108 protein-coding genes and 1 riboswitch (1 of these 109 cut by a window edge) are annotated in these 112,622 nt (G+C 60.8%); of the genes, 81 read left to right on the plus strand and 27 right to left on the minus strand.

Going from position 1 to position 112,622, the window contains the following annotated elements; genetic code table 11:
• Window positions 1-19 precede the first annotated feature (19 nt).
• On the minus strand, window positions 20-199 hold the full coding sequence (locus AB4P94_RS14815) for a hypothetical protein (RefSeq protein WP_003193095.1): 180 nt from the start codon (window positions 197-199) through the stop codon (window positions 20-22).
• A gap of 322 nt (window positions 200-521) precedes the next feature.
• Between AB4P94_RS14815 and AB4P94_RS14820 the strand changes: the two genes are divergently transcribed.
• The 3 genes from AB4P94_RS14820 (at window position 522) to AB4P94_RS14830 (ending at window position 3,450) form a co-directional block, all read left to right on the plus strand.
• A complete protein-coding gene (locus AB4P94_RS14820) occupies window positions 522-1,358 on the plus strand; it encodes a S1 RNA-binding domain-containing protein (protein ID WP_034099624.1) in 837 nt (278 codons plus the stop codon).
• A gap of 52 nt (window positions 1,359-1,410) precedes the next feature.
• On the plus strand, window positions 1,411-1,809 hold the full coding sequence (locus tag AB4P94_RS14825) for a DUF2177 family protein (RefSeq protein WP_395611145.1): 399 nt from the start codon (window positions 1,411-1,413) through the stop codon (window positions 1,807-1,809).
• Window positions 1,810-2,007: 198 nt separating this feature from the next.
• Window positions 2,008-3,450: an NCS1 family nucleobase:cation symporter-1 gene (locus AB4P94_RS14830; protein WP_395611146.1), complete on the plus strand. Its 1,443-nt coding sequence runs from the start codon at window positions 2,008-2,010 to the stop codon at window positions 3,448-3,450.
• Here the strand turns inward: AB4P94_RS14830 and AB4P94_RS14835 are convergent.
• Window positions 3,362-4,570: an MFS transporter gene (locus tag AB4P94_RS14835; RefSeq protein ID WP_395611147.1), complete on the minus strand. Its 1,209-nt coding sequence runs from the start codon at window positions 4,568-4,570 to the stop codon at window positions 3,362-3,364. The genes AB4P94_RS14830 and AB4P94_RS14835 overlap by 89 nt on opposite strands.
• Window positions 4,571-4,674: 104 nt before the next feature.
• Here AB4P94_RS14835 and AB4P94_RS14840 point away from each other — a divergent pair, with 104 nt between their 5' ends.
• From AB4P94_RS14840 to AB4P94_RS14850, 3 genes are all read left to right on the plus strand, one after another.
• Window positions 4,675-5,568, plus strand: a complete 894-nt coding sequence (locus tag AB4P94_RS14840; protein WP_395611148.1) for a LysR substrate-binding domain-containing protein — start codon at window positions 4,675-4,677, stop codon at window positions 5,566-5,568.
• Between the two features lie 142 nt (window positions 5,569-5,710).
• Window positions 5,711-5,833, plus strand: a complete 123-nt coding sequence (locus tag AB4P94_RS14845) for a PA1414 family protein (protein WP_003193089.1) — start codon at window positions 5,711-5,713, stop codon at window positions 5,831-5,833.
• A 239-nt stretch (window positions 5,834-6,072) separates the two neighbouring features.
• Window positions 6,073-6,675: an N-acetylmuramoyl-L-alanine amidase gene (locus AB4P94_RS14850; protein WP_395611149.1), complete on the plus strand. Its 603-nt coding sequence runs from the start codon at window positions 6,073-6,075 to the stop codon at window positions 6,673-6,675.
• Between the two features lie 441 nt (window positions 6,676-7,116).
• On the opposite strand, the gene AB4P94_RS14855 is transcribed toward AB4P94_RS14850, so the two are convergent.
• From AB4P94_RS14855 to speB, 4 genes are read right to left on the minus strand one after another with little or no spacing between them, the layout of a single operon-like run.
• Window positions 7,117-8,499: a sodium:solute symporter gene (locus AB4P94_RS14855; RefSeq protein WP_395611150.1), complete on the minus strand. Its 1,383-nt coding sequence runs from the start codon at window positions 8,497-8,499 to the stop codon at window positions 7,117-7,119.
• A 24-nt stretch (window positions 8,500-8,523) separates the two neighbouring features.
• Window positions 8,524-10,095: a purine-cytosine permease family protein gene (locus tag AB4P94_RS14860; RefSeq protein WP_395611151.1), complete on the minus strand. Its 1,572-nt coding sequence runs from the start codon at window positions 10,093-10,095 to the stop codon at window positions 8,524-8,526.
• A 21-nt stretch (window positions 10,096-10,116) separates the two neighbouring features.
• Window positions 10,117-10,539 carry a YybH family protein gene (locus tag AB4P94_RS14865; protein ID WP_395611152.1) on the minus strand — a complete coding sequence of 141 codons (423 nt, stop codon included), beginning with the start codon at window positions 10,537-10,539 and terminating at the stop codon, window positions 10,117-10,119.
• Window positions 10,539-11,489 carry an agmatinase gene (speB, locus tag AB4P94_RS14870; RefSeq protein WP_033900672.1) on the minus strand — a complete coding sequence of 317 codons (951 nt, stop codon included), beginning with the start codon at window positions 11,487-11,489 and terminating at the stop codon, window positions 10,539-10,541. Before speB ends, AB4P94_RS14865 begins: the two co-directional genes overlap by 1 nt.
• Window positions 11,490-11,745: 256 nt before the next feature.
• On the opposite strand from speB, the gene AB4P94_RS14875 reads away from it, so the two are divergent.
• The 7 genes from AB4P94_RS14875 (at window position 11,746) to AB4P94_RS14905 (ending at window position 19,656) form a co-directional block, all read left to right on the plus strand.
• Window positions 11,746-12,639, plus strand: coding sequence for a LysR family transcriptional regulator (locus AB4P94_RS14875; protein WP_395611153.1), 894 nt, complete (start codon window positions 11,746-11,748; stop codon window positions 12,637-12,639).
• A 4-nt stretch (window positions 12,640-12,643) separates the two neighbouring features.
• Window positions 12,644-13,243, plus strand: coding sequence for a tRNA-uridine aminocarboxypropyltransferase (locus tag AB4P94_RS14880; protein ID WP_395611154.1), 600 nt, complete (start codon window positions 12,644-12,646; stop codon window positions 13,241-13,243).
• 236 nt (window positions 13,244-13,479) lie between these two features.
• A complete protein-coding gene (gene cysM, locus AB4P94_RS14885; RefSeq protein WP_395611155.1) occupies window positions 13,480-14,382 on the plus strand; it encodes a cysteine synthase CysM in 903 nt (300 codons plus the stop codon).
• Window positions 14,382-15,734, plus strand: coding sequence for a 23S rRNA (uracil(1939)-C(5))-methyltransferase RlmD (rlmD, locus tag AB4P94_RS14890; protein WP_395611156.1), 1,353 nt, complete (start codon window positions 14,382-14,384; stop codon window positions 15,732-15,734). Before cysM ends, rlmD begins: the two co-directional genes overlap by 1 nt.
• Window positions 15,735-15,853: 119 nt before the next feature.
• Entirely contained in the window at window positions 15,854-18,097 is a 2,244-nt protein-coding gene (gene relA, locus AB4P94_RS14895; RefSeq protein WP_395611157.1) for a GTP diphosphokinase, read from the plus strand.
• Between the two features lie 154 nt (window positions 18,098-18,251).
• Window positions 18,252-19,085 (plus strand): nucleoside triphosphate pyrophosphohydrolase, encoded by an 834-nt coding sequence (gene mazG / locus AB4P94_RS14900; RefSeq protein ID WP_395611158.1) that lies wholly within the window; start codon window positions 18,252-18,254, stop codon window positions 19,083-19,085.
• Window positions 19,086-19,110: 25 nt separating this feature from the next.
• On the plus strand, window positions 19,111-19,656 hold the full coding sequence (locus AB4P94_RS14905; RefSeq protein ID WP_395611159.1) for a DUF2058 domain-containing protein: 546 nt from the start codon (window positions 19,111-19,113) through the stop codon (window positions 19,654-19,656).
• A 126-nt stretch (window positions 19,657-19,782) separates the two neighbouring features.
• Here the strand turns inward: AB4P94_RS14905 and AB4P94_RS14910 are convergent, their stop codons facing one another.
• The 7 genes from AB4P94_RS14910 to purM form a co-directional block, all read right to left on the minus strand.
• Window positions 19,783-21,903: a TonB-dependent receptor gene (locus AB4P94_RS14910; protein WP_395611160.1), complete on the minus strand. Its 2,121-nt coding sequence runs from the start codon at window positions 21,901-21,903 to the stop codon at window positions 19,783-19,785.
• Window positions 21,900-23,126 carry an MFS transporter gene (locus AB4P94_RS14915; protein WP_395611161.1) on the minus strand — a complete coding sequence of 409 codons (1,227 nt, stop codon included), beginning with the start codon at window positions 23,124-23,126 and terminating at the stop codon, window positions 21,900-21,902. The genes AB4P94_RS14910 and AB4P94_RS14915 overlap by 4 nt, the downstream gene beginning before the upstream one ends.
• Entirely contained in the window at window positions 23,116-25,041 is a 1,926-nt protein-coding gene (locus tag AB4P94_RS14920; protein ID WP_395611333.1) for an IucA/IucC family protein, read from the minus strand. Before AB4P94_RS14920 ends, AB4P94_RS14915 begins: the two co-directional genes overlap by 11 nt.
• 384 nt (window positions 25,042-25,425) lie before the next feature.
• A complete protein-coding gene (locus tag AB4P94_RS14925; protein WP_110624528.1) occupies window positions 25,426-25,614 on the minus strand; it encodes a hypothetical protein in 189 nt (62 codons plus the stop codon).
• A gap of 379 nt (window positions 25,615-25,993) precedes the next feature.
• The gene (locus AB4P94_RS14930; RefSeq protein WP_395611162.1) at window positions 25,994-26,707 is read right to left on the minus strand and encodes a DUF3108 domain-containing protein; all 714 of its coding nucleotides are present in this window, start codon (window positions 26,705-26,707) and stop codon (window positions 25,994-25,996) included.
• Between the two features lie 8 nt (window positions 26,708-26,715).
• On the minus strand, window positions 26,716-27,366 hold the full coding sequence (gene purN / locus AB4P94_RS14935; RefSeq protein WP_395611163.1) for a phosphoribosylglycinamide formyltransferase: 651 nt from the start codon (window positions 27,364-27,366) through the stop codon (window positions 26,716-26,718).
• A complete protein-coding gene (purM, locus tag AB4P94_RS14940; RefSeq protein ID WP_395611164.1) occupies window positions 27,366-28,424 on the minus strand; it encodes a phosphoribosylformylglycinamidine cyclo-ligase in 1,059 nt (352 codons plus the stop codon). The genes purN and purM overlap by 1 nt, the downstream gene beginning before the upstream one ends.
• Before the next feature lie 344 nt (window positions 28,425-28,768).
• Between purM and AB4P94_RS14945 the strand changes: the two genes are divergently transcribed.
• The 5 genes from AB4P94_RS14945 (at window position 28,769) to AB4P94_RS14965 (ending at window position 33,375) form a co-directional block, all read left to right on the plus strand.
• Window positions 28,769-29,809, plus strand: coding sequence for a DUF2066 domain-containing protein (locus AB4P94_RS14945; RefSeq protein ID WP_395611165.1), 1,041 nt, complete (start codon window positions 28,769-28,771; stop codon window positions 29,807-29,809).
• 54 nt (window positions 29,810-29,863) lie between these two features.
• On the plus strand, window positions 29,864-30,937 hold the full coding sequence (locus AB4P94_RS14950) for an AI-2E family transporter (RefSeq protein ID WP_395611166.1): 1,074 nt from the start codon (window positions 29,864-29,866) through the stop codon (window positions 30,935-30,937).
• A 203-nt stretch (window positions 30,938-31,140) separates the two neighbouring features.
• A complete protein-coding gene (hda, locus tag AB4P94_RS14955) occupies window positions 31,141-31,845 on the plus strand; it encodes a DnaA regulatory inactivator Hda (protein ID WP_395611167.1) in 705 nt (234 codons plus the stop codon).
• Window positions 31,846-32,058: 213 nt separating this feature from the next.
• Window positions 32,059-32,688 carry a C40 family peptidase gene (locus AB4P94_RS14960; RefSeq protein WP_395611168.1) on the plus strand — a complete coding sequence of 210 codons (630 nt, stop codon included), beginning with the start codon at window positions 32,059-32,061 and terminating at the stop codon, window positions 32,686-32,688.
• A 144-nt stretch (window positions 32,689-32,832) separates the two neighbouring features.
• Complete coding sequence (locus AB4P94_RS14965) at window positions 32,833-33,375, plus strand: C40 family peptidase (RefSeq protein ID WP_395611169.1); 543 nt, start codon at window positions 32,833-32,835, stop codon at window positions 33,373-33,375.
• 135 nt (window positions 33,376-33,510) lie between these two features.
• Here the strand turns inward: AB4P94_RS14965 and AB4P94_RS14970 are convergent, their stop codons facing one another.
• Window positions 33,511-34,824 (minus strand): PQQ-dependent sugar dehydrogenase, encoded by a 1,314-nt coding sequence (locus tag AB4P94_RS14970; RefSeq protein ID WP_395611170.1) that lies wholly within the window; start codon window positions 34,822-34,824, stop codon window positions 33,511-33,513.
• 99 nt (window positions 34,825-34,923) lie between these two features.
• Window positions 34,924-35,173, plus strand: a riboswitch (cobalamin riboswitch).
• A gap of 80 nt (window positions 35,174-35,253) precedes the next feature.
• Here AB4P94_RS14970 and cobO point away from each other — a divergent pair.
• From cobO to AB4P94_RS15035, 13 genes are all read left to right on the plus strand, one after another.
• A complete protein-coding gene (cobO, locus tag AB4P94_RS14975; RefSeq protein WP_025855821.1) occupies window positions 35,254-35,865 on the plus strand; it encodes a cob(I)yrinic acid a,c-diamide adenosyltransferase in 612 nt (203 codons plus the stop codon).
• Window positions 35,862-37,253, plus strand: a complete 1,392-nt coding sequence (locus AB4P94_RS14980) for a cobyrinate a,c-diamide synthase (protein WP_395611171.1) — start codon at window positions 35,862-35,864, stop codon at window positions 37,251-37,253. Before cobO ends, AB4P94_RS14980 begins: the two co-directional genes overlap by 4 nt.
• On the plus strand, window positions 37,250-37,900 hold the full coding sequence (gene bluB, locus AB4P94_RS14985) for a 5,6-dimethylbenzimidazole synthase (protein ID WP_395611172.1): 651 nt from the start codon (window positions 37,250-37,252) through the stop codon (window positions 37,898-37,900). The genes AB4P94_RS14980 and bluB overlap by 4 nt, the downstream gene beginning before the upstream one ends.
• Window positions 37,897-38,805: an adenosylcobinamide-phosphate synthase CbiB gene (gene cbiB, locus AB4P94_RS14990; RefSeq protein WP_395611173.1), complete on the plus strand. Its 909-nt coding sequence runs from the start codon at window positions 37,897-37,899 to the stop codon at window positions 38,803-38,805. Before bluB ends, cbiB begins: the two co-directional genes overlap by 4 nt.
• On the plus strand, window positions 38,798-39,787 hold the full coding sequence (gene cobD / locus AB4P94_RS14995) for a threonine-phosphate decarboxylase CobD (protein WP_395611174.1): 990 nt from the start codon (window positions 38,798-38,800) through the stop codon (window positions 39,785-39,787). The genes cbiB and cobD overlap by 8 nt, the downstream gene beginning before the upstream one ends.
• Window positions 39,784-41,235, plus strand: coding sequence for a cobyric acid synthase (locus AB4P94_RS15000; RefSeq protein ID WP_395611175.1), 1,452 nt, complete (start codon window positions 39,784-39,786; stop codon window positions 41,233-41,235). Before cobD ends, AB4P94_RS15000 begins: the two co-directional genes overlap by 4 nt.
• Before the next feature lie 91 nt (window positions 41,236-41,326).
• Window positions 41,327-41,848: a bifunctional adenosylcobinamide kinase/adenosylcobinamide-phosphate guanylyltransferase gene (gene cobU, locus AB4P94_RS15005; RefSeq protein WP_395611176.1), complete on the plus strand. Its 522-nt coding sequence runs from the start codon at window positions 41,327-41,329 to the stop codon at window positions 41,846-41,848.
• The gene (gene cobT / locus AB4P94_RS15010; RefSeq protein WP_395611177.1) at window positions 41,845-42,900 is read left to right on the plus strand and encodes a nicotinate-nucleotide--dimethylbenzimidazole phosphoribosyltransferase; all 1,056 of its coding nucleotides are present in this window, start codon (window positions 41,845-41,847) and stop codon (window positions 42,898-42,900) included. The genes cobU and cobT overlap by 4 nt, the downstream gene beginning before the upstream one ends.
• Entirely contained in the window at window positions 42,897-43,472 is a 576-nt protein-coding gene (cobC, locus tag AB4P94_RS15015; protein WP_395611178.1) for an alpha-ribazole phosphatase family protein, read from the plus strand. The genes cobT and cobC overlap by 4 nt, the downstream gene beginning before the upstream one ends.
• 2 nt (window positions 43,473-43,474) lie before the next feature.
• Window positions 43,475-44,203 (plus strand): adenosylcobinamide-GDP ribazoletransferase, encoded by a 729-nt coding sequence (locus AB4P94_RS15020; protein WP_395611179.1) that lies wholly within the window; start codon window positions 43,475-43,477, stop codon window positions 44,201-44,203.
• 42 nt (window positions 44,204-44,245) lie between these two features.
• Window positions 44,246-44,650, plus strand: coding sequence for a MarR family winged helix-turn-helix transcriptional regulator (locus tag AB4P94_RS15025; RefSeq protein ID WP_395611180.1), 405 nt, complete (start codon window positions 44,246-44,248; stop codon window positions 44,648-44,650).
• Window positions 44,651-44,704: 54 nt separating this feature from the next.
• Window positions 44,705-45,913: an MFS transporter gene (locus tag AB4P94_RS15030; protein WP_395611181.1), complete on the plus strand. Its 1,209-nt coding sequence runs from the start codon at window positions 44,705-44,707 to the stop codon at window positions 45,911-45,913.
• Between the two features lie 151 nt (window positions 45,914-46,064).
• On the plus strand, window positions 46,065-46,613 hold the full coding sequence (locus AB4P94_RS15035) for a glutathione peroxidase (RefSeq protein ID WP_395611182.1): 549 nt from the start codon (window positions 46,065-46,067) through the stop codon (window positions 46,611-46,613).
• Window positions 46,614-46,700: 87 nt separating this feature from the next.
• Here AB4P94_RS15035 and AB4P94_RS15040 read toward each other — a convergent pair whose 3' ends face one another.
• From AB4P94_RS15040 to AB4P94_RS15055, 4 genes are all read right to left on the minus strand, one after another.
• A complete protein-coding gene (locus AB4P94_RS15040; protein ID WP_395611183.1) occupies window positions 46,701-47,975 on the minus strand; it encodes an OmpP1/FadL family transporter in 1,275 nt (424 codons plus the stop codon).
• 147 nt (window positions 47,976-48,122) lie between these two features.
• Window positions 48,123-48,605 (minus strand): hypothetical protein, encoded by a 483-nt coding sequence (locus AB4P94_RS15045; protein WP_395611184.1) that lies wholly within the window; start codon window positions 48,603-48,605, stop codon window positions 48,123-48,125.
• 276 nt (window positions 48,606-48,881) lie between these two features.
• Complete coding sequence (locus AB4P94_RS15050; RefSeq protein ID WP_071482924.1) at window positions 48,882-49,106, minus strand: hypothetical protein; 225 nt, start codon at window positions 49,104-49,106, stop codon at window positions 48,882-48,884.
• 443 nt (window positions 49,107-49,549) lie between these two features.
• Window positions 49,550-49,855, minus strand: coding sequence for a hypothetical protein (locus AB4P94_RS15055; protein ID WP_395611185.1), 306 nt, complete (start codon window positions 49,853-49,855; stop codon window positions 49,550-49,552).
• Between the two features lie 472 nt (window positions 49,856-50,327).
• On the opposite strand from AB4P94_RS15055, the gene AB4P94_RS15060 reads away from it, so the two are divergent.
• Window positions 50,328-50,651 (plus strand): sel1 repeat family protein, encoded by a 324-nt coding sequence (locus AB4P94_RS15060; protein ID WP_395611186.1) that lies wholly within the window; start codon window positions 50,328-50,330, stop codon window positions 50,649-50,651.
• 175 nt (window positions 50,652-50,826) lie between these two features.
• Window positions 50,827-52,191, plus strand: coding sequence for a DNA recombination protein RmuC (gene rmuC, locus AB4P94_RS15065; RefSeq protein ID WP_395611334.1), 1,365 nt, complete (start codon window positions 50,827-50,829; stop codon window positions 52,189-52,191).
• Between the two features lie 145 nt (window positions 52,192-52,336).
• On the opposite strand, the gene AB4P94_RS15070 is transcribed toward rmuC, so the two are convergent.
• The 3 genes from AB4P94_RS15070 to AB4P94_RS15080 all read right to left on the minus strand — a co-directional run bounded on the left by AB4P94_RS15070 (window position 52,337) and on the right by AB4P94_RS15080 (window position 57,024).
• Complete coding sequence (locus AB4P94_RS15070; protein ID WP_395611187.1) at window positions 52,337-55,807, minus strand: NahK/ErcS family hybrid sensor histidine kinase/response regulator; 3,471 nt, start codon at window positions 55,805-55,807, stop codon at window positions 52,337-52,339.
• Between the two features lie 219 nt (window positions 55,808-56,026).
• On the minus strand, window positions 56,027-56,416 hold the full coding sequence (locus AB4P94_RS15075; RefSeq protein ID WP_395611188.1) for a YbaN family protein: 390 nt from the start codon (window positions 56,414-56,416) through the stop codon (window positions 56,027-56,029).
• 20 nt (window positions 56,417-56,436) lie between these two features.
• A complete protein-coding gene (locus AB4P94_RS15080; RefSeq protein ID WP_395611189.1) occupies window positions 56,437-57,024 on the minus strand; it encodes a UPF0149 family protein in 588 nt (195 codons plus the stop codon).
• Window positions 57,025-57,300: 276 nt separating this feature from the next.
• Here AB4P94_RS15080 and recQ point away from each other — a divergent pair, with 276 nt between their 5' ends.
• Complete coding sequence (recQ, locus tag AB4P94_RS15085) at window positions 57,301-59,430, plus strand: DNA helicase RecQ (protein WP_395611190.1); 2,130 nt, start codon at window positions 57,301-57,303, stop codon at window positions 59,428-59,430.
• 121 nt (window positions 59,431-59,551) lie between these two features.
• Window positions 59,552-59,986: a MarR family transcriptional regulator gene (locus AB4P94_RS15090; RefSeq protein ID WP_395611191.1), complete on the plus strand. Its 435-nt coding sequence runs from the start codon at window positions 59,552-59,554 to the stop codon at window positions 59,984-59,986.
• 190 nt (window positions 59,987-60,176) lie between these two features.
• Here the strand turns inward: AB4P94_RS15090 and AB4P94_RS15095 are convergent, their stop codons facing one another.
• Window positions 60,177-62,366: a patatin-like phospholipase family protein gene (locus AB4P94_RS15095; RefSeq protein WP_395611192.1), complete on the minus strand. Its 2,190-nt coding sequence runs from the start codon at window positions 62,364-62,366 to the stop codon at window positions 60,177-60,179.
• Window positions 62,367-62,450: 84 nt separating this feature from the next.
• Here AB4P94_RS15095 and AB4P94_RS15100 point away from each other — a divergent pair, with 84 nt between their 5' ends.
• A complete protein-coding gene (locus tag AB4P94_RS15100) occupies window positions 62,451-62,738 on the plus strand; it encodes a SelT/SelW/SelH family protein (protein WP_395611193.1) in 288 nt (95 codons plus the stop codon).
• Window positions 62,739-62,741: 3 nt separating this feature from the next.
• Here the strand turns inward: AB4P94_RS15100 and AB4P94_RS15105 are convergent, their stop codons facing one another.
• Complete coding sequence (locus AB4P94_RS15105) at window positions 62,742-63,626, minus strand: DMT family transporter (RefSeq protein ID WP_395611194.1); 885 nt, start codon at window positions 63,624-63,626, stop codon at window positions 62,742-62,744.
• 100 nt (window positions 63,627-63,726) lie between these two features.
• Window positions 63,727-64,476 (minus strand): AraC family transcriptional regulator, encoded by a 750-nt coding sequence (locus AB4P94_RS15110; protein WP_395611195.1) that lies wholly within the window; start codon window positions 64,474-64,476, stop codon window positions 63,727-63,729.
• 137 nt (window positions 64,477-64,613) lie between these two features.
• On the opposite strand from AB4P94_RS15110, the gene AB4P94_RS15115 reads away from it, so the two are divergent.
• Window positions 64,614-65,423: a UDP-2,3-diacylglucosamine diphosphatase gene (locus tag AB4P94_RS15115; RefSeq protein ID WP_395611196.1), complete on the plus strand. Its 810-nt coding sequence runs from the start codon at window positions 64,614-64,616 to the stop codon at window positions 65,421-65,423.
• A gap of 125 nt (window positions 65,424-65,548) precedes the next feature.
• Here the strand turns inward: AB4P94_RS15115 and AB4P94_RS15120 are convergent, their stop codons facing one another.
• From AB4P94_RS15120 to phhA, 3 genes are all read right to left on the minus strand, one after another.
• Window positions 65,549-66,742, minus strand: coding sequence for an amino acid aminotransferase (locus AB4P94_RS15120; RefSeq protein ID WP_395611197.1), 1,194 nt, complete (start codon window positions 66,740-66,742; stop codon window positions 65,549-65,551).
• Entirely contained in the window at window positions 66,742-67,098 is a 357-nt protein-coding gene (locus AB4P94_RS15125) for a 4a-hydroxytetrahydrobiopterin dehydratase (protein ID WP_010208721.1), read from the minus strand. The genes AB4P94_RS15120 and AB4P94_RS15125 overlap by 1 nt, the downstream gene beginning before the upstream one ends.
• Before the next feature lie 91 nt (window positions 67,099-67,189).
• Window positions 67,190-67,981 carry a phenylalanine 4-monooxygenase gene (phhA, locus tag AB4P94_RS15130; protein WP_395611198.1) on the minus strand — a complete coding sequence of 264 codons (792 nt, stop codon included), beginning with the start codon at window positions 67,979-67,981 and terminating at the stop codon, window positions 67,190-67,192.
• 257 nt (window positions 67,982-68,238) lie between these two features.
• Between phhA and AB4P94_RS15135 the strand changes: the two genes are divergently transcribed.
• The 44 genes from AB4P94_RS15135 to AB4P94_RS15350 form a co-directional block, all read left to right on the plus strand.
• Entirely contained in the window at window positions 68,239-69,801 is a 1,563-nt protein-coding gene (locus AB4P94_RS15135; RefSeq protein ID WP_395611199.1) for a sigma-54-dependent transcriptional regulator, read from the plus strand.
• Window positions 69,802-70,114: 313 nt separating this feature from the next.
• The gene (locus AB4P94_RS15140) at window positions 70,115-70,855 is read left to right on the plus strand and encodes a flagellar basal body rod protein FlgF (RefSeq protein WP_395611200.1); all 741 of its coding nucleotides are present in this window, start codon (window positions 70,115-70,117) and stop codon (window positions 70,853-70,855) included.
• 67 nt (window positions 70,856-70,922) lie between these two features.
• Window positions 70,923-71,708: a flagellar basal-body rod protein FlgG gene (flgG, locus tag AB4P94_RS15145; protein ID WP_395611201.1), complete on the plus strand. Its 786-nt coding sequence runs from the start codon at window positions 70,923-70,925 to the stop codon at window positions 71,706-71,708.
• Window positions 71,709-71,761: 53 nt separating this feature from the next.
• On the plus strand, window positions 71,762-72,457 hold the full coding sequence (gene flgH, locus AB4P94_RS15150; protein WP_395611202.1) for a flagellar basal body L-ring protein FlgH: 696 nt from the start codon (window positions 71,762-71,764) through the stop codon (window positions 72,455-72,457).
• A 6-nt stretch (window positions 72,458-72,463) separates the two neighbouring features.
• A complete protein-coding gene (locus AB4P94_RS15155; RefSeq protein ID WP_395611335.1) occupies window positions 72,464-73,573 on the plus strand; it encodes a flagellar basal body P-ring protein FlgI in 1,110 nt (369 codons plus the stop codon).
• Between the two features lie 4 nt (window positions 73,574-73,577).
• On the plus strand, window positions 73,578-74,840 hold the full coding sequence (gene flgJ, locus AB4P94_RS15160; protein ID WP_395611203.1) for a flagellar assembly peptidoglycan hydrolase FlgJ: 1,263 nt from the start codon (window positions 73,578-73,580) through the stop codon (window positions 74,838-74,840).
• 10 nt (window positions 74,841-74,850) lie between these two features.
• Complete coding sequence (flgK, locus tag AB4P94_RS15165; protein ID WP_395611204.1) at window positions 74,851-76,887, plus strand: flagellar hook-associated protein FlgK; 2,037 nt, start codon at window positions 74,851-74,853, stop codon at window positions 76,885-76,887.
• A gap of 14 nt (window positions 76,888-76,901) precedes the next feature.
• Complete coding sequence (locus AB4P94_RS15170) at window positions 76,902-78,485, plus strand: flagellar hook-associated protein 3 (protein WP_395611205.1); 1,584 nt, start codon at window positions 76,902-76,904, stop codon at window positions 78,483-78,485.
• Window positions 78,486-78,762: 277 nt separating this feature from the next.
• On the plus strand, window positions 78,763-79,692 hold the full coding sequence (locus tag AB4P94_RS15175) for a ketoacyl-ACP synthase III (protein ID WP_395611206.1): 930 nt from the start codon (window positions 78,763-78,765) through the stop codon (window positions 79,690-79,692).
• A gap of 265 nt (window positions 79,693-79,957) precedes the next feature.
• Entirely contained in the window at window positions 79,958-81,406 is a 1,449-nt protein-coding gene (locus AB4P94_RS15180; RefSeq protein WP_395611207.1) for a flagellin, read from the plus strand.
• Window positions 81,407-81,480: 74 nt separating this feature from the next.
• The gene (locus tag AB4P94_RS15185; RefSeq protein WP_395611208.1) at window positions 81,481-81,840 is read left to right on the plus strand and encodes a flagellar protein FlaG; all 360 of its coding nucleotides are present in this window, start codon (window positions 81,481-81,483) and stop codon (window positions 81,838-81,840) included.
• Window positions 81,841-81,920: 80 nt separating this feature from the next.
• Window positions 81,921-83,327 carry a flagellar filament capping protein FliD gene (gene fliD, locus AB4P94_RS15190; protein ID WP_395611209.1) on the plus strand — a complete coding sequence of 469 codons (1,407 nt, stop codon included), beginning with the start codon at window positions 81,921-81,923 and terminating at the stop codon, window positions 83,325-83,327.
• 137 nt (window positions 83,328-83,464) lie between these two features.
• Window positions 83,465-83,854: a flagellar export chaperone FliS gene (fliS, locus tag AB4P94_RS15195; RefSeq protein WP_395611210.1), complete on the plus strand. Its 390-nt coding sequence runs from the start codon at window positions 83,465-83,467 to the stop codon at window positions 83,852-83,854.
• A 23-nt stretch (window positions 83,855-83,877) separates the two neighbouring features.
• Window positions 83,878-84,174 carry a flagellar protein FliT gene (fliT, locus tag AB4P94_RS15200; RefSeq protein WP_395611211.1) on the plus strand — a complete coding sequence of 99 codons (297 nt, stop codon included), beginning with the start codon at window positions 83,878-83,880 and terminating at the stop codon, window positions 84,172-84,174.
• Between the two features lie 170 nt (window positions 84,175-84,344).
• Window positions 84,345-85,820, plus strand: coding sequence for a sigma-54 dependent transcriptional regulator (locus AB4P94_RS15205; RefSeq protein WP_395611212.1), 1,476 nt, complete (start codon window positions 84,345-84,347; stop codon window positions 85,818-85,820).
• A gap of 110 nt (window positions 85,821-85,930) precedes the next feature.
• Window positions 85,931-87,142 (plus strand): sensor histidine kinase, encoded by a 1,212-nt coding sequence (locus tag AB4P94_RS15210; protein WP_395611336.1) that lies wholly within the window; start codon window positions 85,931-85,933, stop codon window positions 87,140-87,142.
• Between the two features lie 7 nt (window positions 87,143-87,149).
• Window positions 87,150-88,529, plus strand: a complete 1,380-nt coding sequence (locus AB4P94_RS15215) for a sigma-54-dependent transcriptional regulator (RefSeq protein WP_395611213.1) — start codon at window positions 87,150-87,152, stop codon at window positions 88,527-88,529.
• Between the two features lie 131 nt (window positions 88,530-88,660).
• The gene (gene fliE / locus AB4P94_RS15220) at window positions 88,661-88,990 is read left to right on the plus strand and encodes a flagellar hook-basal body complex protein FliE (protein ID WP_017735206.1); all 330 of its coding nucleotides are present in this window, start codon (window positions 88,661-88,663) and stop codon (window positions 88,988-88,990) included.
• A gap of 16 nt (window positions 88,991-89,006) precedes the next feature.
• The gene (gene fliF / locus AB4P94_RS15225; protein WP_395611214.1) at window positions 89,007-90,782 is read left to right on the plus strand and encodes a flagellar basal-body MS-ring/collar protein FliF; all 1,776 of its coding nucleotides are present in this window, start codon (window positions 89,007-89,009) and stop codon (window positions 90,780-90,782) included.
• The gene (gene fliG / locus AB4P94_RS15230) at window positions 90,775-91,794 is read left to right on the plus strand and encodes a flagellar motor switch protein FliG (protein WP_016972027.1); all 1,020 of its coding nucleotides are present in this window, start codon (window positions 90,775-90,777) and stop codon (window positions 91,792-91,794) included. The genes fliF and fliG overlap by 8 nt, the downstream gene beginning before the upstream one ends.
• A 10-nt stretch (window positions 91,795-91,804) precedes the next feature.
• On the plus strand, window positions 91,805-92,569 hold the full coding sequence (gene fliH, locus AB4P94_RS15235) for a flagellar assembly protein FliH (protein ID WP_395611215.1): 765 nt from the start codon (window positions 91,805-91,807) through the stop codon (window positions 92,567-92,569).
• On the plus strand, window positions 92,559-93,917 hold the full coding sequence (gene fliI / locus AB4P94_RS15240) for a flagellar protein export ATPase FliI (protein WP_395611216.1): 1,359 nt from the start codon (window positions 92,559-92,561) through the stop codon (window positions 93,915-93,917). The genes fliH and fliI overlap by 11 nt, the downstream gene beginning before the upstream one ends.
• 3 nt (window positions 93,918-93,920) lie before the next feature.
• Window positions 93,921-94,370, plus strand: coding sequence for a flagellar export protein FliJ (gene fliJ / locus AB4P94_RS15245; protein WP_395611217.1), 450 nt, complete (start codon window positions 93,921-93,923; stop codon window positions 94,368-94,370).
• 124 nt (window positions 94,371-94,494) lie between these two features.
• The gene (locus tag AB4P94_RS15250; RefSeq protein WP_395611218.1) at window positions 94,495-94,800 is read left to right on the plus strand and encodes an STAS domain-containing protein; all 306 of its coding nucleotides are present in this window, start codon (window positions 94,495-94,497) and stop codon (window positions 94,798-94,800) included.
• Window positions 94,797-96,515 (plus strand): SpoIIE family protein phosphatase, encoded by a 1,719-nt coding sequence (locus AB4P94_RS15255; protein WP_395611219.1) that lies wholly within the window; start codon window positions 94,797-94,799, stop codon window positions 96,513-96,515. Before AB4P94_RS15250 ends, AB4P94_RS15255 begins: the two co-directional genes overlap by 4 nt.
• 30 nt (window positions 96,516-96,545) lie before the next feature.
• On the plus strand, window positions 96,546-96,893 hold the full coding sequence (locus AB4P94_RS15260) for an Hpt domain-containing protein (RefSeq protein ID WP_395611220.1): 348 nt from the start codon (window positions 96,546-96,548) through the stop codon (window positions 96,891-96,893).
• A gap of 764 nt (window positions 96,894-97,657) precedes the next feature.
• Entirely contained in the window at window positions 97,658-99,007 is a 1,350-nt protein-coding gene (locus AB4P94_RS15265; RefSeq protein WP_395611221.1) for a flagellar hook-length control protein FliK, read from the plus strand.
• Between the two features lie 214 nt (window positions 99,008-99,221).
• Entirely contained in the window at window positions 99,222-99,722 is a 501-nt protein-coding gene (fliL, locus tag AB4P94_RS15270; protein WP_395611222.1) for a flagellar basal body-associated protein FliL, read from the plus strand.
• A 9-nt stretch (window positions 99,723-99,731) separates the two neighbouring features.
• On the plus strand, window positions 99,732-100,700 hold the full coding sequence (gene fliM / locus AB4P94_RS15275) for a flagellar motor switch protein FliM (RefSeq protein ID WP_016973408.1): 969 nt from the start codon (window positions 99,732-99,734) through the stop codon (window positions 100,698-100,700).
• A 34-nt stretch (window positions 100,701-100,734) separates the two neighbouring features.
• The gene (gene fliN / locus AB4P94_RS15280; RefSeq protein ID WP_395611223.1) at window positions 100,735-101,202 is read left to right on the plus strand and encodes a flagellar motor switch protein FliN; all 468 of its coding nucleotides are present in this window, start codon (window positions 100,735-100,737) and stop codon (window positions 101,200-101,202) included.
• Window position 101,203: 1 nt separating this feature from the next.
• The gene (fliO, locus tag AB4P94_RS15285) at window positions 101,204-101,644 is read left to right on the plus strand and encodes a flagellar biosynthetic protein FliO (RefSeq protein WP_395611224.1); all 441 of its coding nucleotides are present in this window, start codon (window positions 101,204-101,206) and stop codon (window positions 101,642-101,644) included.
• Window positions 101,644-102,387 carry a flagellar type III secretion system pore protein FliP gene (gene fliP, locus AB4P94_RS15290; protein WP_395611225.1) on the plus strand — a complete coding sequence of 248 codons (744 nt, stop codon included), beginning with the start codon at window positions 101,644-101,646 and terminating at the stop codon, window positions 102,385-102,387. The genes fliO and fliP overlap by 1 nt, the downstream gene beginning before the upstream one ends.
• 4 nt (window positions 102,388-102,391) lie before the next feature.
• Window positions 102,392-102,661 carry a flagellar biosynthesis protein FliQ gene (gene fliQ, locus AB4P94_RS15295; protein ID WP_003214552.1) on the plus strand — a complete coding sequence of 90 codons (270 nt, stop codon included), beginning with the start codon at window positions 102,392-102,394 and terminating at the stop codon, window positions 102,659-102,661.
• 4 nt (window positions 102,662-102,665) lie between these two features.
• Window positions 102,666-103,451 carry a flagellar biosynthetic protein FliR gene (fliR, locus tag AB4P94_RS15300; protein WP_017255699.1) on the plus strand — a complete coding sequence of 262 codons (786 nt, stop codon included), beginning with the start codon at window positions 102,666-102,668 and terminating at the stop codon, window positions 103,449-103,451.
• Window positions 103,452-103,454: 3 nt separating this feature from the next.
• Window positions 103,455-104,591 (plus strand): flagellar biosynthesis protein FlhB, encoded by a 1,137-nt coding sequence (flhB, locus tag AB4P94_RS15305; protein ID WP_395611226.1) that lies wholly within the window; start codon window positions 103,455-103,457, stop codon window positions 104,589-104,591.
• 166 nt (window positions 104,592-104,757) lie between these two features.
• On the plus strand, window positions 104,758-104,958 hold the full coding sequence (locus AB4P94_RS15310; protein WP_395611227.1) for a cold-shock protein: 201 nt from the start codon (window positions 104,758-104,760) through the stop codon (window positions 104,956-104,958).
• 33 nt (window positions 104,959-104,991) lie between these two features.
• Window positions 104,992-105,201 (plus strand): cold-shock protein, encoded by a 210-nt coding sequence (locus tag AB4P94_RS15315; RefSeq protein WP_395611228.1) that lies wholly within the window; start codon window positions 104,992-104,994, stop codon window positions 105,199-105,201.
• A gap of 362 nt (window positions 105,202-105,563) precedes the next feature.
• On the plus strand, window positions 105,564-106,511 hold the full coding sequence (locus tag AB4P94_RS15320; RefSeq protein WP_395607597.1) for an IS110 family transposase: 948 nt from the start codon (window positions 105,564-105,566) through the stop codon (window positions 106,509-106,511).
• A gap of 171 nt (window positions 106,512-106,682) precedes the next feature.
• On the plus strand, window positions 106,683-108,797 hold the full coding sequence (gene flhA, locus AB4P94_RS15325) for a flagellar biosynthesis protein FlhA (RefSeq protein ID WP_395611337.1): 2,115 nt from the start codon (window positions 106,683-106,685) through the stop codon (window positions 108,795-108,797).
• 11 nt (window positions 108,798-108,808) lie between these two features.
• Window positions 108,809-110,125 (plus strand): flagellar biosynthesis protein FlhF, encoded by a 1,317-nt coding sequence (gene flhF / locus AB4P94_RS15330; RefSeq protein WP_395611229.1) that lies wholly within the window; start codon window positions 108,809-108,811, stop codon window positions 110,123-110,125.
• Between the two features lie 104 nt (window positions 110,126-110,229).
• Window positions 110,230-111,063: a flagellar synthesis regulator FleN gene (gene fleN / locus AB4P94_RS15335; RefSeq protein ID WP_003192912.1), complete on the plus strand. Its 834-nt coding sequence runs from the start codon at window positions 110,230-110,232 to the stop codon at window positions 111,061-111,063.
• On the plus strand, window positions 111,060-111,800 hold the full coding sequence (gene fliA / locus AB4P94_RS15340; RefSeq protein ID WP_016973417.1) for an RNA polymerase sigma factor FliA: 741 nt from the start codon (window positions 111,060-111,062) through the stop codon (window positions 111,798-111,800). The genes fleN and fliA overlap by 4 nt, the downstream gene beginning before the upstream one ends.
• Window positions 111,801-111,968: 168 nt before the next feature.
• Window positions 111,969-112,343 carry a chemotaxis response regulator CheY gene (locus AB4P94_RS15345; RefSeq protein ID WP_005790040.1) on the plus strand — a complete coding sequence of 125 codons (375 nt, stop codon included), beginning with the start codon at window positions 111,969-111,971 and terminating at the stop codon, window positions 112,341-112,343.
• An 18-nt stretch (window positions 112,344-112,361) separates the two neighbouring features.
• A protein-coding gene (locus tag AB4P94_RS15350) for a protein phosphatase CheZ (protein ID WP_395611230.1) crosses the window boundary here: on the plus strand, window positions 112,362-112,622 show its 5' portion. It continues 528 nt past the right edge of the window; only the first 261 of its 789 coding nucleotides appear in the window; the start codon lies at window positions 112,362-112,364; its stop codon lies beyond the right edge, outside the window.

Below are 112,622 nucleotides of genomic sequence, written 5' to 3' on the forward strand. Positions count from 1 at the left end.
CAGGTGTCGTGCGCAGGTTTTACTTTTTGCCCAGGCTGATTTGCTTGGACGGGCCGAAAGTCTGGCCGCTCACGCCCTTGGCAATTTGCTGGATTTCGCCACCGGACTTGAGGAACGCAGCAATCTGGCTGTTGATCGATTCGCTGGTTTCAACGGCGGGAGCTGGCTTTGCTTTGCTGTTGGATGCTTTTACGCGCATGGCGGCCACTAACCTGTAGAAAATTAACTTGGCCAGGCATCGTACAGGAAATACTTGACAATTGCTTGGCAAATATCCCCCGGGAATAATGAGCGTGATGGGAAACAGCCAGAGTTTATTCGGGAGGCAAGCCCGTAACTTACTGTTTTAACTGGAAACCATAGCAGCAGAGCCGCCAGCATCCGGGAAAAATTGAATTGTTTGATCAGACGAGCGGGGCGGTGCCAGTAGAACGCCACGCCAGCCCTTGAATTTTCAGGTGCTCGCGCGCCCTGGCCACAACTCGGGTAGAATGCCGCCCACGTAACGAGGGTATCTGGAAATGGCTTTAGTCGGGCGCTACAACAGCTTGCAAGTGGTTAAACACACTAACTTTGGTTTGTACCTGGACGGTGCGCAAGATGGTGAAATCCTCTTGCCTAATCGGTATATCCCCAAAGATATTCCCAGTGAAGATGAAGACTGGCTTAACGTTTTTATTTATCTGGACAGCGATGACAAACTTATCGCCACGACTGAAAAACCGAAAGTTCAAGTGGGCGAATTTGCCAGTTTGAAAGTGGTGGAAGTCAACAGCATCGGTGTATTCCTCGATTGGGGTTTGCCAAAGGATTTGCTGTTGCCGTATTCGGAAGAAAAACGCCAGTTGAGCGCCGGTGAATATTGCGTGGTGCATGTCTACCTCGACAAGCACACCAAACGCATCACGGCTACCGCGCGCCTGGATCGCTACCTGGACAAAACCCCGGCCAACTATCAGGTCGGCCAGGAAGTCGACCTGCTGGTGGCCGAAGCCACCGACATGGGCTTCAAGGCGATCATCAACAACAAGCACTGGGGCCTGATCCACAAGAACGAAGTGTTCAAGTTCCTGCGCCCGGGCAAGGAAGAGAAAGGCTTCATCAAAGAGATCCGCGCTGACGGCAACATCAGCCTGAGCCTGCAGCCGGTCGGCCAGGAAGCGGCGTCCAGCCTGAACTCGAAGATCCTCGCCAAGTTGCGCGAAAACAACGGCACCCTGCCGGTCAGCGATAAAAGCGACCCGGCGGTGATCAGCAACTTGTTCGGCGTCAGCAAGGGCAACTTCAAGAAGGCCATCGGTGCGCTCTACAAGCAGGGGCAGATCGTGATTCATGCAGACCGCATTGAACTAAGCTGATCGCTACTCGCTCTTCTGTAGGCGCCCATCGGCGCCTACAGGAGTGGTTACGATGTCCAGAAAAGCCCTCTTCGCCTACCTCGGCACCTTGCTTGCCTTCCTGGTGCTCGATGGTCTGTGGCTCGGCGTTCTCATGGGCCCGACCTACAAAGGCCTGCTCGGCCCACTGATGCTTGATCAGCCTCGCCTGTTTCCCGCTGTGCTGTTCTATCTCCTCTATGTCATCGGCTGCGTGGTACTCGTCGTCCTGCCCAGTGGCAGTTGGCAGCGCGCTGCGCGTTTGGGGGCATTGCTCGGCCTTGTCGCTTACGGCACCTATGACCTGTGCAATTGGGCCACGCTGGGCGGCTGGTCTGCTGGCTTGGCGATCATGGACATGGCCTGGGGCACATTCCTTACCGCAACGTGCTGTACCGTCGGTTACCTGTGTGCAGATCGAGTGCAAAGGTGATTGTGTACAGGATTTCAGTGCACCGTTGCTGAGCGTAGTCCCTGTTTCCAAACCGTCTTAACCCCCTTTGGAGCGCCAGCTCATGGGGATTGTGTTCTATTGGCACGCATTCTGCTGAATACCTCGTATACAAATCATGCCGCCTCCCGTATGCATCCTGTTACGGAAGCGCAGGCCGGTATTTCGAGGAGCCCAGCGATGACCGAACAATTGCCCAAAGGCTACAGCCCACGTCTGTATAACAAGGACCTGGGCCCGCTGCCGCAGACATGGAACTGGTACAACATCTTCGCTTTCTGGATGAGTGACGTGCACAGCGTCGGCGGTTATGTGTTTGCTGCAAGCTTGTTCGCGCTTGGGCTGGCGAGTTGGCAGGTGCTGATCGCTTTGCTCGCCGGTATTTGCATCGTGCAGATGATCGCCAACCTGGTGGCCAAGCCGAGCCAGCAAGCCGCGGTGCCGTATCCAGTGATCTGCCGGCTGGCCTTTGGTGTATTTGGCGCGAACATTCCCGCTGTGATTCGCGGCCTGATCGCCGTGGCGTGGTATGGCATTCAGACGTACCTGGCGTCCAGCGCCCTGATCATCGTGGTGCTGCGCTTCTTCCCACAGATGGCGGTATACGCCGAGCCGCATTTTGCGGGCTTGTCTTACCTGGGCTGGATGGGGTTCCTCAGCCTGTGGGTACTGCAAGCGGCGGTTTTCTGGGCTGGCATGGAGTCTATTCGCCGTTTTATCGATTGGGCGGGGCCGGTGGTGTACGCGGTGATGTTTGCTCTGGCAGGCTGGATCGTATGGAAGGCTGGCTGGGCAAATATCAATTTCACGCTGTCGGAAAAATCCCTGTCGGGCTGGCAGGCGTTTGGTCAGGTGATTGTGGCGACGGCGTTGGTGGTTTCGTATTTCTCCGGGCCCACGCTGAATTTCGGTGATTTCAGCCGCTACTGCCGCACCCTGCAGGACGTGCGGCGTGGCAACTTCTGGGGGCTGCCGGTTAACTTTCTGGCGTTCTCGCTGGTGACCGTGGTGATCGTGTCGGGCACGTTGCCGGTGTTTGGCGAGATGCTTCACGACCCGATTGCCACCGTTTCACGCATCGACAACAGCATGGCCGTGCTCCTGGGCGCTTTCGCCTTTGTCACGGCAACCATTGGCATCAATATTGTCGCCAACTTCGTCTCCCCGGCGTTTGACTTCGCCAACGTCGCACCGAGCAAAATCAGTTGGCGCGCAGGCGGCATGATCGCCGCCGTGGCCTCGATCTTTATCACGCCGTGGAACCTGTTCAACAACCCGTTGATGATCCACTACACCCTGGACATCCTCGCGGCGTTTATCGGGCCGTTGTTCGGGATTCTGTTGGTGGACTACTACCTCATCAAAAAGCAGCAGATCGATGTGGACGCGTTGTTTGATGACAGCCCGCGGGGGCGTTATTACTTCGACGGCGGTGTGAACTGGACGGCGGTCAAGGCGTTGGTACCCGCGACGCTGGTCGGCGTCGCGATTACCTTCACCCCGGCGTTGCAGGGCATGGCCAACTTTGCCTGGTTTACCGGCTGCTTCCTGGGAGGGCTGTTTTTCCTGGTGCTCGCTCGGCGAGAGCAGGTTCGCCTCCCTGCGCCACTGGTTGTCGGCTGACCAATATCGCACCCGCCAGTAGCAAGCCGCAGCCGGCGACGACCAAAGCCGGTTGCAGGCCGCCACTGATGTGGCTGCTCACCGAGGCCAGCAATGGGCCGCTTAATTGGCCGATGGCGAAGCTGGCGGTCAGCAGCCCGGTGCTGCGCTGGTAGCCGTGGGGCGCGACCTCACGCAGGCGGGCCATCACCAGTTGCATGCAGGCCAGGAACGGCCCGCCGCACAGCAACACGCCCAGTGCCAGGCCCCAGCCATTGCCCAGCAGGCAGGCAAACACGCCGCCCGCTTGCAGCCACAAGGTGGTCATGAGCCAGCGGCGAGTGGTCTCCGGGTCTTTGCGGCGCAGGCTCGCCACTACCACACCCATTGCTGCCGCCAGACCAAAACACGGCCAGAACAGGTCGGCTTGCCAGGCGCCCTTGAATTGCGCGCTGGCCATCTGCGACAGGAAGGTCGCCGGGATGATGTAACCCAAGCCATACAGCACATAAATCCAGCACAGGTGCGCAATGCTGCCGTTGCTGCCTGCATCGTTATGGCTGGCGACCGGCGAGACGGCGGCGGAGGGTTTGGGCAGAAACGGCAGGATCGCCAGCAACATCACCAGCGCCACCACGCCGTAGACCAGCCACAAGGTTGCAGAGTCTTGCTTCAGTAAATTGGAGCCCAGGGCCAGCAAGCCGGTCAGCAGGATCCCCAGCCCCGGCCCGGCAAATACCAGGGCGCCCAGGCGAGGGCGTCCGGCGGCGATTGCCAGCGGCTGGCTCAAGCTGGTGATCATCACCAACGCCCAGGCACTGGCTACGCCGGTGCCAAAGCGCAACAGCAAATGTGGCCAGAAACCGTGGGCCCAGTAAGACGCGAAGGTGAGCAGCACGCACAGCCAAAGACCGCCATACAAGCGCCCGCGTACGTGGTGATGGCTGCGCGCGAAGATCGAATCCACCGCGCCTACGAAGTAGCCCAGGTAATTGGCGGCAGCGATCAGCCCGGCGCCGGTCAGGTCGATCTGCCCTTCGCTGAGCAAATGCGGCATCTGTGGCGTGAGGGCGAAGCGGCCTATGCCCATGGCCATCATCAGGGCAATAAAGCTGGCGAGTAAGCGAATCAGGGGGGACATGCTTGGGTTTCCTGTAGGAAAGCGAATGACCTTCAGGCTAAAGCCGATTGACTTTCTGTAAAAATGAATAATAGTGAGTAACTTGTTCAGTTTTGGAGAAAGGTATGGAGTTCAGTCAATTGCGCATTTTCCAGGCCGTGGCGGAAGAGGGCTCCATCACTCGCGCGGCTGACCGGCTGCACCGCGTGCCGTCGAACCTGTCGACGCGGCTCAAGCAGATGGAAGAGCAATTGGGCGTAGAGCTGTTCGTCCGAGAGCGCCAGCGCTTGCAGCTTTCTCCTGCGGGTAAAGTGCTGCTGGACTACAGCACCCGCCTGCTTGCGCTGCACGACGAAGCCCACGGCGCGGTGCAGGGCGGGCAACCGGCCGGGGATTTTGTAGTGGGCAGCATGTACAGCACGGCTGCGGTGCATCTGCCCAAGCTGTTGGCGCGCTATCACAAGGCCTATCCGATGGTGAACCTTCAGGTGCAATCGGCGCCCAGTGGTGAACTGCTCGAAGGTTTGATTACCGGCCGGCTGGACGCTGCCTTCGTGGATGGCCCGATTACCATTGCTTCCCTTGACGGCGTTGCGCTGTGCGAAGAGCGGCTGGTGCTGATTTGCGAGGCCGATCACCCGCCGGTACGCGGGCCGCAAGATGTGGCCGGGCGTTCGGTGTTTACCTTTCGTCGCAGCTGCGCGTACCGCGCGCGGTTGGAAACCTGGTTTTCCCACGATCGCGTGGCCATGGGCCGGGCCATTGAGATCGAGTCCTATCAAGGCATGCTTGCCTGCGTGATCGCCGGTTCCGGCGTGGCACTGATGTCCGAATCCATGCTCGACAGCCTGCCCGGCAAGGACAGCGTGTCCGTTCATCCCCTGACCGGGCCTTTTGCCACTGCTACCACCTGGCTGATGTGGCGAAAGGGTATGCTCGGCGCTAACCTCAACGCATGGATCGACCTGCAGCAAGAAGACAAGGCCGAGTTCCTGCAAGACGCACGCGCAATTGCTTGAACGATCCGTCAGGATTCTGATCAATCCAGTAATAGTTCGTTGTGGTTTCGTTCAAGCATTACGTAGGACTTAGGGCTACTATCACTGTAGGAAAAGGCGACACAACCCTCGCCGACTCGCACCACCCTCAAAGGGGGCAACCATGAAAGAGAAAATTCAAAACTGGCTCCACGACCTCGGCGTTGCGCTGGGCCTGATCGAGCCTCCGCTGCAACCGGTGCCGATTCGCACGGATGACGAGCAGCGCCGGCCGCGTCGCAGGTAAATTCTGAAGCGCTCATACGATCCTGGGTTCGGTTGTGTGAGCGCTAACGAGGTGGATTGTTGTTCAGGGGCCAGGTGGACCCCTGTAACTCAGGCGCAGCCCTCCTTTACCACCAGCCATCTCTCAACGTCCGACGAATCGAGACCCGATGTCGGACCCTTCCTGTTGTTTCGTCATCTGATCTTTTTCCCCGTTCGACCTTCTATATTTTCGTCTTCTCATGGAGGAAAGGCGTTGATATGTCGAGCATGGATAGCGAAGGAATGTTGATTTCCGGCAAGGTCGAACATCGTCGATTTAAAACGATTGAGCAGGGTGATTTGCGCAGCGTCAGTGCGTTGGTAGTCCACCAGACGGATGCATCGACTGCAGAGCACACGTTCAATGGCTACCGCTCCAAAGGGAATGGGGCTCATTTTCTAATCGAAAAAAATGGTGTGATTTACCAGACCGCCAGTATGAAAAAGCGCTGCTTTCACGTTGGGCGGTTCATTCGATCAAAATGCATGGCCGTTGATAAGGCGTCTTGCGACGCTGCTCAAATGACCAGAATTCATACACTTTCGTGGACGTTGCAGATCCGGGCTTTGGATCGCCACGAGCGCACAAAGAACTACCCTGAGCGATACCCGATGAATTCGGATTCTTTGGGTATCGAGTTGGTCGGCAAACATTTGGATGCAGCCCGGTACGAGGCCATTACGGCTATGCAGAACCAGTCCCTTCAGTGGCTGGTCTCAGCGTTGTTCGGTCACTACGGTCTGACCTCGGCAGATGTTTACACGCACCCGCAAATCTCTTACAAACACCCCGGCGAAGCCAGCAGTGCGGTGTGGCAATGAGGGGCGTGTGTCTTTCGTTGAGCGTGCTGATAGCGGGATGTTCGCCCGCCCCTCAAGATTTCAGTGAGATATCCATTAGCCGCTTTCAATCCGAAGAGCCTGAGCGCTGCCGCCCGTCAGATGTTGGATTGAATGAGCAACAGGTTGTGGCCTTTTTCAGGCGTGCCGAGCAAATCGATGCCCGAACGCTGCACAACGAATACGACTGGGCGCCTTGCTACCTTGAGGGCACTTTGAAGTTTCAGGGGCAGGCGTGTAGCTGGGAGGTGAGGGCGGGTGGGACGGGGCAGATTGAATGCCTGGCAACCGAGCAGTATTTTGGCTGCAATGACTGCGGCGATTTGTTCGAAGGCGTCAAGCCGTAGCACCGAATGACAAAAAAACGGGTGTGGCATCCGACGCCACACCCGCTGAAGAAACCGCTTTAAACCCTGTCAGTCATCAAATCGCCCGGGCCGCCTCGGCCTGGGGGCTGCGCGACAGCAAACTCACCACCACAAAACTGACCAGGCCAACCGCCAGGCTGTAGTAGATCGGCGTGTTCGCGTCCAACCCATCCTTGAACATGAACACCAGCGCCGTCACAAAGCCGAGTGTCATCGACGCAATCGCCCCCGATGTGGTCGCGCGCTTCCAGAAAATCGCCCCCATCAGCGGAATCAGCATGCCACCCACCAACAGGTTGTAGGCCAGGGTCAGGGCGCTGATCACGTCGTTTACCACCAGCGCGATACCCAGTACGGCGATGCCGGTGAGCAGCGTGAACAGGCGGTTGATGTTCAGGCTCGACTGTTTACCGCCGCGCAGGCGCGGCAACAGGTCTTCGGTCAGTACGGTGGAGGCGGCGAGCAAGCCGGCACTGGCGGTGGACATCATCGCGGCCAGTGCAGCAGCAATCACCAGGCCGCGAATGCCGTCCGGCAGCGAGGCTTTGACGATGGCGGCGAAAGCGTTGTTGACGTTGTCCAGGTCTGGCAGCAGCACGTGGGCGGCCATCCCGATCAGCGCGCACGCCAGGCCGTAAAGGATGCAGTAGAAACCGGCGAACGTGCCTGCGTATTTGGCGACCTTTTCGTCACGCGCGGTGAACACGCGCTGCCAGATGTCTTGGCCGATCAGGATGCCGAAGAAGTAGATCATGAAGTAGGTGATGATCGTGTCCCAGCCGATTTCGGTGAAGCTGAAATTCGACGCAGGCAGTTTGGCCACCAACTCATCCCAGCCGCCGACGCGGTACAGGCAGATCGGCAGCAAGATAAACATCAGCCCCACGGTCTTGATCACGAACTGCACGATGTCGGTCAGGGTCAGCGACCACATGCCGCCGATGGTCGAATACACCACCACCACGCCACCGCCGAGCAGCACCGAGATCCAGAACGGCAGGCCGAACAGCACTTGCAGCACGGTGCCGATGGCGAGGATCGAGGTCACGCCGATCATCAAGGCGTAGGCCAGCATGATCACCGCGCTCGCTTGGCGGGCCATAGGGTTGTAGCGTTTTTCCAGGACCTGGGTCACGGTGAAGATTTTCAGCTTCAGCAGCGGCTTGGCCAGGAACAGGTTCAGCGCAATGATCCCTGCACCCAGCGCGGCGCACAGCCAGAAGCCGGAAATGCCGTGCACGTAACCCAAGCGTACGGTGCCGACGGTGGATGCACCACCCAATACCGTGGCGGCCATGGTGCCCATGTACAGCGACGGGCCCAGGTTACGCCCGGCGACCAGGTAGTCTTCGTGGGTCTTGGCGCGGCGCATGCCGTAATAGCCGAGCACGAGCATGCCGGCGGCGTAGATGAGTACGACGAATAAATCCAAAGCCATGACGGCGGTTCTCCGATTATCTTTTTATTGTGGTGAAGAGGCTTGTTGTGGCGAGGGAGCTTGCTCCCGCTCGACAGCGAAGCTGGAGCCGGCTTTTATAGGGCCGCTACGCAGCCCAGCGGGAGCAAGCTCCCTCGCCACAAAGGCGGGGCCGTAGACAGCGGCCGGTTCCGGAAACACGCGAAGCAAGGTCAGGTACACCACCGACGCCAGTCCCAGCGTCACCGGCAGGCTGATGTCGATGCCGTCGGCCAGGTTGCCCAGCGGCCCGACAAACTGACCCGGCAGGTTGACGAAGCACAGGCCCACCAGCGCACTCGGGATCCAGGCCCCCAGCCCGCGCCAGTTCCAGCCATGGCTGAACCAGTAGCGCCCGCCGGTTTCACCGCGGGTGAACACTTGCAGGTCATCCGGGCAGTAGAAGCCGCGACGCACGATCAGGCCGATGATCATCATCACCATCCACGGCGTCGTGCAGGTAATGATCAGCACAGCGAAGGTCGACACGCTCTGCACCAGGTTGGCGGCGAAACGTCCGATAAAGATGAAGGCAATCGACATCACACCGATCAGCAACGTGGCCTTGACCCGCGACAGCAAGCGCGGGAACACGCTGGACATGTCCAGGCCCGTGCCATACAGCGACGTGGTGCCGGTGGACATGCCGCCAATCACTGCGATCAGGCACACCGGCAGGAAGAACCAGCTCGGTGCCACCGCCAGCAAACCGCCGACATAGTTATTGGCCGCTATATAGTCCGGCGCCTTGATCGCCACGATGGTCGCGGTGGCCAGGCCGAACAGGAAGGGGATCAGGGTGGCGATCTGTGCCAGCACCACTGCCGCCATGATGCGTATTTTCGGTGTTTCGCGGGGGATGTAACGCGACCAGTCACCCAGGAACGCGCCGAAGGAAATCGGGTTGCTCATGGCCACCAGCGCAGCGCCGATAAACGCGGCCCAGAAACCGGTCTGGCCGAGTGCGACGGTGCCGGCGAAGTGGCTGTCGAAGGCCGGGGCGAAGGCGAAGATACCCAGCAGGAACAGCAGGCTCGCCGCCCACACCGCAATGCGGTTGACCCACAGCATGAAGCGAAAGCCGTAGATGCAAACGGTGAGAACGAGGACGGCGAACAGGCCGTAAGCCAGGCCCAGGGTCAGGTCAGTTTCAGGCAGGCCCACCAGACGTTTCGCACCACCAACCAGCGCATCACCTGAACTCCACACCGACAGTGAGAAGAAGGCAATCGCCGTCAGCAATGACAGAAACGAGCCGACAATCCGCCCGTGCACGCCGAAGTGCGCACCGGAAGACACGGCGTTGTTGGTGCCGTTGATCGGCCCGAACAGGCCCATGGGCGCCAGGATCAGCGCGCCCACCAGCACGCCCAGCACAATCGCCCAGACACCGGCCTGGAACGACAAGCCGAACAGCACCGGGAACGAGCCCAGCACCGCGGTGGCAAAGGTATTGGCGCCGCCGAAGATCAGTCGGAACAGGTCCTTGGGGCCAGCGGTACGTTCGTGGTCCGGGATCTGTTCGACCCCGTTGGTTTCAATCTTTCGAATACTTTTATCGTTGTTTTTATTATTCATGATCAGCTCCGATCACATTGGCTAAGGGGGCGGCAGCCCTTCCGGCATTGCGGACAAATGTTCGTGACAGGCCAGCCACAGGCCTTCTTGTTGTTGTGTGCCAGACCCTTGCCGTTTGAAGACAATGGTCTCGCGCTCCTGGCTAAAGAATTGCTCCCCGTTCATGCGCAGCTCGGTGGCCACGTCATGAATAAAAACCGCCACGTCGCCCTGCAGGCTGACAAAAGCGTTGCTCGAGGTGCACGACAGCACCTCGAACCCCTCATCCGCGCGCCAGCTGTCCCACAAGGCCTGGTAGGCATCGCGGTTCAGCAACGGTTGGGGGAGGGTGTAAAACACAAAACTGGCATCCGCGGTGAATGCACCGAAATACGCGGCGCGGTCATTGCGGGCGAACGCCGACACCAGGCCGGCGGCGGCGTTGAGCACGGCTTGCGCGCTCATCAGCGGTGCGCCACGCCGGGCAGTACGCAGAGCATCTCGTACAGCAGGTTGGCGCCGAGCAGCGAGGTGTTGCCGGTGGTGTCGTAGGGCGGCGAAACTTCTACCAGATCACAACCAATCAGGTCGAGGCCCTGGCAGCCACGGATGATTTCAATGGCCTGAATGGTGGTCAGCCCGCCGATTTCCGGAGTACCGGTGCCAGGCGCCCAGGCCGGGTCGATACCGTCGATATCAAAGCTCAGGTACACCGGGCCGCCACCGACTTTCTCACGCACTTCGGCCATCAGCGGCGCGAGGGAGTGGTGCCAGCATTCTTCGGCCTGAACCACGCGGAAGCCCTGTTTGCGGCTCCAGTTGAAGTCTTCGGCGGTGTAACCCTGGGCGCGCAGGCCGATTTGCACCACACGGTCGCAGTCCAGCAAACCCTCTTCGACCGCGCGGCGGAAGGTGGTGCCGTGGGCAATTTTCTCGCCGAACATGTGGTCGTTGACGTCGGCGTGGGCATCAATGTGCACCAGCCCGACCTTGCCGTGTTTCTTGTGGATCGCCCGCAGGATCGGCAGGGTGATGGTGTGGTCGCCGCCCAGGGTCATCGGGATCACGTCGTGCTCGAGGATCTCGTCGTAGGCTTCTTCGATGATGCGCACGGCGTCGAGCAGGTTGAAGGTGTTGATCGCCACGTCGCCGATATCAGCCACCGACAGCGAGTCGAACGGAGCGGCACCGGTGGCCATGTTATAGGGGCGGATCATCACGGATTCGGCGCGGATTTCACGCGGCCCGAAACGGGTGCCGGCGCGCAGCGAGGTGCCGATGTCCAGCGGCACGCCGATAAAGGCGGCGTCCAGGCCTTTGGCCGTTTGCAGGTGGGGCAGGCGCATCATGGTGGCGATGCCGGCGAAGCGCGGCATTTCGTTGCCGCCCAGTGGTTGGTGAAAAATCTTGTCCACGGGAGTGCCTCATCGTTGTTTTGTTTATTAGAGGCCGATTCTGCGAAAAGCCCGGAGCGGGAAGAATCGGCAGGCGCAAATACTTAGTTCAGATTTTTCTAAACTAATGCCTGAGGTAAACTCCGTTCAAATGTGGGAGCTGGCTTGCCTGCGATAGCGGTCTGCTAGCCCCCCTTCCTTTATTGATCCACCGCTATCGCAGGCAAGCCAGCTCCCACATTGGGGTTGCGGTGCCTCAGGTGTAGCTGGAGAACCGATGGCCAACGCCTTGCCCGACCTGAAACTCCTGCGCATCTTCGTCAGCGTCGTGCGCCATCAGGGGTTTGCCAATGCCCAGCACGAGCTCAACCTGTCCACCTCGGCCATTAGCACGTATATGAGCCAGTTGGAGTCGGCGTTGGGCTTGGTGTTGTGCCATCGCGGTCGCGGCGGGTTCAGCCTGACCAGCAAAGGCGAGCTGTTTCATCAGGAAACGCTGCGCCTGCTCGGCGAGCTGGAAGGTTTCGAGCAATACGCCGCCGCACTCAAAGGCGAGTTGCGCGGCACGCTCAAGCTGGGCGTGCTCGACTCCACCGTCAGCGATAAAGCCTTGCCGTTCGCTGAAGTGATTGGCGCCTACAGCCTGGAGCACCCGGCGGTGCACCTGCATTTGTCGGTGATGAGCCCTTACGAGCTGCAACTCGGCGTGCAGGACAACCGCCTGGACCTGGCCATCGGCTGCTTTTCCAACCGCATGAGCGGGCTGATCTATATGCCGCTGTACCGCGAACAGCACTGGCTGTATTGCAGCACGCGGCATCCTTTATTCAATGAACGGCGTATTCCTGAGCAAGTCATTACCCAGCAGCGTATGGTCGGGCGCGGTTACTGGAGCCAGGCGGAGCTGGCGCGTCACGGGTTCAAGCAAAGCGCCGCTACTGTTGAAAGTATGGAGGCGCAGCTGATTCTGGTGCTGTCCGGCGCCTACATCGGCTACCTGCCCGAGCATTACGCCCAGGCTTGGGCCGACAAGGGTGACCTGCGGGTGCTGCTGCCGGCGACATTTGGTTACCAGTCGCCATTCTCGATGATCATTCGCCGTGGCCGCAGCCGCGAGCCGCTGATACAGACCTTCCGCGATTTGCTCAAAGCCCAGCTCAATCAGGCCTGAAATGATGCCCAGACCCCAATGTACCCGCTGCCTGCGGCCCGTTACCCACTGCCTTTGCCCGCTGATTCCGAGCCTCGACAGCCGCACCCGTGTGTTGCTGTTGCAGCACCCCAGTGAAGTTAACCATGCGCTGAATACCGCACGGCTGGCGGCGTTGGGGTTGAACAATGCGCAGTTGGTGGTGGGGGAGGTGTTTGAAGACCTGGCGAGGTTGTTGAGTCCGCCCGGTTATCAGGCGCGGCTATTGTTTCCCGCCGACGATGCCCAGCCGCTGCACGCTTATGCGCCCAGTGACCAGCCGCTGCTGCTGGTGGTCCCCGATGGCACCTGGCGCAAGGCGCGTAAATTGCTGCACCTCAATCCGTTGCTGGCGGCGTTGCCTCGTGTGACCCTCGCTGAGGGGGCCGAGTCCCGCTATCGACTGCGCAGGGCGCCGGGGCCGGGGGCCCTGTCGACGGTGGAGGCGATTGTTCAGGCCCTGGAGGTGCTCGAGGCGCCCACTTCATTTGCGCCGTTGCTCAAACCTTTCGACGCGTTGATCGAGGGGCAGATTGCGGCGATGGGGGAGGAGGTGTTTCAGCGTAATCATGGCGACGGGCGGTAGGGTTAGCCGGTTCACCGAGGTGCGGCTATCGCAGGCAAGCCAGCTCCCACAGGGGAATGCATTTCCATCGACGAATGCAATTCAAATGTGGGAGCTGGCTTGCCTGCGATGGCGCCCTTCAGCCAGCACATCCTTCGCTTATTCCTTTAAACCATAAGCACCACACTTTGCGTGATATGGCCCGCCAGTCTTTCCCGGTATGATGTGCGCCCCGCAGTCTGGATTGCGAATACGCCATGACCTTGCAGTACCCTACAATCGCCGATTGCGTCGGCAACACGCCCCTGGTCCGCTTGCAACGCATGGCGGGTGAAACCAGCAATACCCTGTTGCTCAAGCTCGAAGGGAACAACCCGGCCGGCTCCGTCAAGGACCGCCCGGCGCTGTCGATGATTACCCGCGCCGAGTTGCGCGGGCAGATCAAGCCCGGCGACACCCTGATCGAAGCCACTTCGGGTAACACCGGGATCGCCCTGGCCATGGCCGCGGCAATCAAGGGTTACAAGATGGTGCTGATCATGCCCGACAACGGCAGCGCCGAACGCAAGGCCGCGATGACCGCCTATGGCGCACAGCTGATTCTGGTGACCCAGGAAGAAGGCATGGAAGGCGCACGCGACCTTGCTGAGCGCATGGCCGCCGAAGGCCGTGGCGTGGTGCTCGACCAGTTCGCCAACGGTGATAACCCCGAGGCGCACTACACCACCACTGGCCCGGAAATCTGGCGCCAGACCGGCGGCACCATCACCCATTTCGTCAGTTCGATGGGCACCACCGGCACCATCATGGGCAATTCGCGCTACCTCAAGGAGCAGAACCCGAACGTCCAGATCGTCGGCCTGCAACCGATGGAAGGTGCCGCCATTCCTGGCATTCGTCGCTGGCCCGAAGAGTATCTGCCGAAGATCTACAACGCGACCCGCGTGGACCGGATCATCGACATGGCCCAGCGTGAAGCCGAAGACACCACCCGTCGCCTGGCCCGTGAAGAAGGCATCTTCTGCGGTGTGTCCTCCGGGGGCGCCGTGGCCGGTATGTTGCGTTTGTCCAAAGAACTGGAAAACGCGGTGATCGTTGCGATCATCTGCGACCGAGGCGACCGCTACTTGTCGACCGGCATCTTCGACGAACCCAACTGATGGCCAAGCACGAGAGAGGCCTGCGCTTCCAACCGACGGGCGGCAGCCGGGCCCCGCAGATTCCTGTGGGCAAGAAACAACGCCTGACCATTGAACGCCTGGCCAACGATGGCCGTGGCATCGTGTTTTTCGAAGGCCGTACCTGGTTTGTGAATGGCGCGCTGGCCGGTGAAGAGGTCGAGGCGCGAGTGCTGGGGGCTCATGGCAAAGTGGTCGAAGCCCGCACCGAGCGTGTGTTCAAGGCCAACGAGCTGCGCCGCCCGGCACCCTGTGCCCACGTTGGCCGCTGCGGCGGTTGCAGCGTGCAACACTTGCCCCATGCTGAACAGCTTGCCCTGAAACAGCGCATGCTCGCCGAGCAACTGTCCCGTGTGGCGGGTGTCGAACCGCAAGAGTGGGCGGCACCTTTGAGTGGCCCGGAATTTGGCTACCGTCGCCGCGCCCGCGTGGCCGTGCGTTGGGACGCCAAGGCGAAACATCTGGAAGTCGGGTTTCGCGCCGTGGCCAGCCAGGACATCGTCGCCATCGACGATTGCCCGGTGCTGGTACAGGCCTTGCAGCCGATCATGCAGCGCTTGCCGAACATGTTGCGCCGCTTGAGCAAACCGCAGGCCCTGGGGCATGTGGAGTTGTTCAGTGGTACGTCCATCGCGGTGCTGTTGCGGCACATGGCGCCGCTGTCCGAGGCGGACCTGCAGGTATTGAAAGAATTTTGCGCCTTCCATGAAGCCCAATTGTGGCTGCATGGTGAGGGCCAGCCTGAGCCGGTTGAGGCCGGTTCCGTTCTGGGCTTCCGCCTGGAACAGTGGGATCTTGAGTTGGCGTACCGGCCGGGTGACTTCGTGCAGGTCAACGCCGGGGTCAACGCAGCGATGGTTGCCCAAGCCCTGGAATGGCTGGCGCCGCAGCCCGAAGAGCGGGTGCTGGACTTGTTTTGCGGGCTGGGCAATTTTGCATTGCCACTGGCCAAACAGGTGCGGGAAGTGGTGGCGGTAGAGGGCGTCCAGACCATGGTCGACCGCGCCGCACTGAATGCCGTCAGCAACAATTTGCATAATACGCAGTTTTTTCAGGCCGATTTGTCCCAGCCTTTGACTGACGCACAATGGGCCAAACAGGGCTTTTCTGCGGTACTCTTGGACCCACCCCGTGATGGTGCCCTGGACGTTGTGCGTAAGCTTGCCACGCTGGGGGCCAAGCGTTTGGTGTATGTGTCCTGCAACCCGGCCACGCTGGCGCGGGACACGGTTGAGTTGGTCAAGCAAGGCTACCGGCTAAAGCGTGCCGGGATCCTCGACATGTTTCCGCAAACAGCGCATGTCGAGGCCATGGCGTTATTTGAAGCGGGCTAGGATGCCCGTTTAATCCGACCGGCCTGTCGTCTCCAGGGCCTGTGATCTGCCAGGGAGCAGTAGAAGGTCGGCGATGAATTCTGGCGCATCGAAGGTGCGTCGTAGGGAAGGTAAGCAAGATGGTACAGGTGAGAGCACACCAGCCGATCAACACCGACGGCAGTATCAATCTCGAGGCATGGCTGGATCATGCCGTCAGTGTCGACCCGGCACTGGACCGTGAAGCCTTGAAGGCCGCCTGCGAGTTCGCTCGTGAGTCGGAGCAACAAGACAATGCGGCCAAGAACCTGTGGGCCGAAGGCACTTCAAGCTTTCGCACCGGGTTGGAAATCGCCGAGATCCTCGCCGATCTCAAGCTGGACCAGGATTCGCTGATCGCCGCCGTGCTCTATCGCGGCGTGCGCGAAGGGCATATTGCGTTGCCGCTGGTCAGCCAGCGCTTCGGCGCCGTGGTCGCCAAGTTGATTGATGGCGTGCTGCGCATGGCCGCCATCAGCGCGAGCCTCAGCCCGCGCCAATCGATGGTGCTGGGCACCCAGGGCCAGGTCGAAAACCTGCGCAAGATGCTGGTGGCGATGGTCGACGACGTGCGCGTCGCATTGATCAAGCTCGCCGAACGCACCTGTGCGATCCGTGCGGTAAAAACCGCCGACGACGAGAAGCGCAACCGTGTTGCCCGCGAAGTGTTCGACATCTACGCGCCGCTGGCGCACCGCCTGGGCATCGGCCATATCAAGTGGGAGCTGGAGGACTTGTCCTTCCGCTACCTCGAACCCGATCAGTACAAACAAATCGCCACCTTGCTGCACGAGCGGCGGCTCGACCGTGAGCGCTTCATCAGCGACGTGATGGGCCAGTTGCGTTCCGAGTTGCAGGCCACCGGCGTGGATGCCGACATCAGTGGCCGCGCGAAACACATCTATTCCATCTGGCGCAAAATGCAGCGCAAGGGCCTGGCCTTCAGCCAGATCTACGACGTGCGTGCCGTGCGTGTGCTGGTGCCGGAGATGCGCGATTGCTACACCGCGCTGGGTATCGTCCACACCTTGTGGCGGCACATTCCCAAAGAGTTTGACGACTACATCGCCAACCCCAAGGAAAACGGCTATCGCTCACTGCACACCGCCGTGATCGGCCCGGAAGGCAAGGTGCTGGAAGTGCAGATCCGCACCCACGCCATGCACGAAGAAGCCGAGCTGGGCGTGTGCGCGCACTGGCGTTACAAGGGCACCGACGTCAAGGCCGGGTCCAACCAGTACGAAGAGAAAATCTCCTGGTTGCGCCAGGTGCTGGAATGGCACGAAGAACTGGGCGACATCGGCGGCCTCGCCGAACAATTGCGCGTCGATATCGAGCCGGACCGGGTCTACATCTTCACCCCCGACGGCCACGCCATCGACTTGCCCAAAGGCGCCACGCCGCTGGACTTCGCCTACCGCGTGCACACCGAAATCGGCCACAACTGCCGGGGTGCCAAGATCAACGGGCGTATCGTGCCGCTCAACTACAGCCTGCAAACCGGTGAACAGGTCGAGATCATCACCAGCAAGCACGGCACGCCGAGCCGCGACTGGCTGAACCCGAACCTGGGCTACATCACCACCTCGCGGGCGCGGGCGAAAATCGTCCACTGGTTCAAATTGCAGGCTCGCGACCAGAACGTCGCCGCCGGCAAAACCTTGCTCGAACGCGAACTGGCACGCCTTGGCCTGCCGCAGGTGGACTTCGACAAGCTGGCCGAAAAGGCCAACATGAAGATTGCCGAAGACATGTTCGCCGCCCTCGGTGCCGGTGACCTGCGTCTGGCGCAACTGGTCAACCTGGCGCAGCAACTGGTCGAGCCGGAGCGCGGCAGCGAGCAACTGGAACTCATCCCGCGCAAGGCTACCGGCTACAAACCGGGCAAGCGCGGCGATATCCAGATTCAGGGTGTGGGCAACCTGATGACGCAAATAGCGGGCTGCTGCCAGCCGTTGCCGGGTGACGCCATTGTCGGTTACATCACCCAGGGCCGTGGCGTGAGCATTCACCGCCAGGATTGCGCCTCGGTGCTGCAACTGGGCGGGCGTGAGCCGGAGCGCATCATTCAGGTCAGTTGGGGGCCGGTGCCGGTGCTCACCTATCCGGTGGACATCGTGATCCGTGCCTACGACCGTTCCGGTTTGCTGCGTGACGTGTCGCAAGTGCTGCTCAACGAGCGGATCAACGTGCTGGCGGTCAACACCCGCTCGAACAAAGAGGACAACACGGCGTTGATGTCCCTGACCATCGAGATTCCGGGGCTGGACGCATTGGGGCGGTTGCTGGGGCGGATTTCGCAGTTGCCGAACATCATCGAGACGCGGCGTAATCGTACGCCATGATTAGCTGGCTGAGCGCGGAATAAAATGTGGTAGGGCTTGTGTGGGAGCGGGCTTGCTCGCGAATGCGGTGTACCAGTCAATACATTGGGTGACTGATCCACCGTATTCGCGAGCAAGCCCGCTCCCACATTTGATCTTCAGCGGATAGAGATCAATGTATTCACTAGATGACTTGCTACACCTGATGAACCGCCTGCGCGACCCGCAATACGGGTGCCCGTGGGACATCAAGCAAACCTACGCGACCATCGTGCCGCATACCCTTGAAGAAGCCTACGAAGTCGCCGATGCCATTGAGCGTGGTGACTTTGATCACCTGCAAGGCGAGCTCGGCGACCTGTTGTTTCAGGTGGTGTATTACAGCCAGCTGGCGCGGGAAGAAGGGCGCTTCGAATTCGCCGGGGTGATCGACAGCATCACGCGCAAGCTGATCCGTCGCCATCCTCACGTGTTCCCCACGGGCGACCTGTATGCGCCGCTGGATATCCCGCAGCTGAGCGAGGAGCAGGTCAAGGAACGCTGGGAGCAGATCAAGGCCGAGGAGCGTGCGGAACAATCCGACGCGCCGGAGCAATTGTCCCTGCTTGATGATGTGCCCACCGCCTTGCCGTCTTTATCCCGTGCCGCCAAATTGCAGAAGCGCGCCAGCCAGGTCGGTTTCGACTGGCCATCCGCGCTGCCGGTGGTGGACAACGTGCGCGAAGAGCTGGATGAAGTGCTCGAAGCCATGGCTGATAACGATTCTGCGGCCATCGCTGATGAGGTCGGCGACCTGCTGTTTGCCGCCGTCAACCTGGCTCGTCACCTCAAGGTCGACCCGGAAGCCGCGCTGCGTGGCGCCAATGCCAAGTTCGAACGACGTTTCCGATTTATCGAACAGGCATTGCGCGATACCCGTCGCCCCATGGAAGATTGCACCCTCGAAGAGTTGGACGCCCTGTGGGGCGAAGCCAAACGTCAGGAAAAGAACATGTCCAGCTGCGGTTGAGCGGCTGCCAAAGTGAGTAAGCACCATGAGCATTTCCCTTCGCGACCAGTTGCTCAAAGCAGGGCTGGTCAACCAGAAGCAGGCCAAGCAGGTCGGCAAAGAGAAACAGAAACAGCAGCGCCTGGTCCACAAAGGCCAGATCGAGGCGGACGACACCCAGGCACGCTTGGCGGCTGAGGCGCAGGCCGAGAAGGTCAAGCGCGATCAGGAGCTGAACCGTCAGCAGCAGGAAAAAGCCGAGGCCAAGGCCCGCACCGCCCAGGTCAAGCAACTGATCGAGACCTCGCGCCTGCCGAAGCTGACCACCGAGGATTACTACAACTTCGTGGATGACAAGAAGGTCAAGCGCCTGTCGGTCAACACGTTGATGCGCAACAAGCTGAGCAACGGCTCCCTGGCAATCGTGCACCACGGTGGCGGTTACGAGGTGATCCCCCGTGAGGCTGCGCTGAAAATCCAGGAGCGTGCACCGGAGCGTATCGTGCAGCTCAACCTCCTGACCGAGACACAAGTGCCGGATGAGGATGATCCGTACGCTGCCTACCAGATCCCTGATGACCTGATGTGGTAAGCCGCTGGAAACAACAGCGGTGTCCTGCGTAATTCCCCCTGGATAAGGGTAAACAGCCACCGTGGCGAGGGAGCAAGCTCCCTCGCCACGGTGGCTGTTTACCTGTTCTGTCGCTTAGCCAGCCGATCACCAATCCACGGCGTAACTCACGCTGAAGGTCCGACCTTCGGCATTCGGGTACGGCGCGCGGGCGTTGGCCTGGGCAAACATGTTCTGGTAGTTGCGGTTTGTGAGGTTGTACACCGCACCTTCGAGACGACCGACCGGCAGCCTCACCGAACCGAGCAAATCGGCCAGGGTGTAGCCTTTGATATCGCGGCCGTTGTTGTCCTTGAACGCGGCGTCATAGTCATCCAGGCGCATGCCCTGCAAGCGCAGGCTGTAGTCGCCACGGTCATAGCCGATAAAGGCGGTGGTTTTGGCCGGGGAGATGCGCGTGGCAGGCAGGTCGATCCATTGGCCGTTCTGGCGGGTTTCACCCTTGGCGTAGGCATAAGTACCGCCCACCGACCACTGGTCAGTCACGTTGTAGGTCAGGGTCGTTTCGACACCGCGCACGCGCTCTTTTTGATTGATCAGGCGCAACACGCGATCATTGGCATCATAGAACTGGGTCACGTCCGACGTGTTTTCATACGCCGTGACGCTGGCGAGCCACTTGTCCCAGTTGCCACGCCAGCCCAGCTCGTAGCTGTCGACTTTGAGCGCCTGGGCATTCAGGTTTTGAATGTCGTACTTGCTGTTCACGTCACGCAGGAAACGCTGGATATCCGGCAGGGAAAAGCCCTGGCTGAAGTTGAAAAACACGTCCTGGTTTTCGCTCAGGTGATACACCGCCCCGAGGTTATAGAGGGTGTCATCGTATTTGAGCGTACCGCCCGGCAGTGTTGCGCGATTGCCGGTCTGGACGATTTCGCCATAAGCGATGCTGTCGGACACTTCGCTCTGAATCCACTCGCGACGCACACCGCCGCGCAGGGTCCAGTCATCGATGTCGTAGGACAGCTGGCCGAAAATGGCTTTGGTGGTGGTCGCAATGTCCGGGCCCAGTTCGAAGGTGGTGCCGGTCTTGGTATAGCTCAGGCCGTTGACCCGGTATTGGTCGCCGCGCTGGCGTGAGGTTTCGTGATCGTAATCGGCGCCCCAGACCAGGTTGCCGGTCGCTCGGCCGATGTCCGGCATTTGCGTATCGATGGCTGCACGCAGGCCATACACATCCTGCACGCTGTTGTTGTCGGAGACCCCGGCGCGGCCCCGGGACAGGTCCGGGAAAAACAGCGCGTCGGCACGCCGCCAGTAACTTTCAACCTGCAAGCCCTGGCCGTAGAAATCCTTGTCGGCGTAGTTGAGGTTGACCGCCTGGTTATGGGTGAACGGTTGATCGTCCAGGTCCAGGCCTTTTACCGCGACGGCGGTGCCTGTGATGCGTGGGTTCTTGGTGTAACGGGTGTCCTGTTCGTCTTTGTAGTCTTGCAGCGACAGGCTGATCTTCTTGTCGTCATCCAGCTCGTAGCCGAAGCGGCCTTGCAGGTCGTAGGTGTCGGTGTCCATGTTGCTGCCCTGGGACGTGTCCTGGGGAATGCGCTTGCCGTTACCGTCGAACTGGTCGTTGCGTTGCACGGTGTTGCCCGAAAGGTACCAGTCCACGGGGCCATTGCGGCCGGTGGCGCTTTGGAAGGCGTCGTAAGAGAACCCTTTGTGGCTGAAGTTGTTGCCGGTGGTCATGCCGATCTTGCTGCTGAACGCCAGGTCTTCACCCTTGTTGCGCTTGGTGATGATGTTGATGATGCCGCCTGATGCGCCCGCGCCGTAGACACTGCTGGCGCCGGAAATCACTTCGATGCGCTCGATACTTTCCGGGGCCACGCTGTTGAGCTGGCGGAAGTTATCGCGCGTGGCGTTTTGGGACACGCCATCAATCAGGATCAGTGTGTTGCGCCCGCGCAGCGTCTGGCCGAAGTTACTCATGCCGCCACTGGAGGGGGCAATGCCCGGTACCAATTGGCCGAGGATATCCGCAACGCGGCGGCCGGCAGCCGCCTGCTGGCGGATCTGCTCTTCGTTGATCACCTGCACGGAGCCTGGAATCTGCGCAATGCTGGTTTCATTGCGTGTGGCCGAGACCACAGTGGCCTGTAGTTGCAGGTTGGCGGGCGCTGCCTGCGTGTCCTCAGGTTGATCAGCCCAGGCGGGGGCGCTGAACGATCCGAGAAGCGGCAGCAGAACTGCCCATTGTGATTTGGTCATGAACTTGCCTTTGAGTTATTAGAAGTATTGACAGAAAAACCGGATGCCTCGGGTGTTCGGGTGAACGAACGGATGGCGCGGATGCCCACGGCGGCGAGGGCATACGTCAGTGCGACCAGCCAGAAGCTGTGCCCCAGGCCGACCATTCCCATGCCGACTCCGCCGATCAACGCCCCGCACAACGCCCCAGCCTTGGCCGCGCTGTTGCCCAGGCCGAGGGCGAAACCCTGCTGGGCCGGCGCAACGGTGTTGGCGATCAAGGTGTAGGCGACCGGCAGCAACGCCCCCTGCCACACCCCCCACAACAGCCGACTGGCGAGAAACCCCAGCCATTCGCTGGCCAGCGCCGTGAAGGCCAGCGTCAAGGCGCAGGACCACGTGACCCACTCGATGATGCGCAGCGTGTGTGCGGGTTGATGGCGGTCAAACAGGCGGCCCCACAACGGAGCGGACAACGCCAGGGTCAGTGCGCTGGCGGCGTAGCTGGCGCCGATCAGCCACGCAGGCGCGTGCAAAACGTCGGCGACGTAGAGGGCGTAAAACGGTTGGGGCATCATCTTGGCGGCCTGGATCAACACGATGATGCCCAGCATTGCGCCGAGCCAGCCTTTGGGCAGTGCGCCGGGTTTTGAGGCGGTGAGTGGTCGTGATCGCGGTGAGTCGCTGGGCAGGAACACGCTGATCACTGCGCACAAAAGGCACACGGCAGTGGCGCTGTAGCAGAGCAAGGCAAAGCCTGAAACGTCCATCAACCAGCCGCCCAGAACCGGCCCGGCCAGCGAGCCCACGGCGGTGGCCGATTGCAGCCGGGCCAGAATGTGTCCGCGCCCGCCGTCCCCGCAGCAGGCCAGCGCATAGGCTTGGGCCGCCGCAATAAACCCCGCCAGTGCGCCTTGCGCCACGCGAATGGCCACCAGCAGCCACGGATCGAAGGTGATGGCAGCCAGTGCCTGGCACGCCGCCAATGCCAGCAGCGCACGGATGATCATTGGCTTGTGGCCGGTACGGTCGCCGAGTCGCCCCCACATGGGCGTGAGGACCATCGCCGCCATCATCGGCCCGGCATACACCAGTGACGATAACAGGCCGGTGTAGTGGGCGTTGGCAGCGCCAAGCAGCTTCTGGATTTGCAGCGGCCAGAACGGGCCGCTCATTTCCATGGCCCCCATCGACACCAACTGAATCACCACCAGCAGCCGCAGTGCGGTGTGGTTAGCCTGCATTGGCGGCGGCGCTCAGCGGGTTGGGCAGCCGCCCGACGATATCGGCATGGCTTTCCAGTAGCCGCATGCGCATGAACGATTTGGCCGGCCAGTCCTGCACCAGCAGGGCTTCGCGTTCGGTCTCCCAGCGCTGGGGATCGACCGAGCTGCGCACATCGTCGAAGCACTGGCTGACCTGCGCCGACAGTTCATTCCAGAGAAATGCCTGGGGGATGTCGAAATGACGCGCGCCAAGCAATACCAATTCGCCCAGGTGGCACATGAACACCGTGTGCAGCAGCTTGTCGCGAACGAAGCCTGCGTCGTCGTACAGGGTCATCTTCGGGTCGTGCAGTTCAATGTCCAGGCCATGGGCGTGCAGGGTTTTACGGTCGATGCGGATATCACCGAAATCGCGCAACAGCAGGCGGCTCAATTGCCCGTCGGCAGCCATGACCATGAAGGAATTCTGCTGATGCGCCTCGAACGCCACGCCATAGCGCAGGTACATGCCCAGCAGGGCGGGCACGGCGATGGCGGCATAGTCACGCAAGAACGCGAGCATGGCCTGCGCGTCTTCCCGGCCCTGGCTCAGGCGAACCCACTGCCTCAGCAACGGATGCCCGTGTTGATCGATGGCAAACAGGCTGCCCACCGGCACGGCCATTTCGCCGGGTTGGAGCAGGCTTTGGGGGTTGTCGCGATAGAGTACGCCCAGGTGCCGGGAATGCTCGTCATTGGCGGGGTGTGGCTTGAAATGCACGCCGATCCGCTCGGGAACGATGCTGAGGATTTTCTGAAGCTCAGGCTCGCGCTCCAGGATCGTCAACAGCAGATGGCTGATTCGCGGCCCCATGCGCGCCGAACGCGGCGACACGGTGCGCTGCACGCTGGTCAGGCGCAGCGACACCGGAAGTTTGACCATCGGCGCGTCGCAGCGGCCTTCCGGCAGCACGGTACGGAAGGACATGGTGGGGTGGGCGGTGAAGGCGACAATATCGGTCAGCACCAGCAGCTTGTCGCCGATTTCATTGGCGAACAGTTGCGGTAATTCCTGGCGGGCCTGCCAAGGGTGAGCGGGCAGGGGCAGGTAGTCGCTCGCTTCAAGGCCTTGGGCGGCCAGTGTTGCGGTCAATTGCTGGGCCGCCTGCGGGAAATGGTTGCTCCACCACGGCCAGTAATCGGCGGTGCCGGCCAAGGCTTCAACATGCGCGTACTGGCGATGCAGCGCGCACAGGAACACCGGGAAGCGCGCTTCGAACTCTGGCGAGAAATCGATGACCTGATCGGTCGCCAGGCCCAGCTTGGTCTTGTAGTTGGGGTGCCAGGGATGGCCCAGCGTGCCCCATTGTTCAAGCACGGAAGTGGGATTGGTAACGTCTGGATCGTTCTTGAGATGGATCAGCAGGTTGTCCTGATGCTCCGGGGCCATCGCGGCATGCAGCTTGACCGACCATTGCTGGTGAAACGCCAGGCACAAGGTGTCGTTGACGAAGCTATCGTCGATCTCGGTGTTAAGGCGGCTCAGGACTTGCGGATCTGCGGGCGATTCTAGCGCGCTGTTGAGCAGTGACAATAATTGCGACGGGAATTGAATCTTCTGTTCGGGCTGATCGTCACGCAGGGCGGTGACCTCGCCGCGCAGGTCCCAGTTTGCCATGCGGCCAGGGCGCAGATGGTCGAAGCGCAGGCGGGTTTGGTCAGGCAGCGTCAGCCAACATTGGCCGTGCTCGTCGCAGGCGCGAGCGCCGGGTGCCAGCAGGCCTTCCCGGAAGAGTGCCTGGATCAGGCGTTGGAAGCTGCGCTCAGCGGCGGGGGCCAAGGTACTGATCAAAGAATCGAGGGTGATGTGGCTGGCCTGGAACTGCGGTGTGGCGAGTGCTTCGCCCCAACGCTCAAGCAATGATTTTTCCGGCGTCCTGCTGTTCCCGTTCATCATGTTGAACTCCTTATCCGTAAGCCTGAGTGAGAGGCGGCGGGATACTATCGAGAATCATTACCAAATGTCTATTTGTTGTTACATTAATTGCGGAAACGATTATTCAGGCCGGGCGAAATGGGGGATGTGCAAGGAAGATGCTGGGTTGCTGAAGGGGGAGGTGCAAGCGGGAGGCCTCTGGAACAGGCTATTTGAGCGTTTTGGCGGGGCTTGTAGTGCGGGTCTTCAATCTTTGTAGGATGTATCGATTTATACAACGATCCCTATGTTGTCCCAAAAAGCGATGGGCTTGAAACGAAAAACCCCGCTCAAAGGCGGGGTTTTTGTTTGCAGATAATCCAGCTGCTGTGTGGGGCTGGATGCCTGCGAGATTTCAGAGTTTCAGGAGCTTTGTGCCTGGCGTTTCAGTTCGAGAGTTTCGAGCTCGTTTTTATAATTGTGGGCTTCGTTCTCGTTGTGAAACATGCCGACCAGTTGGTCTTGCTGATGTACATCCCAGATGTGAATCCCATGGCCCAGTGCTTCGTGAGACATGTGTGCATCGTCGCGTTCAGTTACTTTTACAGTCATCTGCTTGCTCCAATCTCTGGTTGACCTGCGGCAAGTCGTCGCAGGCCTCTTTTATATGTTTTGTTAGCTTGCTAAGTAAACAGGTTTTGCGCGCAACAATTCATTGCATAAAACGCAACAGTGCTGCAGGCCACGGATTTCGGGGTTTTGTCTCGCAGGTACTTGAGTTTTATGACAGAAGTTTCATGTTCGAGGCGGGTCAATCAGTCATGTATTGGCTTTAGCACCGCCCTCGCAGGCAAGCCAGCTCCCACAGGAGAAATGCATTCCATCTGTGGGAGCTGGCTTGCCTGCGATGGCGGTAGAAGCTTTAAAACAAAATCTGCAGACGAAAAAAAGCCCCGCATTCAGCGAGGCTCTTTTCTGACTCATCAGCCCATCAGCTGCCTTTGACAGCCTTGCCGTCAACGGTGCCGTCCAGCAGCATGATGTTGTATTCCTTGCCGTCGGTTTCCACCTGACGCAGGGCAACCAGGATGCCACCCCAGTCCTTGGCAAACCACATCTGGGTGATGCGTTTGCTTTGCGACGGGTCACGCACGCGCTCAACCTTGATCGCATCGATGGCGCCGGCTTTGGTCTGGACCTTTTCCGGGCCGATCACGCGGAAGTCGTAGGTGTCGACGTCTGTGCCTTCAGCCACGCGGTAGCTCATGCTTTTCTTGCCGGCAGCCACGTCACGTTGCAAGGCAAGTTGATAGGTCGATTTATCGAGCATGCCACTTTCGAGGGTGACATTGACCGGGTCTTTGTTTTCAAAGCCGGTGATTTTTTTGGTGGCCTGATCGAAGTCCAGGTTGATCTTCTTGGCCTTGCCCAAACCGCCGCGCTCGAAGGTGTAGCTCTTCGGTTGCAGGGTGTCCTTGTCAAAGAGGATCACGCTGGTTTCGGTGAGGCTGGCGATCATCATGGAGGCCTTGAAATTCAAGGTCCAGGAGCCATCCCCATTCTTGGTCAGGCTGCGTTCGGCCGAACCGCTCATGGGCAACTGTTTCCAGTCGGCGGTGTAGCTGGCGGAGAAGGGGTGAAGGTCTGCTGCTTGCACGGCTGGCAAGGCGAACAGCGCAAAAGCGAAGAGCAAGGCGCGACGCATAAAATCTCCTAGGTTCGAATCAAGTGGCCGCTGGCCGCGAGTAACTGACCGTCCAATAATGCACCCTGTTCACCGAGAATCAACCGCCCCTCGGCAAACCAGCGAACAGCCAGTGGATAAATGCTGTGTTCCTGGGTGTGAACCCGTTGCGCAAGTGTCTGCGCCGAGTCTGCAGACTCTACCGGAACCACTGCCTGTACGACCAGAGGCCCGCCATCGAGTTCCTCTGTCACAAAGTGCACGCTGCAGCCGTGTTCGCGCTCGCCTGCATCGAGTGCGCGCTGGTGCGTGTGCATGCCTTTGTATTTGGGCAGCAGGGAAGGGTGGATGTTGAGCAGGCGCCCCTCGTAGTGCCGCACAAAGTCGGCGCTGAGAATGCGCATGAAGCCGGCGAGGACGACAAGTTTGGGGTTGAAGGCGTCAATCAGTTCGATCAGGGCGTTGTCGAAGGCTTCGCGACCTTCGAACGCCTTGTGATCGAGTGAGCGGGTGTCGATACCCGCGTCCCTGGCGCGTTGCAGGCCGTAGGCGTCGCTGCGGTTGGAAATCACCGCAGCGATGCGCACCGGGCTGTCGCCGGTACGCGTGCTGTCGATCAGTGCCTGCAAGTTACTGCCGGTGCCGGAAAGCAGCACCACGACATTACAGGTTGCAGGCATCAGTGAGCCTTGAGGTTCTTCAGTTCAACCTGGGCTGCGCCTTCGGGTGCAGTGGCGATCTGGCCGATGACCCAAGGTTGCTCGCCGGCTTCACGCAGCACGTTCAGTGCGGCTTCAACGTGCTCTTGAGCCACGCAGATGACCATGCCTACGCCGCAGTTCAGGACGCGGTGCATTTCGGTTTCGTTGACGTTGCCTTTTTCTTGCAGCCAGTCGAAGACGGCCGGGCGAGTCCAGCTGGCCACGTCGACAATCGCCTGGGCGCCTTTTGGCAGGACGCGCGGGATGTTGTCCAACAGGCCGCCACCAGTGATGTGGGCCATGGCCTTGACGGCGCCAGTGTCCTTGATCAGCTTGAGCAGTGGCTTGACGTAGATGCGGGTCGGAGCCATCAGCAGATCGGTCAGTGGCTTGCCGTCGAGTTGGGTGTTCTCGATCTCGGCGCCGGACACTTCGATGATCTTGCGGATCAGCGAGTAACCGTTGGAGTGCGGGCCGGAGGATGGCAAGGCGAGCAGGGCGTCGCCCGCGGCTACTTTGGAACCGTCGATGATTTCAGCTTTTTCTACAACGCCAACGCAGAAGCCGGCCAGGTCGTAGTCTTCGCCTTCGTACATGCCTGGCATTTCAGCGGTTTCGCCGCCGACCAGGGAGCAACCCGACAGTTCGCAGCCAGCGCCGATGCCGGTGACCACTTGTGCAGCGGTGTCCACGTTCAGCTTGCCGGTGGCGTAGTAGTCGAGGAAGAACAACGGCTCGGCACCGCAGACCACCAGGTCGTTCACGCACATGGCCACCAGGTCGATGCCGATGGTGTCGTGCTTGTTCAGGTTCAGTGCCAGGCGCAGCTTGGTGCCCACGCCGTCGGTGCCGGACACCAGCACAGGCTGTTTGTAGCCGGCCGGGATTTCGCAGAGGGCGCCAAAACCGCCCAGGCCGCCCATGACTTCAGGGCGCGCAGTGCGCTTGGCGACGCTCTTGATGCGTTCGACCAATGCTTCACCGGCGTCGATGTCTACACCGGCGTCCTTGTAGCTCAGGGAGGGTTGCTTGCTCATGATCCAGGCCTTTAGGGGGGATTTCTGGGTAACGACCGGGCTGGCAGGGCTTTCAATGAAGAGGCTCAGCCGTTGACGGTCTGCGAAGGCGCGCGATTTTATCAGGCTTGAGGGGCAGCGGCCATCCTCGGGCCGACGGGCAGGGCGATATGGTGTTAAAAAAATGCCAATCGACTCTGATTTGCCGCCTATTAAGGTATAGCCTTGGATCCGCTATCGTTATGACAGTAGGAAAACTTACCAAGACCCTGTGAATGTTTTACCGGCCGCTGCTGTCACAGCCTTGCCAAGCCGAGTTCACGCGGTCTGTTCCAGCCGCTAAATTTGTCGTTCGGGAATCTTCCATGCGTCTGTGTAAATTCTTTTTTGTAGGCTGCTTGTCGTTGGTCAGCCTGGCGAGTCATGCCGAAACCCTCAATGGTCTTTATCAAGTACTTGAACCAGTCAGCAGCCAGTCACCCCAAGAGCGCGACCAGGCGACCCAGCGCGCCGTGCAAACCCTGGTGATCCGCCTGACCGGCGACGCCAAGGCCGCCGATGGCCCGGGCCTGGCGGCGATTCGCAAGGATCCGCAACAAATCATCAGCCAGTACGGTTACGACGCTGGCCCGCCAGAAAGCCTGCAAGTGGATTTCGACCCGGTGAGCACCGACCGCGCGTTGCGTGAAGCCGGCCTGTCGATCTGGGGCAGCAATCGCCCGTCGATCCTCGGTTGGTGGCTGAACGACTCGACTGAAGGCAGCAGCCTGATCGGTGATGGCCAGGCCGTCGCCCAGGCCCTGCGCCGTGCGGCCCAGCATCGCGGTTTGCCATTGCGCTTGCCTTTGGGTGACCTGGATGAGCAAGTCGTCGCCACCGCGCCGAATCTGGAAAGTGCGGACGCCACACCCCTGCGCGTCGCTTCCGAACGTTACGGCGCCGATGCGTTGCTCGCGGTGCACGCGCGCCAGGACGGCAACCAATGGCAGGCCAAATGGCGCCTGTGGTTGGGTGACAAGAGCGAGCAGGGTACCGCCCAGGGCGCCGACACCGGCGCGGTGGCTGATGCCGTGATGCTGGCGGTCAGCCAGAAACTGGCGCCGCGCTTCGCGGTCAAGCCGGGCGTCAGTACTGAACAATTGCTTGAGGTGCAGGGCATGACCCTGGAGCGCTACGCCGCGCTGGGTCATCTGTTGGAGCCGTTTGGCGGCCAGCCGCGGCTCGTGGATGGCAATCGGATTGTGTATCGCGTCAACGGCAGTGCCGATCAGTTACGGACTCAGTTGAGCCTGGCCAAGTTGACGGAGGTGCCGGCGGGTGAGGCACCTGCCCAGCAACCGGTGGCGGATGGCACGCAGCCGGCTGCTTCCCCTGAGCCTCAGGTGCAACTGCGTTTTCGTTGGTAAGCGTTCTCCCTTCTATATATAGAAGCGGGAAATAGATAACAGAAGGAGTGGTATATGGCGGATACGCGTCGTTGGGTGTGGCTTGGCGGGATTGTCCTGCTGTGCGTGTTTGTGTTCTTGCTGCATTCGATCCTGACGCCGTTCCTGGTCGCGTTGCTGCTCGCGTATCTGTTCGATCCCGTGGTGGATCGCCTGGAGAAAGTCGGGCTGTCACGCACCTGGGGCGTGGTGGCGGTGTTTGCCCTGTTCACCTTGATCGTCACCGCGTTGGTGTTGGTGCTGGTTCCCATGTTGGCCAAGCAATTGTTTCGCCTTTATGAGTTGGCGCCGCAGATGCTCGACTGGCTGCAGCACACGGCAATGCCGTGGGCCCAGGCCAAGTTGGGGCTGGCGGATGGCTTCTGGAAGTTTGACAAGGTCAAGGCGGCAATCAGCGAACATATGGGCCAGACCACCGACATCGTCGGTGTGGTGCTCAGCCAGGCCACGGCATCCAGCCTCGCGCTGATCGGCTGGCTGACCAACCTGGTGCTGATCCCGGTGGTGGCGTTCTACCTGCTGCGCGACTGGGACATCATGATGGCCAAGATCCGCAGCCTGCTGCCGCGCAACAGCGAGGAGCGCATTGTCTCCCTGGCAGAGGAATGCCACGAGGTGCTTGGTGCGTTCGTCCGCGGCCAGTTACTGGTGATGCTGGCGCTTGGAATCATCTATGCCGCAGGCTTGATGGCGATCGGCCTGGAGTTAGGGCTGTTGATCGGTTTGATTGCAGGCCTGGCGGCTATCGTGCCGTACATGGGCTTCGTGATCGGCATCGGCGCCGCGCTGGTAGCGGGGCTGTTCCAGTTTGGCGGTGACCTGTACCCGATGCTGGGGATTGTCGCGGTATTCATGGTTGGTCAGGCCCTGGAAGGTATGGTGCTGACACCATTGCTGGTCGGCGACCGGATCGGCCTGCACCCGGTGGCGGTGATCTTTGCAATCCTGGCCGGCGGTGAGCTGTTCGGTTTTACCGGGATCCTGCTCGCGCTGCCGGTGGCGGCGGTGATCATGGTGCTGGTGCGCCATGTGCACGATCTGTACAAGGATTCGGATGTGTATACCGGGGTTGAAGACCCCGACTTGTAACCGTTGCATCACAAACCCGGCTCAGGCCGGGTTTGTTGTTTCTGGGGGTGGGGTGTCAAACTATTTGCGCAAATCGCCCAAGTTAACGCAAACCTTTGATTTTGCTTGTGGTCTGCTGCATTGTGCGCCCGGCGTCACGGGTATAAACTTTGCAAACTTTACACAGAGGCCACTAACGGTTCGTTTGGAGCCGTTCAGTCAGCATGAAACCGATTCAGCTGCCCTTGGGTGTGCGTCTGCGTGACGACGCCACCTTCATCAATTACTACCCAGGCGCCAATGCCGCTGCACTCGGCTATGTCGAGCGGCTCTGCGAAGCCGACGCCGGGTGGACGGAAAGCCTGATCTATCTGTGGGGCAAACACGGTGTGGGGCGTACCCACCTGTTGCAGGCCGCGTGCCTGCGCTTCGAACAAATGGGCGAACCGGCGGTTTACCTGCCGCTGGCTGAGTTGATGGACCGTGGAATCGGCATCTTCGACCAACTCGAACAATACGAACTGGTGTGCCTGGACGACCTTCAAGCAATCGCCGGCAAGGCGGATTGGGAAGAAGCGTTGTTTCATCTGTTCAACCGCTTGCGTGACAGCGGCCGGCGCTTGCTGATTGCCGCCTCCACGTCGCCGCGTGAGCTGCCGATCAAGCTGGCTGACCTCAAGTCGCGCCTGACGCTGGCGCTGATCTTCCAGATGCGGCCCTTGTCTGATGAAGACAAATTACGCGCCCTTCAACTGCGCGCGTCCCGTCGCGGCCTGCACCTGACCGACGAGGTGGGGCACTTCATCCTCACCCGTGGCACTCGCAGCATGAGCGCCTTGTTCGATTTGCTTGAACAGCTCGACCAGGCCTCTCTGCAGGCTCAGCGCAAGCTCACCATCCCCTTCCTCAAAGAAACCCTCGGCTGGTAGCCAGCCCAGTCATTTCAAGGCTTTCGGCAAATTCCAGGCGCCAGAAAACCTGCGTTTGGGCCGGTGTAGCCACGCAAAAGGCATGAAATGGGTGTTAAGGGCTTAGATGTCATAGTCCAAACAAGAAGTCACATAGATCACGATTGAATTTGCAAATCGATGTGATAGTGGGCATAGTCTCGACTTCTTTACATATCAGCCACGGTCGTGCCCATGCTAAATCGCTTCGCACCCCTCGTGCCACTCGCACTCGTAACCCTGTTGTTTGGTTGCGCCTCCCACCCTCAACAGGTGGTCGAGCAGCAAAAAAGCCAACAACAGTCCCAGGCAAAATTCGTTGCATCGCAATCTTCCACTGTTTATCAGGAAGAGATCGCAACTGAAAAAGAACTGGCCGACTTCGCCAGTAACAAGCCTTACCAGCTCCCGGTTCTGGCCGACAGCATCCTTGAACGCGGCATGTCCCTGATCGGTACCCGTTACCGTTTCGGTGGTACCTCTGAAGCCGGTTTTGACTGCAGCGGCTTCATCGGCTACCTGTTTCGTGAAGAAGCCGGCATGAACTTGCCGCGCTCGACCCGCGAAATGATCAACGTGGATGCACCGTTGGTCGCACGCAACAACCTCAAGCCCGGCGATCTGCTTTTCTTTAGTACGGCCGGCCGTGGTCGTGTCAGCCACGCCGGTATCTACTTGGGTGATAACCAGTTTATTCACTCCAGCAGCCGCCGCAGTGGCGGTGTTCGAGTCGATAACCTGGGTGACAGCTACTGGAGCAAAACCTTCATCGAAGCCAAGCGCGCACTCGCCATGGCCCCGACTACGGTTACCGCCAGCAAGTAAAGTTAAAGTGATACTTGAAGTTTGACGTGTAAGCGCTAGAATCCCTGGATATTGTTGGAATCCGTTCGCGCGAGCTTTGCTTGCGCGTTCTGGTTTTCAGCGTTCGGCAGCGAAAGCCGCATCCAGACCAGGATTGTTCTGCACATGTCGACCTCGGCCCGCCTTATTCTTCTCGTTTGCGCCGCGCTTCTCAGCGCCTGCGCAAGCCGTCCACCGCCGCCGGCTCCCGTAGCCGTGAAGCCCAAGCCGGTGTTCAACTATTCCACCCAAAGTTTCTCGCCTGCTGCCGAAGACGTGCTCTTTCGCGCGCTGGGGCTGGTCGGCACGCCTTACCGATGGGGCGGCAACACGCCGGACTCCGGGTTTGATTGCAGCGGCCTGATCGGCTTTGTGTTTCGCGATGCCGCCGGAATTTCCCTGCCACGTACCACCCGTGAGCTGATCGTGATGCGCGCACAGGATGTCAGTGAGCAGAACCTGCAGACAGGTGACTTGCTGTTCTTCGCCACTGGTGGCGGTTCGCAGGTGAGCCACGCCGGGATCTACGTCGGCGAAGGCCGCTTTGTGCATGCGCCGCAAACCGGCGGTACCGTGAAGCTGGACACCTTGTCCAAGGCCTATTGGCAGAATGCCTACCTGAGTGCCAAGCGGGTGTTGCCGGCTGAGCATCTGGCGCGCAATCCATAAGGCTAATGAAGATCCCAATGTGGGAGCGGGCTTGCTCGCGAAGGCGGAGCGTCAGTCAACGGAGGTATCGACTGATCCACCGCTTTCGCGAGCAAGCCCGCTCCCACATTGGTTTTGTGGTGTTCTCGAAACAGGTTACTTAACCGCCGACACCCGCCACACCTTGTTCCCTACATCATCGGCCACCAGCAAGTCCCCCTGCTGATCAATCACCACGCCTACCGGCCGGCCCATGGCTCTCTCGTCCTTGTCGAGGAACCCGGTCAGCACATCCATCGGCTGCCCTTTAGGCTGGCCGCCCTCAAACGGCACGAAGATCACCTTGTAGCCACTGTGCGGTTTGCGGTTCCACGAGCCATGCTGGCCGATAAACGCGCCATGGCTGAACTGCGCCGGGAGTGTGTTGCCCTCGGCGAAGGTCAGGCCCAGCGAGGCGGTGTGCGGGCCCACGGCATAGTCCGGTGCGATCGCCTTGGCGACCAGATCGAGGTTCTGCGGTGAGACGCGCACATCCACATGCTGTCCGTAATAACTGAACGGCCAGCCATAAAACGCACCATCCTTGACCGAGGTAATGTAGTCCGGCACCAGGTCGCTGCCGATCTCGTCGCGCTCATTCACCGCTGTCCACAGTTTGCCGCTTTGCGGCTCCCACGCCATACCGTTGGGGTTGCGCAGGCCTGAAGCAAAAATACGGTGCTGGCCCGTAGCGCGGTCCACTTCCCAAATCGCCGCCCGACCTTCTTCCGCCGCCAAGCCATTTTCGCCAACGTTGCTGTTGGAGCCGACACTCACATACAGCTTGCTACCGTCCTTGCTGGCCACCACATTCTTGGTCCAGTGGTGGTTGATGCTGCCGCCCGGCAGGTCGACGACCGTGGTCCCCGCTGCCTTGATTGCGGTTTCGCCGGGCGTATAGGGGAAGCGCAGCAGCTTGTCCGAGTCGGCCACGTACAGATCATTGCCGACCAGGGTCATGCCGAAGGGCGAGTTCAGGTTTTGCAGGAACACCGTGCGCGTCTCGGCGACGCCATCGTGGTCGGCATCGCGCAGCAGCGTGATGCGGTTCGGGCTCGGCACGCCCGCCCCGGCGCGGCCCATGACTTTCTCCATCACCCAGCCGCGAATGCCCTTGGCGTCATCCGGTTTGGGCGGCGCGTTGGTTTCGGCCACCAGCACATCGCCATTGGGTAGCACATACAGCCAGCGCGGGTGGTCCAGCCCTTCGGCGAATGCGGCCACCTGAGTGCCCGCCGCCGGGGTCGGCTTCGCGCCGTCCGGCCAGCCGATCGCCGGTGCGATATTTACGGTGGGGATCAAGGTTTTGTTCGGTTCCGGCAGCTTGGGCGAAGGCCCGGTGCCGTCGGATACCTGCAGGGTAGAGCTTTCTCCGCAGGCGGCGAGGGTGCCTGCGACCATGATCAGTAAGGCAAGTCTTGTTTTATGCATGGTTTTCTCCTGAATACCTGTAAGGGTAGAGGAGTACGGCCGTGCGATGGTTCAAGTGCAAGGCCAGCTTTAATTGACGCTCCACCCCCAACCCACTAACCTTCGCGGCTTGTTCCAGGTGCTCCGTGGCCCGAGGGTCGACAGAGTGAAACAGGGAAGCCGGTGAGTGAGCGCACTTGTACACAGTGCTGCCGCAATTCCGGCGCTGCCCCCGCAACGGTAAATGAGTGAAAACGGTGCTTTTTGCCACTGTATCGCGCGCGATATGGGAAGGCGCATCGTCGGTCGCCTTCGCGCAGGAGCGCGCCACTCATGAGTCCGGAGACCGGCCTGGGTCATCCAACAGCATCACGGTGGGCGATGCTTGGCTGTCTGTTTTGTCTTTTTCCTGCCCGCCGTTTTTTTGTCCAGCCCCAACGGAGCGCTGCCATGACTGATTCCCCCGACCGCGACGAACGCCACCTGGCGCGCATGCTGCGTAAAAAAGCCGTGATCGACGAGCGCATCGCCAATTCCCCCAACGAGTGCGGATTGCTGCTGGTGCTGACGGGCAACGGCAAAGGCAAGAGCAGCTCGGCGTTTGGCATGCTCGCCCGTGCCATGGGGCACGGCATGCAGTGCGGCGTGGTGCAATTCATCAAGGGGCGCAACAGCACAGGCGAAGAGCTGTTTTTCCGCCGCTTCCCCGAACAGGTACGTTTTCACGTGATGGGCGAAGGCTTCACCTGGGAAACCCAGGACCGCCAGCGCGACATCGCCGCTGCCGAAGCCGCCTGGGCGGTTTCCCGCGAACTGCTGCAAGACCCGGCAATCGGCCTGGTCGTGCTGGATGAATTGAACATCGCCCTCAAGCACGGCTATCTCGACCTCGATCAGGTACTGAGCGACCTGCAAGCCCGCCCGCCGATGCAGCACGTGGTGGTCACCGGCCGTGGCGCCAAGCCCGAGCTGATCGAAATGGGCGACACTGTCACCGAAATGGGCATGCTCAAGCACGCGTTCCAGGCCGGTATCAAGGCACAGAAGGGCGTCGAACTTTGAATCAGCCCCGTCATTGCCCGGCCGTACTGATCGCCGCACCGGCGTCCGGCCAGGGCAAAACCACCGTCACCGCCGCGCTCGCCCGTTTGCACCGCAACCTGGGGCGCAAGGTGCGTGTGTTCAAATGCGGGCCGGATTTTCTCGACCCGATGATCCACGAGCGCGCCAGCGGAGCGCCGGTGTATCAATTGGACATGTGGATGGTGGGCGAGCAGGAAAGTCGTCGCCTGCTGTGGGAAGCGGCGGGCGAGGCGGACCTGATTCTGATCGAAGGCGTGATGGGCCTGTTCGACGGTACCCCGTCCAGCGCAGACCTCGCGCGGCATTTCGGCGTGCCGGTGCTGGGTGTTATTGACGGCACCGCCATGGCTCAGACATTCGGCGCGCTGGCCTTGGGCCTTGCGCGCTATCAGCCGGACCTGCCATTTGCCGGTGTGCTGGCCAACCGCGTCGGCACCCTGCGTCATGCGCAACTGTTGGAAGGCAGCCTCACCGAAGGCCTGCGCTGGTACGGCGCGCTGTCCCGTGAAACCGGCATCGAACTGCCCAGCCGCCATCTCGGCCTGGTGCAAGCCAGTGAACTGAATGACCTCGATGCGCGTCTGGACGCCGCCGCCCAAGCCTTGGGCAGCAGTTGTGAAGCCGCCTTGCCGCCGCCGGTGACGTTTGCCGCGCCAAACGTGATCGAGGCTGAACCCTTGCTCAAAGGCGTGCGCATCGCGGTGGCACGCGACGAAGCCTTCGCCTTCACCTATGGCGCCAGCCTCGACCTTTTAAGGGCGATGGGCGCCGAGTTGCATTTCTTCTCGCCCATCCATGACCGCGAATTGACTGACGCCGACAGCCTGTATTTGCCCGGTGGTTATCCGGAACTGCACCACAAGGCGCTGTCGCACAACACGCCGATGCTTGACGCCATCCGCGCCCACCACGCGGCCGGTAAACCTCTGCTCGCCGAATGTGGCGGCATGCTCTATCTGCTGGATTCGCTCACCGATGTCGACGGCACCCGTGCCGAGCTGGTGGGGTTGCTGCAGGGCGATGCGGTGATGCAGAAAAAACTCGCTGCCCTGGCCCTGCAAAGTGTCGAGCTGCCGGAAGGCGTGCTGCGTGGCCACACCTATCATCATTCCCTGACCAGCACCGAGTGGCAGCCGATTGCCCGTGGCCTGAGCCCCAATGGCGGGCGCGGCGCCGAGGCGGTTTACCGGCAGGGGCGGATGACCGCGTCTTACGTGCACTTTTATTTTCCGTCGAATCCGGCGGCGGTGGCTGCATTGTTCGCGCCAGACCGGGAGGCCGCCATCGCAGGCAAGCCAGCTTCCACACTGGAGGGTGTTTCAACTCGGTCAACTGTGGGAGCGGGCTTGCCCGCGAAGAGGCCATGACTGACAACGCCTTCCCCGAGGCCGACCGCCAGGCCGTCTACCGCGCCATCGCCGAACGCCGCGACATGCGTCATTTCACCGGCGGCACCGTCGCCCCCGAATTGCTGCACCGTTTGCTCAATGCCGCGCACCAGGCACCCAGTGTCGGCTTGATGCAGCCGTGGCGTTTTATCCGCATCAGCGACCGGCCACTGCGTGGGCAGATTCAACAGTTGGTGGAAGAAGAACGCATCCGCACTGCCGAGGCCCTGGGCGAGCGTTCCGACGAATTCATGAAGCTCAAGGTCGAAGGCATCCACGATTGCGCCGAAGTGCTGGTGGCGGCGTTGATGGATGACCGCGAGCGCCACATTTTTGGCCGGCGCACCTTGCCGGAAATGGACATGGCGTCGTTGTCCTGCGCGATCCAGAATCTGTGGCTGGCGGCGCGGGTTGAAGGGCTTGGCATGGGCTGGGTGTCGCTGTTCGAGCCCCAGGCGCTGGCCGACCTGCTGGGCCTGCCGCCCGGTGCAAAACCCTTGGCGGTGCTGTGCCTGGGCCCGGTAGCCGAGTTCTACCCGGCACCGATGTTGCAGCTCGAAGGCTGGGTTGAGCCCCGGCCGTTGGGGGACATGTTGTATGAGAATGCGTGGGGAGTGAGTCAATGAGTGTGGCCTTGCTGTGTGTCGCGGCAGTGGCGCTGGATGCGCTGCTGGGCGAGCCCAGGCGCTGGCATCCGCTGGTGGCGTTCGGCAATTTCGCCGGGCGCATCGAGAAACGTTTCAACACCGGTGGCCGTGGCTGGCGCAGCCATGGCGTCACCGCGTGGTTCATCGCCGTGGTGCCGCTGACCCTGTTGGCCACGGCTTTGTCGTGGGCGCCCTATATCGGCTGGGTGCTGGAGATTCTGGCGTTGTACTGTGCCCTGGGCATGCGCAGCCTCGGTGAACATGTGATGCCGGTGGCCCAGGCCCTGCGCGGTGGTGACCTGGAGGAGGCGCGCAAGCGCGTCAGCTACCTCGTGAGCCGTCAGACCAGTGAGCTGGACAGTACCGAAGTCGCCCGCGCCGCCACTGAATCGGTGCTGGAGAACGGCAGCGATGCAGTGTTTGCCGCGCTGTTCTGGTTTGTCGTCGCCGGCGTGCCGGGCGTGGTGCTCTATCGCCTGAGCAACACCCTCGATGCCATGTGGGGCTATCGCAACGAGCGCTTTGAGCGTTTCGGCTGGGCGGCGGCGAAGATCGACGATGTACTGAACTATATTCCTGCTCGCCTGGTGGCGTTGACTTACGCTGTGCTGGGCAAAACCCGGCTGGCACTCAAATGCTGGCGCACCCAGGGGCCGACGTGGGACAGCCCGAATGCCGGGCCTGTGATGGCAGCCGGTGCCGGCGCGCTCGGTGTGGAACTGGGCGGCGCAGCGATTTATCACGGCGAGCTGCATCAGCGCCCACCCTTGGGCGAAGGCCCGGCGGCGGATGCCGATTCCATCGACCGAGGCTGGCAACTGGTGCAGCGCGGCGTATGGTTGTGGCTGCTGATCCTGTGTGCGGGGGCGCAATTTTATGCTTGAACACGGTGGCCGGCTGCGCAAGGCAGCGATGCAGTACGGGATTGCCGAGGCTGACTGGCTCGATTTGTCCAGTGGCCTGGCGCCCTGGCCGTGGCCGATCCCCGAGATCCCGTTGCGCGCCTGGGCACGCTTGCCGGAAACCGATGACGGCCTGGAAAAGGCCGCCAGCGAGTATTACGGCGCTGCTCACGTGCTGCCGGTGCCGGGCTCCCAGGCGGCCATTCAGTTGCTGCCGCGCCTGCGCCGCACCGGCAAGGTCGGCGTGCTGTCGCCGTGTTATGCCGAGCACGCCGAAGCCTGGCGCCGCGCCGGCTACGTGGTGCGTGAAGTACAGGAACAGGAAGTCGACTTTTTCCTCGACGGCCTCGACGTGCTGGTGGTGGTCAACCCCAACAACCCCACGGGGTTGAGCCTGACCCCGCAACGCCTGCTCGACTGGCACTCACGCCTGGCCGAGCGCGGCGGCTGGCTGGTGGTGGACGAAGCGTTCATGGACGTTACCCCGCAACTGAGCCTGGCAGGCCAGGCCCATCAAGTGGGGTTGATTGTGCTGCGCTCGTTCGGCAAGTTCTTCGGTTTGGCGGGTGTACGCCTGGGCTTCGTACTGGCGGAGCGCAAGTTGCTCAAGCTGCTGGCCGAGCAGGTCGGGCCTTGGGCGGTCAGCGGGCCGACGCGGGTGCTCGGCCAGGTATGCCTGCGCGATACCGCCGGGCATGCGCATCAGCGTGTGCGTTGCATTGAGTCCGGCCAGCGCCTGTTTGACCTGCTTGAGCGCCACGGCTTTCAACCTCACGGCGGCTGCGCCCTGTTCCAGTGGTTGATCACGCCCCATGCCGAGCGCTTGCACGAATTCATGGCCCAGCGCGGCATTCTGCTGCGCCTGTTTGCCCATGACAGCAGCCTGCGGTTCGGTTTGCCCGACAGCGAGGCGGATTGGCTGCGGCTCGACGCGGCACTGGCCGCCTACAAGGAGGCCGCATGAGCACGCTGATGGTACAAGGCACCACCTCCGACGCCGGCAAAAGCACATTGGTGACCGCGCTGTGCCGATGGCTGGTGCGCCAGGGCGTGGCCGTCGTGCCGTTCAAACCCCAGAACATGGCGCTCAACAGCGCGGTGACCGCTGAAGGGGGCGAAATCGGCCGTGCCCAGGCCGTGCAGGCCCAAGCGGCCAACCTGGCGCCGCACACCGACATGAACCCGGTGTTGCTCAAGCCCAACAGCGATACCGGCTCCCAGGTGATCATTCACGGCCGCGCGGTCACCAGCATGAACGCGGTGGCGTATCACGACTACAAAGCCATCGCGATGCAAGCGGTGCTGGCTTCCCACGCGCGGTTGAGCGAAGCCTACCCGGTGGTGATGGTGGAAGGTGCCGGCTCCCCGGCGGAGATCAACCTGCGCGCCAATGACATCGCCAATATGGGTTTCGCCGAAGCGGTGGATTGCCCGGTGCTGTTGATTGCCGACATCAACCGTGGCGGGGTTTTCGCCCACTTGGTCGGCACGCTTGAATTGCTGTCGCCCAGCGAGCAGGCGCGGGTCAAGGGCTTTATCATCAACCGTTTTCGCGGCGACATCGCGCTGTTGCAACCGGGGCTGGACTGGCTGCAAGCCCGCACCGGAAAACCGGTGGTGGGTGTGTTGCCGTACGTCATGGACCTGCACCTCGAAGCCGAAGACGGTATCGACCGGCGCCAGATCGACAAGGCCGCGCAAGTGCTCAAGGTGGTGGTGCCGGTGTTGCCGCGCATCAGTAACCACACGGATTTTGATCCGCTGCGTTTGCATCCCCAAGTGGATTTGCAGTTTGTCGGGCCGGGCCAGACGATTCCTGCAGCGGACCTGATTATTTTGCCGGGCTCGAAAAGTGTACGCAGTGATTTGGCGTATTTGCGCACCAATGGCTGGGAAACGGCCGTGGCGCGGCATTTGCGCTATGGCGGCAAGTTGCTGGGTATTTGTGGCGGCTTGCAGATGCTCGGCGAGCAAGTGCATGACCCGCTCGGGCTGGAAGGGCCTGCCGGTTCCAGCGAAGGCCTGGGGCTGCTGGCATTCAGCACGACCCTGGAGCAAGAGAAACAACTGCGCAATGTGCGCGGGCGCTTGCTGCTGGAAGACGCCGAGGTCAGTGGTTATGAAATCCACGCTGGCGTGACCTCCGGAAGCGCCCTTGAACGCGCCGCCGTACAGTTGGACGACGGCCGCAGCGATGGCGCCCAAAGTGCCGACGGGCAAATTCTCGGCACCTACCTGCACGGCCTGTTCGAAACCCCGGCCGCCTGCAGCGCCTTGCTGCGCTGGGCAGGTTTGCAGGAGGTGCAGGAAGTGGATTACCACGCCCTGCGCGAGCGCGATATCGAGCGGTTGGCGGACCTGGTGGAAAACCACCTGGATACCGACCTGCTACGCAAGCTATGCGGGATTTGAGCATGTATACGCGGTTCTTATGTGGGAGCTGGCTTGCCTGCGATGGCGGCCTGGCGGCCAACCCAATTCAGCCAACCCCAGGTGCCATCTCATGCTCCAACTGATCCTCGGCGGTGCTCGCTCCGGTAAAAGCCGCCTGGCTGAAAAGCTCGCCAGTGACAGTGGTTTGCCGGTCATCTACATCGCCACCAGCCAGCCGCTGGATGGCGAGATGAATGCACGCGTCGCCCTGCATCGCCAGCGCCGCCCAGACGCTTGGGGGTTGATCGAAGAACCGGTCGAACTGGCGCGCGTGCTGCGTGAGAACGCTGCGGCCAATCGCTGCCTGCTGGTGGATTGCCTGACCCTGTGGCTCACCAATCTGCTGATGCTTGAAGACGCCGAACGCTTGGCGCTTGAGCGCGATCAACTGTTGGAAACCCTGGCTTCCCTGCCAGGAGAAATCATTTTTGTCAGCAACGAGACCGGTCTGGGTGTCGTGCCGCTGGGCGAATTGACTCGCCGCTATGTGGATGAAGCCGGTTGGCTGCATCAAGCCTTGGCCGAGCGGTGTCAGCGTGTTGTCCTGACGGTTGCCGGCCTGCCCCTGACATTGAAAGGTACCCCGTTATGACTGATTCCTGGTGGCTCAACCCGTGCAAGGCCGTCGACGCCTCGGCCCATGAACAAGCGCTGGCACGCCAGCAGCAACTGACCAAACCCGCCGGCTCCCTGGGCCAGTTGGAGGCGGTGGCCGTGCAATTGGCTGGCCTGCAGGGCCAGGTAAAACCTGCGGTGGATGAGCTGTGGATCGCCATTTTTGCCGGTGACCATGGTGTGGTCGCCGAAGGTGTGTCGGCATTTCCCCAGGAAGTGACCGGGCAAATGTTGCACAACTTTGTCACTGGCGGCGCAGCCATCAGCGTGTTGGCGCGGCAGTTGGGGGCGCAACTGGAAGTGGTCGACCTCGGCACGGTAACGCCGTCGCTGAATCTGCCCGGTGTGCGCCATCTGAATATCGGTGCGGGCACGGCCAATTTTGTTAACGGGCCGGCGATGACGGCGGCTCAGGGTCGATTGGCGCTGCAAGCGGGCCGAGACAGCGTGCTTCGCGCGCGCGAAGCCGGTGCGCAGTTGTTCATCGGCGGCGAGATGGGCATTGGCAACACCACGGCGGCGAGTGCGCTGGCGTGTGCCTTGCTCGCTTGCGCGGTGAGTGACCTGACAGGCCCCGGCACCGGTTTGAATGCCCAAGGCGTCAGCCACAAAGTCGCGGTCATTGAGCGCGCGCTGGCGCTGCATGCCGGGCAGCGTGGCGACGTGCTGCAAACCCTGTTCAACCTCGGTGGTTTTGAGATCGCTGCGTTGGTCGGCGCCTACCTGGCCTGTGCCCAGGAAGGCATCGTCGTGCTGGTGGATGGTTTTATCTGCACGGTCGCCGCGCTGGTGGCGGCACGCCTGAACCCGGCGTGCCGCGAATGGCTGGTGTTTGGCCACCGGGGCGCCGAGCCGGGCCATCGCCATGTGTTGCAAAGCCTCGACGCCCAGCCGTTGCTGGAACTCGGCTTGCGTTTGGGCGAAGGCAGCGGCGCGGCGCTGGCAGTGCCTATGTTGCGCCTGGCGTGTGCGCTGCACGGCCAGATGGCGACCTTCGCCGAGGCGGCCGTGGCAGACCGCCCGGCATGACCTTGCGCCTGGACCTGCTGCGCCACGGCGAAACCGAACTGGGTGGCGGCCTGCGTGGCAGCCTGGATGATGCGCTGACGCCCAAGGGTTGGGAGCAGATGCGCGCTGCCGTCGTGGGGCAGGGGCCTTGGGACCGTGTAGTCAGCTCGCCGTTGCAACGTTGTGCACTGTTCGCCCGCGAGCTGGGCGCGCGGCTCAATCTGCCGGTGAGTCTGGAAAAAGATCTGCAGGAATTGCACTTCGGCGCTTGGGAAGGGCGCAGCGCAGCGGCGTTGATGCAGACCGACGCCGAGGCGCTGGGGCTGTTCTGGGCTGACCCCTACAGCTTCACGCCGCCTGAGGGGGAGCCGGTCAGCGATTTTTCCAGCCGTGTTCTGGGCGCGGTCTCACGCCTGCATCAGGCGTATGCCGGTGAGCGCGTGTTGCTGATCAGCCACGGTGGTGTGATGAAACTGCTGCTGGCGCGCGCCCGTGGTTTGCCTCGGGAGCAATTGCTGAATATCGAAGTCGGCCACGGTGGCTTGTTCAGCCTGCGGGTCGAGGTGGATGGCGTATTGAAGGAAGGACGCTGAGCATGCTGCCGTTTTGGATCGCCCTGCAATTTCTCAGCAGCTTGCCGATCAAACTGCCGGGCATGCCGGAGCCGCAGCAGTTGGGGCGCTCATTGCTGTTTTATCCACTCGTAGGCCTGCTGTTTGGCGTGTTGCTGTGGGGCCTGAACACTGCGCTGACGGGCGCTCCGCTGTTGCTGCACGCTGCATTGTTGCTGACTGCCTGGGTGTTGCTCAGCGGCGGTTTGCACCTGGACGGCCTGGCTGACAGCGCCGATGCCTGGCTCGGTGGCTTTGGCGACCGTGAACGCACGCTGACGATCATGAAAGACCCGCGCAGCGGCCCGATTGCCGTGGTCACCCTGGGCCTGGTGCTGTTGCTCAAATTCACCGCACTGGTGGCGCTGATCGAGCAGCACAATGGCGTGGCGCTGATTCTCGCCCCGCTGATCGGGCGCGCGTCAATGCTGGCGCTGTTCCTCACCACGCGCTACGTGCGTGCAGGGGGATTGGGCCAGGCATTGTCAGATCATTTACCAAGGGTTGTCGGGCAGCAGGTGCTGATCCTCAGCGGCCTGGCCTGCGTGCTGATCGGTGGCTTTAACGGCGGTATTGCTGTGCTGCTGGCGGCTATTGGCTTTGTGTGGCTGCGCCAATTGATGGTCAATCGGCTGGGGGGCACCACTGGCGACACTGCCGGCGCCCTGTTGGAGCTGCTGGAGATGGCCGTACTGGTCGGTCTGGCGCTGTAACGCTTTCTTGCAATTCCTTAATCCCGGGTATATACACGCTCAATGCTTGCCTCCCAATGCTTATGCACCAACCTGCGACGCGCCGCCCGTGGCGTCAGCAGGCATTACGACGGCGCTCTCGACGGCTTCGGGATCAACGTTGCCCAGTATTCTTTGCTGTGTAACTTGCAGCGTCTCGACCAGCCGAGTATTTCCAGCCTGGCTGAAGCCATGGGCCTGGACCGCAGTACCCTGGGGCGTAACCTGCGGGTGTTGGAGGGCGAAGGCCTGGTGCAGTTGGTGGAAGGCGATGACCTGCGCAACCGCCTGGTGTTATTGACCCAAGCCGGCGCAGAGCGGCTGGCGGCGGCCTTGCCGGCGTGGGAAGCGGCACAACAGAAATTGATCGATCAACTGGGCGCGGAAAAACGCGAAACCCTGTTGGCCTTGCTGGACGAGCTCGCCTGAACGCGAGTTTGTTCGAATACAAGCGGGTATATACCCGCGAGCGGAGAACAAGAAATGACTTCGATGTGGCGCACCAGTGGATGGGTACTGTTGGGGAGTGCGCTGATCCTGGCGTTGTCGTTGGGCGTGCGCCACGGCTTCGGCCTGTTTCTGGCGCCGATGAGCAGCGAATTCGGCTGGGGCCGTGAGACCTTTGCCTTTGCCATCGCGTTGCAGAACCTGATTTGGGGCTTGTCGCAGCCGTTTACCGGGGCCCTGGCCGACCGCTTTGGTGCGACCAAAGCCGTGTTCGTCGGCGGTGTGTTGTACGCCGTAGGCCTGGTGTTGATGGGCATGTCGGATTCGGCGTGGTCACTGTCGCTGAGCGCGGGCTTGCTGATTGGTATCGGCCTGTCGGGCACTTCTTTCTCGGTGATTCTCGGTGTGGTTGGCCGTGCTGTGGCACCGGAAAAACGCAGCATGGCGATGGGCGTCGCCAGTGCCGCAGGTTCCTTCGGTCAATTCGCCATGGTTCCCGGCACCCTGGGTTTGATCGGCTGGCTGGGCTGGTCGGCAGCCTTGCTGGCACTGGGGCTGATGGTGGCGCTGATCCTGCCGTTGGTGGCGATGCTCAAGGACAAACCGCTGCCGGCCATGGCCGGCCAGCAAACCCTGGGCGAAGCGTTGAAGGAGGCGTGTTCCCACTCGGGGTTCTGGCTGCTGGCCTTCGGCTTTTTCGTGTGTGGTTTCCAGGTGGTGTTTATCGGCGTGCATTTACCGGCGTACCTGGTGGACCAGCATCTGCCGGCAAGGGTGGGCACCACCGTCTTGGCCTTGATCGGCCTGTTTAATGTGTTCGGTACCTACACGGCGGGCTGGCTCGGCGGGCGTATGTCCAAGCCGCGCTTGCTCACGGGGTTGTACGTATTGCGTGCGGTGGTGATCGCGCTGTTCCTGTGGGCGCCGGTGACGGAGGTTACGGCTTACCTGTTCGGCATGGCGATGGGCTTCCTGTGGTTGTCCACGGTGCCGCTGACCAACGGTACGGTCGCGACGTTATTTGGTGTGCGAAACCTCTCGATGCTCGGTGGGATTGTGTTCCTGTTTCACCAACTCGGTTCGTTCCTGGGCGGCTGGCTGGGCGGGGTGGTCTATGATCGAACCGGTAACTACGATTTGATCTGGCAGGTAGCAATCCTGTTGAGCTTGCTCGCCGCCGCCCTGAATTGGCCGGTACGCGAGCGGCCGGTGGCGCGTTTGCAGGCGCAGATGGAGGCGGCATGACTGTGGCAGTGCGGTGTTTGACGATTGCGGCGTTTGTCGTGCTGCTGCTGTTGGCCTGGTGGGGCTGGCAGCGCGGCGGGTTGGCGTTGATGCAACTGGGTATGTCGATCTGTTAAGTTCGGGGTCTGGAATCGTTCAAGGACCTCACGACATGCAGATGCGCTGGCTTGCAGTACCCGTCCTGATGGCCATTGGCAGTGTTGCCATGGCCGCCAATTGCCCGCCGTTGCTCGAGGGCCAGTTGCCCAAGTTGCGGGCCAAGGAAACCATCGACCTGTGCCAGCGCTTCGCCGGCAAACCGTTGGTGATCGTCAATACCGCCAGTTTCTGCGGGTTCGCGCCGCAGTTCAAAGGTCTTGAAGATTTGTACCAGCGCTACAAGGGCCAAGGGTTTGAAGTGATTGGCGTGCCGTCCGATGACTTCAAGCAGGAAGCCAAGACCGGCGAAGAGACGGCCAAGGTGTGCTACGTCAATTATGGCGTGACCTTCACCATGACTGAGCCGCAGAAGGTCAAGGGGCCGGACGCGGTGCATTTGTTCAAAGTGCTGGCGCAGCAGACCAGCGCGCCGAAGTGGAATTTCTACAAGTACGTGGTGGACCGTCAGGGCAAAGTGATCGCCAATTTCTCCAGCCTGACCAAGCCGGACAGTCCGGATCTGATCAAGGCTGTCGAGCAGGCGCTGGCTTCGAAACCCTGATTACCCGCCATTGAAAAGCCCCGCTTCCTTTGCAGGAGAGCGGGGCTTTTTGTATTCAACTGGCGAGCCGTTCAGGCTCGCAGTGAATCAGAACTTGTAGGTAGCACCCAGTGCGTAACCCCAAGCGCTGTTTTTGTACTCGGCGTTGTAAGGCGTGCCTTTGCCGGTACGGTTGACGTTGACTTCTTCTTCCCACAGGTAGGACAAGGCAGCATCAATGGTCAGGTCGTCGGTTGCATTGAAGCCGGCACCGAAGCTCACGATCTTGCGATCGCCTGTTGGGATACGAACCGAGCGGTCAGTATTATTGGTTGGCGATTGATCAACGGTAAAGCCGGTGCGCAGCACCCATTGCTTGTTGACCTGGAACGATGCGCCGATGGCCGAAGCCCAGGTGTCGTGCCAGTTCTGCGGCTCGTTGATCGTGCCGATCGGGCCGGTCGAACCACCCAGTTGGGCAGGAACGCCTTCGTTGTTGACGGTGATTTCTTTCAGGCGGCTCCAGCGCGTCCAGGTGCTGCCTGCATAGACAGTCCACTGGTCATCCAGCTTTTGGGTGATCGAGAAATCCACGGATTCCGGGGTGGTGATATCCAGCGATGCACCAAAGCGGCCGCCGTTGAACGGACCGAAACCGATGCCGGAAATGTTGGTGTGGCCTTCCAGCTTGTATTTGACCTTGGAGGTGTAGGTGATACCGATGTTGGTTTTATCGGTAGGGGTCACCAGTACGCCGATTTTGTAGCCCCAAGCGGTGTCATCACCCTTGATGTCTACCTTGCCATCATTGCGGCCGAAGGTGGCTGCCAATGGAGTGGCGGAGGTCAGGTTACCGTTGATACGGTTGAAGGTTGGGCCGAAGCCAACGGAAACGTATTCGTTGAACGCGTAGCTGACGGTCGGCTGGAAAGTGACGACTTTTACTTCACTTTTCTTGCCGTAGTAACGACCGCCGAAGCCGCTTTCGTAATCTGTAATCAAACCGAATGGCGCGTAGACACCCAGGCCGAAGGCGAGGTTGTCGTCGAATTTCTTCACGGCAAACAGCATTGGAACGGCGGTGAAGGGAACCATGTCGCCGTCATTGGTGCCGCGAGGGGCGCCGCCGCTGACATTCTTGATATCGGTCTTGGCGTCGATTGCCGCAACACCCGCGGTGATTTGATCGCGCTTGAGGCGCGACATGCCGGCAGGGTTGCCCGCGATAGTGCTTGCATCATCGGCAGAAGAAGAACGACCTGCGAAACCCGTACCCATCCCGCTGACGCTCTGTTCGTTAAGGGCAAAACCGCTTGCGAACAGTTGGGAGGATGCCATGGCAACGGCGAGGCTAAGTGTGGTCTTGAGCATTACTTTTTTCATTATTAGAAACTCCTTGGTGATCACCGCTGCGGAAAGTAACAATAAATTTAAGTTAGCGCTATAGGCTGTAATGCTGGAGATAGAGCGGTTTTGTAGGACAATCAGACCAGATTCAGTGTTTTTTGCCGAATCTTGCAAAACGCCTGATCAACAAGTGACCTGATCCATGGTTGAGACACAGGTTTTCCAGGCCTGGGTGAAATCCCGCAGCCTTCCTTGTGGGTGAAATATTTCTTTCCAGATACGCGCCATGGCCACCACATCGCCGGGCGGTGGCAGGGCGGGGCGGTGTTGTTCCACCAGCAACCACGCAATGGCCGTGGCGTAGCGCAGGTTGACCGTGAGTTCGAGCTGAGGCGCGCTGAGGAACGCATGCTGGCTGGCCAGCCCGCGCACCAGGCTGGCGCGCTCGGGGTCCAGGGCCAGGTAATTGTCCCAGAGGGCGCGGTGGCGGGGTTCGGTGATGCTGTACAGGCCGTGGCCGCGCCGATCATGCAGAGCCGACCCCAGCTCCGACTGGCTGGCGGCAATGCCCAGCAGCAGGGATTCAGCAGTCTGGTCATGGCAGCCGAGGTACAGCAATGTCGGCCTGATCACATAACGACACAATTCGCTGGCGGCGATACCCATACAAGCCTCGATCCATGAAAGTGGTCGACGGTGCCTGAGAGGGGCTTGGCAGCTGTGAATCGGATCTCAGGCCCGTCGCAAGCGGATCACGCCGCTTGAGTTGAAGTGTAGTGTCATATTTGTGATGTAAAGGACTGTTTTTAAAACATCTTCTTCATTTAGTTATAACGTTTATATCTATTTGAACTTAGCGCCGGGGTTCAAAGCTTGAATGCCAGGCAATAAAAAACCCTGTGTTTTAAACAGGGTTTTTTGTGTTTCAGCCGCTCGGGTCGATCAGGCAGTCAGTGCCTGGCGGGTACGCTCGATCACGGCCTGCAGCGGCTCTGCGCTGGAGTATTGATCGGGGTACAGGCGTTCGCTGTGACGAGCGATGCCGTGTTCGTTGACCAGAGTGAAGCTGAAGCAGCCTTTGCGAGCGGCCATGATCAGGCAGTTCATTGGTGCAAAAGCGTTGGTGAGGGTGCGAATGGCATCCTGAGTGTGGATTTGAGTGGACATATTATTGGTGTTCCTACAAATGACACGGATAAGAACCGTGCAACGTTAAAACGTTCCAGTAACGCTGATCACCATTGATCAAACGAAGAACCCGACTGGAACAAAGCAGCCAGTTTGAAGCGCTGATAAGTTAGGCGCGCTTGGGCTGGCAGGTAGGTACTTAGGAGGGCAGGCAACACAACAGGGGCAAAGGTTCTGGGCCCGGGGTGAAGATCCTGATCAATTTGCAGGTTGGTTCGGTCAGAGTATTGAAACTTCGCGGCACCCTTTGCTTGTTCAAAGGCAGTGTCGTCGCAAGTGATACCTGGAAACCATCGAGGTGGTCGATCCCGTGTGGTTCAGGGGACTTGTTCGACCAGAATTGACTTTCAGCTTGGTACTAACGCTGCGGATAGTAACGGATTGAAACAAGGAAAGGAAGTGTGCTAGCCAAAAAACTTCAATCAGCTGCCCAACAACCCGCGATAGACCAGCACCGTGACTGCGGCTGCCAGCGAGCAGCCCAGCCCGTAGGCCGCAAGGGTCAGGCGCCAGGAGCGGCCGGCTTCGATAACCTGCATCACATCGCGCATGTCGTTGATCCGGCCTTCCCCCAACTCGATGCACAGGCTCACTGCCGTGAAAGCTGCCGACAACAGAATGGCGATGGCAAACAGCGCACCATCAGGGGAGGGCAGCGCTGCATTGATACCGAGCGAGGTCGCGCAGATGGCCAACAACAACAGCGCAAATAACAGAATTCCTTTCATCGTCGCCTACGGGTTGGTTGCGTCACGCATGCAGTTTGGTGGAGCAGTGTGGCGAGCCAGGACTGATTTGAAAAGGCCCGCGGTGTTTGCCCTGCGGTAACATTTTTTCGTCGTATTGAAGCAAAACGTGCCGGTGATATAACCGGTGGATGGGTACTTGTGCACATTAGTTGCGAGGTGTGTAACCACGCTGTCAACTGCCATGAAGCGCCGGCATTTGCCTGCAATGAAAATTTAAGTCAATGAAAAATATCGCTTTTTTTTATTGGTGAAAAAATCGTCAGTTTGACTGCGGCCCCCGTTCCATGGGGCTTTGCGCGAGTTAAAGGGGGGTTGTCCACTGACTTATCCACAGCTTCTGTGGATTGTCCCAAGCGCTTGCTCTAGAACGGGCGTGCAGGGTTTTTTCAGCTTTACCTGTACGAAAAAAAGAGTAGAGTGGCGCGCCTTCCGTTCTGTCCCACAGTGCTTTATGAAGTTTCGCTCAGTATCACCTTCTGTTACCGATACCCCTCAAACTGTTACCGCACCCAAGCGCTTTTCCTTGAAAGTCGCCTTGTGGCTGCTCGACAGCCCACGCCTGGGCCATAACACCAACGTTAAGCACTTTGCAGGGCGTTTGCTCAAGCAACCGGCTCGTGAGGGCGTGGTCGCTGCGCAAAGCCGTTTGGGTCAGTTGATGTGCCGTGAATGCGGCAACGCCCGAGACCGCCGCATCGGTCACGACCTGCTGCGCTCTGCTGCCCGTGCTGGCGACCGCTGTGCGCAACGGGAATTGGGTCAGGTCGAAGACTGAGCTGTCGTCTAGCCTTGTGCTCCGTTAACCTCTCCCTTTTTCGGTAATGGCAGAAATGGCTATGGCTTTTGACTGGACCAGTATTGCCCTGGGCCTTGCTGGTGCTGCAGTGCCATTGTTGGCGCTGTGTTGGCAGATCCAACGGCGGCTGAGCGCGCGCATGACGGGGTGGGAGTTGCTTGAAGAACGCCTGGCCACCGCGCAACTGGCCCAGGAAGGGCTCGCCGCCCAACTCGACGCCAGCCGCGACGAAATCAGCGACCTGAGCCACGCCAACGCGGCCAAACAGGCTGACCTGGCCGCCATGCGCCGTGAAGTCGAACTGCTGCAGGTCGACCGCGATAACGCCCGCGATGCAGCCCATGCCTGGAACCTCGACCGCAGCGCCAAGGAAACCGAACTGCGCCGCCTGGATGCGCTGTCTGCCGCGCTGCGCGCCGAACTGCGTGAACAACAGGAAAGCCATCAGCAGCGCCTCACTGACCTGCAAGGTTCGCGTGACGAGTTGCGTGCACAGTTCGCCGAATTGGCAGGCAAGATCTTCGATGAGCGCGAGCAGCGCTTTGCCGAAACCAGTCAGGAGCGGCTCGGGCAGTTGCTGGACCCGTTGAAAGAGCGGATTCAGTCGTTTGAAAAGCGTGTCGAAGAGAGTTACCAGAACGAAGCGCGTGAGCGCTTTTCCCTGGGCAAAGAGCTCGAACGCCTGCAGCAACTGAACCTGCGTCTGTCGGACGAGGCCACCAACCTGACCCGCGCGCTCAAAGGCCAAAAAACCCAGGGCAACTGGGGGGAGTTGATCCTTGAGCGAGTGCTGGAGCATGCCGGGCTGGAAAAGGGGCGCGAGTATCAGACGCAAGTGAGCTTGAAGGGCCCGGATGGCGAACGCTTCCAGCCGGACGTGTTGATTATGTTGCCGGGCGACAAGCAGGTAGTGGTCGACTCCAAGGTCAGCCTTACCGCCTATCAACAGTATGTCGGGGCCGATGACGACGTGATCGGCCAAGCCGCGTTGAAGCAGCACGTATTGTCCTTGCGTAATCACGTCAAAGGCTTGGCCGGCAAGGATTACAAGCGCCTGGAGGGGCTGCACAGCCTGGATTTCGTGCTGCTGTTCGTGCCGATCGAGGCGGCATTTTCCGCCGCGTTGCAGGCCGAGCCGAACCTCTTTCAGGAAGCGTTTGATCGCCATATTGTCATCGTCAGCCCGACGACCTTGCTGGCCACCCTGCGAGTGATCGACAGCCTGTGGAAGCAGGAGCGCCAGAGCCAGAATGCCCGCGAGATTGCCGAGCGTGCCGGTTGGCTGTACGACAAGTTTGTGCTGTTTATCCAGGACCTGGATGAGGTGGGCAATCGGCTGCAACAGTTGGATAAAGCCTACAGCGCGGCGCGAAACAAGCTGACGGACGGGCGCGGAAACCTGGTCAGTCGTACCGAGCAATTGCGCTTGCTGGGCGCTCGCGCGAGTAAGAGCCTGCCGGCTGATTTGCTGGAGAAGGCGATGACCGATTCAGATGGCGTGGCGCATTTGCCCGAGTAGGCTGTGGTCCCGGTGGGAGGCTTGTGTGGGAGCTGGCTTGCCTGCGATGGCATCACCGCGGTGTCACTGAAAGACCGAGGTGCCTGCATCGCAGGCAAGCCAGCTCCCACACAAACCAGCTTGCAAAGATCTCGACCAAGTCTTCCTACAGCGGCAAATGCCGGCTCAACAGCGCCCGCAGCGCCGCCGGTTTCACCGGCTTGGCCAGGTAACCCAGCCCCGCCGCATGCACTTCGGCCACCATCTCCGGGCGCCCGTCGGCACTGATCACCACGCCGGGTATTGGCTCTGCCAATTGTGCGCGTAACCAGCCCATCAGCTCGGTGCCGGTTTCACCGTGGTCCAGGTGGTAATCCACCAGCGCGAGTTGCGGGCGCACGCCGTCGGCCAGCAGCGCCGCACATTGCGCCTGGTCGGTGGCGGTCCACACTTCGCAGCCCCAGCGCGTGAGCAGGCTGCGCATGCCGATCAGGATGCTCTCTTCATTATCCACGCACAGTACCTGCGCACCCCTTAGCGGCAGGCCATTGTCCTGCGGGGCTTTGGCTTGCGGGCTGACCTGGTTGCGCGCCAGCGGCACACGCACGCTGAACACGCTGCCCTTGCCCGGCCACGAGCGCACGCTCAAACGGTGGCCCAGCACGCGACACAGGCCGTCGGCAATCGCGAGGCCCAGGCCCAGGCCTTTTTCCGCGCGGGTCTGATGACTGTCCAGGCGTTTGAATTCTTCGAAGATCACCTTCTGTTTATCCAGCGGAATGCCCGGGCCACGGTCCCAGACTTCCAGGCACAGTTCGTTCTTGCGCCTGCGCACGCCGAGCAGCACCGGACCGTCCGCATAGCGAAAGGCGTTGGTCAGAAAGTTCTGCAAAATCCGTCGGAGCAGTTTGATGTCACTGTCCACCCTTAAACGGCTACCGCGCAGGCGAAAGCGCAGGCCTTGCTCTTGCGCCTGCGCTTTGAACTCGGCGCCGAGGGTGTCGAACAGTTCGTTGAGGACAAACGGCTGGCGCTGCGGGTTGATCTTGCCGTTCTCCAGGCGCGAGATATCCAGCAAGTCGCTGATCAAGTCTTCAGCGGAACGCAGCGAACTGTCGAGGTGCTGCACCAACTGGCGGGCCTCGCCTGACAAGCCGTCGTTCTGGTGGGAGAGGGCGGCGGAAAACAGTCGTGCGGCGTTCAGTGGCTGCATCAAGTCGTGGCTGACGGCCGCCAGAAAACGCGTCTTCGATTGGCTGGCAGATTCGGCCACACCCTTGGCATCCGTCAGCGCCACATTCAGTTGTGACAGTTCATGAGTGCGCTCGGCCACCCGTTGCTCCAGGCCTTCGTTCGCCTCCGTCAGTGCTTGCTCGGCCTCACGGAACGCGGTGATGTCGGTAAAACTCATGACAAAACCGCCGCCGGGCATCGGGTTGCCGATCAGCTCGATCACGCGGCCATTGGGAAACAAGCGCTCGGAGGTATGCGCGCGGCCCTGGCGCATCCAGTGCAGGCGTCGCGCGACATGCACTTCGGCTTCCCCCGGGCCACACAGGCCACGCTCGGCGTTGTAGCGAATGATGTCGGCGATGGGGCGGCCCACGCTGATCAAACCGTCGGGGTAGTTGAACAATTCCAGGTAGCGCCGGTTCCACGCCACCAGCTTCAGCGACTGATCGACCACGCTGATGCCCTGGGTGATGTTTTCGATAGCGCCTTGCAGCAATGCCCGGTTGAACTGCAGCACTTCGGAGGCTTCGTCGGCAATCCGTACGACGTCTTCCAATTGCATTTCCCGACCTTCAATCGCGGCTTTTACTACAGCACGCGTCGAAGAGGCGCCGAGCACGCCGGCCAGCAAGCGTTCGGTGTGAGCGATCCAGTCGTTGTCGGCATTCTGGTTGGGGTTGAAGCCTTTGCCTTGGCGATAGGCGAAGCGAATAAAGCTCTGCTGGGCGCGTTCTTCACCGACAAAACGTGCCGCCAGGCTGAGCAGGTCGCTGATTTGCACCGACAACATCGAACGGGCGCTGGCGCGCTGGCTGATTTCCTGGCCGATGAATCGCCCGGCCTGCCAGTGTTCGGAGACCCGTGTGCGCGACAGCATCGAAACCCACACGAACAGTGTGAAGTTGCCCGCCAGCGAGAACACGGTGCCCAACGTCAACGAGGTCACGGACAGGCCAAACGGGTGGGAATGCATCCAGGTGAGGCCGGGGAAGAGGCTGAGCGACCAGCCCAGGCTTTTCGCCGTGACAGGCAGAACCAGGGTGTAGAACCACAGGAATGTGCCTGCCGCCAGCCCGGCAAACACGCCGCGCCGGTTGGCCTGCTTCCAGTACAGTGCGCCGAGCATCGCTGGCGCCAGTTGGGTCACGGCCGCAAAGGCAATCTGGCCGATGGTCGCCAGGCTCGCGGTGGAGCCGAGCAACCGGTAGCTCACGTAGGCCAGCAGCAGGATGATCACAATGCTGACGCGGCGCACCGACAGCATCCAGTGGCGGAACACTTCGAACGGCCGCTCGGCGCTGGAGCGGCGCAGCAGCCAGGGCAGCAACATGTCGTTGGAGACCATGGTCGACAAGGCGATGCTGGCCACGATCACCATGCCGGTCGCCGCCGATGCACCGCCGATAAACGCCAGCACGGCGAGGGCGGGATGGGCCTCGGCCATGGGCAGGCTGATGACGTAGGAGTCTGGCAGCACCGAGCTGGGCAGCATCATCTTGCCGCCCAGGGCAATGGGGATCACGAACAGCGCAGCGAGGATCAAGTACGCCGGGAACACCCACTTGGCCAGGCGTAAATCCTGCGGGTCGATATTTTCCACCACGGTGACATGGAACTGCCTGGGCAAGCAGATGATTGCCATCATCGCCACGCCGGTTTGCACCACCATCGACGGCCAGTTGATCGTCTCTTGCCAGTACTCTTCCAGGCGCGGCGCGAGCATCGCCTGGCTGAACAGGTCGCCGAAACCGTCGTACAGGCCGTAGGTCACAAACGCGCCGACGGCGAGAAAAGCGAACAGCTTGACCAGGGATTCAAATGCGATTGCCAGCACCATGCCACGGTGGTGCTCGGTGGCGTCGAGGTTGCGTGTGCCGAAGACAATCGTGAACAGCGCCAGCACCAGCGATACGATCAAGGCGGTGTCCTGTGCGCGGGTGCCGGTGGTGTCGGCGCCCGCACCGATCAACAGGTTCACCCCCAGCACGATGCCTTTGAGTTGCAAGGCAATGTAGGGCAGCACGCCGACCAGGCAGATCAGCGCCACCACCACGGCCAGGGATTGGGATTTGCCGTAGCGTGCGGCGATGAAGTCAGCGATGGAGGTGATGTTTTCCTGCTTGCTGATCAGAATCATCTTCTGCAGCACCCAGGGGGCCAGCACGAGCAGCAGAACCGGTCCGAGGTAAATCGGCAAAAACGCCCACAGCTGTTCGGCCGCTTGGCCTACAGCGCCGAAGAAGGTCCAGCTGGTGCAGTAAACGGCCAGCGACAGGCTGTACACCCACGCACGCATACGCGGCGGCAGCGGCGCACGGCGGCGGTCACCGTAAAAGGCGATGGCAAACATAATGGCCATATAGGCCAGGGCAACGGCGGCGATCAGCCCGCTGGACAGCGTCATGGTAACTCCGAGCATAAGAACGCCCGGGCATTCCAGGCCCGGTTGGACAGTCTCGCATGATGCCTGGGGTTAGTCAGTGTCGACCAAGGTCGTGTGCGTGGCTTTTGTGGGAGCAGCTTGTGTGGGAGCCGGGCTTGCCCGCGATAGCATCGCTGCAGTGCAACTGATGCAGCGAGGTGATTGCATCGCAGGCAAGCCAGCTCCCACAAAAGCCAGGTCCTATCGTTCGCGGGGAGGCAGGGTTTTCTGACGCAGAATGTAGATCGTCACCAGTACAGCGCTGGTCAACATGAACCCGCGTGCCCACGGCAGGGGCACCAGGTAGCAGGAGAAACCAATGCTCAGCCACATCAGGCCAATGGCGTAGACCTTGCCCTTGAGCGGAATGCCATTGCCGTCGAGATAATCACGAATCCACGGCCCCAGGCGCGGGTGTTCGACCAGCCACTGGTAAAAGCGTGGGGAGCTTCGAGCGAAGCAGGCGGCGGCGAGCAGAAGGAAAGGCGTGGTCGGGAGCACCGGCAGGAAGATGCCGATCACTCCCAACGCTACGCTCAGCCAGCCGATGGCCAGCAGCCCGTAGCGCAGGAGCAGCGAGCGGTTGCCCATGGGTGTCACGGGCAAACGACTCAGTGGTGACGTGGCTTGAGAATCGCCGGTTTTTCATCAGGTGCGTTGCACAGCAGGTACAGCGCGGTCAGGGCTTCCGGGATCTGTACGATCATGTCGTCCATCAGGTTGGCGTCGGCGGCGATGTCGGAGAATTCCGGCTGGTCGTCGAACAGGCCCGAACCGACCATGATCGGCAGCAGCATTTCGCTGACTTCTTCCTCGGCGGTTTCGAACCAGGCGGCTTCACGCAGGAACACGCCTTCCATGAAACCGATGCACCAGCCGCGCAGGTCGGAGTCGTCCGGCTCTTCGCCCAGGTCCAGCTCGCAAGGCAGTTCGAACTCTTCGTCGGAGGCCAGTTGGCGACCGATGTGGGCCTTGAGGGCCAGCAGGGTGGATTCGATTTCTTCGCGCTGGGCGGCGTCGGCGTAATGGGGTTCTTCAGCGAACAGGGCGTCGATCCACTCACGGTCCGGCACGATGTCGGAACAGATCGACAGGGCGGTCAGATAGCCGTGGGCGGCCACGTAGTCCAGCGCCTCGTCATGCAGCTCATCGGCGTCGAGGAAGGCTTGCAGGCGGGTTAGTTGCTCAGCGAAGGACATTGACGGATTACCTTGGGAATAAACGATGCTGAATTCTAGGCGTTCTTGAGCGCCCAGGCCAGCCGCCATGCAGATTTGCCAGGTTTTAGAGACGGGCTGCAATTCGTCAGCGGTGCCCTTTGCCGAAGGTTGCTCGGGTATACTGCCGCGTTTTGTGATGCCCCTGCAGGCCGAGCGCCACCCCGGGAAAACTTCGCTTACGGATTATTTCCCGTGACCCGGTGTTTTTTCGGCCAGCCTGTACAGAGGGATTTCGGCACCATTTTGGAGTTTTACATGCTCGAGCAGGCTCAACGCGTCCTCAAGGACATCTTCGGCTACGACAGTTTTCGTGGCCGCCAGGGTGCGATCATTGAGCGCGTGGCCAGTGGCGGTGATGCCCTGGTGCTGATGCCTACCGGCGGCGGCAAATCGCTGTGCTTCCAGGTTCCGGCGCTGTTGCGTAATGGCTTGGCGGTGGTGGTGTCGCCGTTGATTGCATTGATGGACGATCAGGTGGCCACCCTTGAAGAACTGGGGGTTGCCGCTGCGTCCTTGAACTCCACGCTCAGCGCCGAGCAGCAGCGCGACCTGGCGGCGCGGATCAAGCGCGGCGAAGTGAAGATGCTCTATCTGGCCCCCGAGCGCCTGGTGCAGCCGCGCATGCTGGCCTTCCTGCAGAGCCTGGAAATTGCGCTGTTCGCCATCGACGAAGCTCACTGTGTGTCGCAATGGGGCCATGATTTCCGTCGTGAATATTTGCAGCTGGGGCAACTCGCCGAGCTGTTCCCCGACGTGCCACGCATCGCGCTGACCGCCACTGCCGACAAACGGACCCGCGAAGAAATCGTCGAGCGCCTGCATTTGCAGAATGCCGAGCGCTTCCTGTCGAGCTTCGACCGTCCGAATATTTTCTACCGCATCGTGCCCAAGGAGCAGCCGCGCAAGCAATTGCTGGCCTTCCTGTCCGAGCGGCGCAGCGATGCGGGCATCGTCTATTGCCTGTCACGCAAGAAGGTCGATGAGGTCGCCGCATTCCTGTGCGAGCAGGGCTACCCGGCGCTGCCGTACCACGCGGGTTTGCCCAACGAAACGCGCTCGGCTCATCAGAAGCGCTTCCTCAACGAGGAAGGCTTGATCATGGTGGCCACCATCGCGTTCGGCATGGGCATCGACAAATCCAACGTGCGTTTTGTTGCGCACATGGACCTGCCCAAATCCCTTGAGGCTTATTACCAGGAAACCGGTCGGGCCGGTCGTGACGGTCTGCCGGCAGATGCCTGGATGGTCTACGGCCTGCAAGACGTGGTGATGCTCAAGCAGATGTTGCAAAACTCCGAGGGCGACGAGCGCCATAAGCGTCTGGAGCAACACAAGCTCGATGCCATGCTGTCGCTGTGTGAAGAGACCCGCTGCCGCCGGCAAACGCTGCTGGCGTACTTCGATGAGGACATGCCTGAACCTTGCGGGCACTGCGATAACTGTACCGATGGCGTGCAAACCTGGGATGCGACCGAGCCAGCGCGGCAGGCCTTGTCCGCCATTCACCGCACCGGCCAGCGCTACGGCGTGGGCCACCTGGTGGATGTGTTGCTGGGTAAGGACAACGAAAAAATACGCAGCTTCGGCCACGAAAAGCTCTCGGTCTACGGCATTGGCAAGGCCCGCGCTGAAGGCGAATGGCGCTCGTTGTTCCGGCAAATGGTTGCGCGCAACCTGGTCGACATCGACATCGAAGGCTATGGCGGGCTGCGCTTGAATGACAGTTGCCGGCCGTTGCTCAAGGGCGAAGTGAGCCTTGAGCTGCGCCGCGACCTCAAGCCGCAAACCACCGCCAAGAGCAGCAGCACCAGCCAGGCCAGCCAATTGGTGCGTGGCGAAGAGCGCGAACAGTGGGAAGCCTTGCGCACCCTACGGCGCAAACTGGCGCAGGAGCACAGCGTGCCGCCTTACGTCATTTTCCCCGACTCCACCTTGCTGGAGATGCTGCGTGAACAGCCGACCACTATGGCCGAGATGGCCAGGGTCAGCGGCGTCGGTGCACGCAAGCTGGAACGTTACGGCCAGGCCTTCCTCGAAGTGCTCGGCGGGCAGGCCGAAGCGCCGAAGGAAGTGGCCGATATTCGCCACGAGCTGATCAGTCTGGCGCGCGCGGGCATGACCCCGATCCAGATTGCTGGCCAACTGCAATGCTCGGAAAAGAACGTGTACACCTTGCTCGCCGAATCCATCGGCAAACAGCAGTTGTCGTTGGAGCAAGCCCTTGATCTGCCTGAAGATCTGCTGGGTGAAATTCAGGATGCCTTCCTTGATGGGGAAGGCGAATTGCCAGCAGTTACGGAGATCGCGCCGCTGTTTACCGGGCGCGTTCCAGAGGGCGTTTTGTACTGTGTGCGTGCTGCTTTGCAGTCCGAATTCGAAATTTAGTGCGCCAATTGCGACAATGTAACGAATCAGTACATAGCGACACTTGCCTACTGGCATGGCTCATGCTTAGCTGACTAATAATTAGCCACACTTTATTTTCAGTCTAAAAAATGAGTTTTTTATGTCGTTAACCGATCAACACCGTTTTGGCATGCAGTTGGCGCAAATGTCGCGAGGTTGGCGCGCCGAGCTGGACCGCCGCCTGGCGGGGCTGGGGTTGTCCCAGGCACGTTGGCTGGTGCTGTTGCACCTGGCCCGTTTCGATGATGCACCGACCCAGCGGGAATTGGCGCAAAGCGTTGGAGTGGAGGGGCCGACCCTCGCCCGGCTGCTCGACAGCCTGGAAGGCCAGGGCCTGGTGCAGCGCCAGGCGGTGGTGGAAGACCGCCGCGCCAAGCGTATTTTGCTGTGTGACACGGCCCGGCCATTGATCGAGCAGATTGAAACCATTGCCACGGCCCTGCGCCATGAGTTGTTTGTGGGTGTTGATGAAGCAGACTTGAGCGTGTGCATGCGCGTGCATGGGCACATTCTGGCGAACCTGGAAAAACCCTGATCCTGTCGGGAGGGCTCGTTGTGGCGAGGGAGCTTGCTCCCGCTGGGCTGCGTAGCAGCCCCAAAGCCAGTCACCCTGGTCTATGTGGACAAAACGCGATTATTTCTTTAGGGCCGCTTCGCGCCCCAGCGGGAGCAAGCTCCCTCGCCACAAAAAGCCCGCTCCCCCATTTGGTTCCGTGTTCGGGGTTTTAGAAGGTCTGACCCAGGTTCAAATACACCGCCTGCTCATTGGCATCATTGAACCCGTAGCTGAAATTCAGCGGCCCCAACGGTGTATCAAACCCCAAGAAAATACTCGCAGCGTTGATATATCCGCTGTCGAACTGGTTGTCATTGTTCCACGCCCGGCCCCGTTCCACCGAGGCCCCCAGGTACAGCGGGAAGTCCAGCGGCAGGTACGAGCGAGGCGTCAGCCGACGGTAGTACACCGCGCGCATCAGGGCGATGTTCTGCCCCGAAATAGCATCTTCGCGAAAGCCTGACAGCTGCCGCGCACCACCCAGCAGGAAGCTGGAAATCACCACGTCGGATTTGTCCAGGGTGCGCCCGTAACGGCCGCCCAGTATCAGCGTGTCCGGGCCGTGGCTCATGGCCTTGTCCAGCTTGAACTCCCATTGACGGTAGCGCTGGTCCGAACCCAGGCCGGGTTCGAATTCACGAAAGGCCAGGCCGATGTCTTCGCCCGTATGGGGGAAGTACACGTTATCCAGGGAGTCGAAGGAGTATTTCAGCTCATAAAAGCCTTCGCTGAAGCTCACGCTGGGAAGGTCGCGGTCGCCAATGCGCACGTCCGCCTTGCCCCAGGCTTCGCCGACGCCGAAGCGGATTTCGCCGCTGGTGCCGATCTGCCGCCCCACGTTCAAGCCAAAACCGTAACGTTCCAGGCGATATTCGGAGATGGGGTCGTTGTCCAGAATCAGTTCAACATTCTGCGCCTGGGCACTGATATAGGGCGCGACAAAGTAGCGTGAGCCGGTATCCAGCGGCTGGTAGAACTCGCTGTAGAGCTCCTGGCGATCGCCGATCTGCACCCGCGTCAACCACTCGGCGCCGAGACGGTTGATGCCGTTCATGCGGTAGCTGGCGCCGAGGTTGAAGGCGCTGTCACCGCGCATGTCATCCGACAGGTTCAGGCCCAGGCGCAGGTAATCGGTGCCGGCACGTTTGCCGCGTGCGCTGATCACCAAGGTGTTGTCCTGGCCTTTTTTCACCACGCGGTATTGCACCTGCTCGAAGTAGTCCAGCCCGTACAGGGTGCCCATGTCGGTTTGCAGGCGGCCCAGGTTCAGCGGCTCGCCCAGGGTCTGGCGGATGTAGTAGCGGATCACGTCGTCGCTGACTTTGGAGTCGTTTTCCACTTTGATCGCGGTGATCACCGGGGTGCGTTCCCCCGGGGTGCGTGCGGCCACCAGTTCCGGGTCGATCGGTTGGGCTGGGCGCAGATGGGCCAGGCGCAGGTCGAGGGCACGGGTGGCGCGGTAACCGGCATCGATCATGTCCTTGGCGCGCCCGAAGTCCGTCACCCCGTAGGCCGCCAGCGGCGGCTGGATCAACACGTCCTTGGGGTGCAGCGCCTTGAGTTGTTCTTCGGAGTTGCGCCGGGTCATCAGCGTGATGGATTGGTTCAGCACGTCCACCACGGTGTTCAACTGTTTACGTGAGCGCAGCGGCGTGCCGATATCGACCACGATGGCAATGTCGACACCCATCTCCCGCGCCACATCCAGCGGGATGTTGTCGGTCATGCCGCCGTCCACCAACAGCCGGCCGTCCAGTTCCACCGGGGCGAATACGGCCGGGATCGACATGCTGGCGCGAATCACCTGGGGCAGGTGGCCCTTGTTGAACACCACTTTTTCACCCGTGGTGATGTCGGTGGCCACGGCGCGAAACGGAATCGGCAGTTTGTCGAAGTTCCGCGTGTTACTGCTGTGGGCGAACATGCTTTCCAGCAGCAGGGCAAGGTTCTGACCCTGGATCACGCCGAGTGGCAGGCCGAGGCTGCCGTCGTCGCGGAAGCTGAGCTTTTGTTTGACCAGGAAATCCCGGTCATCCTGTTTACGCCGAAACGGCACGTCTTCCCGTGGCGGCGCGTCGGATAGCGCCTGCTGCCAGTCGATATTCAGCGCCAGTTTCTCAAGCTCATCGATCTTGTAGCCCGACGCATACAGCCCGCCAATCACCGCGCCCATGCTGGTACCGGCAATGGCGTCGATCTGGATGCCTTGTTCCTCAAGGGCCTTGAGCACGCCGATATGCGCCAGGCCACGGGCGGCGCCGCCGGACAGCACCAGGCCGATTTTCGGGCGGGGTGCTTCAACCGCGTCGGCGAGGAGGGGGATCAGGCACAGAAACAGGCAGGACAGCAGGCGGCGCATCATGAATCTCGGGGCTGGGCGATAAAGGCCGGTATTATAGCCACCCGATCCACCGAGCCTGTTATGCCAGGAGCCTCTCAAATTATGTCTGCAAGCAAACCCGAAATCGTCATCACCTATTGCACCCAGTGCCAATGGTTGCTGCGCGCGGCGTGGCTGGCTCAGGAATTATTGAGCACCTTCAGCGACGACCTGGGCCGCGTGGCGCTGGAACCGGCCACCGGCGGTGCGTTCCGCATCACCTGCGATGGTGTGCAGATCTGGGAGCGCAAGGCGGACGGTGGCTTTCCGGAGGCCAAGGTGCTCAAGCAGCGCGTGCGTGATCAGATCGACCCGCAGCGGAACCTGGGGCACAACGACCGCACGGTGTGATGATCAGGCGGTGGCCGCCGGTTGCTTGGCCTGGCTGGCGCCTCCCGTCAAGCCGGACAGCACGATGGCGACGATGATCAGCGCGCCGCCGAGCAGCATGCGCAAGGTCGGGGTTTCAGCGAACAGCAGCCAGGCCACGGTGATGCCGTAAAGCGGCTCCATGGCGAACACCACCGACGCAGTGCGCGCCTTGATCACCGCGAGGCTGGCGACAAACAGGCTGTGGGCCACGCCGGTGCAGAACACCCCGAGCAGCCCGATCCATAACCAGTCAATCGTGCGCACCTCCGCCAGCCCTGGCGCTGCCACGGGCAACAGGCAGACGGCGACCACCACGTTCTGGCACAGCGCCGCTTGCACCGCCGGAATCCGCCCGGCGCTGGCGCGATTGTTCAATGACAATAAAGAGAACAACAGCCCCGACGCGATGCCCCACAGCAACCCGCCCGTGGCTTCGCTGGCGAGGTTGAAGTCCGGCGTGACCAGCACCAGGCCAACGGTAACCAAGGCCACCAGCACGACTTCGTTGGCGCGAATGCGTTCGCGGAAGATCAACCCTTCAAGGATCACGGTAAAGGCCGGGAAGGCGGTAAACCCGAGGGTGGCCACCGCCACGCCCGCGACTTTGACGGCAATGAAAAACGTCACCCAATGCGCCGCCAGCAGCACGCCGCTGATCAGCAGCCGGCGCCAGTCGCGCATCTCCAGTTGTTTCCAGGGCGCATTACTGGCAAACCGCGCAAATACCGCTAGGGCGACGACGGCAAAGGCGGCGCGGCCAAACACGATAATGGCCGGCGACGCGGCCGCCAGCTTGCCGAATACGCCGGTGAGGCCAAACATCAATGCGCCGATATGCAGGGCGCCGAGGGCTGAGCGGGGAGTCATTGCGATCCTTGAAGCTGCGGGGTGTCAGAAGTCGCAGTCTAGAGCGTGGCGGGGGGGAGCGTCTGTCGTCCGGCTCGCGATTTTTATCGCGAGGCTCTTCCTATGACGCCCGCCGCAGTGCGCCGGGGGAGGCGCCAAACTCACGCAGCATCGCCGCGGCAAACGCACTTTGCGAACTGTAGCCGACGCGGTCGGCGACTTCGCCGATAGGCAGGGGCGTTTCTCGCAGCAGCTTCAAGGCCATTTTCAGGCGATGACTGCGGATGTAGTCCATCGGTGTCTGCCCGCATTCGGCCATGAAGCGCGCATGCAAACGCGCTACGGAGAGGTCGGCAAGCCGCGCGAGGTCCGCCACCTGCAGCGGGTGCGCGGCGTGCCGCTCGATATGTGCGTTGAACGCCGCATAGGGCAGACGCCGCCCCGGCAGCGGCTGGGCCAGGGGATGGTTGAGGCTGGCCAGCAACAGCACGGCGCCTTGCTGGACAATCAGCGGGTCATCCACCGGGCTGTGCGCCAGCCATTGCACCAACTGGCTTTGTCGCGAGTCCAGCGTCAGCCGCGCAGGTTGATCGAGCAGGCGGCGGCTGGCATCGGCATGTTCGCCCAGCGATTGCAGCACCCAGTGTTCGGTGGGCACATCCAGCACCAGGCAACGGCTACCGTCGCGGCTGCCGCAGGCATGGTGTGCCGAGAAGGGCAAAATCATCACGCTGCTTTCGTGCACCTGGCTGCCACGGCCATCCACTTCCAGATCCAGGTGCCCGGACAGGCCGAACACCAGCTGCGCATGGTCGTGGCTGTGGGCGAGGGGCGCTTCGATGTAGTGGCGCAGTGTGAGGGTCGGGCTCATCACGGTCTCCTGGGCTGCAGGCCGCCAGTCTACAACGCTTCGCGAGCTTTGAGCGCTGTCATCAGACTGACGCGAAGTTGTCATGGGCTATTAACTGCCGGGGCGCAAGCTCGCGAAAACACCGTCGAGGGATGCCCATGACCAGTGCCGAGTTCGCCAAACCCAGCCGCAAACAACGGGTTCGTACCCTGTGGATTTCCGACGTGCACCTGGGCACCCGGGATTGCCAGGCCGAACACCTGTCGCAATTCCTCAAGGGCTACCATGCCGATAAGGTCTACCTGGTGGGCGACATCATCGACGGCTGGAAAATGCGTGGCGGCATGTATTGGCCCCAGGCCCACACCAACGTGATCCGTCGCCTGCTGACCATGGCCAAGCGCGGCACCGAGGTGATCTACGTCACCGGTAACCACGACGAATTCCTGCGCCGCTATTCCAAGCTGATCCTGGGCAACATCCAATTGGTGGATGAGGCGGTGCACGTCACTGCCGATGGCCGGCATTTGCTGGTGATCCACGGCGACCAGTTTGATGTGATCACCCGCTACCATCGCTGGCTGGCGTTTCTGGGCGATTCGGCCTACGAGTTCACCCTCACACTGAACCGCTGGCTGAACCACTGGCGCGCGCGTTATGGCTACGGCTACTGGTCGCTGTCGGCTTACCTCAAGCACAAGGTGAAGACGGCGGTGAGCTTTATCAGTGATTTCGAAGAAGCCATCGCCCATGAAGTGACCAAGCGTGAGTTGCATGGCGTGGTGTGCGGGCACATTCACCATGCCGAGATTCGCAAGGTGGGCGAGGTGGATTATCTCAATTGCGGGGATTGGGTGGAGTCGTGCACGGCGTTGATCGAGCACTGGGACGGGAGCATCGAGCTGTACCGGTTGGCGGATGCGCAGGCGAAAGAGGCGCAGTTGAAAGCCGAGGTGGTCACAGGCTAAAGCCGGACCTAGTCCAAATGTGGGAGCGGGCTTGCTCGCGAAAGCGGTGTGTCAGTCACCCAATATGTTGACTGATCTACCGCTTTCGCGAGCAAGCCCGCTCCCACAGTTTTGATTCGGTTTCGTCAGTGGCAAACATCCGCGATGGCTTGTGCCAGCAACGTCAGCCGCGTGGCGTCGATGCCCGCCATACTTGCCCGGCCCGAACTCACCATGTACACGCTGTGTTTCTCGCGCAGCTGCTTGACCTGCTCGGCACTCAAGCCGGTGTAGGAAAACATTCCGCGCTGCGCACCAATATGCGCAAACCGCTCGGCCAGCCCGTGAGGCGCCAGCGCTTCCACCAGCCCGGACCGCAAGTGTGCAATGCGCGAGCGCATGGCCCCCACTTCGTTGCTCCAGACCTTTTTCAGCTCACTGTCGCCAAGGATCGTCGCGACGATCGCCGCGCCATGATCCGGCGGCGTCGACCAGAGGTTACGCGCCGTGTTGGCAAGCTGGCTGCGCACATCGGTGAGCTTCTCGGCATCCGCTGCACACACGATCAATGCGCCGACGCGGTCGCGGTACAGGCCGAAGTTCTTCGAGCAGGAGCTGGTGATCAGCACTTCCGGCAGTTCGGCGGCAAACAGTCGTACGGCCCAGGCGTCTTGCTCCAGGCCATCGCCAAAACCCTGATAGGCGAAGTCGATCAGCGGCAACAGGTGGCGCTCGCGCACGATGTTCAGCACCTGGCGCCAGTCATCCCGGGACAGGTCGAAACCGGTCGGGTTATGGCAGCAGGCGTGCAGCAACACCACGTCGCCCTCTGGCACGGTAGACAGGGCCGCCAACATCGCGGGCACATCCAGACGGTTGTCGGCGCCCACGTACGGATAGTGGCTGACCTTGAGCCCGGCTTTGGCAAAGATGGTTTCGTGGATCGGCCAGGTCGGGTTGCTCAGCCAGACGCCACGGCCTGGCAGGTTTTGGGCGATAAAGTCGGCACTCAGGCGCAGCGCACCGGTGCCGCCCGGGGTTTGGGTCGCGCCGGCACGGCGTTCGCGGATCAAGGCCGAATCGGCGCCCAGCACCAGCTCGCTGATCAGCGCGCCGAAAGCCGGGTTACCGTGGCCGCCGATGTAGGTCTTGGTGGTCTGTGTGTCGACCAGGCGCTGCTCGGCAAGTTTTACCGAATGCGGAATCGGCGTCAGGCCCTGGTCGTCCTTGTACACGCCGACGCCCAGGTCGAACTTGTTCGGGTTGGCGTCCTGGGCGTACAGGTCCATCAGCCCGAGGATCGGGTCGCCGGGTACGCGGGCAATCGCGTCGAAATGCATTACTTGCGGCCCTCGGCATCCTTGGCGACTTCATCAGTGCGCGCGGCCATGATGAAGTCGTTGCGGTGCAGGCCCTTGATGGAGTGGCTCCACCAGGTCACGGTGACTTTGCCCCACTCGGTGAGCAGGCCCGGGTGATGGCCTTCGGCTTCGGAGATTTCACCCATGGCGTTGGTGAAGGCCAGGGCGAACTTGAAGTTCTTGAACAGGAAAACCTTTTCCAGCTGCATCACGCCGTCGCGGACTTCGATGTTCCAGTCGGGGATCTGCTTGAGCAGTACCGGCAACTCTTCATCGCTGACTTGCGGGGCGTCGGCGCGGCAGGCTTCGCAGTGGGCTTGGTTCAAGGTGGTCATGAAAGGTGTCCTGAAGTTTGAAGATCAGTCGCGTCACCCTAAAGCAACGCGTGGTCAGGTAAAAGGCTCAGTTGGCCTCAAGTTGTAAGGTTCACGCGGCTTTAGGCTTCGGTGGAAACTTCGGCGCGTGCAGGCCCAGCTGCATGCCGCGTTCAACCATGCCCATGATGTCTTCCTGCGCCACTTCGAAGAGGCGCTTGAGCTCGGGCAGGACGAAATACAGCGGTTGCAGAATATCGATGCGGTATGGCGTGCGCATCGCCTCCAGCGGGTCGAAGGCTTGATGCTCGGGCTCATCCGACAGGCAGTACACGCTCTCCTTGGGCGACGACAAAATACCGCCACCGTAGATGCGCCGACCTTGCGGCGTGTCCACCAAACCAAACTCGATGGTCATCCAGTACAGGCGCGCCAGGTACACACGCTGTTCCTTGGTGGCCGCCAGGCCGAGCTTGCCGTAGGTGTGGGTGAATTCGGCGAACCAAGGGTTGGTCAGCAGCGGGCAGTGGCCGAAGATCTCGTGGAAAATGTCCGGCTCTTGCAGGTAGTCCAGTTCTTCGCGAGTACGAATAAAGGTCGCCACCGGAAACTGTTTGCTGGCGAGCAATTCGAAGAAGGTCTGGAAGGGGATCAGCGCCGGTACACGGGCGACTTGCCAGCCGGTGGTTTCGGCCAGCACGGTGTTGATTTCGCCCAGTTGCGGGATGCGGTCCAGGGGCAGGCCGAGCTTGTCGATGCCGTCCAGGTATTCCTGGCAGGCGCGGCCTTCGATCACTTTCAGTTGGCGTGTGATCAGGGTGTTCCACACCGCGTGTTCTTCCGGCGGGTAGTGGATAAAACCACTCGCATCGGGCTCGCGGGCCACGTATTGCGTCTGCTTCATACGGCTCTCCTGCTAGGCATTCGTTCTTGTTATGTCCTGCGATGTGCCTATTGATAACGCGGACGGCTGCGGATTCCATCGGCTTGCGGGTGGAGGCTGTAGGAAAACTTACAGCTTTTCGTAAAGTTTTCGTTACGAATGTGCGGTTGGTCGATGTGTCGGGCTGTGAAAAGGTCGCAGGCTGTCACATAATCTTGACGACTATCTGCACTCGACCACAAAAAGTCGGGGTGCCTTGCCACTTTTCGGACCTTTTCATGCGTATCAAAGTGCACTGCCAGAACCGTATCGGCATCCTGCGGGACATTCTCAACTTGTTGGTTGAGTACGGCGTCAACGTCGCCAAGGGCGAGGTCGGTGGCGAGCATGGCAACGCCATCTACCTGTTTTGCCCGAACCTGGTGAACATGCAGTTTCAAGCGTTGCGCCCGCAGTTCGAGGCGATTGCCGGGGTATTTGGCGTCAAGCGGGTAGGGTTGATGCCCAGTGAGCGTCGGCACATGGAGCTCAATGCGTTGCTGGGTGCTCTGGAGTTTCCGGTGCTGTCCATCGACATGGGCGGCTCCATCGTCGCCGCCAACCGCGCGGCGGCGCAGTTGCTTGGGGTGCGCGTGGACGAAGTGCCCGGCATTCCACTGTCACGCTATGCCGAGGATTTCGATTTGCCGGAGCTGGTGCGCGCCAGCAAGTCGCGGATCAACGGCCTGCGGGTCAAGGTCAAGGGTGACGTGTTTCTGGCGGACATCGCGCCGCTGCAATCTTCCGAACACGATGACAGCGAAGCCATGGCTGGCGCCGTGCTGACCCTGCACCGCGCCGACCGCGTGGGCGAGCGCATCTACAACGTACGCAAGCAGGAGTTGCGCGGCTTCGACAGCATCTTTCAGAGCTCCAAAGTCATGGCCGCCGTGGTGCGCGAAGCCCGGCGCATGGCGCCTTTGGACGCGCCACTATTAATAGAAGGCGAAACCGGTACCGGCAAGGAGCTGCTGGCTCGCGCCTGCCACCTGGCCAGCCCGCGCGGGCAGTCGCCGCTGATGGCACTCAATTGCGCCGGCCTGCCGGAATCGATGGCCGAGACCGAACTGTTCGGCTACGGCCCCGGCGCGTTTGAGGGCGCACGGGCTGAAGGCAAGCTGGGCCTGCTGGAGCTGACGGCGGGCGGTACGTTGTTTCTCGACGGCGTCGGAGAAATGAGCGCGCGGTTGCAGGTCAAGCTTCTGCGCTTTTTGCAGGACGGCTGCTTTCGCCGTGTGGGCAGTGATGAAGAGGTCTATCTGGACGTGCGGGTGATCTGCGCGACTCAGGTGGACCTGTCCGAGCTGTGTGCCCGTGGCGAGTTTCGCCAGGATCTTTATCACCGCCTGAATGTGTTGTCGCTGCACATTCCGCCTCTGCGCGATTGCCTGGATGGATTGGCGCCGTTGGTTGAGCATTTTCTGGACCAGGCCAGCCGGCAGATCGGTTGTCCGTTGCCCAAACTGGCGCCGGCGGCGATGGATCGGCTCAGCCACTACCATTGGCCGGGTAACGTGCGGCAGTTGGAAAACGTACTGTTTCAGGCGGTTTCGCTGTGTGACGGTGGCATGGTGAAGGCAGAGCATATTCGCTTGCCGGATTATGGCGTGCGTCAGCCGCTTGGCGATTTTTCGCTGGAGGGAGGCCTGGAAGCGATTGTCGGGCGGTTTGAGAAGGCGGTGCTGGAAGCCTTGTACGCCGAGCATTCCAGCAGTCGGCAACTGGGCAAGCGCCTTGGCGTGTCTCACACGACCATCGCCAACAAGCTGCGTGATTACGAAATTCTCAAGGCCGACAAGTAAACCACCTGACGCCCTTGGGGGGAAATTGTGGGAGCTGGCTTGCCTGCGATAGCGGTGTATCAGTGACACATGAGCCAGCTGAACGACCGCTATCGCAGGCAAGCCAGCTCCCACCTTTGATTTGTGTCGTTGCCGCAGGCGGCAGTAGTCCGCCGTTTTTTCGACTCTGCCAGTGCCTTGAAATCCTCACACCTTCCCGCAAACCCCCGCCCAGCCTGGGCTTCATCCTCTTTTAAAAAGTTGGACCGCAAATTGCTTAAGCCTCATCAGTACAGCGGTGGGCGGCAAGCGTCCGTCAGAAAGAGGATAAAGCGTGGACAAGTACCTTTATGTGGCAATGACCGGCGCCAGCCAGAATGCTCTGGCGCAGAAGGCCCATGCCAACAATCTGGCGAACATCTCCACCAACGGTTTTCAGCGTGACCTGGAGCAGGCGCGTTCGATGCCGGTGTTCGGTGACAGCTTTCCGGCGCGGGCCTTTGCCCTGACCGAGCGGCCCGGCACGGACTTCACTCCCGGCGCCATGATCGAAACCGGCCGCGACCTGGATGTGGCGGTCAGCGGCAACGGTTGGATTGCCGTGCAAACCCCAGATGGCGGCGAGTCCTATGTGCGTAGCGCCAGCATGAACATCGATGCACTCGGCGTGCTGCGTACCGGCAACGGCATGCCGGTGATGGGCAACGGCGGCCCGATTGCCGTGCCGCCCGAGCAGAAAGTCGAAGTGGGTGCCGACGGCACCATCAGCATCCGCGCTATGGGCGAAGGCCCGCGAGTGATGGCTGAAGTGGACCGCATCAAGATGGTCCAACCCGACCTCAAGAACATGACCAAGGGCCTGGACGGCACCATCCACACCAAGGATGGCCAGCCGGCACAGGCCGACGCGAACGTGCGGCTGACCTCGGGTTTCCTGCAGGCGAGCAACGTCAACGCGGTGGAAGAAATGACGGCGGTACTGGCGCTTTCCAAGCAATTCGAGCTGCACATCAAGATGATGAACAGCGCCAAGGAAGACGACCAGGCCATGACCCGCGTGCTGGCGATGAGCTGATTGCAGCGTCACTGAAGACTAATTTTGCAGCGCAGCGCCAACAAACAGGCGCACGAAGGAGAACACTATGCTTCCGGCTCTATGGGTTGCCAAAACAGGTTTGGCCGCGCAGGACACCAACCTGACCACCATTTCCAACAACCTGGCGAACGTCTCGACCACGGGCTTCAAACGTGACCGGGCCGAGTTCCAGGACTTGCTCTATCAGATCAAGCGCCAGCCAGGCGCCCAGTCGACCCAGGACAGCGAACTACCGTCGGGTCTGCAATTGGGTACCGGTGTGCAGATCGTCGGCACCCAGAAGAATTTCAGTGCCGGTAACCTGCAGCAAACCAACCAGCCGCTGGACATGGCCATCAACGGCCGTGGCTTCTTCCAGATCCTGCAACCGGACGGCACTACTTCCTACACCCGTGACGGTACTTTCCACCTGGACTCCAATGGCCAGGTCGTGACTGCCAACGGCTTCGCCCTGGAGCCGGCGGTGGTCGTTCCCGCCGATGCCAAGACCTTTACCGTCGGCACCGACGGCACCGTGTCGATCACCGTGGCCGGCAACCCGGCGTCGCAAGTGATCGGCAACCTGCAAACCGCCGACTTCATCAACCCGGCCGGTCTGCAGGCCATGGGTAACAACCTGTTCCTGGAGACCGCTTCCAGTGGCGCGCCGCAAATCGGCACGCCCGGCCTGAACGGTTTTGGCACCACGCTGCAAAGCACGCTGGAAACCTCCAACGTGAGCACGGTTGAGGAGATGGTCAACATGATCACCACCCAGCGCGCTTACGAGATGAACTCCAAGGTGATTTCCACCGCCGACCAGATGCTTTCGTTCGTAACGCAGAATCTGTAATCAAGTCTATGGGGTGCCACTGATGGCGCCTGCAACACCGTGAGGTAAGGGTCATGAATCGCTATGTTTCTGTTCTGGCATTGAGTGGGATCGCTGTGCTCGCGGGCTGTGTCGCCCCGACGCCGAAGCCCAATGACCCGTACTACGCGCCGGTGTTGCCGCGCACGCCATTGCCGGCGGCGGCCAACAATGGCTCGATCTACCAGGCCGGTTTCGAACAGAACCTGTACAGCGACCGCAAGGCATTCCGGGTCGGTGACATCATCACCATCACCCTGAACGAGAAGACCCAGGCCAGCAAGAACGCCAACTCGCAGATCGGCAAGACCAGCAAGACCAGCATCGGCCTGACGTCGTTGTTCGGCGGCGGCCTGACCACCAACAACCCGCTGGGTGATGGTGACCTGAGCCTCAATGCCGGCTACAGCGGCGACCGCGCCACCAATGGCAAAAGCGCGGCAGGGCAGGGCAACAGCCTGACCGGTTCGATCACCGTGACCGTGGCCGACGTGCTGCCCAACGGCATCATCGCCGTGCGCGGTGAGAAGTGGATGACCCTCAACACCGGCGACGAGCTGGTGCGTATCGCAGGCATGGTCCGCGCCGATGACATTTCCACCGACAACACGGTGCCCTCGACGCGAATCGCCGATGCGCGCATTACCTATTCGGGTACGGGTTCGTTTGCTGACGCGAGTCAGCCGGGCTGGTTCGACCGGTTCTTCCTTAGCCCGCTGTTCCCTTTCTAGGTGGCCATTTTGAAACTCAAACAGCTGATGGCGGCCGCGCTCCTGCTTTCCTTAAGCGCTGTCGCCCAGGCCGAACGCCTGAAAGACATCGCCAGCATCTCCGGCGTGCGCTCCAACCAGTTGATCGGCTACGGCCTGGTCGTGGGGCTCAATGGTACGGGTGACCAGACCACCCAGACCCCGTTCACCCTGCAGACCTTCAACAACATGCTCTCGCAGTTCGGCATCAAGGTACCGCCAGGCTCGGGCAACGTGCAGTTGAAGAACGTGGCGGCCGTGTCCATCAGCGCGGATCTGCCGGCGTTCGCCAAGCCGGGGCAGGTGGTGGATATCACCGTGTCGTCCATGGGCAACTCGAAAAGCCTGCGTGGCGGCACCCTGTTGATGACCCCGCTTAAAGGTATCGACGGTAACGTCTACGCCATCGCCCAGGGCAACCTGGTGGTGGGCGGTTTCGACGCCGAGGGCCGCGACGGTTCCAAAATCACCGTCAACGTGCCGTCGGCCGGGCGGATTCCGGGCGGTGCCTCGGTGGAACGTACCGTGCCCAGCGGTTTCAACCAGGGCAACAGCCTGACCCTGAACCTCAACCGTTCGGACTTCACCACCGCCAAGCGCGTGGTCGACAAGATCAACGACATGCTCGGCCCTGGCGTGGCGCAGGCCATCGATGGCGGTTCGATTCGTGTGACTGCGCCATTGGACCCAAGCCAGCGTGTGGATTACCTGTCGATTCTGGAAAACCTGGAAGTCGACCCGGGCCAGGCTGTGGCCAAAGTCATTATCAACTCGCGCACCGGTACCATCGTGATCGGCCAGAACGTCAAGGTGTCGCCGGCCGCGGTGACCCACGGCAGCCTGACGGTGACGATCACCGAAGACCCGATCGTCAGCCAGCCTGGGCCTTTGTCCAACGGCCAGACCGCCGTGGTACCGCGCTCGCGCGTCAATGCCCAGCAAGAAGCCAAGCCGATGTTCAAGTTCGGCCCCGGCACCACCCTGGACGAGATTGTCCGTGCGGTGAACCAGGTGGGCGCAGCGCCCGGCGACTTGATGGCAATCCTCGAAGCGTTGAAACAGGCCGGCGCCTTGCAAGCCGACCTGATTGTGATCTGAGGCCATGGCCATGGATATGCGCAAGAGTGGGGTCAGCAGCACGGCGGACTCGGGGTCTTACTCCGACCTGAACCGGCTGAACCAGCTTAAGGTCGGCGCCGACAAGAACAGCGATGCCAACGTGCGCAAAGTGGCGCAGGAGTTTGAATCGCTGTTCCTGAGCGAGATGCTCAAGTCCGCGCGCTCGGCCACCGAGGCGCTGGGCAAGGACAACCCGCTGAACACCCCGGCGGCCAAGCAGTACCAGGAAATGTACGACCAGCAACTGGCGGTTTCGATGTCTCGCGAAGGCGGCGGTATCGGCTTGGCCGACGTGCTGATACGCCAGATGCAGAAGAACAAACCGGTGGATGCTCAGGCGGCCACGTTGCAGGGCCCGGCAGCTGATGCGCCGGCCAAGAAAGCCGATGTGCCGACTGAAATCGCTGCGGGCACCCAGGCCAATGGGCCGTTGGGCCGCTCCAATGGCCAGCGTCCCCTGTGGGCTTACCGCGTTGCCGTGCCGGAAGGTGCCAGTGCGCACGCCAACGATATGGAGTTGATGAACCAGCGCCGTATTTCTCTGCCGAGCCGGCTGACTGACCGCTTGCTCGCCGGGATTGTGCCGAGTACTGACGCGGCTGCCGCCAAAGCCGCGCCGCTGCGCAACAGCGCCGCCGACGACAATGTGATCAACAGCGCCGCGCACAGCCTCGCCGTGCCGAGCGGACGCATGCAGGTGTATGGCCGCGCCATCGCCCAGCCGCCGCTGGCGCCGGCGAAGAAAGCCTTCAGCTCCCAGGACGAATTCGTCGCCACCATGTTGCCGATGGCCAAAGCGGCAGCGGCACGTATCGGCGTCGATCCGAAGTACCTGGTAGCCCAGGCCGCGCTGGAAACCGGTTGGGGTAAATCGGTGATGCGCGCCGAGGACGGCAGCAGCAGCCACAACCTGTTCGGCATCAAGGCCGGCCAGAGTTGGCAGGGTGGCCAGGCCCGTGCGATTACCAGCGAGTTTCGCGATGGGGCAATGGTCAAGGAGACGGCCCAATTCCGTTCCTATAACTCTTACCAGGACAGCTTCCATGACCTGGTGACATTGCTGCAAAGCAATGATCGCTATAAAGAAGTTGTGAAGTCAGCCGACAACCCGGAACAGTTTGTACGCGAGTTGCAAAAAGCCGGATATGCAACCGACCCGGACTACGCCAGCAAGATTTCGCAGATCGCAAAAACGATGAACAGTTACCAGAATTACGCTGCCGCGGGCGCGACCACTCATTTATAAGGTCTGAATCATGAGTTTGCTCAGTATCGGGATGTCAGGGCTAAACGCCGCTCAAGGCTCGTTGTCGGTCTTGAGTAACAACATTGCCAACGTCAATACCCCGGGATACTCGCGCCAGCAGACCACCCAGAATGCCAGCGCCAATAACCAGTACGGCGGGGTGTTCATCGGCAGCGGCACGACCCTGGCGGATGTGCGTCGCATCTATAACGATTTCCTCGGCGCCGCTTACCAGAGCAGCACAGCGCTCAACAGTGATGCCACGGCTTACGCGGGCCAGGCCGCCGCAATCGACAAGACCCTGTCGGACAAGTCCACGGGCATGTCGGCTGCGCTCAGCGCGTTTTTCTCTTCGCTGCAAACCGCTGCGGCCACGCCCAGCGATGTGTCGGCCCGGCAATTGCTGCTGACCAGCGCGCAGACCTTGAGCAACCGCTTTAACTCGATTTCCACGCAGCTGACTCAGCAGAAAGAGTCGATCAACGGCCAACTGGGCACCATGAGTGACCAGGTCAACAAGCTGACCGCCTCGATTGCTTCGTTGAACACCCAAATCGCCACCGCCCAGGGCTCTTCCACCAGCGCGCCGGCCAACCTGCTGGATGCACGCAACGAAGCGGTGCGTTCGCTCAATGAGCTGATCGGCGTGACGGCCACCGAGAAAGACGGCAAGTTCAGCGTGACCACGGGCACCGGGCAGTCCCTGGTCGATGGCGGGATCGCCAATACGATTTCTGCTGTGCCGAGCAAGACTGACAACAGCCAGTACACGATCCAGCTGAAGGTGGGCGACACCTCGATGGACATCGGCTCGGTGGTCTCCGGTGGCAGCATCGGCGGCCTGTTGCGCTATCGCGATGACGTGCTGATGCCGGCCATCAACGACCTGGGCCGCATCGCCATCGCCACGGCCGACAGCGTCAACAGCCAGTTGGGCCAAGGCCTGGACTTGAACGGTGATTTCGGTTCGTCGCTGTTTGGCAACATCAACAGCCCGACGGCGATTTCCCAGCGCAGCCAGGCGGCTTCGGGCAACAGCGCAGGCTCAGGCAACCTGAACGTGACGATTGCCGACAGCAGCAAGCTGTCGACCTTCGACTATAAGGTCACCTTCACCAGCGGCAACCAGTACAACGTGGTGCGTTCCGATGGCAAGGCCATGGGTTCGTTCGACACCACGACCACGCCACCGCCGGTGATCGACGGGTTTACCCTCGCGCTCAATGGTGCCGGGCCGGTTGCCGCCGGTGACAGCTTCAAGATCAGCCCGACCGCCAACGGCGCCAGCGGGATTTCGGCCGACCTTAAGGACCCGAACAAGATCGCGTTTGCCGGGCCTTTGGCCGGCAACGCGAGCAAAACCAACACCGGCACCGGTACGTTCACGCCGCCGACATTGACCGTGCCGATCGATATCAATGGCGGCGCCACCACGGCGCAACTGCGCACCGGGATCGAAAACTCGATGCCCGTGAAGATGGTGTTCGGCAAGCCGGCGGCAGATGGTACCCAGCCCTACACGTTGAGCGACGCCCAGGGCAACTCCATCGGCACCGGCACCATCATCCCGGGCCAGGACAACAAGATCACCGTCAATGTGCCGATGCGCGACGCCAGCGGCGCGTTGATCCCGGGCAAGAGCTTCGGTTTCGATACCACCGTGGCCGGTGCACCGGCCAACGGCGACAGCACCACCTTTTCGTTCAACAGCGGCGCGACGTCCGATGGGCGTAACGCTCAACAATTGCTGGGGTTGCAGACCAAGGCCACCGTCGGTGCGGTCGATGGCAATGCGGGCGTGAGCCTGGTGTCGGCCAACAGCCGGCTGGTGTCCCAGGTCGGCTCAAAAGCGGCCCAGGCCAACACCGACAGCACCGCCACCGGCGCCTTGCTGGCGGCGAACAAGGCGGCCAGCAACTCGGTGTCCCAGGTCAACCTGGATGAGGAGGCGGGCGACATGATCAAGTTCCAGCAGTACTACACCGCGTCGTCGCAGATCATCAAGGCCGCGCAAGAAACCTTCAGCACACTGATCAACGCCCTTTAAAGGAGTCTGGAACGATGCGTATCTCTACACAGCAGTATTTCGACACCAGCTCCAGCAAGTATCAGGACAACTATTCGGGCGTGGTGAAGGCTCAAGACCAAGCGAGCTCCGGTGTGCGCGTGCAGACCGCCGCCGATGATCCTGTCGCTGCCGCCCAGCTCCTGCTGTTGCAGCAACAAAAAGACATGCTGGGCCAGTACAGCGGCAACATCACCAGCCTGCAGAACTCGCTGACCAACGAAGAAAGCGTGCTGGCGAGCATCAACACCGCGATGCAAACCGCCCAGGGCCTGGCGCTGCAAGCGGGTAACCTGCAACTGAGCAACGATGACCGCAAAGCGATTGCCGCCCAGGTCGGCGCGCTCGAGGACCAGGTGTTGGGCTTGCTCAACTCCAAGGATTCCAGCGGCAATTACATGTTCTCCGGGGCCAAGACCGACACGCCGCCTTACAGCCGCAACAATGACGGCACCTACAGCTATCAGGGCGATGAAACGCCGTTGAGCCTGCAGGTGTCGAGCAACCTGTCGATCGCCGCCGGCGATACCGGCAAGACCTTGCTCGAGAGTTCATCCAATGCAGGCCGTACCCAGGCCACGCTGTTGCCGCCCTCGGTCAACGACGGCAAGGTCTCGATTTCGGCGGGCCTGGTGACCTCAAGCAGCGCTTACACCAAGAGTTTCGCCGACGGCCAGCCTTATAAGCTGACCTTCGCCAGCAGCACCCAATACAGCGTGACCGACAAGGACGGTAACGATGTGACCTCCGAAATCACCGGCAACGGCACGTTTGATTCCACCAAGGAAGGTGCTTCCAGCGTCAACCTGCGCGGGGTCAAATTCGACATCCGGCTGAACCTGGGGGCGGACGTTGCAAGTGGTCCGTCTTCTGACGCGCTGGTGGCGGGCAAGGCGTTCACGCTGGAGAGCAAGCCGGACAGCTTCAGTGTTTCGCGCACGGCCAGCAATGCGTCCACTGCGCAGCTGACCGGTGGCAGCGTCACCGATCAGGCGGCTTACGCCAGTACCTTTCCCAACGCAGGCGCGGTCATCAAGTTCACCAGTGGCACCGATTATCAGGTGTTCGCCCAGCCCTACAGTGCCGACAGCAAAGCCATTGCCAGCGGCACCATCGCGGCGGGCGCGACGTCGATCACGGCGGCCGGGGTTACTTTTGGCATCAGCGGTACGCCGGGCGCCGGGGACCAGTTTTCGGTCGGCGCCACCAGCAACAAGAACATGAATGCCCTGGATACCTTGGGCCAATTGCGCAAGGCTCTGCTGACGCCGGCAGATGGTGATCAGGTTGCCAAGAACAACCTCAAGGATGTGCTGAACACCACCACCGCCAACCTGGCCAATGCCTCAGCGCAGATCGACCAGGTGCGCGGCTCCATCGGTGCGCGGCAGAATGCGCTGGATATCCAGGGCCAGGAGAACACCAGCCTGGGCTTGGCCAATACCTCGACCATGAACTCCCTGGCCAACGTCGACCTGGGCCAGGCGGCGATTGACCTGAATCTGCAGCAAACCATGTTGCAGGCCTCGCAGCTGGCCTTTGTGAAGATTTCCCAGTTGAGCTTGTTCAGCCGTATGTAATCGGCGTAATAACAAACGGCCCACCCTGGCAACAGGGTGGGCCGTTGTCGTTTTGGGCGGGCGCAATGTTGCCGGGTTTTGCATAAACCGCACAAAATTGAGTGACCTGTGAGTCATAAAGCGCATCTTCACTGTATCGTGTGAAAAGGATAAGTCGGCTGCGGGTCTTTATGCGGCGGCTTTCAGCGAGATTTTTATGGGGTTATCCCCTTTATTGTCAGCACTCCCGGCGTAGCCCGAGGGGTGTTCTCCAGCTATTTAGTATTGGGAAGCCACAATGATTGGCATAAAAAGCATCGCCAGTTACGTGCCGGCAGACGGGGTCGATAACTACGCCCAGGGCGCCAAATTCGCCAAGGATGAAGAATTCATCATCGGCAAGATCGGTTCGGCGTTCCTGCCGCGCAAGGATGCTGCGCAGGAAACCTCCGACCTGTGCGTTGAGGCGGTCAACGCCTTGTTTGCCAACAACCCGGAGTTGAAGCGCGAATCCATCGACGCGCTGATCGTCGTGACCCAGAACGGCGATGAAGAGGGCTTGCCGCACACCGCCGCCATCGTCCAGGACAAATTGGGCCTGCCGACCCATGTGGCGGCGTTCGATATCTCTTTGGGTTGCTCCGGCTACGTCTACGGCATCTACGCGATGAAGGGCTTCATGGAAGCCACCGGCCTGAAAAACGGCTTGCTGATCACCGCCGACCCGTATTCGAAGATTGTCGACCCGGAAGACCGCAACACCACCATGCTGTTTGGCGACGCCGCCACCGCTACCTGGATGGGCGAAGACGCCCCGTGGCTGCTGGGCAAGTCGAAGTTCGGCACCGACGGTTCCGGCGCACCGCATTTGAAAGTCACCGATGGCGTGTTTTTCATGAACGGCCGCCAGGTGTTCAACTTTGCCTTGCTCAAGGTGCCGGCGCATCTGCACGAACTGCTCAATGAGTCGGATCTCAAAGCCGACGAAATCGATGCGTTCTGCATCCACCAGGGCAGTGCGGCGATTGTCGACGCCGTGGCACGGCGTTTCGAAGAGGCGCCAGTGGAGAAGTTCATCAAGGACATGGTCGAGACCGGCAACACCGTGTCGTCGAGCATTCCGTTGCTGCTGGAAAAGCACATGATGGATTCCGACTGGAAGCGTGTGGCAATCAGTGGGTTTGGCGTAGGTTTGTCGTGGGGATCGGCGATTCTCTATCGCCCGTGACGCCCTGATAGGCTGCATAAAAAACGCCCAGGCTTGAAAAAGCCTGGGCGTTTTTTATTTGGCGCCAGAAAAGCCAGCATTTGCTGAGGTTTGGGCTATCGTAAATGCTTGAATTACAAAGGGTGGCGCGGTGCCAGTAAAAAAAACCAAAAAAGTCCTCAAGCAACGGGCTTATACGACGATAACTATTACGAAGGTTCTCTAGGCCACACCCGGCGGTTGCCAGGGCCGGAAGCCGCAGTACACCACCCACGAGGATTTCGTCATGGCTTTAACAGTAAACACCAACCTTGCTTCCTTGACCGTTCAGAACAACCTGAACAAGGCTTCCGGCGCCCTGCAAACTTCCATGCAGCGTCTGTCCTCCGGCCTGCGTATCAACAGCGCCAAAGACGATGCGGCCGGCCTGCAAATCTCCAACCGTCTGACCAGCCAGATCAACGGCCTGGGCGTTGCAATCAAAAACGCCAACGACGGTAGCTCGATTGCTCAGACCGCTGAAGGCGCCATGCAGCAGTCCACCAACATTCTGCAAAGCATGCGTACTCTGGCTCTGCAATCGGCCAACGGCTCGCCAAGCGCTGAAGACCGTAAGTCGAACCAGGCTCAATACGCTGCTCTGACGGCTGAATTGACCCGTATCGCAACCACCACCACCTTCGGTGGCAAGAACCTGCTGGACGGTTCTTTCGGTACTACTTCGTTCCAGGTCGGCGCCAACGCCAACCAAACCATCGACATGAGCATCGGTAACGTTGCAGCCAACAACATTGGTTCGCAGCAGCTGAAGTCCGTAGGCGTTCTGCCAAGTGTTAACGGTTATGGCGGCGGCGTGATCAACGTTACCGGTGGCGGCCAGTCCGTAGCTGTGACCCTTGATCCTAAATCGTCCGCCGCGCAGGCTGCTGCTAAATTGAACGGCGCTGTCGGTGGTCTTGCTGCTACTGCCAGCACTGTTGCCCAGTTCACCGTTGACTCCACTGCGTTGCTCGCTGCAAGCCCTACCGGTGCGAACTTCAGCCTGCAAGTCGGTAACGGTACTGCTGTCAGCTTCACCGGCGTGACCAGCGCTTCCGACCTGGCTGACCAACTGAAGTCCAACGCCGCCAAATTGGGCATCACCGTTAACTATGATTCGACTACCCAGGCTCTTTCGGTCAAGTCGGCTACCGGTGAAAACCTGACCTTTAACTCGGGTAACGCAGGTGCCGTTGCAGGTATCAAGGTTGCAACCCAAGACGGTAGCGGTGCTTTCGGCACAGCTGTTGCTCTGGATGCCGGCCCGATCATCGCCACTGGTGCGGTTTCCCTGAACTCCTCCAGCAGCTACTCGCTGAGCGGCCCTGGTGTGACTGGTTTGTTCGCAAGTGGTACTGGTACTACTGCCAACTCGCAAAAAACCACCGTCAACAACACTGACATCACCACTGCTGCCAACGCACAGAACTCGATCGACGTGATCACTCAAGCGATCTCCGACATCGACTCCCAGCGTGCCGGTCTCGGTGCTGTACAGAACCGTTTCGACAACACCGTTGCCAACTTGCAGAGCATCTCGGACAACTCCACTGCCGCTCGCGGTCAGATCCAGGACGTTGACTACGCTGCTGAAACTGCTCAGCTGACCAAGCAGCAAACCCTGCAACAGGCTTCCACTGCGATCCTGTCCCAGGCCAACCAACTGCCTTCCGCTGTACTGAAGCTGCTTCAGTAATAGCCACGGTAGATGACTGACGGAAGGGCGCGTTTACGTGCCCTTTTGTCTTTTGCGTGATGAGGAGATTGGACATGGACATGAGTGTGAAGCTGAACCTGTCTTATCCAGCAGCGGCACCGCAGAGTGTTCCTGCACCCGTGAGCAATGATCCGCAGCAGGCCAAGGTGGATCCTGTGCCGGCCGCGGTGCAAACAAAGCAGGACTCGAAACCGTCCGACCTGGAACAGGCGGTCACGGATATTCGCAAATTCGTCCAGGCGGCCCAGCGCAACCTGGAATTTTCGATTGATGACTCCACCCATCAGGTGGTGGTCAAGGTTATTGCGACCGACAGCGGCGAGGTGATTCGCCAGATCCCGTCGGAAACCGCATTGAAACTCGCACAAAGTCTTCACGACGCCAGCAATGTGCTGTTTGACGCCAAAGTCTGAGCTGGCATGAATTTTGTTGCTGTAGCTGCTTGAGGCGTCGTTCGTCAATAAAGCGCCAGCCCCGGATCAGGAGAGAAGTCATGGGTGGTATTACGGTTAGCGGCCCCGTCACGGGTATTGATACCCAGTCGATCGTGAAGGCCCTGGTGGGGGCTGAACAGGCGCCCAAGCAGTCGCAGATCAACAAGCAGACGCAGACATCGAGTGCCCAGCTTTCCTCGATCGGCAAGATTCAGGCGGCTCTGGATGCCTTTCGCGGTGCTCTGGACAATATGTCCAAGGACGCGAGTATCGGCGGCCTCTCGGCGACCACCTCGGATGCCAACGTATCCAGCGTGACTCTGGGCGCTGGTGCTTCTGCGGGCAGCTACCAGCTGGTGGTCAATCAACTGGCGACAGCTTCAAAAGTTTCCACCAAGACGTTCGCAAAGGGTGCTTCCACGGTCGTCAACGCTGGCACTACGGCGACATCCTTGACCATCTCCCAATCGGGCCAGAGCTACGGCGTGACTGTTCCGCCGGGCGCAACCTTGCAGCAGGTGCGTGACTCGATCAACGCACAGCTCACCAGTTCGGGACTGAGTGCCAACATTCTGACCGACTCCACGGGGTCGCGGATGGTGCTGACATCGACCAGCACGGGCGTCGGTACCGACATTACCATTGGCGGGAACTCCGGGCTGGAAGCCGGCACCTCGGTAGTGGGTAACCCTCCACAGAATGCCAAATACACCATTGACGGTACTGCTCAGGAATCCAAGAGCAATACGCTGACCGATGCAATCAGTGGCGTGAGCATCAAGCTGACAGCGCTGTCGCCTTTGCCTACCGGTGATACAGACCCGAACAGCAAGAACCGGGTCGCGTCCACCATCACGGTCAGTCGTAACACCGATACCCTCAAGAGTTCGGTCAAGGGCTTCGTCGATACGTATAACGCGCTGATCACGGCCATGAACACCGAAACGGCCGTCACCACCAACCCGGACGGCACGACGACGCCTTCCGCGCTGACGGGCGATTCGACGATTCGCACCCTGCAGTCGGCTTTGCGCAGCGAGCTGAATGCCTTGGGTGGTACAGGGACCTTGAAGTCCTTGGCCCAGTTTGGTGTGAACACCGACCAGAAAACCGGCAAGCTCAGCATTGACGACAAGGTATTCGGTGCGGCTGTGGCGACCAACCCCACCGATATCGGCGGTATTTTCAACGGTGATACTGGTCTGCTGGCGCGCATGAAGTCGGCAACCGACAGTTATGCGCTGAGCGGTACTGGCGTGCTCGCTTCACGCTCATCAACGCTGACCGCAACCCTCAGTGACCTGCAAACCCAGCAAGATACCCTGACCAAGCGCATGGCTGACCTGACGACGAGCCTGACCGCCAAGTACACCACCATGAACAACCTGGTGGCCCAGCTCACCAGTCAGCGCTCCAGCGTCATGAGCACGCTGAACGCGTTGAACAAGAGCAACTCGGACAGCTGATCCGCACTGACGCCGCCCGGTGATCGCTCACCGGGCGCGGCCTTCAGATGATCGGCGGGTTAAAGTTTTGTGTGATCCCGTCGACATATTGTTCATAGCCCATCCTATTTAGTCGTTGCCTGTCACGAGGTAGAAACATGAATCCCATGAGAGCCCTTCGCCAATACCAGAAGGTCAATTCCCATGCCCAGATCTCCGAGGCCAGCCCGCACCGTCTGGTCCAGATGCTGATGGAAGGCGCGCTGGATCGCATGGCTCAGGCCAAGGGCGCCATGGCTCGTGGTGATATCGCGCAAAAAGGTTTGTTGCTGGGCAAGGCGATCGACATTCTGATCGGTTTGCGTGACGGCCTGAATCCGGAAAAAACTGATGACCCGGCCGCTTTGCAGCAGTTGGATAACCTGTATGCCTACATGACCACGCGCCTGCTGGAAGCCAACAGCAAGAACGATGTCGCCATGATCGACGAAGTAGCCGGCCTGATGATCACGCTCAAGGAAGGCTGGGACGGTATTGCAACACTGTAGGCCTTTGGCCTGAGGATGATGTCATGAGCCACGCCCTGCAACGGATTGACGAGACCCGCGAAGCCTTGGTCGACGCATTGGCTGCGCGTAACTGGGACGCCATCGGCGAACTGGACATGGGTTGCCGTGCGGTGATCGATGAGGCGCTGAACAATGCGCCGGTGGACGAGGACGCCCTGCGGGAGAAACTGGAGAGCTTGCTGGAGGTTTACCAGCAATTGCTTGAGGTGACGACCGGCGAACGCCAGGCGATTTTCGAAGAGATGTCGCAGATCAATCGCGCGCAAAGTGCGTCAAAGGTTTACCATCTGTTCAGCTGAACGGGCGCAGTTAATCCGAACTCGCGTCATAAATTTGACTGCGGGCGATTTTTTGACTTAACTAGTGCTGTTTTCAGATTTCAGACGGTTGTGACGCAGACAATGCCTACAGCCATCTAGATTGCCCACGAGTTCAGGGCATTTGAGTTAACTAGGGAAGTTGCTATTGCATGTGGCGTGAAACCAAAATTCTGCTGATTGATGACGATAGCGTCCGCCGCCGCGATTTAGCGGTGATTTTAAATTTTCTCGGTGAAGAAAATTTGCCCTGCGGTAGCCATGACTGGCAGCAGGCGGTCAGCTCATTGTCGTCGAGCCGTGAAGTCATCTGTGTGCTGATCGGGACGGTAAACGCTCCTGTCGCATTGCTTGGCCTGTTAAAGACACTCTCGAGCTGGGATGAGTTCCTTCCGGTGTTGCTGATGGGCGATATTTCTTCTGTCGACCTGCCAGAAGACCAGCGTCGCCGCGTGCTGTCCACCCTGGAAATGCCGCCCAGCTACAGCAAGTTGCTCGACTCCCTGCATCGTGCCCAGGTCTACCGCGAGATGTACGACCAGGCCCGTGAGCGCGGCCGTCACCGCGAACCCAACCTGTTCCGCAGCCTTGTCGGCACCAGCCGTGCGATCCAGCACGTGCGCCAGATGATGCAACAGGTGGCCGACACCGACGCCAGCGTGTTGATCCTCGGCGAGTCCGGCACCGGCAAGGAAGTGGTTGCGCGCAACCTGCACTACCATTCCAAGCGCCGCGACGGGCCATTCGTGCCGGTCAACTGCGGGGCGATTCCGGCCGAGCTGCTGGAAAGCGAACTGTTCGGCCATGAGAAGGGCGCCTTTACCGGTGCAATCACCAGCCGTGCCGGGCGTTTCGAGCTGGCCAACGGCGGCACGCTGTTCCTCGATGAAATCGGCGACATGCCGCTGCCGATGCAGGTCAAGCTGCTGCGCGTGTTGCAGGAGCGTACTTTTGAACGTGTGGGCAGCAACAAGACCCAAAGCGTCGATGTGCGCATCATCGCAGCCACCCACAAAAACCTCGAGAGCATGATCGAGGTCGGCAGCTTCCGCGAAGACCTGTACTACCGCCTCAACGTATTCCCGATCGAAATGGCCCCGCTGCGCGAGCGCGTGGAAGACATTCCGCTGCTGATGAACGAGCTGATTTCGCGCATGGAGCACGAAAAGCGCGGTTCGATCCGCTTCAATTCTGCCGCGATCATGTCCCTGTGCCGCCATGGCTGGCCGGGCAACGTCCGCGAGCTGGCCAACCTGGTGGAACGCATGGCGATCATGCACCCCTACGGCGTGATCGGCGTGGTCGAGTTGCCGAAGAAATTCCGCTACGTCGATGACGAAGACGAGCAAATGGTCGACAGCCTGCGCAGCGACATGGAAGAGCGCGTGGCCATCAACGGCCATACGCCGGACTTCGGTTCCACCGCGATGCTGCCGCCGGAAGGCCTGGACCTCAAGGACTACCTCGGTAACCTCGAGCAAGGCCTGATCCAGCAAGCCCTGGACGATGCCAACGGCATCGTCGCGCGTGCCGCCGAGCGCCTGCGCATCCGCCGAACCACATTGGTGGAGAAGATGCGCAAGTACGGCATGAGCCGCCGCGAAGGCGATGAACAGACAGATGATTGACGCCTGAAATACAAACCGCTGATTAATCAGCGGTTTTTTTTCGGCACGGGTATTGCTACAGCCCTCGCAACGTTCCGTTTAACTGACGGTCAGCCAAGCGAGAGAGCATGATGCCCCACGCCGCCCAACACGCTTCAGCCCCCGATCTCTCGGGGCTACTCCCGTCTGTAGAGCAGCAAAGCCGGCAGGGCCTGGAACAGGCCTTTTCGCTGTTCAACCAGATGTCTAGCCAATTGACTGACTCCTACAGCTTGCTGGAGGCGCGGGTTTCCGAGCTCAAGGGCGAGTTGGCCGTGGTCAGCGCCCAGCGCATGGAAGAGCTGGCCGAAAAAGAGCGCTTGGCTAACCGCCTGCAAAACCTGCTGTCGCTGCTGCCCGGTGGTGTGATCGTCATTGACGATCAGGGTCGTGTCCGCGAAGCCAACCCGGCTGCCGTCGACATGCTCGGCCTGCCGCTGGAGGGCGAGCTGTGGCGCGAAGTCATTACTCGCTGCTTCGCGCCGCGTGAAGACGACGGCCACGAAATCTCCCTGAAAGACGGGCGCCGGTTGTCCATCGCCACGCGTTCGCTCGATGCCGAACCCGGCCAGTTGGTGCTGCTCAATGACCTGACTGAAACCCGTCACCTGCAAGACCAGTTGGCGCGCCATGAACGCTTGTCGTCGCTGGGGCGGATGGTCGCTTCTTTGGCGCATCAGATCCGCACGCCGCTGTCGGCTGCGTTGATCTACGCCAGTCATTTGACTGATGAGCAATTGCCAGCCGCCACGCATCAACGGTTTGCTGGCCGTCTCAAAGAGCGCCTGCATGAGTTGGAACACCAGGTGCGCGACATGCTGGTGTTTGCCCGTGGCGAACTGCCGCTGACCGACCGCGTCACCCCGGCGGCGCTGATGCAGTCGCTGCAAGCGGCAGCCGCCACTCATATTCAGGAAGCCAGCGTGCGCTGGCAGTGCGACAGCCACCTCGGCGAATTGCTGTGCAACCGCGACACGCTGGTCGGCGCGTTGCTCAACCTGATCGAAAACGCCACCCAGGCCAGCGGCCCGGGCGCTCGCCTCAAAGTCCACCTGTACACCCGCGAACAAACCCTGCGCCTGTGCATCAGCGACCGTGGCGCCGGCATCGACCCCTTGGTGCTGCAGCGCCTGGGCGAACCCTTTTTCACCACCAAAACCAACGGGACCGGCCTGGGCCTGACCGTGGTCAAGGCAGTGGCGCGGGCCCATCAGGGAGAATTGCAGCTGCGTTCCCGGTTGGGGCGTGGCACCTGTGCATTGATGACCTTGCCGCTGTTCTCAGGCGCGGCGAGCGCGGAGTAAACGAGTGATGGCTATCAAGGTTCTATTGGTTGAAGACGATCGCGCCCTGCGTGAGGCATTGGCTGATACGCTGCTGTTGGCGGGCCATGATTACCGGGCGGTCGGTTCTGCCGAAGAAGCCTTGGAAGCCGTTGAGCAGGAGGCTTTCAGCCTGGTGGTCAGCGACGTGAACATGCCCGGCATGGACGGCCACCAGTTGCTCGGCCTGCTGCGCGCGCGCCAGCCACAATTGCCGGTCTTGCTGATGACCGCCCACGGCGCCGTGGAGCGTGCGGTAGACGCCATGCGCCAGGGCGCGGCGGATTACCTGGTCAAACCCTTCGAACCCAAAGCCTTGATCGAATTGGTGGCCCGGCACGCCCTCGGCGTGAGCCCGGCAGTCGACGGCGAAGGCCCGATTGCCTTCGAGCCGGCCAGTGCGCAATTGCTGGAGCTGGCCGCCCGCGTGGCACGCAGCGATTCCACGGTTTTGATCTCCGGCGAGTCCGGCACCGGTAAAGAAGTGCTGGCGCGCTACATTCACCAGCAATCCAGCCGCGCCAAACAACCGTTTATCGCAATCAACTGCGCGGCCATTCCTGACAACATGCTCGAAGCCACCCTGTTCGGCCACGAAAAGGGCTCGTTCACCGGCGCCATCGCGGCCCAGGCGGGCAAGTTTGAGCAGGCCGACGGCGGCACCCTTTTGCTCGACGAAATCTCCGAAATGCCGCTGGGCCTGCAAGCCAAGTTACTGCGCGTGCTGCAGGAGCGTGAAGTGGAGCGCGTTGGTGCACGCAAGCCGATCCAGCTGGATATCCGCGTGGTGGCGACCACCAACCGGGATCTGGCCGGCGAAGTGGCGGCGGGGCGCTTTCGTGAAGATCTGTTTTACCGCCTCTCGGTGTTTCCGCTGGCCTGGCGCCCGTTGCGCGAACGCCCGGCGGACATCATTCCGTTGGCCGAGCGCCTGCTGAACAACCACGTCAAAAAAATGAAGCACGCCCAGGCGCGGTTGTCGGCCGAGGCGCAGGCCTGCCTGATCGGCTACCCGTGGCCCGGCAACGTGCGTGAGTTGGACAACGCGATCCAGCGCGCGCTGATTTTGCAGCAGGGCGGGCTGATCCAGCCCCAGGATTTCTGCCTGGCCATGGGCAGCGGCACTGCGCCTTTGCCCAGGCTCGCACCGGCGCCAGTGATGGCGGCCGAAGCCGAGCCCGGCGGCGGCTTGGGTGACGACCTGCGTCGCCGCGAATTCCAGATGATCATCGACACCCTGCGCTCCGAGCGCGGCCGCCGCAAAGAGGCTGCCGAGCGCCTGGGCATCAGCCCGCGCACCTTGCGCTACAAGCTGGCGCAGATGCGCGATGCGGGCATGGACGTGGAAGCCTATCTGTTCGCCACCTGATAAAAATTTAAGCCGATAGGGTTTGTCGCCTTTTCTTACAAGCTGCCACGGAGCTGGCACCCTTGTTGCTACTACCCCCAGTAACCGCTGCGTAGTGTCAAAAAATTGCGGGTCGTCGGAGAGAGAAGGTCATGAGCCAGGGTATTGAGTTCAATCGGTTGATGTTGGATATGCGCTCCATGCAAATGGATGCCATGGCTCAACCGAAATCCGTCGCGCAGGCGCCGGAATTGGGCCAAAGCAGTTTTGCCGACATGCTCGGCCAGGCAATCAACAAAGTCAGTGATACCCAGCAAGCCTCCAGCCAGTTGGCGACCGCCTTCGAGATCGGCAAAAGTGGCGTGGACCTCACCGATGTGATGGTCGCCTCGCAAAAGGCCAGCGTTTCCTTCCAGGCCTTGACCCAAGTGCGTAACAAGCTGGTTCAGGCTTATCAAGACATCATGCAGATGCCGGTTTAAGGACGAGATTTAAGTCATGGCAGAAGCAGTCGTGGACAACGCACCCGCCAAGGCAGACGGCAAGCCGCCGCTGTTTGGCCTGTCGTTCCTGGAAAACCTTTCGGAAATGACCATGTTGCGTCAGGTGGGCCTGATGGTCGGCCTGGCCGCGAGCGTGGCGATTGGTTTTGCCGTGGTGTTATGGTCGCAACAACCGGATTACCGCCCGTTGTACGGCAGCCTGGCCGGCATGGATTCCAAACAGATCATGGAAACCCTCGCCGCCGCCGACATCGCCTACACCGTGGAGCCCAACTCCGGTGCCCTGCTGGTCAAGGCCGACGACGTGGCCCGCGCGCGCATGAAGCTGGCCGCCGCCGGCGTGACGCCGTCCGATGCCAACATCGGCTTTGAAATCCTCGACAAGGATCAGGGCCTGGGCACCAGCCAGTTCATGGAAGCCACGCGCTATCGCCGTGGCCTGGAAGGCGAACTGGCGCGCACCATTTCCAGCTTGAACAACGTCAAGGGCGCCCGCGTGCACCTGGCGATTCCGAAAAGCTCGGTGTTTGTGCGTGATGAGCGCAAGCCGAGTGCCTCGGTGCTGGTTGAACTGTTTGCCGGCCGCTCCCTGGAGCCAGGCCAAGTGTTGGCGATCATCAACCTGGTGGCCACCAGCGTTCCCGAATTGAGCAAGTCGCAAATTACCGTGGTCGACCAGAAGGGCAACCTGCTGTCCGATCAGGCCGAAAACTCCGCGCTGACCCAGGCCGGCAAGCAGTTTGACTACAGCCGCCGCATGGAAAGCATGCTGACCCAGCGCGTGCACAACATCCTGCAACCGGTATTGGGTAACGACCGCTACAAGGCTGAAGTGTCCGCCGATGTGGATTTCAGCGCCGTCGAGTCGACCTCCGAGCAGTTCAACCCCGACCAGCCCGCCCTGCGCAGCGAGCAGTCGACCAGCGAGCAACGCACCGCCAGCAATGGCCCGCAAGGTGTGCCGGGGGCCTTGAGCAACCAGCCGCCGGCACCCGCCTCGGCGCCGCAAACCACCGGTGGCGCCGCCGCGACGGCTGGCGCGATTCAGCCTGGCCAGCCGCTGTTGGACGCCAACGGCCAGCAGATCATGGACCCGGCCACCGGCCAGCCAATGCTCGCGCCGTACCCGGCGGACAAACGTAACCAGTCCACCAAAAACTTCGAGCTCGACCGTTCCATCAGCCACACCAAACAGCAGCAAGGCAAAATCAATCGCCTGTCGGTGTCTGTGGTGGTTGATGACCAGGTCAAGGTCAACCCGGCTGACGGCGCCGTCACCCGTGCGCCGTGGAGCGCCGACGAATTGGCGCGCTTCACTCGCCTGGTGCAGGACGCCGTTGGTTTTGACGCCAGCCGTGGCGACAGCGTCAGTGTGATCAACATGCCGTTCTCTGCCGAGCGCGGCGAAGTGATCGCTGACCCGGCGTTCTACACGCAGCCGTGGTTCTGGGACATCGTCAAACAAGTGCTGGGTGTGTTGTTCATCCTGGTGCTGGTGTTCGGCGTGCTGCGCCCGGTGCTCAACAACATCACCGGTGGTGGCAAGAAACAGCTGGCCCTGGCCGGTGGCGACGTCGAGTTGGGTGGCATGGGCGGCCTGGACGGCGAACTGGCCAACGACCGCGTCAGCCTCGGCGGCCCGCAAAGCATCCTGTTGCCAAGCCCGAGCGAAGGCTATGACGCTCAGCTGAACGCAATCAAGAGTCTGGTAGCAGAAGACCCGGGCCGTGTGGCTCAGGTCGTGAAAGAGTGGATCAACGCAGATGAGTGATAATCGAGCCGCCGTTGCCAAGCTCACCAAGGTCGACAAAGCCGCTGTATTGCTGCTGTCCCTGGGTGAAACCGACGCCGCCCAGGTGCTGCGCCACATGGGCCCCAAAGAGGTTCAGCGCGTGGGCGTGGCCATGGCGCAAATGCGCAATGTGCACCGCGAGCAAGTCGAGCAGGTGATGAGCGAGTTCGTCGAGATTGTCGGCGACCAGACCAGCCTGGGTGTCGGCTCCGACAGCTACATCCGCAAGATGCTCACCTCGGCATTGGGCGAAGACAAGGCCAACGGCCTGATCGACCGCATTCTGCTGGGCGGCAACACCAGCGGCCTCGACAGCCTGAAATGGATGGAGCCGCGTGCCGTCGCCGACGTAATCCGTTATGAGCACCCGCAGATCCAGGCCATCGTGGTGGCGTATCTGGACCCGGACCAGGCCGGTGAAGTGCTTGGCCATTTCGACCATAAAGTGCGCCTGGACATCATCCTGCGCGTGTCGTCGCTCAACACCGTGCAGCCGGCGGCCCTGAAAGAACTCAACACGATTCTGGAGAAGCAGTTCTCCGGCAATTCGAATGCCTCGCGCACCACCCTGGGTGGCATCAAGCGTGCGGCCGACATCATGAACTTCCTCGACAGCTCGGTCGAAGGCCAGTTGATGGACTCGATCCGCGAGATCGACGACACCCTGTCCACCCAGATCGAAGACCTCATGTTCGTGTTCAACAACCTCTCCGATGTCGACGACCGCGGCATCCAGGCGCTGTTGCGCGAAGTGTCCTCCGACGTACTGGTGCTGGCCCTCAAGGGCTCGGACGAGAACGTCAAAGAGAAGATCTTCAAGAATATGTCCAAGCGGGCTTCCGAGCTGTTGCGCGACGATCTCGAAGCCAAGGGCCCGGTGCGCGTCAGCGACGTGGAAACCGCGCAGAAAGAAATCCTCACCATTGCCCGCCGTATGGCCGAAGCCGGAGAAATCGTTCTCGGCGGGAAGGGCGGCGAAGAAATGATCTAAGGCGCGTCCCATGTCGAACAAAGATGAGACGCCCAGCGACCTGATTCGCGCGCGGGATGTCGGCGGGTTCGACATCTGGTCGCTGCCCAGCTTCGATCCCCATGTGCCGGAACCTGAGCCGGAACCGGTGATTGAAACACCGGTGGAAATGGAAGAAGTGCCGCTGGATGAAGTCCAGCCGCTGACCCTTGAAGAACTCGAAGCCATCCGCCAGGAGGCCTACAACGAAGGCTTCGCGGCGGGTGAAAAAGACGGTTTTCGCAGCACCACGCTGAAAGTTCGCCAGGAGGCCGAGGAAGCGCTGAGCGTCAAGCTGGCCAGCCTGGAACGCTTGATGGGCACGTTGTTCAACCCTATCGCCGAGCAGGATTCGCAGATCGAAAAAGCCATGGTTGGTTTGGTGGAACATATCGCCCGCCAAGTGATCCAGCGCGAACTGGTGCTCGATTCCAGCCATATCGAAAGCGTGATGCGCGAAGCCCTCAAGCTGCTGCCCTTGGGCGTCGGCAATGTGCGGTTGTACATCAACCCGCAGGATTTCGAGCAGGTCAAAGCCCTGCGCGAGCGCCATGAAGAAACCTGGCGCATTGTCGAAGACGCCAACCTGCAGCCCGGCGGTTGCCGCGTCGAAACCGAACACAGCCGCATCGATGCCACGGTGGAAACCCGCATCAGCCAGATCATGGCCAAGCTCTTCGATCAACTCCACGAACAGGCGCTGCACCCGGCCGAGCCTGACCTGAGCGTTGACCTGGACGCCCCCGATGCGCCTTGACCGCACCAGCTTCGCCAAGCGCCTGGGCGGTTACGCCGAGGCCACGCAGTTGCCCGGCCAGCCGATCCTCGAAGGGCGCCTGCTGCGCATGGTCGGCCTGACCCTCGAAGCTGAAGGCTTGCGCGCCGCCATGGGCAGCCGCTGCCTGGTGATCAACGACGACAGCTACCACCCGGTGCAGGTTGAAGCTGAAGTGATGGGCTTTTCCGGCAGCAAGATTTTCCTGATGCCCGTGGGCAGCCTGGCGGGCATCGCTCCCGGCGCACGCGTGGTGCCCTTGGCCGACACCGGCCGCCTGCCGATGGGCATGAGCATGCTCGGCCGCGTACTCGATGGCGCCGGTCGCGCGCTGGACGGCAAGGGCGGCATGAAGGCCGAAGACTGGGTGCCGATGGACGGCCCGACCATCAACCCGCTCAACCGCAACCCCATCAACGTGCCGCTGGACGTGGGCATTCGCAGCATCAACGGTTTATTGACGGTCGGCCGCGGCCAGCGTCTGGGGCTGTTCGCCGGTACCGGCGTGGGTAAGTCGGTATTGCTCGGCATGATGACGCGCTTCACCGAGGCCGACATTATCGTGGTCGGGCTGATCGGCGAGCGGGGCCGTGAGGTGAAGGAGTTCATCGAGCACAGCCTGGGTGAAGAAGGCCTCAAGCGCTCGGTCGTCGTGGCGTCGCCAGCCGATGATGCGCCGCTGATGCGCTTGCGTGCGGCCATGTACTGCACGCGCATCGCCGAATATTTTCGTGACAAGGGCAAGAACGTCCTGTTGCTGATGGACTCGCTCACGCGTTTCGCCCAGGCCCAGCGGGAAATCGCCCTGGCCATCGGCGAGCCGCCCGCGACCAAAGGCTACCCGCCGTCGGTGTTCGCCAAGCTGCCCAAGCTGGTGGAGCGCGCCGGTAATGCCGAGGCGGGTGGGGGCTCGATTACCGCGTTCTACACCGTGTTGTCCGAAGGCGATGACCAGCAGGACCCGATTGCCGACTCGGCGCGGGGCGTGCTCGACGGCCACATCGTGCTGTCGCGGCGTCTGGCTGAAGAGGGGCATTACCCGGCCATCGATATCGAAGCGTCGATCAGCCGAGTGATGCCCGCGGTTGTCACGCCGGAGCATATGGCCCGCGCCCAACACTTCAAACAATTGTGGTCGCGTTATCAGCAGAGCCGTGACCTGATCAGCGTGGGCGCTTACGTGGCTGGCGGTGACCGCGAAACTGACTTGGCGATTGCCCTGCAACCGCAATTGGTGACCTACCTGCGCCAAGGCCTCAACGACAAGATCAGCATGGGTGAAAGCGAAGCGCACCTGGGCTCGATCTTCGCCCCGGCGCCAGGCGGTTAAGCCATGGCCAGTACCCGCTCTTCTCGCCTGGCGCCCGTGGTGGACATGGCCGAAAAGGCCGAGAAAACCGCCGTGCAACGCCTGGGGTATTTTCAGGGGCAGGTCCGGCTCGCGGAAAGCAAGTTGGGCGACCTTGAACGCTTTCGCGGCGAATACCAGCAACAGTGGATCGAACGCGGCAGCAAGGGCGTCTCGGGCCAGTGGCTGATGGGTTATCAGGGCTTTCTCAACCAGTTGGAAACCGCCGTTGGCCAACAGCGCCAGAGCCTGGCCTGGCACCAGAACAACCTGGATAAAGCCCGCGAAAGCTGGCAAGCGGCGTTCGCCCGGGTCGAGGGTTTGCGCAAGCTGGTGCAGCGCTATGTCGACGAAGCGCGGGCGATTGAAGACAAGCGTGAGCAGAAGTTGCTCGACGAGCTTTCACAACGCCTTCCTCGTCAATCACAGTACTAAAATGTGAAAGCAGGCTTATGTGGGAGCAGGCAAGCCAGCTCCCACATTTGAATCTCCGTGTTGCTCAGATCCGGCACAGCTGCTAAACCTTGTCTCATATTGCCAAAGACAAGGAAGCAGTCGCATGTCAGTCGAGTCAGAAGTATCCCTGGACGGGAAGAAGTTGACGATCGCGGTCAAGGGCCGGTTCGATTTCGGTAGCCACCAGACCTTTCGTGATGCTTACGAGCGTTTTTACAAAGTGCCTGAGCAGTATGTGGTCGACCTCAAAGACACCACCTACATGGACAGCTCGGCCCTGGGCATGCTCCTGCTGCTGCGGGACCACGCCGGTGGCGACGACTCGGAAGTGCAGGTAGTCAACAGCAATTCCGATGTGCGCAAGATCCTCGCCATCTCCAACTTCGACAAACTGTTCGACATCAGTTGAGCGCCCTGGCCCCAGTCCTGGAAGCGCTGACGATTCTGATCGCCGAAGACAGCGCGGCGGATTTGCTGTTGCTGTCGACCATCATCCGGCGCCAGGGCCATCAGGTGCTGACCGCCACCAACGGCGCGCAGGCGGTCGAGGTGTTCGCCCGTGAGCGCCCGCAACTGGTGTTGATGGATGCGTTGATGCCGGTGATGGACGGCTTTGAGGCGGCGCGCCAGATCAAGCAGCTCGCCGGCGAAGCGCTGGTGCCGATCATCTTTCTCACCTCCCTGCGTGAAAGCGAAGCCCTGGCCCAGTGCCTGGATGCCGGTGGCGATGATTTCCTGCCCAAGCCCTACAACCCGCTGATCCTGGCCGCGAAGATCAACGCCATGGACCGTCTGCGTCGCCTGCAAGCCACGGTGTTGCAGCAGCGTGACCTGATCGCCAGACACCACGATTACCTGCTGCACGAGCAGCGCGCGGCCAAGGCCGTGTTCGACAAAGTCGCGCACTCGGGCTGCATCAACGCCGCGCCGAACATCCGCTATCTGCAATCGCCCTACGCGCTGTTCAACGGCGACTTGCTGCTGGCGGCGTACACGCCGTCGGGCGACATGCATGTGCTGCTCGGCGACTTCACCGGCCACGGCTTGCCGGCGGCCGTGGGCGCCATGCCGCTGGCCGAAGTGTTCTACGGCATGACTGCCAAGGGCTACGGCCTGGCGCAAACCCTGCGCGAGATGAACGTCAAGCTCAAGCGCATCCTGCCGGTGGACATGTTCTGTTGCGCCACGTTGTTGTGCCTGAGCGCCCAGCGGCGCGTGGTGGAGGTGTGGAACGGCGGCATGCCCGAAGGCTATGTGCATGAAGTGGCCACGGGCAAGCGCACGGCCTTGGTGTCACGGCATTTGCCGCTGGGCGTGCTGTCGGCACAAGCGTTTGATGACAGTACTGAAGTCTGGCCGATGGCGCTGGGCGATCGGGTGTTTCTGCTCTCCGACGGCGTGCTCGACACCGCCAACGCCAATGACCAGTTGTTCGGCGTCGAACGTTTGCAGCAGGTATTCGCCGCCAATCACGAGCCTGACCGGTTGTTCGAGGATATCGAACGGGCCCTGGCGGCGTTTCGGGGCGAGGCGCGGGACGACGTGAGCATGGTGGAAATCACCTTGCAGGCCGGCCAGTCGTTGCGTGCGGCCGAGCCGATGTACGCTGACAGCGGCCAGTCGTGCCCGCTGGACTGGTCGGTCAGTTTTGAGTTTCGCGCCCAGACCCTCAAACGCTACAACCCGTTGCCGTATCTGTTGCAGCTGTTGCTGGAGATCCACGGCCTGCGCGCCCAGAGTGGAGCGTTGTACAGCGTGATGGCTGAGCTGTATTCCAACGCGCTGGAGCATGGCGTACTGGGCCTGGATTCGCGGCTCAAGCGTGATGCCCGGGGGTTTGCCGAGTATTATCGCCAGCGCAACGAGCGGCTGGCGCGATTGGACAAGGGTTACGTGCGTGTGCATGTCGAGGTGGTGCCGACCGACGCCGGCGGCAAAATGACCTTGCGCATCGAAGACAGCGGGCCCGGGTTTGATGTGGAGCACGTGCTGGCACGCCCGCTGGATGTCGACCGTCTGTCTGGCCGGGGTTTGAGCCTGGTGCGTCAGTTGAGCAGCGATGTACGCTGGTCCGATGGCGGGCGCAGTGTGTGCGTGGAGTTTTGCTGGGGGGCTCTGGCATAATCCGCCGATTCTTGATCAAGGAGCGAGCAAGTGGCCGAGATTCATCTGGACCCCGACGTGTTGTCGGGTTTGCAGGAGGTGATGGAGGGCGAGTATCCCAAGTTGCTGGATACCTTTCTCGATGACTCGCAAAAGCGTGTGGAGGCATTGCGCAAGGCGCGTGATGATGCCAAGGCGCTGGGGCGGATTGCCCATAGTTTCAAGGGCAGCAGCGGCAACCTTGGGGCAGTGCGGTTGGCGCAGTTGTGCCAGCGGTTGGAGGTTGAGTCGGTGGGCACGGCGGCTGCGGATCTTGGGGCGTTGGTGGATCAGATTGATCTTGAGTTCGCTTTGGTTCGGCCGATGTATGAGTCGGAGCGGGAGCGGTTTCAGGTTTAGGTTTTGTTTTGTGTACATATCCGTTACTGCGGTAACGGCGGCTTATGGTTCCGCCCTTACGGCGGGTCACTTTGAAAAGCGCAAAGTAACCAAACGCTCTTGCCCCTACACTCGGCACCTCGCTCACGCTCGGTGTGCCCTCACTCCGGCAGGACGTCGGGTTGCCCACGGATTCAAGCCTGCGTTCGGCCAGCGTGTTTAACGGGGCGCCTCAGATCAAGATCAAAAGCAAGAGCGCGGCGGCCTGACAGCCGGCCTGAGTGGTTGGATCAAAGGCGCTGTTTTTGCCAGGGCAGATCGCGTTTCTTCAGGCAAATGAACATCCAACTGTGGGAGCGGGCTTGCTCGCGAATGCGGTGGGTCAGTCAGCATATTTGTAACTGATAGACCGCATTCGCGAGCAAGCCCGCTCCCACATTTTTGACCGAGTAAGACTTAAATATCTGCACAAATCTGCTTCTCTGTGGGAGCTGGCTTGCCTGCGATGCAGGCACCTCGGTACATCAGGCACACCCAGTTGATGCCATCGCAGGCAAGCCAGCTCCCACACCAACTGCTTTTGATCTACACCACTCAGGCCGGCTGTCACGGGACAGGCCCATGCTTACTTTTGCGCTGTTCAAAAGTGAGCCGCCGTAAGGGCGGAACCAATATCAGCCCCCCACAAATACCGGATATTCACCACAAACCAAAACCTGGCCCAACTCTTGCTCTACCTCCCAATACTGCATCCCCGATCCCCAATGCAGTGGAGACCCTTACCTATGCCAGTCGCCCCGAACTCGCTTCTTCAGGCTGCCCCCGCGGCCAAGCCTCAAGCGCCTGCCCCGACCCCTGCGGTGGCGGCTGCGGACCCGCGTGACAAGGCCCCTGGCTTCGCCCAGGTGTTCGCCAGCCAAGGCTCAAAACCGACAGTAAAAACCGACGACACCCCGGCCAAGCCCACGCGGGACAAGCCTTCTGACGCAAGCGCCAAGCCTGCGGCCAGCAACGACAAGCCTGCCACCAGCACGCCAGCGGTTGCCGATAGCGGCAATCCCTTGCCTGCCACGCCGCCGGCCAAGTCCGACGACAGTGCGAGCACTGACGACGACAAAACCACTGACCCGACCGTTGCGCAGCAGCCCCCGGCAGACCCGGTCGTCGACCCGGCGGTGATTGCCGCCGTCACGCCGGTGGTCGTTCCGGTACCCGTGCAAACACCGGCACCTGCCGCAACCACTCAGGACGACAAGGCCCAGCCCGTCGTCGCAGCGCCCGTCGCCGCCACCGAAGATGCCAAGCAGCCCGCGTTCGACCCCACAGCCGATCCGCTGGATTCGATGCCCGCCGTGCGCCTGGCGATGGAGCAGGGCGGCCATGTGTCGGCCAGTAGCCAGACCCCGCAGAAAACCACCCCGACCACCCCGCAGGATCAACCGACCGCTGCGCAGAACTTTGCCGCCGGCCTGGCCAATATGGTCGACCAGCAAGCCACCAAAGACAGCACTGACGGCGGTGACAAAGCCTTCAGCGGTTTGATCGACGGCGGCCTCAAGGATTTGAAGGACGCCAGCAGCGATACTCGGGTTGACGATTTCGCCAATCGCCTGGCCGCGCTGACCCAGGCCGCCACGCCGAAAACCGCAAATGCCTTGCCGCCGGTAGCCAACGCGCCGCTGGCGATGCATCAAAGTGGCTGGACCGAAGAGGTGGTCAACCGCGTGATGTACCTCTCCAGCGCCAACCTCAAGTCGGCGGAGATCCAGTTGCAGCCGGCTGAGCTGGGGCGCCTGGATATCAAGGTCAACATGACGGCGGACCAGCAGGCTCAGGTGACGTTCATGAGTGGTCACGCGGTGGTGCGCGAAGCGTTGGAAACTCAATCTGGCCGCCTGCGTGAGATGTTCGCCCAGCAGGGCATGGGGCAGGTGGACGTTAATGTGTCCGACCAGTCCCGTGGCTGGCAGGGGCAAGGCCAGGAGCAACAGCAGCAGAACCAGGCGCGCGGCGTGAGTGGCGGCGGCGGGCGTGGGGATAGCGGTGACGCGGGTGATCATCCGGAGGTGGCTGCGGCCGTCGCACCGGTGATCCAGAGCGTGATTGGTTCCAGCGCGGTTGATTACTACGCCTGACTTGTGCCAAACACAGGTCTAAATGTGGGAGCGGGCTTGCTCGCGAATGCGCAAGTTCAGTCAGCACATCTATGACTGATAGGCCGCATTCGCGAGCAAGCCCGCTCCCACATTTGATTTGTGCTGCACCCTCTACACCAGACAACTCTGGCATAACACTTGCTCTTGCCTTTGCGTAGATCTATGAATCCCAGAATAGTGACGGATTATTGGCATGGCGAAGAGCGACGACGCAGCAAAACCACCTGCAGCCAAGGGCAAGCTCAAGCTTATCCTGTTGATCGTGCTGGGCGTGCTCCTGGCCGTCGGCGCCTCGATTGGCGGCACCTGGTACATCATGCACAGCAGCGCCAGCAAACCGGCCCCCGCCGCCGAAACCGCCACTAACGTCAAGCAACCGGCAATCTTCGAGCCGATGCTTCCGGCCTTTGTCGCCAACTTCAACCAGAACGGTCGTCAACGCTACCTGCAGGTGAGCATCACCTTGCTGGCGCGTAACCAGGCGGACCTGGATGCGCTCAAAGTGCACATGCCGGTGATCCGCAACAACCTGGTGATGCTGTTCTCCGGTCAGAGCTTCGACAGCCTGGCCACGCCCGTCGGCCAGGAAATGCTGCGTCAGAAGGTCACTGCCAGCGTGCAGGAAGTGGCCCAGAAAGAGCTTGGCAAAGTCGTGGTCGAGCAGGCGCTCTTCACTAACTTCGTATTGCAGTAGGATCACGACATGGCCGTGCAAGACCTGCTGTCCCAGGATGAAATCGACGCGCTGCTGCATGGCGTCGACGATGGTCTGGTACAGACCGAAATGGCTGCCGAGCCCGGCAGCGTCAAAAGTTATGACCTGACCAGCCAGGATCGCATCGTCCGTGGACGCATGCCGACGCTGGAGATGATCAACGAACGTTTTGCCCGCTACACCCGTATCAGCATGTTCAACATGCTGCGCCGCTCGGCGGACGTGGCGGTGGGTGGCGTGCAGGTGATGAAGTTCGGTGAATACGTGCACTCGCTGTACGTGCCCACCAGCCTCAACCTGGTCAAGATCAAGCCGCTGCGCGGCACCGCGCTGTTCATCCTCGACGCCAAGCTGGTGTTCAAGCTGGTGGACAACTTCTTCGGCGGCGACGGCCGTCACGCCAAGATCGAAGGCCGTGAATTCACCCCCACCGAACTGCGCGTGGTGCGCATGGTGCTCGAGCAAGCCTTCATCGACTTGAAGGAAGCCTGGCAGGCGATCATGGAAGTCAATTTCGAGTACATCAACTCGGAAGTGAACCCGGCCATGGCCAATATCGTCGGCCCCAGCGAAGCCATTGTGGTCTCCACCTTCCACATCGAACTCGATGGCGGTGGCGGCGACCTGCACGTGACCATGCCGTATTCGATGATCGAACCGGTGCGCGAGATGCTCGACGCCGGGTTTCAGTCCGACCTCGACGACCAGGACGAACGCTGGGTCAAGGCCCTGCGCGAAGACCTGCTGGACGTCGACGTGCCTTTAAGCGCCACTGTGGCCCGTCGCCAGCTGCGTTTGCGCGATATTTTGCACATGCAGCCGGGGGATGTGATCCCCGTGGAATTGCCGGACGAACTGATCATGCGCGCCAACGGTGTACCGTCGTTCAAGGTCAAGCTGGGTTCCCACAAAGGCAACCTGGCGTTGCAAGTGATCGAACCGATCAACCGCCGCTGATCACTCTTACTTTTTGCTGCGCCGAGGACATGTAATGGCTACCGAACACGAAAACACTTCCGCCGAAGACCAGGCCCTGGCTGACGAATGGGCTGCGGCCCTGGAAGAAACCGGCGATGTAGGCCAGGACGATATCGACGCGCTGCTCGCCGCCGACGCTGCCACCTCGCCCGCCGGCAACCGCCTGCCGATGGAAGAATTCGGCAGCGTGCCGAAGAACAACGAGCCGGTGACCCTTGATGGCCCGAACCTGGATGTGATCCTCGACATTCCGGTATCGATCTCCATGGAAGTGGGCAGCACCGAAATCAACATCCGCAACCTGTTGCAACTCAACCAGGGTTCGGTGATCGAGTTGGACCGCCTGGCCGGTGAGCCGCTGGACGTGCTGGTCAACGGCACGCTGATCGCCCATGGCGAGGTGGTGGTGGTCAACGAGAAGTTCGGCATCCGCCTGACGGACGTGATCAGCCCGAGCGAACGCATCAAGAAGTTGCGCTGAGATGAAGTATTCGATGGCGGGACTGTTTCTGGCGCTGCCATTGAGCGCCTTGGCGGCTGAGCCGGTGGCCCAGGCGGCAGCGGCTGCGCCGGTGGTCAGCAGTGGCATTGGCGGGCAGTTGACCCAGTTGGTGCTGGGTTTGCTGCTGGTGGTTGGCCTGATTTTTGTGTTGGCCTGGCTGATGCGCCGCGTGCAGCGTATCGGGCCGGGCAATGGCCAGGTGATCGAGATGGTCGGCTCGCGCGCCCTCGGCCCGCGTGATCGTTTGGTGCTGGTGCAGGTGGGCGATGAGCAGATTCTGCTCGGCATCACGCCCGGGCGCATCACGCCGTTGCACGTGCTCAAGACGCCGGTGGAGGTGGCCAAGACCGAGGCTGCCACGCCTGAATTCGCCCAGCGCCTGATGGAATTGCTGGGCAAGGATCAGAAGGATAAAAAGTAATGCGCGTTTTGTTGACGCTCATGCTGTTGCTGGCTGCGCCGTTGGCGTTTGCGGCCGACCCGTTGTCGATCCCGGCGATTACCCTGGGCACCAACGCGGCCGGGGCGCAGGAATATTCGGTCAGCCTGCAGATCCTGCTGATCATGACGGCGCTGAGCTTTATCCCGGCGTTCGTCATGCTGATGACCAGCTTCACGCGGATCATCATTGTGTTTTCGATTTTGCGTCAGGCCCTGGGCCTGCAGCAGACGCCGTCGAACCAGATCCTCACCGGCATGGCCTTGTTCCTGACGCTGTTCATCATGGCGCCGGTGTTTGACAAGGTGAACCAGCAAGCCCTGCAACCCTATTTGGCGGAAAAGCTCACTGCGCAGGCTGCCGTTGAAAAAGCCCAGGGCCCGATCAAGGATTTCATGCTGTCGCAAACCCGCTCCAGCGACCTTGAGCTGTTCATGCGCCTGTCCAAGCGCACCGACATCGCCACGCCGGATCAGGCGCCGCTGACCATCCTCGTGCCTGCGTTCGTCACCTCGGAACTGAAAACCGCGTTCCAGATCGGCTTCATGATCTTCATCCCGTTCCTGATCATCGACCTGGTGGTGGCGAGCGTGCTGATGGCGATGGGTATGATGATGCTGTCGCCGCTGATCATTTCGTTGCCGTTCAAGATCATGTTGTTTGTGCTGGTGGACGGCTGGGCGCTGATTATCGGCACCCTGGCCAGCAGTTTCGGCGGGGTATAGCGCGATGACGCCAGAAGTTGCGGTCGACCTGTTCCGTGAAGCGTTGTGGCTGACCACCATGATGGTCGCCGTGCTGGTGGTGCCGAGCCTGTTGGTCGGCCTGCTGGTGGCGATGTTCCAGGCCGCGACCCAGATCAACGAACAGACCTTGAGCTTCCTGCCGCGCCTGCTGGTGATGCTGATCACCCTGATCGTCGCCGGCCCTTGGCTGGTGCAAACTTTCATGGAATACATCCTGCAGCTGTACGGCAGTATTCCGCAGTTGATCGGCTGACCGGATGCAGTCCGTCCTGGCCTTGACTGACACCCAGATCAGCACCTGGGTGGCGTCTTTCATCCTGCCGATGTTCCGCGTCACGGCCGTACTGATGACCATGCCGGTGTTTGGCACCACCCTGGTTCCGCGCCGTATCCGCCTGTATTTCGCCTTTGCCATCACTGTGGTGATCGTCCCCGGGTTGCCGCCGATGCCGCCGGTGAATGCCCTGGACCTGAGTGCCTTGTTGCTGATTGCCGAACAGATCCTGATCGGTGCGCTGATGGGCTTCTCGCTCACGCTGTTTTTTCAGGCGTTCGTGATTGCCGGGCAAATCATTTCGATCCAGATGGGCATGGGCTTCGCGTCCATGGTCGACCCCACCAACGGCGTGTCGGTGGCAGTGATCGGGCAATTCCTGACCATGCTGGTGACCCTGATTTTCCTGTCGATGAACGGCCACTTGGTGGTGTTCGAGGTCATGACCGAAAGCTTCACCACCCTGCCGGTGGGCTCGGGGCTGGTGGTCAGTCACTTCTGGGAACTGGTGGGGCGCCTGAGCTGGGTGCTGGGCGCCTCGCTGTTGCTGGTGTTGCCGGCGATCACCGCGCTGCTGGTGGTCAACATCGCGTTTGGCGTGATGACCCGCGCGGCGCCGCAACTGAACATCTTCTCGATTGGTTTCCCCCTGACGCTGGTGTTGGGCATGGGGATTTTCTGGATCGGCATGGCCGACATTCTCAATCAGTATCAACCGCTGGCGACCGACGCCTTGCAGTTTTTACGTGACTTGGCACGGGCGCGTTAAGCCATGGCCGAGAGCGAGAGTGGCCAGGACAAAACAGAAGACCCCACGGAGAAACGCAAAAAGGACTCCAGGGAAAAGGGCGAGATTGCCCGCTCCAAAGAACTCAATACCCTGGCGGTGATGCTCGCCGGCGCCGGTGGCCTGCTGATCTACGGCGGCGGCCTGGCGCTGGACCTGATGGAGCTGATGAAGCTCAACTTCTCTTTGCCCCGCGAAGTATTGCTCAGCCCTGGCGCGATGGGGTTGTACCTTTTGCATTCGGGCAAAATCGCGATTCTGGCGGTGCAGCCGGTGCTGATCACCTTGCTGCTGGCGGCGTTGATCGGGCCGGTGTCTCTCGGCGGTTGGCTGTTTGCGCCGGGCAGCATGGCGCCCAAATTCAGTCGCATGAACCCCGGGCCCGGGCTCAAGCGGATGTTTTCCAGCAAGGCGTTGATTGAGCTGCTCAAGGCGCTGGCCAAATTCATCCTGATTCTGTTTGTGGCGCTGACCGTGTTGTCGTCCGACATCGACGACTTGTTGCGCATCGCCCACGAGCCGCTCGAGTCGGCGATCATTCACAGCCTGCAGCTGGTGGGTTGGAGTTCGTTGTGGATGGCCTGCGGGCTGATCATCATTGCCGCCGTGGACGCACCGATCCAGCTGTGGGAGGCCCACAAAAAACTGCTGATGACCAAGCAGGAAGTGCGCGACGAGCACAAGGATCAGGAGGGCCGGCCTGAGGTCAAGCAGCGCATTCGCCAGCTGCAGCGCGAAATGTCCCAGCGCAAGATGATGGCGGCGGTGCCCGACGCCGACGTGGTCATCACCAACCCGACCCACTACGCCGTGGCCCTCAAGTACGACCCGGAAAAGGGTGGCGCGCCGATGCTGCTGGCCAAGGGTAGTGACTTCACCGCGCTGAAAATCCGCGAAATCGCCGTGGCCAACGACATCCTGTTGCTGGAGTCGCCGGAGTTGGCGCGGTCGATCTTCTACTCCACCGATCTGGACCAGGAAATCCCTGCCGGCCTGTACCTCGCCGTGGCGCAGGTATTGGCCTATGTCTATCAAATCCGCCAATACCGCGCGGGCAAGGGCAAGCGCCCGGATCCGCTCAAGGATCTGCCGATTCCGCCGGAATTGCGCCGCGACGCCTGATTTTCTGCGTTTGAGCTACGCTCAGACCGGCAGAATTGACACCGTTCCATTCGTCTGAAACCCCGCCCTGACTGTCAATGTTGACAGTAGCCAGCGCCACCGCCTCGCGGTTCCATGACGCCAGACACCTGCGCACATGCAGTCACTAGATGCAGAGGACAGTGCCATGGAAGCAATGACAGGCACCATTAAGTCGTATGACCGGAGAACCGGCGAGGGCTTCATTGTGCTCGATGGCGAGCGCGAGCCGGTACGGCTGGACCTCAAGAGTTCGGAGGGTGTTTGGCTGAAAAAAGGCCAGCGTGTGCAATGCGCCAGAATCCACCGCCCCAAGGGTGTTTTTGCATTCGGCGTCAGGCTTATCTAACGAATTTTCGAATGAAAAGGCAGGAGGGCAGACATGGCGACCGGCACAGTGAAGTGGTTCAACGAGGCCAAGGGGTTTGGGTTTATTCTCCAGGACGACGGAGGGCCTGAGGTTTTTGTGCACTATTCGGCAATCAATGCCCATGGATTCAAAAAGCTGAGTGAGGGGCAAAAAGTCCAATTTGACGTGACTCAAGGCCAAAAAGGCCCTCAAGCCGAGAACGTGCAACCTTCCCCGCAATGATTGTTCCCACGCTCTCGCGCAGGAACGCACCCCGTGACGTTCTGCGTCACCCTTCCTGAATCAACCCCGAACCCAATGTGGGAGCTGGCTTGCCTGCGATGCAGACACCTCGGTCTTTCAGACACATCGAGTAGATGCCATCGCAGGCAAGCCAGCTTGTATGCTAGGACTTGAAGGGAGGAGGAGGGACAAAGCCAGATTCTGACTGTTGGCGCAGTACAGACCGTGGGAGATTTCGCCCCTCCTCCTTTCACCCAAGCGCCGATAAAGAATGCATCTGGCTATGACCGACGATAGGAACAAGCCTGCGCCTCTGGGTGAGCCCTTCAAGTGCTCAAAACCTTAGCCCGGAGGAAGTCACTATGGCAATGCCAGTTCCCGTCTCCAAGCCGATTGTTGGTATTGATGTCGCAAAAAATGAATTGGTGATTTATCACGCCGATCTCGATCTTTTGGAAGCAATCCCGAATACCAAAGCCGCTATCAAAAAGTGGCTGAGGGCTTTACCAGGCAGCGTTGCTATCGCCATTGAGGCCACCAACACCTACCACTTGGAGTTTGCTGATCTGGCCTATGAAGCTGGCTGCGTTATCTACATGGTCGGTGGTTATGAACTCAGTCATTACCGCAAAAGTGTGAAGGTTCGTGCCAAAACTGATGCCCTGGATGCCCAATTACTAGCACGGTATTTGCGAAAAGAAGCCGACGAGCTTCACCCCTGGACACCGCCGTCCCCTCTTTATCGCCAACTGTTAAGCCTTTTCCGCCGCCGTGCCGCCCTGGTTCAAGCTCGCGTTAGCCTGACGCAAAGCTGGGCGAATGAACCGCTGTTGAAGGCCTCTTTTGCCGAGCAAATGAAGTCGATGCAAAGACTTGAAGGATTGATCGAAAAAATGATCAGCGATCGACTGAAAGAGGCTGGGTTACTGGGCCAACTCAAACGTTGCATGAGCGTTGAAGGTATCGGTTTTTTGACCGGGGCTCGCTTGATTACCAGCTTCCAGCGAGGGGACTTTAGAAACGCGGACGCATTTATCGCTTTCTTGGGTATGGACTTGCGCGTCTCCAAGTCCGGGCAGAAAGATAATCGGCGCAGTTTAAGCAAGCGCGGCGACTCAGAAGCGCGGCGCCTTCTGCATAACGCAGCAATGGCGGCTAGCCGGACTGCAGCATGGAAGGAGTTTTACCAGGCGCAGCGGGCACGGGGATATAGCACCACTCAGGTACTGGTAATGTTGGCTCGCAAGCTTGCTCGGGTGGTATTTGCCTTGCTGAAAGGGCAAAACGAATACCAACCGAAGGTTGGTTGAGGGTTGCCCCCAACCATAGAATCTCCCACAGATGAATCGGTTACCCCTCGACGATCGTCGCCCTGAAACCAAAGTTGGAAGGCTTCTTGCAATACCGCCTTCAAGACGCCCCTCGGCGTCAAAACTTTGCTTCAAGGAACACGAGGAATACCGGTGGTAGATCGCTCTCAAATGCTCAGCACGGCCCGTGGCACCCTGACTGACCTGTCGCGGGGCAACCTGGGTGTGCCGTTGTTGTTGCTGGTGATGCTGGCAATGATGATGTTGCCGATGCCGCCGTTCCTGCTCGACGTGTTCTTCACCTTCAACATTGCCCTGTCCGTCGTGGTACTGCTGGTGTGCGTATACGCCCTGCGGCCGCTGGATTTCGCGGTGTTTCCGACCATTCTGCTGGTGGCCACCCTGCTGCGGCTGGCGTTGAACGTGGCCTCGACCCGTGTGGTCATGCTCCACGGCCAGGACGGCCACGCCGCCGCCGGCAAGGTGATCCAGGCCTTTGGTGAGGTGGTGATCGGCGGTAACTACGTGGTCGGTATCGTGGTGTTTGCGATCCTGATGATCATCAACTTCGTGGTGGTCACCAAGGGCGCCGGGCGCATTTCCGAGGTGAGCGCGCGGTTTACCCTGGATGCCATGCCCGGCAAGCAGATGGCCATCGACGCCGACCTCAACGCTGGCCTGATCGATCAGAACCAGGCCAAGTCCCGTCGCCTGGAAGTCGCCCAGGAGGCCGAGTTCTACGGTTCGATGGACGGTGCGAGCAAATTCGTGCGCGGTGACGCCATCGCCGGCCTGCTGATTTTGTTCATCAACCTCATCGGCGGCATGGCGGTCGGTATCTTCCAGCACGGCATGACCTTTGGCGATGCGGGCAAGGTGTACGCTTTGCTGACCATCGGTGACGGTTTAGTGGCGCAATTGCCATCACTGTTGTTATCTACAGCGGCGGCCATCATGGTGACCCGTGCTTCGGGCTCCGAAGACATGGGCAAGCAGATCAGCCGCCAGATGTTCGCCTCGCCAAAAGCGTTGGCTGTGGCAGCGGGCATCATGGCGATCATGGGCATCGTGCCCGGCATGCCGCACGTGTCGTTCCTGAGCATGGCGGCCATGGCGGCCGGCGCGGCCTACCTGTTCTGGCGCAAGCAAAATGCGGTGAAGGTGCTGGCGCAACAAGAGATCGCCCGCCAGCAGGATTTGCTGCCGTCTCCGGCCCGTGCCCAGGAAACCAAGGAGTTGGGCTGGGATGACGTGACCCCGATCGACATGATCGGCCTGGAAGTGGGCTACCGCCTGATTCCGCTGGTGGACCGCAACCAGGGTGGCCAACTGCTCGCGCGGATCAAGGGCGTGCGCAAAAAACTGTCGCAGGACCTGGGTTTCCTGATGCCCACCGTGCATATCCGCGACAATCTCGACCTGGCGCCCAGCGCCTATCGCCTGACGCTGATGGGCGTGATCCTGGCCGAAGCCGAGATCTACCCGGACCGCGAGCTGGCGATCAACCCCGGCCAGGTGTTCGGTACGCTTAATGGCATTACCGCCAAAGATCCGGCTTTCGGCCTGGAAGCGGTGTGGATCGAAGTCAGCCAGCGCAGCCAGGCGCAGTCCCTCGGTTACACCGTGGTGGACGCCAGCACGGTGGTCGCCACCCACCTCAACCAGATTCTGTACAAGCACTCCCACGAGCTGATCGGCCACGAGGAAGTCCAGCAATTGATGGGTTTGCTGGCCAAGGCCTCGCCAAAACTGGCCGAAGAACTGGTGCCGGGCGTGCTGTCGCTGTCGCAATTGCTCAAGGTGTTGCAAGCCTTGCTGGCCGAGCAGGTGCCCGTGCGCGACATCCGCAGCATTGCCGAGGCCATCGCCAACAATGCCGCCAAGAGTCAAGATACTGCCGCTCTGGTGGCTGCGGTGCGTGTCGGCTTGTCCCGCGCCATCGTGCAAAGCATTGTAGGCGTTGAGTCTGAGCTGCCTGTGATCACCCTGGAGCCAAGGTTGGAACAAATATTGCTCAACAGTATTCAGAAGGCCGGGCTTGGCCAGGAAGAGGGCGTTCTGCTGGAACCAAGCATGGCTGAAAAACTGCAGCGTTCGTTGATCGAAGCCGCTCAGCGTCAGGAAATGGCGGGCCACCCGGTGATTCTGCTGGTGGCAGGCCCGGTTCGAGCGATGTTGTCGCGGTTTGGTCGCCTGGCAGTTCCGAATTTGCACGTTTTGGCTTATCAGGAAATTCCTGACAACAAGCAAGTGACTATCGTCGCGACAGTAGGGCCCAACGGCTGAGGTAGTGGGTTATGCAAGTTAAGCGTTTTTTCGCCGCCGATATGCGTCAGGCCATGAAACTGGTACGTGATGAGCTGGGCGCCGATGCCGCGATTATCGGAAACCGCCGCATTGCCGGCGGTGTCGAGCTGACGGCTGCCCTGGATTACACGCCCCAGGCCTTGGCGCCGCGCGTGCCGAACATGGAGCTCGAAGACGAGCTGCGCAAGACCGCTTCGCGCATTGTCTCGGCCCAGGCTGAACTGAGCATGCGCGGCGACAGCGATGCCACCACCAATCGCCAATTGTTCGCCGGGCTGCCGCTGACGGCGTCCGAGCCTTTGGTCGAGCCAACGTTCAAAGAACCGCCACGTCCTGCTGCGCCAGCCCCGGCCGCTGCGGTTGACCAGCGCGTGTTCGATTCGATGCGCTTTGAACTCAACGGGTTGCGCGAACTGCTGGAAGTGCAGCTTGGCTCGCTGGCGTGGACCCAGCTGCAAGGCAGCAAGCCTGCACAAGCCAACCTGTGGCGCCGCCTGCAACGGATCGGCCTGTCCGGCCCATTGTCCCGCGACCTGCTGGCGCTCACCGCCGAAGTTGAAGAGCCGCGCCAGGCCTGGCGTATGCTGCTGGCCCACTTGGCGCGCATGATCGTCACCCCGGAAATCGAACCCCTGGAAGAGGGCGGTGTAATCGCCATGGTCGGCCCCGCCGGCATGGGCAAGACCACCACCCTGGCCAAGCTGGCCGCGCGTTACGTGCTTAAATACGGCGCGCAGAATATCGCGCTGGTGAGCATGGACAGCTACCGCATCGGCGCTCAGGAACAGCTCAAGACCCTGGGCCGTATCCTCAACGTGCCGGTGACCCACGTCGACCCGGGCCAGTCCCTGGCCAATGCCCTCGACCCGCTGCTGCGCAAACGCGTGGTGCTGATCGATACCGCCGGCCTGCAAGCCAGCGACCCGGCCTTGCGCATGCAACTGGAAAGCCTGGCCGGGCGTGGCATCAAATCAAAGAATTACCTGGTGCTTGCAACCACTAGCCAGAAACAGGTTCTTACCGCTGCGTACCACAGCTACAAGCGCTGCGGCCTGGCCGGTTGCATCCTGACCAAGCTCGACGAAACCGCGAGCCTGGGTGAAGTGTTGAGCCTGGCGATCAGCCATGAATTACCGGTTGCTTACCTGACTGACGGCCCGCGGATTCCGGATGATCTGCATCTGCCGCGCCGTCATCAGTTGGTCAGCCGTGCCGTCAGTGTGCAAATGCAAGAAGAGCCTAGCGAGGAAGCGATGGCTGACATGTTCGCGGACCTTTACCACAACCCGGCAAAACGGGTCGGTTGAGGGCAGTGAACACCGTGAAAAGTATCTACATCGATGGTCTGCAAGCGATTCACGCGGCCAAGCCATGTAGCCTGCGTCTAAGCAAGACAAGGTAAAGAAATAAAATGGGCAGCATGCATCCCGTACAGGTGATCGCGGTGACCGGCGGCAAAGGTGGCGTCGGGAAAACTAACGTGTCAGTGAATTTGTCCCTGGCCCTGGCAGAGCTTGGCCGTCGCGTCATGCTGCTGGATGCTGACCTGGGGTTGGCGAACGTCGACGTTTTGCTGGGGCTGACACCCAAACACACCCTCGCCGATGTGATCGAAGGCCGCTGTGAGCTGCGCGATGTGCTGCTGCAGGGGCCAGGCGGCATTCGCATCGTGCCGGCGGCGTCGGGCACCCAGAGCATGGTGCACCTGAGCCCGGCGCAGCATGCCGGCCTGATTCAGGCATTCAGCGATATCGGCGACAACCTCGACGTGCTGGTGATCGACACCGCCGCCGGGATCGGCGAGTCCGTGGTCAGCTTCGTGCGCGCGGCGCAGGAAGTGTTGCTGGTGGTGTGCGATGAACCCACCTCGATCACCGACGCTTACGCCCTGATCAAACTGCTTAACCGTGACTACGGCATGAACCGCTTCCGTGTGCTGGCCAACATGGCCCAAAGCCCGCAGGAAGGGCGCAACCTGTTCGCCAAGTTGACCAAGGTCACGGATCGCTTCCTCGATGTCGCCTTACAATACGTCGGCGCAGTTCCGTATGACGAGTGTGTGCGCAAGGCCGTGCAAAAGCAGCGTGCGGTCTATGAAGCGTTCCCTCGTTCGAAGTGCGCACTGGCGTTCAAGGCCATTGCCCAGAAGGTCGATACCTGGCCGTTGCCTGCCAACCCGCGGGGGCATCTGGAGTTTTTCGTCGAGCGTTTGGTGCATCAGACGAGCGCAGGACCGGTGCTATGACATCCAGCGGCTACAACCTTTACAAAAAGTCGGCACGTGACAGCCAGGGCGAACTGATCGAGCGCTATGCGCCCCTGGTCAAGCGCATTGCCTATCACTTGCTGGCACGCCTGCCCGCCAGCGTGCAGGTGGAAGACCTGATCCAGGCCGGCATGATCGGCCTGCTCGAAGTGTCGACCAAATACGACGCGAGCAAGGGTGCGAGTTTCGAGACATATGCGGGTATCCGCATCCGTGGCGCGATGCTCGATGAAGTGCGTAAAGGGGATTGGGCGCCGCGTTCGGTACACCGCAACACGCGAATGGTCAGTGACGCGATTCGCGCAATTGAAGCAAAAACCGGCCGTGACGCTAAAGATCATGAAGTTGCGGCCGAACTCCAATTGAGTCTCGACGATTACTACGGGATTTTGAACGATACCTTGGGCAGCCGCCTGTTCAGTTTCGACGACCTGTTGCAGGACGGCGAACACGAAGGGCTGCACGAGGACGGCGCGAGTGCACATCTCGAACCGTCGCGCGACCTGGAAGATGAACGTTTCCAGGGGGCGTTGGCGGAGGCGATTGCCAATTTGCCGGAGCGTGAGCGACTGGTGCTGGCGCTGTACTACGACGAAGAGCTGAACCTCAAGGAAATCGGTGAGGTCCTGGGGGTCAGCGAATCGCGTGTCAGCCAGCTGCATAGCCAGTGCGCAGCCCGCTTGCGGGGACGATTGGGAGAGTGGCGCGCGCGCTGACAGGCAGTGTGGGGACACTGCAGACGCTACCGCGAAGGCTTCACGTTTTCGCGGATCAGTTCCGTGGTGCCCTGGGCAGTCCTTTTTGTGTAACGCCTGTTGATTGAAATGGCGCGTCCAGGTGCTGGGCGCGTTTAAGACTGCTTGGAGGTCGAATTGGACAAGAACATGAAAATCCTCATCGTTGATGACTTCTCAACGATGCGGCGGATCATAAAAAACCTGTTGCGTGACCTTGGGTTCACCAACACGGTCGAGGCGGATGACGGCATTACGGCGATTCCGATCCTCAACAGCGGGAGCATCGACTTTCTGGTAACCGACTGGAACATGCCGGGCATGACCGGTATCGACCTGCTGCGCCACGTGCGTGCGGATGAAAAGCTGCGCAGCCTGCCTGTGCTGATGGTGACCGCTGAAGCCAAGCGTGAACAGATCATTGAAGCCGCCCAAGCCGGGGTCAACGGTTACGTGGTCAAGCCGTTCACGGCGCTGGCACTGAAAGAGAAGATCGAAAAAATCTTCGAACGCATCGGTCATTGATGCTGCCACGGGGGCGCTATGGAGCATAACGAAACGTCACAGGGAGACTTTGAGTCGACCCTGAAAAAGCATGCTCACCAGTTGGTTGAAAGCCTTGAAAAAGGCCAGTTCGGCGACGCGGTGCAGTTGATCCATGAGCTCAACCAGACCCGTGACCGCGGCCTGTATCAGGAAGTGGGCAAGCTCACACGCGAGCTGCACAGTGCGATCGTCAATTTCCAGATTGACCCGCATATGCCCCAGGCCGAAGAGATTTCGCAAATCACCGACGCGACCGAA

The organism is Pseudomonas sp. B22129 (assembly GCF_044218875.1).
GTDB lineage: Bacteria > Pseudomonadota > Gammaproteobacteria > Pseudomonadales > Pseudomonadaceae > Aquipseudomonas.

What these genes read in the sequence shown, in the direction of transcription:
- AB4P94_RS14960 (WP_395611168.1), top strand. Translation starts at nt 32,059, where the DNA reads ATGCTAAATCGCTTCGCACCCCTCGTGCCACTCGCACTCGTAACCCTG.
- AB4P94_RS14855 (WP_395611150.1), bottom strand. Translation starts at nt 8,499, where the DNA reads ATGGCTTTGGATTTATTCGTCGTACTCATCTACGCCGCCGGCATGCTC.
- AB4P94_RS14930 (WP_395611162.1), bottom strand. Translation starts at nt 26,707, where the DNA reads ATGCGTCGCGCCTTGCTCTTCGCTTTTGCGCTGTTCGCCTTGCCAGCC.
- fliT (WP_395611211.1), top strand. Translation starts at nt 83,878, where the DNA reads ATGAGCCACGCCCTGCAACGGATTGACGAGACCCGCGAAGCCTTGGTC.
- flgJ (WP_395611203.1), top strand. Translation starts at nt 73,578, where the DNA reads ATGGCCATGGATATGCGCAAGAGTGGGGTCAGCAGCACGGCGGACTCG.
- hda (WP_395611167.1), top strand. Translation starts at nt 31,141, where the DNA reads ATGAAACCGATTCAGCTGCCCTTGGGTGTGCGTCTGCGTGACGACGCC.
- AB4P94_RS14820 (WP_034099624.1), top strand. Translation starts at nt 522, where the DNA reads ATGGCTTTAGTCGGGCGCTACAACAGCTTGCAAGTGGTTAAACACACT.
- AB4P94_RS15025 (WP_395611180.1), top strand. Translation starts at nt 44,246, where the DNA reads ATGCTTGCCTCCCAATGCTTATGCACCAACCTGCGACGCGCCGCCCGT.
- fliD (WP_395611209.1), top strand. Translation starts at nt 81,921, where the DNA reads ATGGGTGGTATTACGGTTAGCGGCCCCGTCACGGGTATTGATACCCAG.
- cobD (WP_395611174.1), top strand. Translation starts at nt 38,798, where the DNA reads ATGCTTGAACACGGTGGCCGGCTGCGCAAGGCAGCGATGCAGTACGGG.
- AB4P94_RS15030 (WP_395611181.1), top strand. Translation starts at nt 44,705, where the DNA reads ATGACTTCGATGTGGCGCACCAGTGGATGGGTACTGTTGGGGAGTGCG.
- AB4P94_RS15055 (WP_395611185.1), bottom strand. Translation starts at nt 49,855, where the DNA reads ATGAAAGGAATTCTGTTATTTGCGCTGTTGTTGTTGGCCATCTGCGCG.
- cobT (WP_395611177.1), top strand. Translation starts at nt 41,845, where the DNA reads ATGACTGATTCCTGGTGGCTCAACCCGTGCAAGGCCGTCGACGCCTCG.
- flgK (WP_395611204.1), top strand. Translation starts at nt 74,851, where the DNA reads ATGAGTTTGCTCAGTATCGGGATGTCAGGGCTAAACGCCGCTCAAGGC.
- AB4P94_RS15185 (WP_395611208.1), top strand. Translation starts at nt 81,481, where the DNA reads ATGGACATGAGTGTGAAGCTGAACCTGTCTTATCCAGCAGCGGCACCG.
- flgG (WP_395611201.1), top strand. Translation starts at nt 70,923, where the DNA reads ATGCTTCCGGCTCTATGGGTTGCCAAAACAGGTTTGGCCGCGCAGGAC.
- AB4P94_RS14970 (WP_395611170.1), bottom strand. Translation starts at nt 34,824, where the DNA reads ATGCATAAAACAAGACTTGCCTTACTGATCATGGTCGCAGGCACCCTC.
- AB4P94_RS14845 (WP_003193089.1), top strand. Translation starts at nt 5,711, where the DNA reads ATGAAAGAGAAAATTCAAAACTGGCTCCACGACCTCGGCGTTGCGCTG.
- AB4P94_RS15345 (WP_005790040.1), top strand. Translation starts at nt 111,969, where the DNA reads ATGAAAATCCTCATCGTTGATGACTTCTCAACGATGCGGCGGATCATA.
- cbiB (WP_395611173.1), top strand. Translation starts at nt 37,897, where the DNA reads ATGAGTGTGGCCTTGCTGTGTGTCGCGGCAGTGGCGCTGGATGCGCTG.
- relA (WP_395611157.1), top strand. Translation starts at nt 15,854, where the DNA reads ATGGTACAGGTGAGAGCACACCAGCCGATCAACACCGACGGCAGTATC.
- AB4P94_RS15175 (WP_395611206.1), top strand. Translation starts at nt 78,763, where the DNA reads ATGATTGGCATAAAAAGCATCGCCAGTTACGTGCCGGCAGACGGGGTC.
- fliO (WP_395611224.1), top strand. Translation starts at nt 101,204, where the DNA reads ATGAAGTATTCGATGGCGGGACTGTTTCTGGCGCTGCCATTGAGCGCC.
- AB4P94_RS15120 (WP_395611197.1), bottom strand. Translation starts at nt 66,742, where the DNA reads ATGCATTTCGACGCGATTGCCCGCGTACCCGGCGACCCGATCCTCGGG.
- AB4P94_RS15095 (WP_395611192.1), bottom strand. Translation starts at nt 62,366, where the DNA reads ATGCGCCGCCTGCTGTCCTGCCTGTTTCTGTGCCTGATCCCCCTCCTC.
- recQ (WP_395611190.1), top strand. Translation starts at nt 57,301, where the DNA reads ATGCTCGAGCAGGCTCAACGCGTCCTCAAGGACATCTTCGGCTACGAC.
- purM (WP_395611164.1), bottom strand. Translation starts at nt 28,424, where the DNA reads ATGAGCAAGCAACCCTCCCTGAGCTACAAGGACGCCGGTGTAGACATC.
- purN (WP_395611163.1), bottom strand. Translation starts at nt 27,366, where the DNA reads ATGCCTGCAACCTGTAATGTCGTGGTGCTGCTTTCCGGCACCGGCAGT.
- fliS (WP_395611210.1), top strand. Translation starts at nt 83,465, where the DNA reads ATGAATCCCATGAGAGCCCTTCGCCAATACCAGAAGGTCAATTCCCAT.
- AB4P94_RS14905 (WP_395611159.1), top strand. Translation starts at nt 19,111, where the DNA reads ATGAGCATTTCCCTTCGCGACCAGTTGCTCAAAGCAGGGCTGGTCAAC.
- AB4P94_RS14860 (WP_395611151.1), bottom strand. Translation starts at nt 10,095, where the DNA reads ATGAATAATAAAAACAACGATAAAAGTATTCGAAAGATTGAAACCAAC.
- AB4P94_RS15115 (WP_395611196.1), top strand. Translation starts at nt 64,614, where the DNA reads ATGACCAGTGCCGAGTTCGCCAAACCCAGCCGCAAACAACGGGTTCGT.
- phhA (WP_395611198.1), bottom strand. Translation starts at nt 67,981, where the DNA reads ATGAAGCAGACGCAATACGTGGCCCGCGAGCCCGATGCGAGTGGTTTT.
- flgH (WP_395611202.1), top strand. Translation starts at nt 71,762, where the DNA reads ATGAATCGCTATGTTTCTGTTCTGGCATTGAGTGGGATCGCTGTGCTC.
- AB4P94_RS14945 (WP_395611165.1), top strand. Translation starts at nt 28,769, where the DNA reads ATGCGTCTGTGTAAATTCTTTTTTGTAGGCTGCTTGTCGTTGGTCAGC.
- AB4P94_RS15250 (WP_395611218.1), top strand. Translation starts at nt 94,495, where the DNA reads ATGTCAGTCGAGTCAGAAGTATCCCTGGACGGGAAGAAGTTGACGATC.
- AB4P94_RS14880 (WP_395611154.1), top strand. Translation starts at nt 12,644, where the DNA reads ATGCCCAGACCCCAATGTACCCGCTGCCTGCGGCCCGTTACCCACTGC.
- AB4P94_RS15100 (WP_395611193.1), top strand. Translation starts at nt 62,451, where the DNA reads ATGTCTGCAAGCAAACCCGAAATCGTCATCACCTATTGCACCCAGTGC.
- fliE (WP_017735206.1), top strand. Translation starts at nt 88,661, where the DNA reads ATGAGCCAGGGTATTGAGTTCAATCGGTTGATGTTGGATATGCGCTCC.
- bluB (WP_395611172.1), top strand. Translation starts at nt 37,250, where the DNA reads ATGACTGACAACGCCTTCCCCGAGGCCGACCGCCAGGCCGTCTACCGC.
- AB4P94_RS14825 (WP_395611145.1), top strand. Translation starts at nt 1,411, where the DNA reads ATGTCCAGAAAAGCCCTCTTCGCCTACCTCGGCACCTTGCTTGCCTTC.
- AB4P94_RS14815 (WP_003193095.1), bottom strand. Translation starts at nt 199, where the DNA reads ATGCGCGTAAAAGCATCCAACAGCAAAGCAAAGCCAGCTCCCGCCGTT.
- fliF (WP_395611214.1), top strand. Translation starts at nt 89,007, where the DNA reads ATGGCAGAAGCAGTCGTGGACAACGCACCCGCCAAGGCAGACGGCAAG.
- AB4P94_RS14875 (WP_395611153.1), top strand. Translation starts at nt 11,746, where the DNA reads ATGGCCAACGCCTTGCCCGACCTGAAACTCCTGCGCATCTTCGTCAGC.
- AB4P94_RS15315 (WP_395611228.1), top strand. Translation starts at nt 104,992, where the DNA reads ATGGCGACCGGCACAGTGAAGTGGTTCAACGAGGCCAAGGGGTTTGGG.
- AB4P94_RS15135 (WP_395611199.1), top strand. Translation starts at nt 68,239, where the DNA reads ATGCGTATCAAAGTGCACTGCCAGAACCGTATCGGCATCCTGCGGGAC.
- AB4P94_RS15320 (WP_395607597.1), top strand. Translation starts at nt 105,564, where the DNA reads ATGGCAATGCCAGTTCCCGTCTCCAAGCCGATTGTTGGTATTGATGTC.
- AB4P94_RS14925 (WP_110624528.1), bottom strand. Translation starts at nt 25,614, where the DNA reads ATGACTGTAAAAGTAACTGAACGCGACGATGCACACATGTCTCACGAA.
- AB4P94_RS15060 (WP_395611186.1), top strand. Translation starts at nt 50,328, where the DNA reads ATGAAGTTTCGCTCAGTATCACCTTCTGTTACCGATACCCCTCAAACT.
- AB4P94_RS15090 (WP_395611191.1), top strand. Translation starts at nt 59,552, where the DNA reads ATGTCGTTAACCGATCAACACCGTTTTGGCATGCAGTTGGCGCAAATG.
- AB4P94_RS14920 (WP_395611333.1), bottom strand. Translation starts at nt 25,041, where the DNA reads ATGAACGGGAACAGCAGGACGCCGGAAAAATCATTGCTTGAGCGTTGG.
- AB4P94_RS15000 (WP_395611175.1), top strand. Translation starts at nt 39,784, where the DNA reads ATGAGCACGCTGATGGTACAAGGCACCACCTCCGACGCCGGCAAAAGC.
- AB4P94_RS15170 (WP_395611205.1), top strand. Translation starts at nt 76,902, where the DNA reads ATGCGTATCTCTACACAGCAGTATTTCGACACCAGCTCCAGCAAGTAT.
- AB4P94_RS15215 (WP_395611213.1), top strand. Translation starts at nt 87,150, where the DNA reads ATGGCTATCAAGGTTCTATTGGTTGAAGACGATCGCGCCCTGCGTGAG.
- AB4P94_RS15125 (WP_010208721.1), bottom strand. Translation starts at nt 67,098, where the DNA reads ATGACCACCTTGAACCAAGCCCACTGCGAAGCCTGCCGCGCCGACGCC.
- fliP (WP_395611225.1), top strand. Translation starts at nt 101,644, where the DNA reads ATGCGCGTTTTGTTGACGCTCATGCTGTTGCTGGCTGCGCCGTTGGCG.
- AB4P94_RS14915 (WP_395611161.1), bottom strand. Translation starts at nt 23,126, where the DNA reads ATGCAGGCTAACCACACCGCACTGCGGCTGCTGGTGGTGATTCAGTTG.
- AB4P94_RS14950 (WP_395611166.1), top strand. Translation starts at nt 29,864, where the DNA reads ATGGCGGATACGCGTCGTTGGGTGTGGCTTGGCGGGATTGTCCTGCTG.
- AB4P94_RS15040 (WP_395611183.1), bottom strand. Translation starts at nt 47,975, where the DNA reads ATGAAAAAAGTAATGCTCAAGACCACACTTAGCCTCGCCGTTGCCATG.
- flhB (WP_395611226.1), top strand. Translation starts at nt 103,455, where the DNA reads ATGGCCGAGAGCGAGAGTGGCCAGGACAAAACAGAAGACCCCACGGAG.
- cobO (WP_025855821.1), top strand. Translation starts at nt 35,254, where the DNA reads ATGACTGATTCCCCCGACCGCGACGAACGCCACCTGGCGCGCATGCTG.
- AB4P94_RS15180 (WP_395611207.1), top strand. Translation starts at nt 79,958, where the DNA reads ATGGCTTTAACAGTAAACACCAACCTTGCTTCCTTGACCGTTCAGAAC.
- AB4P94_RS15205 (WP_395611212.1), top strand. Translation starts at nt 84,345, where the DNA reads ATGTGGCGTGAAACCAAAATTCTGCTGATTGATGACGATAGCGTCCGC.
- fliI (WP_395611216.1), top strand. Translation starts at nt 92,559, where the DNA reads ATGCGCCTTGACCGCACCAGCTTCGCCAAGCGCCTGGGCGGTTACGCC.
- AB4P94_RS14830 (WP_395611146.1), top strand. Translation starts at nt 2,008, where the DNA reads ATGACCGAACAATTGCCCAAAGGCTACAGCCCACGTCTGTATAACAAG.
- AB4P94_RS15080 (WP_395611189.1), bottom strand. Translation starts at nt 57,024, where the DNA reads ATGTCCTTCGCTGAGCAACTAACCCGCCTGCAAGCCTTCCTCGACGCC.
- AB4P94_RS15020 (WP_395611179.1), top strand. Translation starts at nt 43,475, where the DNA reads ATGCTGCCGTTTTGGATCGCCCTGCAATTTCTCAGCAGCTTGCCGATC.
- fleN (WP_003192912.1), top strand. Translation starts at nt 110,230, where the DNA reads ATGGGCAGCATGCATCCCGTACAGGTGATCGCGGTGACCGGCGGCAAA.
- flhF (WP_395611229.1), top strand. Translation starts at nt 108,809, where the DNA reads ATGCAAGTTAAGCGTTTTTTCGCCGCCGATATGCGTCAGGCCATGAAA.
- AB4P94_RS15265 (WP_395611221.1), top strand. Translation starts at nt 97,658, where the DNA reads ATGCCAGTCGCCCCGAACTCGCTTCTTCAGGCTGCCCCCGCGGCCAAG.
- fliJ (WP_395611217.1), top strand. Translation starts at nt 93,921, where the DNA reads ATGGCCAGTACCCGCTCTTCTCGCCTGGCGCCCGTGGTGGACATGGCC.
- AB4P94_RS14865 (WP_395611152.1), bottom strand. Translation starts at nt 10,539, where the DNA reads ATGAGCGCGCAAGCCGTGCTCAACGCCGCCGCCGGCCTGGTGTCGGCG.
- fliQ (WP_003214552.1), top strand. Translation starts at nt 102,392, where the DNA reads ATGACGCCAGAAGTTGCGGTCGACCTGTTCCGTGAAGCGTTGTGGCTG.
- AB4P94_RS15045 (WP_395611184.1), bottom strand. Translation starts at nt 48,605, where the DNA reads ATGGGTATCGCCGCCAGCGAATTGTGTCGTTATGTGATCAGGCCGACA.
- AB4P94_RS14835 (WP_395611147.1), bottom strand. Translation starts at nt 4,570, where the DNA reads ATGTCCCCCCTGATTCGCTTACTCGCCAGCTTTATTGCCCTGATGATG.
- AB4P94_RS15070 (WP_395611187.1), bottom strand. Translation starts at nt 55,807, where the DNA reads ATGACGCTGTCCAGCGGGCTGATCGCCGCCGTTGCCCTGGCCTATATG.
- AB4P94_RS15035 (WP_395611182.1), top strand. Translation starts at nt 46,065, where the DNA reads ATGCAGATGCGCTGGCTTGCAGTACCCGTCCTGATGGCCATTGGCAGT.
- cysM (WP_395611155.1), top strand. Translation starts at nt 13,480, where the DNA reads ATGACCTTGCAGTACCCTACAATCGCCGATTGCGTCGGCAACACGCCC.
- AB4P94_RS15105 (WP_395611194.1), bottom strand. Translation starts at nt 63,626, where the DNA reads ATGACTCCCCGCTCAGCCCTCGGCGCCCTGCATATCGGCGCATTGATG.
- AB4P94_RS14965 (WP_395611169.1), top strand. Translation starts at nt 32,833, where the DNA reads ATGTCGACCTCGGCCCGCCTTATTCTTCTCGTTTGCGCCGCGCTTCTC.
- fliA (WP_016973417.1), top strand. Translation starts at nt 111,060, where the DNA reads ATGACATCCAGCGGCTACAACCTTTACAAAAAGTCGGCACGTGACAGC.
- fliR (WP_017255699.1), top strand. Translation starts at nt 102,666, where the DNA reads ATGCAGTCCGTCCTGGCCTTGACTGACACCCAGATCAGCACCTGGGTG.
- AB4P94_RS14910 (WP_395611160.1), bottom strand. Translation starts at nt 21,903, where the DNA reads ATGACCAAATCACAATGGGCAGTTCTGCTGCCGCTTCTCGGATCGTTC.
- AB4P94_RS15210 (WP_395611336.1), top strand. Translation starts at nt 85,931, where the DNA reads ATGCCCCACGCCGCCCAACACGCTTCAGCCCCCGATCTCTCGGGGCTA.
- cobU (WP_395611176.1), top strand. Translation starts at nt 41,327, where the DNA reads ATGCTCCAACTGATCCTCGGCGGTGCTCGCTCCGGTAAAAGCCGCCTG.
- fliN (WP_395611223.1), top strand. Translation starts at nt 100,735, where the DNA reads ATGGCTACCGAACACGAAAACACTTCCGCCGAAGACCAGGCCCTGGCT.
- fliG (WP_016972027.1), top strand. Translation starts at nt 90,775, where the DNA reads ATGAGTGATAATCGAGCCGCCGTTGCCAAGCTCACCAAGGTCGACAAA.
- AB4P94_RS14840 (WP_395611148.1), top strand. Translation starts at nt 4,675, where the DNA reads ATGGAGTTCAGTCAATTGCGCATTTTCCAGGCCGTGGCGGAAGAGGGC.
- fliL (WP_395611222.1), top strand. Translation starts at nt 99,222, where the DNA reads ATGGCGAAGAGCGACGACGCAGCAAAACCACCTGCAGCCAAGGGCAAG.
- AB4P94_RS15310 (WP_395611227.1), top strand. Translation starts at nt 104,758, where the DNA reads ATGGAAGCAATGACAGGCACCATTAAGTCGTATGACCGGAGAACCGGC.
- AB4P94_RS15110 (WP_395611195.1), bottom strand. Translation starts at nt 64,476, where the DNA reads ATGAGCCCGACCCTCACACTGCGCCACTACATCGAAGCGCCCCTCGCC.
- cobC (WP_395611178.1), top strand. Translation starts at nt 42,897, where the DNA reads ATGACCTTGCGCCTGGACCTGCTGCGCCACGGCGAAACCGAACTGGGT.
- AB4P94_RS15075 (WP_395611188.1), bottom strand. Translation starts at nt 56,416, where the DNA reads ATGGGCAACCGCTCGCTGCTCCTGCGCTACGGGCTGCTGGCCATCGGC.
- flhA (WP_395611337.1), top strand. Translation starts at nt 106,683, where the DNA reads ATGCTCAGCACGGCCCGTGGCACCCTGACTGACCTGTCGCGGGGCAAC.
- AB4P94_RS15050 (WP_071482924.1), bottom strand. Translation starts at nt 49,106, where the DNA reads ATGTCCACTCAAATCCACACTCAGGATGCCATTCGCACCCTCACCAAC.
- mazG (WP_395611158.1), top strand. Translation starts at nt 18,252, where the DNA reads ATGTATTCACTAGATGACTTGCTACACCTGATGAACCGCCTGCGCGAC.
- fliM (WP_016973408.1), top strand. Translation starts at nt 99,732, where the DNA reads ATGGCCGTGCAAGACCTGCTGTCCCAGGATGAAATCGACGCGCTGCTG.
- rlmD (WP_395611156.1), top strand. Translation starts at nt 14,382, where the DNA reads ATGGCCAAGCACGAGAGAGGCCTGCGCTTCCAACCGACGGGCGGCAGC.
- fliH (WP_395611215.1), top strand. Translation starts at nt 91,805, where the DNA reads ATGTCGAACAAAGATGAGACGCCCAGCGACCTGATTCGCGCGCGGGAT.
- AB4P94_RS14850 (WP_395611149.1), top strand. Translation starts at nt 6,073, where the DNA reads ATGTCGAGCATGGATAGCGAAGGAATGTTGATTTCCGGCAAGGTCGAA.